Raw genomic sequence first — 112830 nt, 5'->3', positions numbered from 1 at the left:
CCTGGCCGACCCGGCGCTGACCACCTACCCGCGGATGGGCAGCCTGGTCGGCCTCGCGGTCGCCACGACGGGTGCGGCTTCCGCAGCCCCGGCCGCACCGGCGAGCACCGTGCGGGAGAGCCTCAAGGCGGCCAAGCTGACCAACGACGTCGGGAGCGCCGGTGTCGCCCCGCTGGTCCTCGTGGTGCTCGGCCACGACCTCGACGACGCGATCGTCAACGGTTTCGTGCAAGGCGTCGCGACCCAGGCGCACGGCGTCGTTGTCGTGGGCCGCACCCGGAGCGGCGACATCCGGTCGCTCCGGGACCGGAAGGCGCCCGTGGCGACGGTCGACGGGGTCGAGGCGGCCGCGGGCCGGGTGGCCGCCGTACTCGCTCTCGTGCGGCAGATCACCGGAGGCAACGGAAGCTTCGGCGCGTCCGGAATCGATGGACCGGTCCCGGTCGGATAGCATTGAGGTCCATGAAGTCGGGCGCCCAGACCAAGCATGTTTTCGTCACCGGAGGCGTCGCCTCCTCACTCGGGAAGGGTCTGACGGCTTCCAGCCTCGGCCGTCTGCTCCGGTCGCGCGGTCTCACCGTGACCATGCAGAAGCTCGACCCGTACCTCAACGTGGACCCCGGCACGATGAACCCGTTCCAGCACGGCGAGGTCTTCGTCACCAACGACGGCGCCGAGACCGACCTGGATGTCGGCCACTACGAGCGCTTCCTCGACACCGACCTCAGCGGCAGTGCGAACGTCACCACCGGTCAGGTCTACTCCAACGTCATCGCGAAGGAGCGCCGAGGCGACTACCTCGGCGAGACCGTCCAGGTCATCCCGCACATCACCAACGAGATCGTCGACCGGATCCTGGCGATGCACGGCGACGGGGTCGACGTGGTCATCACCGAGATCGGCGGCACGGTCGGCGACATCGAGTCGCTCCCGTTCCTCGAGGCCGCTCGGCAGGTGCGCCAGAAGATCGGGCGCGACAACGTCTTCTTCGTGCACGTCTCGCTCGTGCCCTACATCGGGCCGTCGAAGGAGCTCAAGACCAAGCCGACCCAGCACTCGGTCGCCGCGCTGCGCCAGATCGGCCTGCAGCCCGACGCGGTGGTGTGCCGGGCCGACCGTGAGCTGCCGCAGAGCATCAAGTCGAAGATCGCCCTGATGTGCGACGTCGACGAGGAGGCAGTGGTCACCGCCGCCGACGCGCCGAGCATCTACGACATCCCGAAGGTGCTGCACCGCGAGGGTCTCGACGCGTACGTCGTCCGCAAGCTCGGCCTTCCGTTCCGCGACGTCGACTGGACGATCTGGGACGACCTGCTCCGCCGGGTGCACCACCCGAAGGAGGAGGTCACCGTCGCGCTGGTCGGCAAGTACATCGACCTGCCCGACGCCTACCTCTCGGTCGCCGAGGCGCTGCGAGCGGGCGGCTTCGCCCACGAGGCCAAGGTCAACATCCGCTGGATCCGGTCCGACGACTGCGAGACGCCGGCGGGCGCGCAGAAGAACCTGCACGACGTGGACGCCGTCCTGGTGCCTGGCGGGTTCGGCATCCGGGGACTCGAGGGCAAGCTGGGCGCGCTGACCTACGCGCGGACCCACGGCATCCCGACCCTCGGCATCTGCCTGGGCCTGCAGTGCATGGTGATCGAGTACTCCCGACAGGTGCTCGGCCTGGAGAAGGCCGGCTCGACGGAGTTCGACGCCGACACCCCGGAGCCCGTGATCGCCACCATCGCCGAGCAGCTCGCCTTCGTCGAGGGCGCCGGAGACCTCGGCGGCACCATGCGGCTCGGCCTCTACCCGGCCGACCTCAAGCCGGGCTCGATCGCCCGCGAGGTCTACGACTCGGCCGAGATCCAGGAGCGTCACCGGCACCGCTACGAGGTCAACAACGCCTACCGCGACCAGCTCGAGGAGGCCGGCATGGTCTTCTCCGGCACGTCGCCGGACAACAACCTGGTGGAGTTCGTCGAGCTGCCGCGCGACGTGCACCCCTACTACATCGCGACCCAGGCCCACCCCGAGCTGCGGTCGCGGCCGACGAAGGCGCACCCGCTGTTCAGGGGGCTCGTCGGCGCCGCGATCATCCGGCAGAAGGAGCAGCGCTTCCCGATCGACGAGTCGAAGCTGCACCGGGAGCCCGAGCCGGAGGCCGTGGCGGAGCCCGAGACGAAGTGAGCCGCCTCGAGGACGTCGACGAGTCCTGGCCCGTCGTACGGTCGACGGACCTGCACCGCGACGACTGGATCGTGGCGCTGCGCTCCGACCTGGTCACCTCGCCGTCGCATCCCGGGGGCGAGCCGTTCCGGCGGCTCGTGCTGGAGCATCCGGGCGCGGCCGTCGTGCTGGCGGTGGACGACGACGAGCAGGTCGTCGTCGTCTCGCAGTACCGTCACGCGGCGCGTCGGCGCTTCGTGGAGCTGCCCGCCGGTCTGTGCGACTCCGATGGCGAGGACCCGCTCGAGGTGGCGAGGCGTGAGCTCCGCGAGGAGGCGCTGCTCGCCGCCACCGAGTGGACGCACCTGACGTCGGCGTACTCCTCGCCGGGCATCTCGGCCGAGCTCATCCACTACTACCTGGCGCGGGGGCTGAGCGAGGCCGACCGCGGCGACTTCGAGCTCCTGCACGAGGAGGCCGACATGGAGGTCTTCCGCGTGCCGTTCGACGACCTGCTCGCGGCGGTGCTCGACGGGCGTGTCACGGACGCGCCGGTCATCGTGGCCGTGCTGTGCGCGCACGCGCGCGGACTCGTCGGCGCCCGCCGATGACCGAGGCGGGTGCGGTCAGCCGCGCTGTGCGGGCCTACCTCGACCACCTCACCGTCGAGCGCGGCGTCGCGGCGAACACGCTCGCGTCTTACAGGCGCGACCTGCGGCGCTACCAGGAGTACCTGGGCGCGGTGGGCGTGACCGATCTCGGTCAGGTCGCGGAGGCGACGGTGACCGACTTCCTGGCGCGACTTCGCGAGGGCGACGGTGACTATCCGCCGCTCGGTGCGAGCTCGGCCGCCCGGACGGTGGTCGCCGTGCGCGGCTTCCACAAGTTCGCCGCGGCCGACGGGCTCGTGGCGACGGACCCGGCGGCCGGCGTACGGCCCCCGAGGCCCGCGAAACGGCTGCCCAAGGCCCTGCCGCTCGCCGACGTGGAGGCCATTCTCGACACGGCCGGAGCCCCTGGCACGACACTCGCGCTGCGCGACCGCGCCCTGCTCGAGGTGCTCTACGGCACCGGGGCCCGGATCTCGGAGGCGGTCGGCCTCGACGTCGACGACGTCGACCTCGTGGACGGCGCCGTGCTGCTCCGGGGCAAGGGCGGCAAGCAGCGGCTCGTCCCGATCGGCTCCTACGCCCGTACGGCGGTCGAGGCCTACCTCGTACGCGGCCGGCCGGAGCTGGCCAGCGTGGGCGGGGCCGGGGGAGCGCTCTTCCTCAACGCGCGCGGCGGCAGGCTCTCCCGGCAGTCCGCTTGGACGGTGCTGGTGCGAGCCGCGGACAGGGCCGGCGTCACCCACGACGTCTCGCCGCACACCCTGCGCCACTCCTTCGCGACGCACCTGCTCGACGGCGGGGCCGACGTCCGGGTCGTGCAGGAGCTGCTGGGGCACGCGTCGGTGACGACGACGCAGATCTACACGCTGGTCACCGTGGACAACCTGCGCGAGGTGTTCGCGGCCGCGCACCCGCGCGCTCGCTGACGCACTCCGAGTCGACGGCGCGGCTCAGGTCCAGCGCGTCGCCCGGGCGTGCTGGAAGATCAGGTTGGTCTCGGTCAGCGCCACGTCGGGGTTGCTCGAGAGATGCTCGATGACGAAGGCGTTGAGTCCGTCGGTGCCCGCCGCCGCGACGTGGACGAAGAAGTCGTGTCCGCCGCCGAGGAGGAACACGTTGAGCACGCCCGGGAGGCCGGCGAGGTGCCGCATGAAGGCCTCCAGCCGCCCGCGGGCGTGACCGTGCATGCGCACGGCGATCATCGCCTGGAGCGGCCGTCCCGCCAGGGCGGGGTCGATGTCGGCGTGGAAACCGCGTACGACGCCCGACTCGCGCAGTGCCCGGATCCGGCCCAGACAGGTCGACGGTGCGATGCCTGCCTTCGCTGCGAGTGCGTTGTTGGGCTGTCGTGCGTCGGCCGAGAGCTCGGCCAGCAGGATCCGGTCGATCTCGTCGAGGACCGGCGCGACGATCCCGGCGCGATCGAGCACCGCCCGACTCCGAAGATCGTTCGGACGACCTGCGGCGGTGGCGTCACGGGGCGAAGGTTCGGCGGCCATGTGAGTAATCTAACGAATCTTGTTCAGCGCTCTGGCGGCACGCCGAAGATCCGAACGAGAATCGCCTCATGACCAAGATCGGCGTGCCCAAGGAAGTCAAGAACCACGAGTACCGCGTGGCGATCACGCCTGTCGGCGTGCACGAGCTCACCTCGCGTGGCCACGAGGTGGTCGTCGAGCGCGGTGCCGGGCTCGGCTCGCAGATCCCCGACGCCGAGTTCGAGGCGGCCGGCGCCAAGATCCTCGACTCCGCCGACGAGGTCTGGGGCAGCGCTGACACGGTCCTCAAGGTCAAGGAGCCGGTCGCGGAGGAGTACCACCGTCTCCGCGACGGCCTGACCCTCTTCACCTACCTCCACCTCGCCGCTGACAAGCCGCTCACCGAGGAGCTGCTGGCCAAGAAGGTCACCGGCATCGCCTACGAGACCGTGCAGCTGCCCAGCGGCGGGCTCCCGCTGCTCTACCCGATGTCCGAGGTGGCCGGCTGCCTCGCGCCGCAGGTCGGTGCCTACTCCCTGCTCAAGGCGCAGGGTGGCCGTGGCGTGCTTCTCGGCGGCGTCGGCGGCGTGGCGAACGCCAAGGTCGTCATCATCGGCGCCGGTGTGTCCGGTCAGAACGCCGCCAACATCGCGCTCGGCATGGGTGCCGACGTCACCCTGCTCGACACCGACCTCGACAAGCTGCGGATGTCGTTCTGGCGCTACAACAACCGCGTCCACGGCCTCGCCTCGTCGAAGCTGGCGATCGAGGAGCAGGTCACCCAGGCCGACCTGGTCATCGGCGCCGTGCTGATCCCGGGTGCCGCCGCGCCGAAGCTGGTGACCAACGAGCTGGTGTCGCGCATGAAGCCCGGCTCGGTCCTCGTCGACATCGCGATCGACCAGGGCGGCTGCTTCGAGGACTCCCACGCGACCACGCACGACGACCCGACGTACCAGGTGCACAACTCGACGTTCTACTGTGTGGCCAACATGCCTGGCGCCGTCCCGAACACCTCGACCTACGCCCTGACCAACGCGACCCTGCCGTACGTCGTCGCGCTGGCCGACAAGGGTTGGGCGCAGGCGTGCCGCGACGACCACTCGCTCGCCCTGGGTCTCAACACCCACGCCGGCCAGCTCACCAACGCGCCGGTCGGCGCCGCGGTCGGCATCGCGGCGGCCACACTCGACGAGGTTCTCGCCTGACGTCGACCGTCCCCACCACCGGCATCACCGCGGGCGCCTGGGTGCCCGCACCCGGAGCGTCGCCCGACGAGGTGTACGACGCCGTGGCGTCGTACGCCTCGTCGCGCGGGCTGGCGCTCTACCCGCACCAGGACGAGGCGATCATCGAGCTCCTCGGCGGGAGCAACGTGGTGCTCGCGACCCCGACCGGATCGGGCAAGTCGCTGGTCGCCCTGGGCGCCCATGCCGCCGCCCTCGCGACGGACCGGGTGTCGTTCTACACCGCGCCGATCAAGGCGCTGGTCAGCGAGAAGTTCTTCGACCTGTGCGAGGTCCTCGGGGCTGACAACGTCGGGATGCTCACCGGCGACGCAGCGGTGAACGCCGACGCGCCGGTCATCTGCTGCACGTCCGAGGTGCTCGCCAACATCGCGCTGCGCGAGGGCGCGGCGGCCGACATCGGGCTCGTGGTGATGGACGAGTTCCACTACTACGGGGAGCCGGACCGCGGCTGGGCCTGGCAGGTGCCGCTCCTCGAGCTGCCCCAGGCTCAGTTCCTGCTGATGTCCGCGACGCTGGGCGACATGACGGAGATCGCCGGCGACCTGACCCGGCGCACCGGGCGCGAGACGGCCGTCGTCGACGAGGCCGAGCGGCCCGTGCCGCTGACGTTCACCTGGTCGCTCACGCCCCTCGACGAGACGCTGGAGGAGCTGGTCACGACCGGCCAGGGTCCGGTCTACGTCGTGCACTTCACGCAGGCCGCGGCCGTCGAGCATGCCACCTCGCTGGTGAAGGCCGGCTGGGTCGGCGGCGGAGCGTCGGCGGAGCTCAAGGAGCGCCTGGCCGGCGTACGGTTCGGGGCCGGGTTCGGCAAGACCCTCGGCGGCCTGCTGCGCAAGGGCATCGGCGTGCACCACGCGGGGATGCTGCCCCGCTATCGCCGGCTCGTGGAGCAGCTCGCCCAGGCCGGCCTCCTGCGCGTCATCTGCGGCACCGACACCCTCGGTGTCGGCATCAACGTCCCGATCCGCACGGTGCTGTTCACCGGTCTCGCCAAGTACGACGGCCAGCGCCAGCGCGTGCTCCGCACCCGCGAGTTCCTGCAGATCGCCGGTCGCGCAGGGCGTGCGGGCTACGACACCGCCGGCTACGTCGTGGTCCAGGCGCCGGAGCACGTCATCGAGAACGAGAAGGCCAAGGCGAAGGCCGTCGAGCGGCAGGCTGCCGGGAAGAAGAACTCGAAGGCGCAGCTGCGGAAGCCGCCCGAGGGCACGGTCGTGTGGACCGAGGCGACGTTCACGAAGCTGGTCGAGGGTCGGCCCGAGCCGCTGCAGTCGCGGATGAAGGTCGACAACGCGATGATCCTCAACGTCGTCGCCCGCGAGGAGGACGCCTTCGCGGTCCTGCGGCGGCTGCTGACCGACAACCACGAGGACCGCCGCACGCAGCTGCGGCTCGCACGCCGGGCGTTGCGGTTGGCCAGGTCGCTGCTCGCGTCGGGTGTGCTCACCCGGCTCGCGTCGCCGGACGCGCTCGGACGGCGCTACGCGCTGACCGAGGACCTTCCGGCGGACTTCGCCCTGAACCAGCCACTGGCGCACTTCGCGCTGGCCGCGCTCGACGTGCTCGACCACGAGAGCCCCGACCACACCGTCGAGGTGGTCTCGGTCGTCGAGTCCGTGCTGGAGGCGCCGCGGCAGATCCTGTTCGCCCAGCAGCACGCCGCTCGCGGTGAGGCGATCGCGGAGATGAAGGCCGACGGGCTGGAGTACGACGAGCGGATGGCCCTGCTCGAGGAGATCACGTGGCCGCAGCCGCTCTCCGAGCTCCTCGAGGGGCTCTACGAGACCTACCGGCAGTCGCACCCGTGGCTGCCGGAGGATGCGCTCGGCCCGAAGTCGATCGTGCGTAAGATGTACGAGCAGGGCATGACGTTCACCGACTTCGTCGGCCGCTACCAGCTGGCCCGGTCGGAGGGGCTGGTGCTCCGCTATCTCACCGACGCCTACAAGACCTTCCTGCACACCGTGCCGGAGGCACACCGCACGCCGTCGCTCGAGGACCTCATCGAGTGGCTGGGGGAGACCGTCCGGCAGACCGACTCGTCGCTGCTCGACGAGTGGGAGGCGCTGGCCGACCCGGCCCACGCCCGGCCCGACGTGGCGCACCACGAGCCGCCGCCCCCGCCGCGGCCGATCAGTCAGCAGACGCGGGCGTTCGCGGTCATGGTCCGCAACGCCCTGTGGCGCCGTGTCGAGCTGGTGGCGCGCGACGACGTCCGCGGCCTCGCGGCCCTCGACCGGACCGACGCCGGGCGGTTCGACCCTCCGCGCGAGCCGGCGATGGACGCAGCCGCCTGGGACGCGGCGCTGGAGGCCTACTTCACCGACCACGACGACGTGCTGCTCGCCGGGGACGCCCGCGGACCGGCGTACCTGGTGACGAGGGACGAGGTCGTCGACGGGCGCCGTGTCCGGCACGTCCGGCAGACCCTCGCCGACCCGGCCGGCGACCACGACTGGGTGATCGACGCCGAGGTCGACCTCGACGCGTCCGACGCCCTCGGGGAGCTCGCCCTGGTCATCGCGGCGATGCGCCGGCTCGACGGGGTCTGATCACGCCCCGCGCATCTTCGCGAGTCTCTCGCGAAGGGCCTGGTGGCGGTGGGCGTTGCCTCCGAGATCGACGTACGTGTCGCCGTAGGCCCACAGCAGGGCGTCGTCGAGCCGGCGTACCGCACCGGGCGGGTAGCGGTACTCCATCCGAGCGGCCAGGGTCTCCTCGTCCACCGAGCGCAGGCAGGTGGCGAGCTCGACCAGGGATGCGATGCCCAGCTCGAGGACCAGGGTGGAGATCCAGGCGTAGTGCTCGATACGCGACCAGCCGGCGTCGGCGTACTGCCCGGCGAGGAAGGCCGCCAGCTCCCGGGGGCTGATCCGCGGGTCGTCGTCCATCGGCTCGAGCTGGGTCCCGGTCATCCCCTCCCGGAGTCGGTCCCGGATCGCGGAGAACTCCCGGTCGGCGAGCTCGAGGAGACCGGCCGCCAGGGTGAACCGGCGGTCGAACTCGGGCACGTGCTCGGACGGGATGGTGCCCTTGTAGCGGATGTCGTGCTCGAACTCCGCCCAGGCGTGCTGGAGCACCGTGCGGATCTGGACCTGCGCCTGGCGGTCGGGCAGCAGGTCGTAGGCGTCCGGGGTCTCCCGGGCGGGGTCGAGGCTGACGAGCAGGTGTCGGCTGGCGTAGCCGAAGCGGCCCTCGTCCGCGGTCTCCCGACCCATGTCCCGGTCGTCGTGCACGATGACCTGGTCGCTGAGGAGGTCGACCACCGCCTGCACGTCGCTGTGCACGTAGGTGATGACGCGGATCCCGATCTGGTCGGTGATGTCCTGCAGCGGGTCGAGGAAGACGCGCCGACCGTCGACCGCGCGGGCCGCCTTGGTCGCGAACGACGAGACGGACTTCGCCCGCCCCGTCACGGTCAGGTAGTTGATGCCCGCGTCGTCGAGGATCGCCGTGACCAGCTGCACGAACTGATCGGTGGCGCGCGCCCGCTGCGGCTGCTTCCGGGCGTACTCCCGGACGGCGGCGTCGGGGTCGGTGATCGCGGTGGCGCGGCGCGGGCGGGGCGTCGGCGTCAGGTCCGCGGGCAGCGTCGGCGTCACGATGTAGCCGGTCTCGAAGTCGCCGTACGTCGTCGTCCGCTCAGGGCTGCGGGTCGCGAACAGCGCCACGTAGGCGCACACGACCGCATCGACCTGGTCCTCGACGACGCGCAGCTCGCTCTTGCGCTGCGCGCTCTCCACGGCACTGCGCAGCGCCTGCCAGGACCCGGGCCGCTCCTCGCCGGGGCTCTCGACCACGAGGGGCGGGTCGGCGGTGACGCGGGACTCCAGGAGGTCGAGCAGCACCATGAGCTCGGCGCGCAGCTGGGCGAGGTCGCGCCCGGGCTTGTTCTTGTACTTGAGAGTCCGGCCGAGCCGGAAGAGTGCGACCGTGGCCGGGTGCGGATAGACCTCGATCGCGCGGCGGGCGCGCCCCGACCGCGGGTTCATGTCCAGCCCGAGCCGCGCCGCGATCCGGGCGCCGCGCGGCTGCTCCCGGAACTCCGGCTTGCCGGTGTTGGACGGGTGCGCCCCGGCGTCGAACCGAGCGAAGTCAGCGTTGAGCTGGGCCTCGGCAGGACGGTTCCCGCTCGCGTTGTTGACGATCAGCGGCGCATCGATCGCGACGAGGCAGTCGTCGTCGACGTACGGCCCCAGCGCCGCGACGATGTCGTCGTCGCTCGTGGCCGCCGAGACGTGCACCAGCCGGCCGGCGTCGTCCAGCACGGCCAGACCGGTGGGCCTGCGCTCGCCCCAGGCGAGGTCGACCCCGACGAAGTACATGGAGGAAGCCTGCCCTACGCGTGGATGCGGGCGGGCAGCGGCGTCGTCGCGTCGCCCGCTGCTGCGTGCCGGCTCGGCCGTTAGCCTGCTCGGGTGAAGGTTCTGGTGACCGGCGCCGCGGGCAGCATCGGCCGGGTCGTCACGGCGGGTCTCGCCGCGCGCGGCCACCTGGTGACCGGCCTCGACCTCGTCCCGCGCCCCGACGACGCGGACCTGGCCGGGTCGACCGTCCACTGGCCCACCGTCCACTTGCCCACCGTCGACTGGCTGAGCGTCGACTGCACCGATGCCGACGCGGTCGCGGCGGCGTTCGACGGTCGGGCGTTCGACGGTCGGGCGTTCGACGCTGTCGTCCACCTCGCGGGCCATCCGGGCGAGGCCGGTCTCCCCGACTCGCTGTCGTCCCACCTGATCACCACGGCCGCGCTGCTCGACGCGATGGTCGAGCACCGGGTGTCCCGGTTCGTCTACGCCTCCTCCAACCACGCGGTCGGTCGTACGCCGCGCCGCGACCGCGTCGGCGTGGACGCCCGTCCGCGACCGGACACGTTCTACGGCGTCGCCAAGGTCGCGGCCGAGGCCGTGATGAGCCTGTACGCCGACCGGTACGGCATCGACGCCGTCGCCTGCCGGATCGGCTCGTTCCGGGAGCGCCCGGCCACGATGCGCCACCTGTCCACCTGGCTGTCGCACGGCGACTGCGTCCGGATGGTCGAGGCCGCCCTCACCGCGCCGGCGCCCGGTTTCGCGGTCCTGTACGGCATCTCGGCGAACACGCGCGCCTGGTGGGACCTCGAGCCCGGGCGGGCGCTCGGCTACGAGCCCCTCGACGACGCGGAGGAGTTCGCGGGGTCGATCAGGTCGGATCCGGACGACGACCTCGACGCCGCGCACGTCGGCGGCATGTTCGCGACCGCTGAGTTCGAGAGGCCGGCGCTCGACCGTGTCCGGGCCGTCGGCGACGGGCAATGACGCAGATCACCCGTTAGCCGGCATCGAATCGGCGGTCTTTTTCGTTTCAACCAGTGCAGGGAGTCGCGAGGCTCCGCTGCGCCCTGCATCGGTCTGCTCCCACGCGCTTGTCACCGGTGCGCCTGCAACTGACCCCGTGCCAGAGGAATCCTTCGCTTGTCTTTGCCGTTCAGCGCGCCTTTGCGCCGTGTCGCCAACGCTCCGAACCGGGTGCTCTACCCCCTGATGGCGATCGCGCTCGCTGCGACCGCGATCGTCGCCGGACTCCGGCACTCCGAGGCCGATGCCGTGACAGCCGACGCCGCCCCGGCGGCCCCGGCGGCCCCGGCCGCCCCGGCCGCCGTCGGCGCGACGGTCCCAGCGCAGCGCGAGGCCCCCGTCTCGCGGTCCGCCTCCCGTCGCGTCGTCCGCGCGCCGCTCGCGCGCACCGCCCGGGCCGGCGCGCACCGCCCGAAGCGCGTCCGGCGGTCACGGCCGCACGCACCGAAGCTGCCCCTGGCCCGCAGCGACGCCGCCGAGACGATCGCGTCGGCGAAGAGGTCGACCTTCAACGTGCCCGGTCACTGCCTGCAGTGGTCCCGCGAGCAGGCGGGCATCCCGTCGAAGTACGCGGACGCCGCGACCGCGTGGCAGCACGCCGTCGGACGGCGCCCGGCCGATCCGCGCCCGCCACGCGGCGCCGCGGTCTACTGGACCGGCGGCAGCAGCGGATACGGCCACATCGCGATCTCCGTCGGCGACGGCAAGGTCCGTTCCTCCGACGCGGGCGGGACAGGACAGGTGGCGACGGTGCCGATCCGCCGCCTGAGCGAGGAGTGGCACCTGCGGTACGCCGGCTGGGCGAACTCGATCAACGGCTACAAGATCGCCGGCGTGGCGCCGGCCTGAGCCGACCGCCTGTGAGCCCGTCGGTCGCCTCCGCGTGGGTGAGTCCCGCAGGGCGATGACGTCGGGCGCGTGTGGCATCGGGCCGCGACCTCACGAGGCCAACGCGGCCGCCGAACTATCACCGTGATAGTTGGCGGGATCGGTGATAGGTACGAACTATCACCGACCGCGCAAACCATCACGGTGATAGTTGCGAATCATCACGGTGATAGTTGCGAAGTGTCACGGTGACAGTTGCGGTCCGGGCGACGAGGCCGGCAGGTGGCCGCCGTCAGCCGCTCAGCGCGAAGTCGACGGCCGCCTTCGCGTGCAGCGCCGTCGAGGCGAAGACCCGCACGGGGGAGTCCTGTGGTGACACGAGCAGCTCGATCTCCGTGCAGCCCAGGATGACGCCGTCGGCGCCCGCCTCGGCGAGCCGCTCGATGATCGCCCGGAACCGGTCCCGGGAGTCCTGCCTGATGACACCGATGACCAGCTCGTCGTAGATCACGGCGTTCACGATCGCGCGTTCGGCGGCGTCGGGCACCAGCGTCTCGACGCCGTTCTGTGCCATGCGGTCGCGGTAGAACGGCTCCTCCATGGTGAAGCGGGTGCCGAGGAGAGCCACTCTCGACAGGCCCGCCTCGCGGACCGCTGCGGCCGTCACGTCCACCAGGTGGAGCAGGGGCACCTCGACCGCGCTCTCGATGTCCGCGGCCACCTTGTGCATGGTGTTGGTGCACAGGACGATGCACTCGGCGCCGGCCGCCACCAGACCCCGTGCCTCCGCCGCCAGCAGCTCGCCCGCCTGCGTCCACTCGCCGGACACCTGCAGCCGCTCGATGGCTGCGAAGTCGACCGACGCCATCACGCAGGCTGCGGAGTGCAGGCCGCCCAGCCGATCGCGCACACCCTCGTTGACGAGCTTGTAGTACAGCGCCGAGCTCTCCCAGCTCATCCCGCCGAGCAGTCCGACCTTCCTCACGTCACCGACGCTAGCGGACCCGGTCCCATCCTGGCCGGTGCTCGCGCAGCCATGCCTCAGACCGGCGTCGGGAGGCGCGCGACAACCAGGCGTCCTGGATAACCTCGGCGAGCTCGTCGACCGTGACCTCGCCGACCCTGCTCGCCCGCAGCAGCACGGAGAGGTGACCGTCGAAGTGGGGGGTGGTGAAGAAGGGCGAGGAGTCGTCCTGCACCATCGCGAGCTTGTCGCCCTCGTCTGGCACCCAGATGACGATCACGTCGTCGAAGCGCTGGCCGGTCTCGGGGTCGAACGCGTCCGGGCGCGGGTTGCGGAAGAAGACGAACGACCTGCCGCCCACCAGGTAGACCGGTCGGTTCTGGGTGCCCGGGGACACGGTCACGTGCGGCATGGCGAGGGCGAGCCGGTGCACGTCGTCGATGCGCGCCAGCCGCGGACTGCGTCTCACCACCACGTCAGGGTAGGTGCAGTCCGAGTCATTAGGGTGAGCGCATGAGCGATGTCGAGGTGCGTGACAACCCCGCCGAGAACCGTTACGAGGCATGGCTCGACGGTGAGCTGGCCGGGATCGCGGTCTACGGCCGGAGCGAGCACGCCATCGTCTTCCTGCACACCGAGGTCGACGACAAGTTCGAGGGCAAGGGTGTCGGCTCGGCGCTCGCCCGCGGCGCGCTGGACGACGTACGGGCCGAGGGGCAGCGCGACGTCGTGCCGCTGTGTCCCTTCATCAAGGCATGGATCGACAAGCACCCCGACTACCAGGACCTGCTGCACAAGCGCTGACCTCTCGCGCGCGGCGGCGTCGCCCGAATTGATCCACAGGTCTGTGCACAGGCGGCCGAAACCTGTTGGCGACAGGCGCGGGCCGTGCACAGGGCGACACCTTTTCCTGGGGGTTTCCGGCCCCGGGTTGTGGCGCGATCGGCGGGGGCCATAGCCTCGCCCGGAACCGGCCCACAAGTCGGTCTGTCGACAAAATGTCTGGAAGAGAGGACCGCGTGTCCGACACCCTGCCCTTCGAGGCCCCGGGCGGCGCTCTCGGCCCCACCGGACGACCGATGCCGGCCATCCCCGAGCCGGCCGCCCTCAGCTCCCACGGACCGGCCCGCGTGGTCGCGATGTGCAACCAGAAGGGTGGCGTCGGCAAGACGACCACGACCATCAACCTGGGTGCGGCGCTGGCCGAGTACGGCCGCCGGGTGCTGCTGGTCGACTTCGACCCGCAGGGGTCGCTCTCCGTCGGGCTGGGGCTCAACCCGCACGAGATGGAGCTGTCGGTCTACAACCTGCTGATGGAGAAGGACGTCAAGATCGGCGACGTCATCGTCCCGACCGGCGTCGAGGGCATGGACCTGCTGCCGTCCAACATCGAGCTGTCGGCCGCCGAGGTCCAGCTGGTCCACGAGGTCGGCCGCGAGCAGACCCTCTCCCGCGTGCTCGCACCCGCGCTGGGGGAGTACGACGTCGTCCTCATCGACTGCCAGCCCTCGCTCGGCCTGCTGACGGTCAACGCCCTCACCGCCTCCGACGGCGTGATCGTGCCGCTGGAGTGTGAGTACTTCGCCCTGCGCGGTGTCGCGCTGCTGAAGTCGACGATCGACAAGGTGCAGGATCGCCTCAACCCCAAGCTGCACATCGACGGCCTCCTCGGCACGATGTACGACGGCCGCACGCTGCACTCCCGCGAGGTGATGGAGCGGCTCGTCCAGGCATGGGGCAAGACCGTCTTCCACACCGTCATCCGGCGCACCGTGAAGTTCTCCGACTCGACCGTGGCCGGTGAGCCGATCACCACGTACGCCACCGCGTCGCCCGGCGCCGAGTCCTACCGCCAGCTCGCCAGGGAGGTGCTCGCCCGGTGGCGCGCCGAGTGAGCTTGCCCAAGGCCGACGATCTCTTCCGCCCCACCGTCGAGAGGCCCATCGTCGACAGGGCCAGCGTCGACGCGGCCCCGGCCGAGCCCGACGGCGAGAGCGTCGACGGCAAGCGTCGTTCGAGCGGACGCGTGCGTCACGACGAGAAGATGACGGTCTACATCACGTCCGAGGAGCTGCTCGACCTCGAGCATGCGCGGCTCTCGCTGCGTCGTACGCACGGTGTCGCGGTCGACCGCGGCCGGCTCGTGCGTGAGGCCGTGGCGCTCGTGCTGGCCGACCTGGAGACCAACGGCGACGACAGCGCCCTGGTCAAGCGTCTGCGCCACAGCTGATGCCCGTCGAGACCGAGGCGGCGGGCGAGCGCGGCTTCGAGGTCCGGCTCGACAACTTCGAGGGACCGTTCGACCTGCTGCTCAGCCTGATCTCGAAGCACAAGCTCGACATCACCGAGGTCGCGCTGGCGAAGGTCACCGACGAGTTCATCGCCCACGTCAAGGCCAGGGGCAAGGAGTGGGACCTCGAGCAGACGTCGTCGTTCCTGCTGGTCGCCGCGACGCTGCTCGACCTGAAGGCGGCGCGGCTGCTCCCGTCCGGCGACGTCGAGGACGAGGAGGACCTCGCCCTCCTCGAGGCGCGTGACCTGCTCTTCGCGCGGCTCCTGCAGTACAAGGCCTTCAAGCAGATCGCGGGGGTCCTCGAGCGGCGGCTCGCCGAGGAGTCGACCCGGCACCCGCGTGCGGTCGGGCTCGAGGAGCGGTTCGCCACGCTGCTGCCGGAGGTGCTGATCGGCATCGGCCTGCAGCAGTTCGCCCAGCTCGCCGCGCGGGCGATGGAGCCCAAGCCGGGCCCGCCCGAGCTGAGCCTGCAGCACATCCACGCTCCGAAGGTGAGTGTGCGCGAGCAAGCGGTGATCGTCGTCGACCGCCTGCGGCGCAGTGGGATGCTGACGTTCCGGGCGCTGTGCGGCGACTCGCCCGACACCATGACCACGGTCGCGCGCTTCCTGTCGCTGCTCGAGCTCTTCCGCGAGGGTGCGGTCGCGTTCGACCAGGTCACGGCGCTCGGCGAGCTGACCGTGCGCTGGACGGGCGACGACGACGCCGACGTCGACGAGCTCATCCGGGACGAGTTCGACGGGGCCCCACCACCCGAGCCCGACCAGAGCCCCGCGATCCAGGAGGAGAGCACCGATGACTGAGCCGGAGACCGAGGAGACGCTCGCCGTCCCCCTCGCCGACCTGCGGCCGAGCCTCGAGGCGGTGCTGATGGTCGCCGACCAGCCGCTCGACGTGGCGACGCTCGCGACGGCCGTCGGCTACCCGACCGACGAGGTCCAGGCGGCCCTCGAGGCGCTCGCCGCGGAGTACTCCGAGCAGGGCCGCGGCTTCGATCTGCGCAACGTCGCCGGCGGATGGCGCTTCTACACCCGCGAGGAGTACGCCGTCGTGGTCGAGGGCTTCGTCCTGGAGGGACAGCAGTCCCGGCTGACCCAGGCGGCGCTCGAGACGCTGGCCGTGGTGGCGTACAAGCAGCCGGTGTCGCGAGCCCGGGTCTCTGCCATCCGAGGGGTCAACGTCGACGGCGTCATGCGCACGCTGCTCAGCCGCGGTCTCGTCGAGGAGGCCGGCCAGGACCACGAGACGGGCGCGAACCTCTACCGCACGACCGGCTACTTCCTCGAGCGCATCGGCGTCACCAGCCTCGACGAGTTGCCCGAGCTGGCGCCCTACCTGCCCGGGATGGACGAGCTCGAGGACGAGCTGAGCGAGATGGCGGCCCCGGCCCCCGGGCCCGCCGCACCGGCCGAGGAGGAGACCCATGAGTGACCTGCCGCTCGACGACGAGGGCCTGATCCGGTTGCAGAAGCTGCTGGCGCTCGCCGGCGTCGCCTCCCGCCGCCGCAGCGAGGAACTCATGCTCGACGGACAGGTCGAGGTCAACGGCGAGGTGGTCACTCGCCTCGGCACCAAGGTCGATCCCGCGAGCGACGTCATCCGGGTCGCCGGGAAGCGCCTCCCGCCGATCTCGGAGAAGGTCTACCTCGCGCTCAACAAGCCCCGCGGTGTCGTCTCGACGATGTCCGACCCCGAGGGCCGCACGACGCTCCAGGACCTCGTCGAGGACCGGCCCGAGCGGCTGTTCCACGTCGGGCGCCTCGACACCGACACGTCGGGCCTGATCATCCTCACCAACGACGGCGACTTCGCGCACCGGCTCGCGCACCCGTCGTACGAGGTCGACAAGACGTACGTCGCCGAGGTGACCGGCCAGCTCTTCCCGCGCGTCGTCAAGCAGCTCCTCGCAGGTGTCACGCTCGAGGACGGCCCGGTGACCGTCTCGAAGGCGCGGATCGTCGAGGCGTCGCCGGCGAAGTCGATCGTCGAGCTCGTCATCCACGAGGGCCGCAACCGCATCGTCAGGCGCCTGCTCGACGAGGTCGATCACCCGGTGACGCGGCTCACCCGCACCCGGATCGGGCCTGTCACGCTCGGGCGGCTCAAGTCCGGCGAGATGCGCGATCTGACCGCGGACGAGCTCGGCGAGCTCCTGGACGCGACCCAGATGTGACCCGCGGGGGTCGGTAATCTTCTCGCCGCACCCACCCGACCAAGGAGAACACGTGGCAGTCAGGGCCGTCCGAGGCGCGACCCAGCTCGACGTCGACGACGAGCAGCACATGTATGACCGCGTGGCGGAGCTGGTGACCGACGTGCTCGAGGCCAACGGGCTCGGCGTCGACGACTTCATCTCGATCATCTTCACCGCGACCGGCGACCTGCACTCGGCGTTCCCGGCCTTCGCGGCTCGGCAGCTGGGCTTCACCGACGTCCCCCTGATGTGCGCCCGCGAACTGGAGATCGTGGGCGGGATGCCTCGCGTCGTACGCCTGATGGCGCACGTCGAGACCGACCTGTCCCGCGCGGAGATCACCCACGTCTACCTCCACGGCGCTGCCCACCTGCGCCGGGACCTGACGAAGGTGCGCACCGATGAGTGAGACCCCGCGCCTCACCGGCCCGGTCGAGATCGTCGGCACCGGGCTGCTCGGCACGTCGATCGCGCTGGCGCTGCGGCGGGCGGGCGTCGAGGTGCTGCTCTCGGACGTCTCGCGCGAGCACGTGCGCACCGCGTCGGGGCTCGGTGCCGGACGCGCGCGGACGGACGACGACCGGCCGCAGCTCGTGGTCGTCGCCGTGCCGCCCGACCTGCTCGGTCCGGTGATCGCCGATGCGCTGGAGCGGACGAAGGACATCGGCGGCGCCGCGGTGACCGACGTCGGCAGCGTGAAGACGGCGCCGCTCGGCGCTCTCGTCGGCAATCCCGAGGTCAGCAGGTACGTCGGCAGCCACCCGATGGCCGGCAGCGAGCGCTCCGGCCCGCTGGCCGCGTCGGCCGCCCTCTTCGACGGCCGCCCGTGGGCGGTCACGCCACACCCGGACTCCGACGCCACGGCCGTGCACCTGGTCGAGGAGCTCGCGCAGCTGTGCGGCGCCGTGGCGGTCCGGCTCAGCCCCGCGGAGCACGACCGCGCCGTCGCCCGCATCTCGCACATGCCACACCTCCTGGCAGCGCTCGTCGCGGCTCGGCTCGCCGACGCCCCGACCGACCACCTGGCGCTGTCCGGGCAGGGCGTGCGCGACGTCACGCGGGTCGCCGCGGGCAGCCCGACCCTCTACGGCCAGATCGTGTCGGGCAACGCGGCCGCGGTGGGGGAGCTGCTGGTCGAGGTGAAGGCCGACCTCGACAAGCTGATCGCAGCCATCACCCGCGGCGACCGGCAGGGTCTCGAGGGGCTGCTCGCCCAGGGCGTGGCCGGCACCCTCGCCATCCCGGGCAAGCACGGCGGCCCGGTCCGGCCGACGCGTTCGGTCTTCGTCTCAGTGCCCGACCACCCGGGGGAGCTCGCGCGTCTCTTCGCCGACGCGGGGGAGAGCGACGTCAACATCGAGGACGTCCACATCGACCACGACCCCGGACGTCCGGTCGGTCTGGTCGAGCTCGTCGTCGACGAGACCCGGGCCGAGCACCTGCTCAGCTCTCTGGAATCACGCGGGTGGGTGACCCACCGGTAGTGTGGGGGTCCGTGAGCAGCACCTTCTCCGGCCTCGTCATCGCCGTCGACGGCACCTCCGGCTCCGGCAAGTCGAGCACGTCGCGTGGCGTGGCCGACCGCCTCGGGCTGAGGTATCTCGACACCGGTGCGATGTATCGCGCCATGACGTGGTGGATGCTCGCCCACGCCGTGGACGTCCACGACGCGTCCGCTGTCGCGGCCCGCGTCGGTGAGCCCGTCATCGTCTCGGGCACGGACCCGCTCGCCCCGTCGATCATGCTCGACGGCGACGACGTCTCCGAGGAGATCCGCAGCGACGTCGTGAACGCCCACGTCTCGCCCGTCGCGACGGTCCCCGCGGTCCGCGCGCGCCTGATCGCCCTGCAGCGCGCGGTCATCGAGGACGCGCTCGACGGCGCCGGGATCGTGGTCGAGGGGCGCGACATCGGCACGGCCGTGTGGCCGGACGCCGACCTCAAGCTCTATGTCACCGCCGACCCCGCCGCACGCGCCGCCCGCCGGGCGCTGGAGGAGGGTGGGACCGACGCCGACGCCGTACGTGCCTCGCTGGAGACCCGCGACCACATCGACTCGACGCGGGGCGGCCTGGCCGTGCCCGACGGCGCCGTGCACGTCGACACCACGCCGTACAGCCTCGACGAGGTCATCGACCAGATCGTCGCGCTCGCCGAGCGCGTCTCGGAGCGGGCGCGAGCGTGACGCCGCCCAGGAGCAGCCCGTGAACGCCCGTCCCGACGGGCGCGACCTGCCGCGCACCGACGGCGTACGTCACCCGCCTCGCTACCTGTTGCACAACCCGCTGCTGCGCTCGCTCGCCCGCCGCCGTCTCTCCAGGCAGTACGACGTCCGCGTGACCGGCGCGGAGCACCTGCCGCGCCGCGGCCCGGTCGTCGTGGCCGCCAACCACATCGGCTGGCTCGACGGCCCGCTCCTCGGGATCGTCCTGCCGCGTCCCGTGCACGCGTGGACCAAGGACGACATGTTCACCGGCCGGACCGGCACTTTCCTGGCGCAGGCCGGCCAGATCCCGATCGACCGCTTCCATCCGGACCCCAGGGCCGTGAAGGCGGCGCTGCGGGTGCTTCGCGCAGGCAACGCGGTGGGCATCTTCCCGGAAGGCAATCGCGGCGACGGCGAGGTGCGGCGCTTCCATCGCGGTGCCGCCTACCTCGCGCTCGCGTCGGGCGCACCGGTGGTGCCCGTGGCCCTCTTCGGCACCCGCCTCCCGGGCGGCGCTCTCGACTCGCGCCCACCCGCCGGCAGCCGCATCGACGTCGTCGTGGGAGCCCCCGTCCCGGTCGAGTGCCAGCCCTGGCCCCGCACCCGGGAACAAGTGGAGGCCCTTTCGCGGTTGCTCCAAGGGCGACTGCGCGACCACGTCGATGCGGTGCGCGTCGCGACGGGGCTCGAGCTGCCCGGCCCGATGCCCGCCACCGAGCGGGAGCCAGACCCGGCGACCGCCATCAACGACGAGCACACCGCTCGGTCCCGCACAGAGGAGCACCATGACTGAGTACGACGCCGTCCCGCTGGGGACCGACGCCGATCCGGTCGACTGGATCGGCGACGAGGGCGACGACCGTCCGACAGGGCCCGTCCCCGTGCTCGCCGTCGTCGGCCGTCCCAACGTCGGGAAGTCGACCCTCGTCAACCGCATCATCGGCCGCCGCGAGGCCGTCGTCGAGGACCGTCCGGGGGTCACCCGCGACCGCGTGTCCTACGACGCCGACTGGAGCGGGCGCGCCTTCACGGTCGTCGACACCGGCGGCTGGGACCCCGACGCCCGTGGGCTCGCCGAGCGGATCGCCGCGCAGGCGGAGATGGCCGTCAGCCTCGCCGACGCCGTGCTGTTCGTCGTCGACGCGACCGTCGGCATCACCGATGCTGACGAGGCCGTCGTCAAGGTGCTGCGCCGCTCGGGCAAGCCCGTCGTCCTCGCCGCGAACAAGGTCGACGACCTCCGCACCGAGGGCGAGGCCGCAGCCCTCTGGAACCTGGGTCTGGGAGAGCCGTTCCCGGTCTCCGCGCTGCACGGTCGCGGCTCCGGCGACATGCTGGACGCCGTACTCGCCGCGCTGCCCGAGCCGCCGCCGCTCCCCGAGGGGGTCGAGGTCGGCGGTCCGCGTCGCATCGCGATCGTCGGGCGGCCGAACGTCGGCAAGTCCTCGCTGCTCAACAAGCTCGCCCGCGAGGAGCGGGTCGTGGTGGACAACGTCGCCGGCACGACCGTCGACCCCGTCGACGAGCTCATCGAGCTCGGCGGCCGCACCTGGCGCTTCATCGACACCGCAGGCATCCGCAAGCGGGTCAAGGAGGCGTCGGGCCACGAGTACTACGCCTCCCTGCGGACCTCGACCGCCATCGACCGCGCCGAGGTCGCCGTCCTCGTCCTCGACGCCGAGCAGAGCATCGCCGAGCAGGACGTGCGCATCCTGCAGACGGTCCGCGAGGCCGGCCGCGCGCTCGTCATCGCGTTCAACAAGTGGGACCTCGTCGACGAGGAGCGCCGCTACTACCTCGAGCGCGAGATCGAGCGCGAGCTGGTGCAGGTCCAGTGGGCGCCGCGGATCAACATCACGGCGCGGACCGGCTGGCACATCGACCGGCTCGTGCCGGCGCTGGACAAGGCCATCGAGGGCTGGGAGACCCGGATCGGGACCGGGGCGCTCAACACGTTCCTCGGCCGGCTCGTGTCGGAGCACCCGCACCCGGTGCGCAGCGGCAAGCAGCCCAAGATCCTGTTCGGGACGCAGCCCAGCACGTCGCCGCCGACCTTCATCCTCTTCACGTCGGGCAGGCTCGACGCGTCGTACGAGCGCTTCATCGAGCGGCGTCTGCGGGAGGAGTTCGGCTTCGTCGGCACGCCGATCGTCCTCCAACAGCGCGTGCGCGAGAAGCGCAAGAGGTAGCCTGGCGCGGTGCTGGACACCGTCACGCTGCGGATAGCGTTCAGTCTGATCGCCTTCTGCGTGCTGGTGCTGTTCTACGTCGGCACCTACCGCGGGACCCGCTCCGCCTTCAGTGGGTGGTGGGTCCTGTCGCTGTTGATGTACCTGCTCAGCGCGGTGTTGTTCCTGCTGAACGGCACTCCCGTCCAGGCGGTGGCGAACCCCCTGGGCAACATGTTCGGCGTGGCCGGGTCGGCGTGCATCTTCGCCGCGGCGAGCTCGCTGCGCCTGTGGCAGCCGCCGCGGCTCGCGCTGTTCGCTCCGGCGGTGGGCGTCCTCGTCGTCTCGCTGCTCGACGACCCCGCCCACAACGTGTGGGCGGGCGGCCCGGCGTTCCTCGGCGCCATGTGGTGCTACTACCTGCTCGGCACGCGTCAGCTGTGGCTGATCTGGCGGGCGCGCTCGGAGAGCGAGAGCGCGGGACACGCGTACGACGTCGCGGTCCTGTCGATGACGGTGTGCTCAGGCCTCGTGACCTTCTTCTACTTCCTCCGGTGGACGCTGTTCCTCGTGGTCGGGCCGGACTCCCGCCTCTTCACCGAGACCGTCGGCCCCCAGTCCACGACCTTGCTGCTGCTGCTGCTCCTCGTCGTCGTCACCTACAACATGTCGGCTCTCAGCCAGTCGCAGCTGACCCACGAGCTGCGCGTCGCCGCGACGCAGGACGCGCTGACCGGGCTGCTCAACCGAGGGGCGTTCGAGGCGCGCGCCGAGGAGTTCGTACGCCGGTCGCGGCACCAGCCCTCGCCCGGCTACGTCGTGATGGCCGACTTCGACGACTTCAAGCTGCTCAACGACCACTACGGCCACGCCAGTGGCGACGACGCGCTCGCCGCCTTCGGGACGGCCTGCCGGGCCGAGCTGCGCGACGGCGAGGTGGCGGCCCGTCTGGGCGGCGACGAGTTCGTGCTGCTGCTCCCGCACCGCGAGAGCCGTCAGCCCGAGCAGACCGTGTCGTCCATCGGTCGGCGCCTGGCGGCGGGCGCCCGACGCGGCGACCACCCGCTGCCCACGGTCAGCTTCGGCATCGCCGAGATCGACTGCGCGGCCGGGTTGGAGGTGTCGCTGGCGAGGGCCGACGCGGCGCTCTACAGGGCCAAGGGAAGCGGGTTCGGCAACGCCGTACGGGCCGAGTGATCCGTGGTCGTGCCGATGACATTCCAGAGGCTTTCGGGACCTACAATTCGCTCGTGCTGAAGCCCGACGTGATCGCCTACTTCGGAGACGACCCGACCCGTATCTACCAGCTGCTGCAGTGGCTGCCGGTGCTCGAGCGCCTCGATCAGGTCCATACCGTCGCCATCGTCCTCCGCGACCCCGAGACGGGTGTCGTCGCGGAGCAGCACACGAGTCTGCCGGTGCTCCTCGCACCGGACTTCGCCGAGCTCGTGGAGCTCTACGACCAGCTCGACCCGAAGGTCGCCGTCTACTGCAACAACGGGATGCGCAACTTCCAGTCGCTGCTCAACGGACGCCTGCTCCACGTGCACATCAACCACGGTGAGAGCGACAAGCAGAGCATGGTCAGCAACAACGCCAAGGCCTACGACCGGGTGTTCGTGGCCGGCGAGGCCGCGGTGCAGCGGCACCTCGCGGGGCTGATGGAGCTGGACGAGTCCAAGCTGATCCGCATCGGCCGGCCGCAGCTGGACCTGCGCCCCGAGCCGACCCTGCCGGAGAGCGAGCGCCGCACCGTCCTCTACGCGCCGACCTGGGAGGGCGACGCGGAGTACAACGACTACACGTCGGTCGACGTCTTCGGGCCGGCCATCGTGCACTCGATCCTGGGCGTCCCGAACGTGCGGCTGGTCTACAAGCCGCACCCGAAGGTCACGACCAGCGAGACGCCTGCCATCCGGGAGAACCACCACCTGGTGCTGGCCATGGTCGCCGACGCGGCCCGCCGCGACCCCGGCGCCGGCCATGTCGCCGTCACCGAGGGCGACATCCTCGCGGTCATGCCCGGCTGCGACGCGATGGTCACCGACGTGTCCTCGGTCGGGCTCGACTGGCTCTACCTGCGCACCGAGAAGCCGATCTTCATCACCGACCGCCACCACGACGGCGAGCGGCTGCGGCAGGAGGTGCCGGTGAGTCGCTGCGCGGACGTCATCGACGGGTCCAACCTCGCCGGGCTCACCGAGCTGCTCGCCGACCGGCTCGACCACGACGAGCACCGGATCTCGCGCGCGGCGATGCGTCACCACTACTTCGACGACGTACGCGTGGGGGAGAGCACGGACCGGTTCCTCACCGAGATCGTCGCGCTCGTCGACCTGCGCGACCGTCTGATCGGCGTCGACCCGAGCATGGACGGCGAAGTCGTCTCCGCCTGACCCCGATTCCGGGTGCCGCGGGCATCTGCGATAGTGTTCCAGCCGCCTCCTCAGGGAGGCTTCGGGCTGTGGCGCAGTTTGGTAGCGCACTTGACTGGGGGTCAAGGGGTCGCAGGTTCAAATCCTGTCAGCCCGACAGGTAAAACACCAGGTCAGAGGCCGTTTTCGGAGAGATCCGGGGCGGCCTCTGACCCATTTCACGGGGTGACCGAGTTTGTACCCCCCGCTTGTCGCAGCGAAGTCGCGCACCTCGCGGGGGGTGCGTCGGCGAGACCTGCAGAGGCGGCCGCTCGCCGATTCGATCGGCACCGTAGAAGCGATCCTTCCCGGTGCAGCGCAGTCGCCTCGGATCCGGAGCGCAGTACCGTGAAAAGGTGTTCCGCACGGCCCTTCTCGCGCTTGCTCTCCCGGCGCTGTTCGCCTGCAGCAGCCATAGCACCAAGGACTCCTCCGCCGCCTCGACCGGGCCGTCGACATCTCGTGATTCGGCTGGCTCCGAGGCTGTCGTGCGCCAGCCGCAGCAGCTGACCGGGACTCAGTTGGAGGACACGCTTCCGACGTCGGGTGACATGTCTGCGATCTTCTCCCGGACGCAGGAGAGCCAGTCCGGCAGGGACTACGCGAGCTTCCTGTGCGGCGCGGACGTCGACCATCCCGACCGCCGCAACGCGGAGGCGAAGGTGGGCTACGTCGCCCAGGTGGGATTCTCGGCGACCCGATACTCCTTCGGTATCAGCCAGTTCGATTCACCTGCGGTCGCAGTCGAGCAGATCCAGGCGTTGGGCGATGCCATCGACGCGTGCACCACCTTCACCGCCAACGGCGACACCTACACCGTCGCGCCGTTGTCCGCGCCCCGTAGCGACGAGGACACCATTGCGGTGCAGGCGACCACCAAGTCCGCAGGGTTCGCTGTGGACGTGAGCATGCTCATGGTGCGCACCGGCTCGAGCTTGGTGGCGTCCCTGTCGTCCACCGTCGGACTCGCCGAAGGCTCGACCGTCGACGACCTCGTCCGCCTTAGCAAGGCGACCGTGGGTCGGTACGAAGCGGCGGCTGGCATCGCGTGATCTCAGAGGCGCAGTGATTCTGCGGTGCAGAGGATCGCCGTCGCAGGAGGAACTGGATCGCCCGCGCCACACGGCCCAGCTCGGGGGCCTCGTGGACGGCGCCACCTTCGGGATGGTGACCGCAAGGAGCGCGCGGCCTTAGCGGAGGTCGGACGCACTCCGGCCCACGCCCCGCTCAGGCCCGGGTTGCGACCGTGAGGAACACAACCGAATCCGAAACGGCGGCGAGGTCGTGACGCTGCGGCGGAATCACCATGTGCTCTCCGGCCACGGCCTCCCACTCTTCGCCCTCGGCACGGAGTAGGACGTGCCCCATGAGGACCTGAAGCGTCGCCTCACCCGGCGACTCGTGCTCGCCGAGGACGGTTCCCGCCGTCAGCGCGATCAAGGTCTGCCGCAGGTCGTGCTCGTGGCCGCCGTAGACCGTGACCGCTGATCGCCCTGACCCCGCCGAGCGAGCAGCCTCGATCTGTTGATCTGCAAGTCGAGTCAAGGACGTGGTCTGCATGTGCCCACCGTAGGCCCTCGCGACATCGCGAGTCGGCTCGCAAGCGTGCACGCTCGTCGACCGTGAGAGTGCGTTTCGAGCCCGCGCCGACAGCCGGCGATATGACGCAGGTCTGACCCTGCCGTTTCCGGCAGTCAGGTTGGGCTACCCACACCGGCCCGGTAGAGCCAGCACCTGACTCCAGAGGGTACGGATTGCGGCTGCCCACGCCGACAACACCAAGCCGGAGCGACATCGTTGACGAACAAGGGACGAACCCATTCACAACTCAGCCAGGTGACTCAGATGAACAGCAACCACGACTCGGACGAGGGCACGATCAACATCCGGCTGCGCCAGATCCTGCTCGAACTGGCTCGGCGCGAGGACGAGATCGCACACATGGAAGCCGCGGCAGTTCCCTACTGGGATTCGCCGCCGCTCTCTGTCGTGGGCCATCGTGCGGCGGCTGACTCCCTCAGGTTCGAGGCGGACCGTTTCCTTCGGGCGTCGTGAGCCGCGTCGGAGTGACGGCGGCGCTTCATCCACTGACAGCACCGACCAGCCGGGTGAAGACCTCGTACTTGGTGGGTGAGCAGGCGGACATGGTGCATCGCGGGTCCAGCCCCGACTGGCTCGCTGACGCCGGCAGGGACTTCGACGGGTTCGTCGCGGACCGGGCGCGAAGGCACGCCACGAGCATGCTTCGGGAGGCGGTGGGGAAGCGCGCGGCGCTGGGCCTGGAACGAGTGCCGCTGACGGTTGCACGCGTCGGCTTGACGTGAGGAATCGGACCGACTGGCCGCTCCGCTTCCGTGCGGCGCTCATGCCGCTGCCCGGACGGTGTTGCGTGAACACGGCGACGTGACGCAACCTCGTGGAAGCTCGCTGAGGCTCGTGGAAGCTCGGGGGGACCCGAGGCCGAGGCTCCGGCCGCCGGCTCAGGCCCCGCCGATCGCCACCACGCCGGACAACGTGCCGACGTAGGCGCGGTCGTGAGCCAGGGTGGGCGATGCGAAGTGTGGTGCCGTGCCGATGTGTATCTGCTGTCGCACGTCGCCGCTGTCGGGGTCGAGGGTGTAGAGCGTGCCGCCGTCGTTGTCGATCACCCAGACCTGGCCACCGCCGAGGACGGGGGAGCCGGACGCGTGGACGGCGGCGTGCCAGCGTGAGTGGATCTGACCAGCGCCGTCGATCGTGATCGCACGGGGCCCGTCGGCGCACGAGACGAAGACGGTATCGCCGCTGACCGCGTCGCCGCCGAACGCCGGGCACACCCGCTCCTGCGACACCTCGCCACCGATCCCGCCGAGATGGTCAGCGCGCAGCACGTATCCGACACCGCGCTTACCCCCGGCGTAGACCCACGGACCGACGAGGGCCGGCGTCATCGAGCCGAGGTCGAGGTCTGCGGCGTTGTCGTCGGCCCATGTCGTGGGGGCGAACCGGTCGGCGAGTGTGAGGTCGGGCCGCAGCGCGATCACTGAGTCGCTCCCGTCGAAGTCCGTCATCGACTCGCCATTGCCCACCGCGTAGTACAGCCGGTCACCGGCGACTGCTCCGCCACCCGGCGCCCAGATCCCGCCCTCGCGAGCGGTCGGGATCACGTACTCGGCCAACGGTCCGTCGCCGATCGTGGGGGCGGAGACGACGGAGCCGACGTAGTCGCCGCAGTCGCCGAACAGGCCGCCGTAAGCGATGTAGACACGGCCGTCGAGCACCGTCAACGCCGAGCGCTGTTGCTGCGCGGCCCGCTCGCCCTTCGGCGGCTCGACCGGGCGCCGGAGTCTGATGGCTCCCGTGGATGCGTCGAGACCGAGCAGCACATGATTGGCCCCGCTCAGCTCGGCGAGAGCGAAGACCTGGTTGGTCTGGTCGTCGTACGCCATCGTGCTCGTGATGCCCAGCGGGTCGATGTTGCCGCACGGCAGTCCCGACCCCGGCATCGGCGTCCCGACGTGAACCGACCACACCACCTTGCCGGTGGATGCCTCCAGGGCATAGATCGTGTCACCCTCGGTCGCGGCGAAGACGACGTCACCGATGACCAGGGGTTGGCCGTACACGGCGCCGTCCAGCCGGGCCTCCCACGCCTTGACGAGAGTCCCCACCGGAGCCATGCCACTCGCGACTCCGGTCCGCGCGTTGTCGTGGTGGTACGTCGGCCAGTCCGACCCTGACACGGGCCTGCTGGTGCTGGGCGAGGCGCTGGACGCGATGACACTGGGCTCAGGGCTCCGCGGCGGACCCCCGCTGCCTTGGCCCCCGCTGCACCCGGCGAGGAGGACCGCTGCCACAGCGGTCGTGAGCATCGCCCGCATCTCCACCGCACGAGACTATTCGCTCGGGCGGCAGCACCGATTGACGACGGCGCCGGCGACCGGTGGTCATCACCGGTGAGGCCGCGACGTTCATCTCATGCGCGAGTGATCATCGGAGCCGGTTCGTGGGACGCATGGCGTGCGGAAGGACGTCGGCGTCTTCTTCCGGCATCACTCGTGATCCACGAGGGCAGCAATGCCTCGGGATGCGCCTGCGGGCGTGACCACATGGCCTGGCCCCGTTGGCGGAGGGCGCTCCTTGGGGGCGCCTGGTGTGCTGGTGAGATGAACACGCGACTGGCGCTGCTCGGGGACTCGATCGCGTGGGGGCAGGGAGCGGCCCACGTCGATGATCGATTGGCTCCTCGGCTGGCGGCCGGGCTGGAGGAGCAGGGCTTCAGAGTGGAGGCGCGCGTGTTCGCCGTACGGGGAGCGCGAAGCGCCGAGCTGGCCGAGCAGGTCGGCTCCGCGCTGGCGTGGCGCGCCACCCTCGCCGTGGTGGTGATCGGCGCCAACGACCTCGCGCATCGCGAGCCGGTGGAGTCGGCCGTCCGGGCGCTGGCGGACGCCGTACGCCGCCTCCGCGCCAGCGGCGCCGAGGTGGTCGTGGCGCCTGCCCCCGATCTCAGCGCGGTGCCGCACGTGCCGGTCCACCTGCGCGACGCGGTCCGGGCTGCGTCCCGCTCCTTCCGCGAGCAGCAGGTCGCGGCCGTCCGGGCCGAGGGCGCCCGGCTGGCGGACCCCGACCACCGCACCTCGAGTGCGTTCGCCCAGGACGGGTCGCTCTTCTCCGAGGACAGCTTCCATCCGTCCAGCGCCGGCTACGCCGTCATCGCGGACGCCCTCCTCCCGGCGGTCGCCGAGGCTGCCCGCGAGTCGAACTCCGGGTAGTCGTCCACTGGCTGTCGCCGGCGCCGACCACCGCCAGCCCATCGAGCCAGACCCGATCCGTATGGTTCCCCGAGGTCACGCGACCGTGCGACGACCGAATCTGGTGACCCACTACCGTCGCGTCGTGGACATCGCTGCTCGTCTCAGCTCCGGCGAAGGGGACTTCGTCCTCTTCGCGGTCACGCCGCCCAGGAAGTCGACGCCGGCGGACCGGTTGCCGGAGATTGCACGCGCAACCGTCGAACGACTCGAGCACCTCGATCTCGATGGCCTGGTCCTCTACGACATCGACGACGAGAGCTCCCGTAACCCGGCAGAACGTCCGTTCCCGTTCAGCCCCACGGTCGACCCCGCTGAGTACCGAACGGGCTATCTGCAGCAGTGGCGCACCCCAGTGATCGTCTACCGCGCCGTTGGCAAGTACCGCGGCGAGCACCTACGCTCCTGGATCGCCGAGCAGGATCCCCGGCGCACCTTGTCGGTGATGGTCGGCGCCGCATCGAGCGACGCATCTCCCGATGTCTCGCTCGCTGACGCGCAGGCGATGTGCGCCGAGCTCAACCCGGACCTGCTCCTCGGCGGAGTCGCGATCCCTGAACGCCACAGTCGCCGTGAGAATGAGCACCTGCGGCTCATCGCGAAGCAGGAAGCGGGCTGCCGATTCTTCGTGACCCAGGTCGTCTACGACCTCAACGCGGCGAAGAACCTCGTTTCGGACTATCGCTACGAATGCGAGTTGCGAGGTCTGGCTCCGGTGCCGCTCGTGTTCACGTTCTCCGTCTGTGGCTCCATGAAGACCCTGGAGTTCCTGCGCTGGCTCGGCGTCGACGTCCCGCGGTGGATCGAGAACGACCTCCGGCACGCGACCAACCCCCTTGCGGCCTCGTTGGAGCAGGCTGCTGCGACAGCAGTGGAACTCATCGACTTCTGCCGACGGCTCGAGGTGCCGTTCGGCCTCAACGTCGAGAGCGTCTCTATCCGGCGCGAAGAGATCGAAGCGTCGGTGGAGCTGGCAGCCCAACTGGCTGCGCACCTCCGGAGACAGCCAACCTGACCCAGGCAGGCCTCAGCGCGACTGTGCATCCGCCTCGCGGCGGTGTGGCGCAGGTCCGGCAACCGCGCGGCGGCGTGACGGATCAGGCGCGTCCGTCGGCGGTGAGCGCGTCGAACACTCGTGCGCGCAGCAGTTCGTATTGCTCGCGGTGCCGGCGCGGAGCGTCAGGCGGTCGAACGACCACGTCGCCACCCACGACTTCCTCCTCTGGCCGGAACTGGTTCCTGGTGAGATCCACCTCGGAACCGTCCGACAGCCGATTCCAGTAGTGATAGCCGACCTTGACGCCGTCGACGTGGACCTCGGCGAGGATGAGGTCACCGCCCAGGACGTCCTGCACGACCAGTGCCGTCATCCCGCACTGGTCGCGCGATGGGTTCTCCGGAGTCCACTCGTCGCGACTGTCGGGATAGCAGGTGTCCGCGCCCCAGGCCGAGAGGAAGTAGGGATGAAGCTCGTCAGCGGTGATGGACATGCCCGAACCGTGCCACCTACCGCCGACATTGCTCGCTGATCCCACGCCGCCCGCTGACGAGTGCGCCGACAGGCGGGGCGGTGACGCCGGTCGCGGGACGTTCGCATCAGCGGATGCGGCCGACCTCCTCGGGTGACAGGTGCGGACTGGCTCGACCGCGCTCAATCGACCTGGTCGGTTTCAGGAGAGGGAGTCGATTCGGCAGGAGCCCGCACGTCATCAGGGTGAGAGCCCGCCCGTCGGGCGGACGCGAGCTAGGAGGCTTCCCATGAGTCATCCCGTCGTCCATGCCGAGATCCGCTCCAGCGACCCGGACGCCACTCGGGCGTTCTTCGGCGAACTGTTCGGCTGGACCTACCCCAGTGAGGGCGCGTTTCCCGGCTACACGTTCGTCGACACGGGGGCGCCGGATGCGCTGTACACCGCGATCAGCCCCCTCCAGGGCGATACGGATCTGGTCACGTTCTTCATCGGCGTCGACGACATCGCCGACACCATCCAGAGCGCGACCCTGCTCGGCGGACACGTTGTGCAGGCTCCGGTCGAGGTCCCGGGGGTCTGGTTCGCGCTCATCGCAGACCCGCAAGGCCACGTCGTCGGCCTGGCACAACAACTCTGACCAGAAGCGTGTCGAGCTCGCGCCGACAGGCGGCGAAAGGACGCAGGCTGATGTGCTCCAGGCCGTGTTTCAACCCTCGTCAGTCCCGCGGATCCGCGGCAACCGCTGCGTGACGTCGTCCGGGCTGACGTCACGGTCGACCGGCGGCCGCGGTCGGGTCGACGGGCTCAGTGGTGGCCGCGTGCGGCGCCGGGGCCGTAGCTGGAGCTGACGCCGCACGCGCTGCTCCAGGTCCAGCTCGCGCTGCACGCGCAGGACGGTCGACAGGACCGCAGCATTCAGCTCGGTCAGCTGGGGATCGTCACCGAAGGTCGCAAAGTCCTCGAGCCGACCCCGGGCCTCGCGTAGCGACAGAATCGAGCGATGGAGCGCTCGGAAGTCGACGGCACCCACCTGTCGGGCGGGCGCGGCCTCCAGCCGGACCAGCTCGCCAAAGGTGTCGATCGCGGCGGCCAGCTCGCGAAACACCTGGACCAGCCCGCGTAGCACGTCCTCGGCGCCGTCCTGGTGGAGCCAATCGGCGTCGTACGTGGCGTCAGTGAGGGCCCGGAACATCGACCGCACCGCGAGCGCGGTGTGCTCAAGCGCCTCGAGCCCGTGCCGGAGCCCCGGACCCACGTCGGAGGTGGCCACCGCCCGGACGTTGAGGCGCCGCCCCTGCTCCGCCTGCTCCAGGCTCGCTCCGACCCGAGGGACGTCGTGGTGGGTGATGCTGCGCGCCTCCCCGAGCCACCCGGGCGCAGCCGCCGACACCGACGGCGGGTCGCGGGTGAGCTGCTCGAGCGCCTGCGCGGACCGGCCGAGCAGATCGCTCACGGCGTCCGCAAGCCCCTCGATCGCACGGCCCGCGTCCGCCGTCGGGATGCGGGGCGGGAAGACCAGGTTCACCACGATGCCGACCCCTGCCCCGACCAGGGTCTCCGCGATCCGCTGGCCGGCGGCCGCCGTCGCCCCCAGGGCTCCGACGCCGAGCACGAGCATGCCGCTGATCGCGACCTCCATGAGGTTGGCCCGCAGCCGGAGCACCTGACCGATGATCACCGACACGAAGATCAGCAGGCCCAGGCTCCACCACTCCAGCGGAACGACGGCTGCGAAGCCCACGGCCAGGGACACCCCGATGACCACCGACACGACCCGGTCGAGGCCGCTGGCCAGCAGCGACACCGGCGTCACCTGCACGACCAGCATCGCGGTGAGCGGTGCGAGCAGCGGGAGCGTGCCGGGGAAGATCAGCAGGCCGACGACGTAGCTGGCGGTCGCCGCGATCGTGATGCGCAACGCCCACAGCAGCGCTCCGCGCCACTCGCTCTGCAGCCGCCTCAACTCGCGGCCGAAGCGGACCCGCCAACGATCGGACACACGACCATCATCGCCCTCACAGCGCGGCGAGCGTGTCCTCGACCCAGTCCTGAACCCACCCCGGTCAGCCGCTCGTTGCGCGAGCGAACCAGCATGGCAAACCATCCGCGGTGCCGACCGCAACGCCGACGGCACACACGACTTCAGCGCCGGCACATCCGAGCTCGACGCCTACCCGCCACCCAAGGTCGTCGCCGAGTAGGTACGGGCACGTCCTGCATTGCTCTTGCACGTCGCTGACGGGGTTGGTTTCGCACCACGCGAACCAGCGCTGGAGTTGGTAGGCGTAGAGGGTGTGGGTGTGGCCGGAGTAGCGGGCCACGTAGGACACCGCGGCCAACTGTGCGGGCCACATGGCGTCGGGTTGGAACGGGAGAAGCGTCGTGTGGGTCATGGCAAGCACCTGGCGATGGAGACCGAGCCGCGCCGCAGCTCGCCACACCGGCGCCGAGGCACGCTCCACGCGAGGAGCCGCATCGACGCCTGAACCCACGCTGCGCCAGCACTTCGAGGAGTACCTTCAGCGGCAACGAGTCGAGAGGGTGGCCGATGGGGGGCGAGCGCGACGATGGGCCGCGGTCGCGTTCGTTCCTGGCCGGGATCAAGCCGTATCCAGCGCCCGGCCGACCCGAGCAACCGGATCCGTCCTACAAGGACGGAGGACCTACCGGAATGTGGGTCAGCATCGCCATTGCGGTCGTCGTCGGCATGATCCTCGCCGTGTTCATCCCGTTCATCATCTACTTCCCGGGCTAGGCGGAGTCGCGCAGTGCGGTGGCATTTCGCTGGCGCGGCGCCGCAGATGTCGTATTTCGTGCCCCCGGATCGACGAACTGGTGACAGATGAGCGATCTCCACGCGGAAGCGACGAACCAGCGATGACCACAACCTCCCTGCTATCCGGCACGGCCGCCCGCGCGTCGGGTTCCACCCCTCGCGGCGACCTCCTCGACCACCTCTCACCGCGGGAGCGGGAGGTACTCGCGCTGATGGCCGAGGGCCGGTCCAACCGCGCCATCGGCGAGGGGCTGTGGGTCGACCTGAAGACGGTCGAATCCCATGTCAGCCGCATCTTCACCAAGCTCGGACTCAACGAGGACCCGCACGAGAATCGTCGGGTCCTGGCGGTCCTGAGGTACGTCGGCGCTGCCGGCCGAGTTGCGGCCGACCGAGGCTGACAGCGTGCCCAAGGTGCAAGGCCGGGAGTACGACCGCACTGAGAGTCGCTCAGCTTCGGACGTCCGAGCATGGCACCCGCGACTCGGCTGATCCGGAGGCTCGTCGGGGATACGCGGCGGAGCGACGCGTGTCAGTCCGGCCCCGCGACAGCGGACGTCGGAAGGCGTACGCTGACGATGAGTGGGACGTGGTCGGAGACGCCGCCGGTTGACTTCAGGCCGGACCAGTCCGCGAATGTGCCGACCTCGACGCCGATGACCTCGAGGTCGGTGAAGCAGTGGTCGATGTGGAACGGCTTCGCCTCGCTGCGGTGCAGGTAGAACGTTGGTTGGGTCTCCGAGCCTTGGGGTTCCCCGGTCCAACGGTGATAGGCCGACGAGAGTCCGAGAGCGGCCAGGCGCTCGACGAGAAGTGAGTGGTGACGAACGCGCATGTGGTCCCAGATGGCATTCGAGTTGAAGTCGCCGATCATCACAGTCCCGAGGCGGATTCGTGCACCCAGGTCGTCGAGCGCGAGATGAGCTTGACCGACGTACGCCGCTTCCTTCGGTGATGCATCGAGGGTCCAGACTCCCCAGAGGTCAAAGCCGTCGCCGGTCGGTCCGGTGACCGCCGTCGGCACGACGTGGGCGTACTTGGGCTCGTCAGGCTCCGGCTGTGGGCTCAGCGTGAACCCCTCACGTGCCAGAACAAGCACACCTTTCGGGAAGTCATCGCGCGCGACGTAGTGGGTCTCCCAGCTGTCGGGAAGGAGCGCGTCGTACTTGGGTAGCGGTTCTGCTTCTTGGATGACGTAGATGTCGGCGTCCAGGGCCAGCGCGCGACCGACCTTCTCGCGAAATGCACCGGCACAGTTCCAGGACGCGATGCGAACCTGCTGCGCGGCGTTGCTGTCGGTCAACGGCGTGGTGGCCACCCGACGATTCTGATGCCTGCCGCCGCCAGTTGCGGCGGGAAGTCGTTGGCTCCGAAGCACTACCCCTCATTCGAGGGCCCGGAGTTCAGAACAGGCTCTCCCACCACGTTGCCGTGAGCTGGTCGTGTCGGGCTGCGAGCATCGTCTCGATGGTCCAGGTGCCCTCGTCGAACACCGGCCCCTGGCCAGTGTTGGCGGGCTGCGGGGGTGTGGGGCCGAACGGCTCTGACCCATGCGCGGTTCCCAGCGGGGAGAGCGCGAACGCAGTGAGGGCGGCGACCACGAGGCGGATGAGGGTGTTTTCGGGCATGACGGTTCCTTTGCTGGCGCGTCCGGGCTTGGGCGCGCGGGTGTGCGTCCCAGGACCTCGCAGGAACCACGGGTCCTTGGTGCCGCTGTGAGGCCTTCAGGCGGGTAGGGCCTGACGGATCATCAGGTGACGCAGCACGAGACGGCCCGAGCGGGTTCGTGCTGGTCCTTGGGGTGAGCCGTGCGGCAGCACGGCGCCGAGGCTGCTGTGTTGAACGGTTGGTTGCGTCGATGACGGCGGCCCGTACGGCGCACCGGCGATTGAGCCGGTCGTCAGCCGGCTGAATGCCGGCGAGCTGGGGTCAGCCGCGGTAGTAGTCGCCGCGTCCGACGTCGCGGCGCTTGGCCAGGCGAACGTCCGTGTCGACGACGCCGGCGTCGTGCGGCCAGAACGCGTACACAGCCGCAGCAACCACGATGATGCCGGCGATGACCAGGATGAAGACCATGTCGACCACCCTTCCTCGGTGACTTGGGGAGATCGTTGCTTCCCGGCGGGTGATGGCGGCCACAACGGCTGCATCGCTACCAAGACGCATCGGCGCGCGGAAACGGTTGCCCGTGCCTGTGCCGAAGTTCGGCAAAAGAGTCGACGATGAGATGAGGCAACCATTTCGCTGACTCGGCGCGTCTTGGTGACGATGCCGGCGGATGCTGGCGCCAATGCCCGAGGGTCGTGGTCCTATGGCGGACGAGGCGGAGTTCGACGACTTCGTCGTCGCACGCTCCCAAGCACTGACCCGCTCGGCCTACCTACTGGTGCAGGACGCCGGCCTGGCGGAGGACCTGGTGCAGACCGCCCTGACGAAAGCATGGTTCGCCTGGCGACGGATCGAGGACCCGGAGGCCTACGTCCGCCGGATCATGGTCACAACAGCGACGTCGTGGTGGCGCCGAAGGTGGGTGCGCGAGACTCCGACCGAGGACCCGTTGGCCCACACTCCGACCTCGCCGGACGCGTTGGTCGAGGGGGTCGCGGCGCAGCAGGACCTGTGGACCGCGCTGGGGCGCCTGCCGCGCCGGCAGCGGGCAGCCGTCGTGCTCCGCTACGTCGAGGACCGCACCGAGTCCGAGACCGCGACCCTGCTCGGCTGCTCGGTGGGCACGGTGAAGAGCCAGTGCTCCAAAGCGTTGACCAAGCTCAGGCTGGACTCCTCCCTGGCTGCCGTCTCGGATGAGGGGAACCTGTCATGAACGGGCCGGACCTGAGGTTCCTCGCCGAGCGTGCCTCGGACCTGGACGACCGAACCTTCGAGCGGCTCGGCGAGGTGCACCAGCGGATCGCCGTCACCCGACAGCGTCGCCGCATCGCAACCGCCGTGGGTGCGGCCGGACTCGTCGTCGCCCTCGTCGCCGGGCTCGCGGTTCTTGACCGCGGGGCGAACCGAAACTCACCGACTCCGGCGCCACATCCGACCGAGACCGCGAACGGTGACGCCGGCGCCGTGCCCGCACCTCCACGCGGCACCTGCTGGGCCGTGCCACCGCGGCTCGCGGTCGACCAACGCTTCTCGAGTGACGCATCCGAAGAGGTGCCCTGCAGTCAGCCGCACACCACCGAAACGGTGGCGACCTTCAACGTCGACAAGCCGACCCAGCAGGAGGCGGAGGGCCGAGCGGTCACCTGCGCCATCACGGTCGGCGAGTATCTGAACCGCGACCAGAGCCACTGGATTCCGAACGAATACGCCATCTACCTGCCGAGCGAGGCCCAGATCGCCGAGGGCGCCACCTGGATGCGTTGCGACGCCTACCTCCCTGCCCAGTGGCGACCGTCCAGCGACCCCGACAGCGCCCGGACCATCAAGACCTCCCTGCTCAACACCGGCGCCAACCCGGCGCCTGAGTTTTGGGCCTGCCTCGCCCAGCCACCGACGAAGGACCAGCCGTTCGTCCGCTGCGACCGCCCCCACGCCTATGAGCAGAGCGGGACGATCGCCTCACTGGCCAGCCTCGCGTCCTACCCGAGCGCGGCAGAGCTGCGAGCCGAGGCGAACGCGGAATGCGGACCTGCCGTTCCCGCATCACTGGCCGGTGCCGACGTGACCGCAGTCTGGCAGTCCAAGGAGGACTTCTATCAGGGCCGCGTAGACGGAGTCTGCTTCATGTACCACCGCAACGGCGATCCGCTCCCACCCCGATAGGACCACCGCCCCCGCCCGGAGAGGCTTCCCAGTGACGCTTCGACGTCATCGCGGCCGTCTCGGTCGGACATGCGGCGGAGTGACGCGCCTTCGCGACCGGGCGGACCGCGGCCGAGCCGGTCGTGGGACTGGCGGTCGACCGCATCGACCCGCTCTGAGACCCGCTCAGCTGCCGCCGGGGGAGCCGAGCCACGACGTCGCGAGCCACAGCGTCGCCCGGGTGTCCGGGTCGTCGAGGTCGACCTCCAGAGCGGCGGAGAGCTGCGCGAGCCGGTTCCTGACGGTGTTCCGGTGGATCTCGAGGGCGCGCGCCGTCCGGTCCGAGCTGCCGTGACTCCCGAGCCAGAGGTGGAGGGTGCTGATCAACGACCGCGCCGGTTCGACCTCGGGGTCACCGAGCGGCGCGAGCACGCTCCGCGCGAACGCCGGCCGCTCGGCGGCGTCGGCGAGGGCGTCGAGCGTCATCCGCGCCTCACGGTGCACGTGGGCCGGCTGGTCCCGGCTGATCGCCTTCGTCAGGGCCCGGTCTGCCTGTGCGCGCGCCCCGGAGAGGGCGTCGAACGACGTCGGCGCGCTGTAGCCCAGGATCCAGCCGAGCCGGTCGGCGTCGGCGGGCGGCGTCGGCGGAGTGTCGGCCCGGCAGGGGATCAGCGCCGTCAGCTGGTTGCCGCGCACGTCGAGGTAGGGCGTGCGGAGGAGCGTGCGGAGCGTGGCGACGTCCACGGAGGTGTCCCGGGCGCGTGGTGAATGGGCCAGCACCGCCGTCCGGCCGCGTACGACGACCCAGTGCTCGCCCGCGGCTCCGGCTCCCCGTCGGAGCATCGCGTCGAGGTCCGCGCCCGCGGTCCCGCTGAGCAGACGCACCAGGGCGCCGATGCCCTCGACCCGCGCGTCGAGGGTGTAGCGCGGGCTCACGAGCACGGCGAGCAGCCACAGGCAGCTCGCGATCGTACGTCGCTGGGAGAGTGTCGGCGCCTCGCCGCCGGCGACCCCGAGGATGAGCCGTGAGCCCGCTGCCGACCCTGTCGGGACGGCGTGCAGCCGCACGTGGAGCCGGGTGCCGAACGCTGCAGCGGCTGCGTGGTCGCTGTCGGCGTGCTGAAGCGTCGCCGCATGCTCACGCATGATCTGCAGGACGGGCGCGGGCTGTGCCCGCCCGCCGACGGCCAGCTGGTTGCCCTCGGGGTCCATCAGCACGACCGAGGAGTCGATCCAGCGCGCGAGCTGCCGCACGATGCCGCGGATCGGGTCGGCGCCGCCGGCGGCCCCCACCAGGGCGCCCTGGGCCTGGGCCTCGCGCTCGAACTCGCCCTGCGCGCGCCTGGCCATGGCGTGCGAGAACGACTGGCTGACGGCGGCGAACGGCGTCCGGGGTGGGAGCCGCAGCAGTCGCAGGCCGTGCTGCTCGCAGGCGTGCACGAGCTGTGGCGGCACCTCGTCGAGGACAGGCTGGATGCCGATGCCGATGGCGGCGATCCCGACCTCGGCGAGCCGGGCGACGTAGACGCCGAGCTGCGCTCGGCCGGCGGGCAGGCCCATGCCGGAGGTGAGCAGCAGCTCGCCGGGCATGACGTACGGCGCCGGGTCGCTCAGCTCGGTGGTGCCGACGGAGTGGACGAGCACGTCGTCGGTGGGGCCGCCGACCTGCTCGAGGCCGAGGTCGGCGTCGGCCATGACCTCGCTGAGCGGGACGGCGAGACCCAGGTCGTCGTACATCGGTCTCCCTCGAGTGTGAAGCAGATGCACAATCGGTGGTCCGCATTGTGCTCGTCAGACACTAACGCCCGAGTGTGACGCACACTACGTTCTCTGCTCATCGCCGTTCCCGAACACACTGGAGCAGGACCATGAGGATCAGCACCATCTCGCTGGCCGCCGTCTCGGCCGCCGTCGCACTCGCCGCGTCGGCGTGCGCCGCCCCCGACGCCGGCACCGCCGGTGCCGGTGACCCGAAGGCCACGACGGCCGCCCAGACCGTCGACCAGGCCGCGGCGAGCAAGCTGCCCGCCGACATCAAGCAGGCCGGCGTCGTCAAGGTCGCCTCCGGCGTCAGCTTCCCGCCGATGGAGTACTTCGCGTCCGACAACAAGACCGTGCTCGGCTTCGACGCCGACCTCGGCAAGGCACTGGGCGAGGTCCTCGGGGTGGAGTTCGAGTTCTCGAACACGAACTTCGACGGGATCATCGCCGGTCTCACCGCGCACCGGTTCGACCTCGGCCTCACCTCGATGATCGACAAGAAGGAGCGCCAGGCGAGCGTCGACTTCGTCGACTACCTCAGCTCGGGTGTCACCTTCCTCGTCCTCAAGGGCAACCCGAAGGGCCTGAAGACACAGGACGACCTCTGCGGGCGCTCCGTGGCCGTCGAGAAGGGCTCGACCGGCGACCTCGTCGCCGACGACCTGACGGCTGCGTGCCAGAAGGCGGGCAAGCCGGCGCTCAAGAAGGCGCCCTTCCCCGACCAGGCGAGTGCCATCCAGGCGCTGCAGTCCGACCGTGCCGACGCGGTCCTCGCGCTCGACCTCACGCTCGCCTACAACGTCAAGCAGGACCCGGAGAAGTTCGAGGTCCCCGCCAAGCCGTTCGGGACGCTGCCGGTCGGCATCCCGGTTCCGAAGGACGACCCGCAGCTGCGCGACGCCGTGCAGGCGGCGCTGAAGGTGCTCGAGGAGAACGGCACCTACCAGCAGCTCCTCTCCAAGTGGAACCTCGCGGACCAGTCGCTGACTGGCGCTCCGCTCAACACCGGGCAGTGACATGACCGTCGAACTCACGACCACCCCGGCCGACGAGCCGATCGTCCGGCTCCGTCACCCCTGGCGCTGGGTCGCCGTCGCCGTCATCGTGCTCTACGCCGCGGTGCTGGTGCGCTTCCTGGTCACCAACGACGCGCTGCGCTGGGACCTGGTCCGCGGCTACCTCTTCGAGACCTCGGTCCTGCGGGGCGTCGTCACGACGCTGAAGCTCACCGTCGTGGCGATGCTCGTCGGAGCGGGGCTCGGCACACTGCTCGCGATCATGCGGCTGTCGGAGAACCCGGTCCTGCGGTGGACGTCGGGCATCTACGTCTGGTTCTTCCGCGGCACACCGATCCTGGTGCAGCTGCTCGGCTGGTACTTCCTCGCCTCGGTGCTCCCGGAGATCAGCCTCGGCATCCCGTTCGGCCCGAGCTTCGCCAGCTGGTCCACCAACGACGTCGTCACGCCGTTCATGGCCGCCATCCTCGGCCTCGGTCTCAACGAGGCCGCCTACATGGCCGAGATCGTCCGTGCCGGCATCGGCGGTGTGGACCCCGGGCAGGCGGAGGCGGCCGAGGCGCTCGGCATGAGCCCGGCGCAGTCCTACCGGAGGATCATCCTGCCGCAGGCGTCGCGGCTGATCATCCCGCCGACGGCCAACGAGACCATCACGATGCTCAAGCAGTCCTCGCTGGTCGTCGTGCTGGGCATGCTCGACCTGACCGGCACGGCGCAGGCGATCTACAGCCGCAACTTCCAGCAGATCCCGCTGCTGCTGGTCGCCAGCATCTGGTACCTCGCGCTCACCACGATCCTGACCTATGTCCAGATGCGCCTCGAGCGGCGCATGAGCCGCGGCGCCGCCACCAGCCGCCGGCCCCGACGGACCCGGAAGGGAGCACAGCGATGAACACCCCCATGGTGGAGGCCATCGGCGTCCGCAAGGTCTACGGCCACAACGTCGTGCTGGAGTCGATCGACCTGACGGTCGAGGCCGGCGAGGTCGTCTCGCTCCTCGGTCCGTCCGGGTCGGGCAAGAGCACCTTCCTGCGGTGCATCAACCACCTCGAGCCGATCGACGGCGGCGAGATCAGCGTCAACGGGAGCCTCGTCGGCTACCGCCGGGCCCACGGCAAGAAGTACGAGCTGCACCGCAAGGACATCGCCAAGGCCAGGCGCGACGTCGGCATGGTGTTCCAGCGGTTCAACCTGTTCCCGCACAAGACCGCCCTCGAGAACGTGATGGAGGCGCCGGTCATCGTCCAGGGCCGCGCCAAGGGCGACGTCCGCGCCGAGGCGATGGAGCTGCTCGACCGGGTCGGGCTCACCGACCGCGCCGGGCACTACCCGAGCATGCTCTCGGGCGGCCAGCAGCAGCGTGTCGCGATCGCCCGCGCGCTCGCCATGCGCCCACGGCTGATGCTCTTCGACGAGCCGACGTCCGCGCTCGACCCCGAGCTGGTCGGCGAGGTCCTCGACGTCATGAGGGGCCTGGCGCAGGACGGCATGACGATGATCGTCGTCACCCATGAGATCGGCTTCGCCCGCGAGGTGTGCGACCGCGTCGTCTTCATGGACGGTGGCGTCATCGTCGAGCAGGGCGCGCCGGCCGACGTCTTCAACAACCCCGAGCACGCCCGCACGCAGGCGTTCCTCTCCAAGGTGCTGTGACGATGGCCCTCATCTGTGTCACCGACACCGGCGGCCTCGACTTCGCCGCCGGGCTCGAGCGGCTGGATGCCGCCGGGCACGAGACGATCGTGCTCGAGGCCACCGATCCCGGCGAGGTCGTCGAGCGGGCCGCCGAGGCCGACGCCCTGATCGTCAGCTTCGTCCCCGTCGACGCCGAGGTGCTCGCCGCGTTGCCGCACGTCCGGGCGATCGCGACCACCACGGTGGGGCTCGACCAGATCGACCTCGACGCGGCTCGGTCCGCCGGGGTCGACGTACGGCCGCTGCCGCCGCTGGCCAGCGAGGAGGTGGCCACCCACGCGCTCGCCGGCATGTTGGCGGTGCTCCGCGAGATCCCGGCCGGTCGCGACGCGGCCCGGGACTGGGACTTCCGGCAGATGCCGGCCCCGCGGCGGATCAGCGAGCTGACGTTGGCCCTGTACGGCATGGGCCGTATCGCCCAGGAGCTCGCGGTCATGGCCCGGCCGCTGTTCGCCCGGGTTGTCGCCTACGACCCATACGTCATCGAGGCGTCGTGGCCGACCGGCGTCGAGCGGGTCACCACGCCGGAGGCACTCTTCTCGGCCGCCGACGTGCTCGGCCTGCACGCGCCGGCCACGGCGCAGACCCGGCACGTGGTCAACGCCCGGGCGATCGGGCTCATGCCGTACGGCGCCGTCGTCGTCAACGTCGCCCGCGGCGAGCTCGTCGACCAGGACGCGCTCGTCGACGCCCTCGACATCGGCCGACTGCGCGGCGCCTTCCTCGACGTGCTCGACCCGGAGCCGCCGGCCCCGGACGACCCCGTGCTGCGGCACCCCCGCATCGTCGTGACCCCGCACGCGGGCTTCTACAGCGATGTCACGGCCCGCGACTACGTCATGACCGCGGTCGACAACGTGCTGGCGGCGCTCGCCCAGCCCGTGCACTCCTGACCCACTCCCGACCCCCTCAGATCTGGAGCACTCTTCCCATGTCACAGCACGTCCGCAACGGCGGCGACGTCGTCGTCGAGACCCTGACCTCGCTGGGTGTCACCCACGTCTTCGGGATCCCCGGGCAGCACGCCCTCGGCCTCTTCGACGCCATCCGCCGCAGCGACCTCGAGTTCATGAGCTCGCGGGTCGAGAACAACTCGGCCTTCGGTGCCGACGGCTACGCCCGGGTGACGGGCAAGGTCGCGGTCATGTTCGTCTCCACCGGCCCCGGTGCGCTCACGTCGCTCGGCGCGCTCCAGGAGCCCTTCATCACCGGCGTGCCCGTGCTGGTGATCAGCAGCCAGGTGCCGCGACGCGGCATCGGCGGCCGCAAGAACGGTCTGCTGCACCAGGTGGACGACCAGCAGAAGAGCGCGCAGAACGTGGTCAAGAGCACCGCGGTCGTGCTCGACGCCGCCCACATCCCGACCGCGATCGCGGACGCATGGGCCTTCGCCCAGACGGTCCCGGCCGGCCCGACGTGGGTCGAGATCCCGCAGGACGTCCTGCTGGAGCCAGCGCCTCTGCCGCCGGTCAGCTCCACCGTGGTGAGCATCCCGGCCCGTCCCGCACGTGCCGAGCTGGCCGAGGAGGCCGCCCGGCTGCTGAGCGGTGCCGAGCGACCGGTGATCCTCGCGGGCGGCGGCGTACGGCGTTCGGAGACCGGCTCGAAGCAGCTGCTGCGGGTCGCGGAGGCGATCGGTGCGCCGGTCGTCTCGACGGCGGGCGGCAAGGGCGCCATCTCCTTCGGGCACCCGCTGTCGGCGGGCAGCTGGATCGAGGACCGCTACACCACCGAGCTGCTCGAGGAGGCCGACGTGCTGCTCGCGGTCGGCACCACGATCGGGGAGGTCACCAGCAACTACTTCACGTTCGCGCCGAAGGGGCGGCTGATCCAGGTCGACGCGGAGCCGCGCGCACTCGGGTCCAACTACTCGGGCCTCGGCATCCACGGGGACGCCGGGCTGACGCTCGAGGCGATCGCGGACCGGCTCCCGATGGGATCCGAAGCCGCCCGCGAGCAGGGCGCGCAGGTCGCGGCAGACCTGCGGGCTCGGGTAGAGCAACGGCTGGCAGCGCAGGACCTGGAGACGGAGCTGGCGCTGATGCACGCGTTGCGCGATGCGGTCCCGGACGACGCCCACACCTTCTGGGACATGACGATCGCCGCGTACTGGGCGTGGTCGGCCTGGGACCCGCGGGACGGCGAGTTCCACTCGGCCCAGGGGGCCGGGGGACTGGGGTTCGCGTTCCCCGCCGCCCTGGCGGCTGCCGCCGGATCGGGCCGGCGGACGCTCGCGGTGTCGGGCGACGGCGGCGCCATGTACTCGATCGCCGAGCTCGCCACCGCGCGCCAGCACGGCGCCGACGTCACCTGGCTGATCATCGACGACGGTGGCTACGGGATCCTCCGCGAGTACATGGAGGGTGCCTTCGGCCAGGCGACAGCGACCGAGCTGGCGCGTCCCGACTTCGCGGCGCTCGCACGGGCGTTCGGCGTCCCGGCGCACGTGGCGACGGTCGACAACGTCGGCGAGGTCGTGGCGCGTACGTTCGCCGAGCCTGGTCCTGCGGTGGTGGTGCTTCCGGCGCTGCTCCGGATGTTCGCGCCCACCCACCTGGACGGCCACCTGGACTAGCGTCGGCTCCGTGCAGATCCGACAGGCGACGTACGCCGACCGCGCAGCCGTCGAAGCCGTGACCGCGGCCGCGTTCGGGGAGGAGCCAGAGGGGCGCGTCGTGACCATGATGCGCACGCTCGAGTCCACCGGCGCGGCGCGGGTCGGCCTGGTGGCGCTGCACGAGGACGAGCTCGTCGGCCACGTCGGGCTGTCCCGCGGCTGGGTCGACGCCCGCCAGGCGCTCGTCGAGGTGCTGGTGCTCTCGCCCCTCTCGGTGCACCCGGGCCACCAGCGCCGTGGTGTCGGCACGGCGCTGGTCGCGGCGGCGCTGGCGTTCGGTGACGACCAGGGATGGCCGGCGGTGTTCCTCGAGGGCGGTTGGGACTACTACGGCGCCCGTGGCTTCGTCTCCGGCGGGTCGCAGGGCTTCGATCCGCCCTCGGCCCGGATCCCCGAGCGCGCCTTCCAGGTGGCGGTCCTGACGTCGCACGAGCCGTGGATGGTGGGCCGACTCGTCTATCCCGAGGCGTTCTGGCTGACCGACACCGCGGGTGTTCGCGACCCGAGGCTCGCGCGGATCGAGGAGCTGTCGGCCCAGGCGAACGACGCGGGCGGCGGGACGTAGCCCAGGTCACATTTGGTTGATACTATCAACTAAATCCGGATATACTCGTCTCTCAGACGAGCAAACGGAGCGCCTCATGCGTACAGCGGCACTTGCCCACTCCGCCCGTCACGGAGCCCTCGGGGCCACCCCCGAGGTCACCGTTCAGCAGCTCCGCCAGGAGCTGCGAGCACTGGTCCGGAGCACCCTGGCCCTGCTACGGACCGCCGACCCGGCGGTCCACCTCGACCTCAGCCAGACCGCCCTCGAGGTCCTCGGGCTCGTGGTCACCGAGCGGCGCGCCTACCCGGCCGACGTCGCCCAGCGCTTGGAGCTGGAGCAGGACGCGGTCACGCGGGCCGTGCTGGATCTTCAGCAGCTCGGACTCGTCGTCCCGATCAACGACCTCTCCGACCCCGGCGCCCACGGACTGGTGCCGACCGCGGTCGTCCCGACGTCGATGGGACGACGGATCCACGACGCGGGCGCCGAGGCAGCTTCCGACGCGCTCGAGGCGGCCCTGGTCGGCTGGACCGCCGACGAGGCGGAGACGCTGGCGGGCCTGCTCGCGAGGCTCAACCAGCACGCCGCCTGAGCGCACGGGGCCCTCCTGCCTCGCGCGAGTCCTCCGGCTGTCGGCCCGAGTGGCCAGCAGCGGCGAGCGCGGGTGCGTGAGTGCGCGGGACGGAGCAGCGCGAGGCGGTTTCGCTCCTCCAGCAGACGTGTCTGCCTGGGCGTCAGGTCCCCCACGGCGAGGCCGCTCCGCATGAGTGATGAGGAACCCCCGTCGAACGCCGAGCCGTTCACGCGGCGAGGGGACGCACCCCCGGGAGGCAGAGGTTCAAGGCGAATCTTGCTGGGGCGGCCTCACTCGTAGGTGTCCTACTTGGCAGGTCGGCTCGACGTCGTCGCCTCTGAATGCGCCGGTCAGTCGCCGAAGTGGAGACCGGTGACCCAGGCGCGCCGAGCGGGGTCCGGCGCCGGGGCGTCGCTGTTCCATGACCATATGGCGGTCACGCCGGCACCCGGTACGTCGACGAAGGTCATGTCGCCGTGGGAACCGGGTCCGTACTGGGCGAAGCCGTTCGCGGTGCGAAGGACGCGCCCCATCGGGATGATGCGGGTGGTCGTGCTTCTGCCGTCCAGCTTGCCCACGACCCTGCTCTCGACGCGCCAGCCGGGCCGTCCACCGACCGTGACAGGGACGATGTGGGTGTCGACGAGGAACGGCCGGTTGGCCAACCATCGGGCCATCGACTGTGCGTCGGTGCCGGCGGTCGGGTCACGGTGTCCTGCCCTGTCCCGGACAGGGATCGCGTTCTCGAAGATCGTGATACCGCCATCATCCTCACGGACGAACCTGGCGACGTCGCCGGCGGTCGATGCCAGGCGGCTGAGGCAGGGGCAGGCGGTGTAGCCCACGGGCACGGTGAGGTTCGCCGACCCTGCGTGCAGGCTGCCGAGCGCCGTCCGGGGTGAGGGCACGGGATCGACCGGTTCGGCGCGCCGTGCGTCGGGCACCTGGACCGCCCAGAGGATCGCTCCGACCGCGAGAGCAGCCGCTGCCACGCTGGCGAGCACGCGGCCACGTCGGCGGCGTTCGACGGCACGCTGGAAGGTGGGGAAGCTCGCGTGGGCGTCCACTTGCGCGCTGCTGGCGTGGGCGTTCGATGCCGCAGCGGCCGCGATCTCGTCGAACCTGGTCATGACGCTCCCTTCAGACGTGGTGCCATTGCCGCGCGTCCCCGCGACAGGTGCGTCTTCACCGACCCGGCCGAGCATCCCATCGCTTCGGCGGTGTCCTCGATGGAGCACCCGTACAGGTAGAACAGGGCGATCGCCTGCGCCTGGCGACTGGGGAGACGGCGTACGGCGGCCCAGAACTCACCCGGGCCCGAGTCGAGCTCGGTCACAGCACGCTCGGCGTTCCGCACACGAAGGAGGACCCGGGCCTCGATGATCCTGCGACGTACCACAGACGTCGCCAGGTTCGCGCACACGCGTCGCACCCACGCAAGGGGGCTGGCCTTCGCACAGACGTCGTCCCAGCGGCGGTAGGTGACGATCATCGCCTCCTGGGCGATCTCCTCGGCAAGAGCATGTGAGCCGGTGAGGACGTGCGCGAGCGCGACAAGGCCGTTCAGCTCGCGCGCGTAGAAGGCCTCGAACGACTCAACGCCGGCCAGATCGAGCGGGACGACGTCCTCGTGCTGCTCCTTCGCGTCGCGTGCGACGGCGAACTCCGCATCGCTGGTCACGTTAAGCAGTCGATCAAGAACGACCACCGGTTGACAGAGCCGGAAGACAAATCTTGCCCCGGAAAAGAGTCCGGTGGCCTGTCATCCCAGGCGGCCGCTCGTGCGACAACTCTGCAAGGCCGGCCTCGAGATCTCGGGAATCCCAGGAATCGCACCCATCCGGGTGCTTGAGCAAAGGACCCATCATGATCACTCGTACGCTTCGCCGCGCCCTCACGACGCTCGCCGCCCTCACCGTTCTCGCGCTGCCCGCCCTGTGCGGTGCGGCCGGTGCCACGACGCCCGACCCGGACCGTCCGACACCGCCGCAGGTGAGCAGCACCGGCCAGGAACCGGTCTTCGACGACGGCACGTGGACGATCGAGACGATGCTCGCCGTACGCCACGCCCAACTGACGCCCACGTGGTGGGAGGCTCTCTTCTGACAACCCCTATCGGACGCGGCGGAAAGACGCACCTTCGGACCGAGCGGGTCCCGGCAGATTCCGGTATGTCGGTGAGGACGGTGCTGTCACCCTCCCGCAGGAGTTCTAGTGGAGAGTTCCGTACGCGGGCCGGAGCACGTTCGGGCATGATCCGCCTGTGCACGATGAGTCACTCCCCACCGCACGCACCGCGCCGCGAGTCGATCGTCTGATGCTGGTCAGCCTGGTCGTCGTCGGTGCGATGTGGCTTCTACTGCTCGCGGCACCGTGGGGCATCGATGACTTCGAGGGGCTGGCGTTCTTCGTCATCGTCGCCACGTACGTCGTCGCTGGCGGCCTGGCCATGGGCGCTCTCTACGCCCGCGACGAGGTCACCATGAGGCAAGAGATCCTGACCTTGTTGACGCTATGGCTCGTAGCAGTCGCCCTCTGGACAGGCATCTTCCTCAACCTAGGAGTCAAGGCCGAACACGACCCGGATACCGCGTATCTGGTCAACGGAGTGTCCTGGACCGACAGCATCTACTTTGCACTGTGGATCGCCACCCCGTGCTTCATCGTGTGGCAAGTTCCTGCGCTGGTGAGCAGGATCGTGTGGCGCCGTGTGCCATCACGACTGAAGCGCGTTGCTCGCAACGCCAGCCCTGGTGTTCGCGGGACCTGACGGGACAGCGTGCTGGAACCATCGCTCATCGGCAGATCCGCTCGGGTCGCGGCAGATGAGTGCGTTCTATGAGACCGTCGCCAGCTCGCAGAGGAGGCGTCCAACTCGCCGCGGGCAGGCGCGGGAAGTGGCCCGGACCCTGAGGTACTGAGCCTGGCTCGACCGCGACTCTCAGAAGGGCGCGCCGGCGCTCAGCGCCGTCCGGACTCGACGTACTGCTTGAGGCCCACCCAGTTGCGACGCTCCCACCGCGGACCGATGAGGGCGAGCACCGGCGACATCACCTTCATGGGTCCGACCAGACCCATGTCCCAGTCCCATCGCAGTCGTGTCCCGCCATCTGTTTCCTCGAAGGTCAGGGTGCCCTCGACCTCCATGTACGAGGAGCGAACGACGTTGTGAAGCCGATGCGGTCTTTCGTACTCGAGGACCTCGAGGGTCATCTCGCCCTTCGAGCCCATGCCCTTGGGCTTGGCTACGAAGCGTGAACCCCTGCCGACCGGTCCCTCGCCCAGCTTTTCGGCATGAACGATCCGGGGGTTGTACCTCGGCTCGTTCCGCTCGTCAGCGACCAGGTCGAACACCTCCTCGACCGGCGCATCGATCGTGACCTCCCCAGAAATGTGTGTCATCGCGATGCTCCGTCCCGTCGACTGGCCCGTTTGACACGACCATCCCACGCGGCACAGGTGCCGCCGAACAGTCCTTCTCGGGAACGACCTCAACTCGACAGATCCGCGCTCCGGTCGAGGCAGGTGCGGATGGCCGCTACGCGCCATTCGCTGCGATCAACTAGCGGCATGATCGGGCTTTCCTGTGACAGTGTTCGCCCTCGTGAGCACTGTTCTCGGGGCAGGTTCCAGGAGTTGACGGGGGTTCGATCTTGACCATCCCGCTGGGGTACGTGGCGTCGACGGCGTTGCTGGCCGGGGGCACCTTCTTCGCCGTTGTCGCGCCGCGCCGGCCCCGGCGGCTGGGGCGCATGAGCTTCTGGTTCGGCCTGACCCTCAACGAGGTGCCGTTCCTGGGCCTCTACATGTTGGTGGGCTCCACCGCGCTGGCTGCGGCCCAGGGCGATCTGGAGTCACCGGGCGCCAAGGCGACGGCCGCAGTGGGTGCCGTCACCGCCGCCGGGCTGGCCGTGTCCGCCTGGCGGGGCGTGCGGACAGACCAGGTGGTCGGGCAGGCGCTCGAGCAGGGGCTGGGGGCCGACTGGCGGGAGCATGTCCACGTGGCGCTGCGCCGCCGTCGACCGTGGGCACGCATCCTGCTGCTCCCCGGCCTCATGCGGCGCCGTGACGTGGAGCGGATCCCCAACCTCCGCTACGGCGATGCCGGGCGCCGCAACCTGCTCGACGTCTACCGCCGCCGCGACGCACCGCAGGGCGGGCCGGTCCTCATCTACTTCCACGGCGGCAGCTACACCAGCGGAGCGAAGAACCGCGAGGCACGGCCCCTGCTGTACCAGCTCGCCAGCCAGGGATGGGTGTGCATCAGCGCCAACTACCGGCTGCGGCCCCAGACCTCTTTCCCCGGCCACCAGATCGACGCCAAGAAGGTCATCGCCTGGGCCCGCGAGCACGCCCCCGGCTATGGCGCCGATGCGTCGAGGCTGTTCGTGGCAGGCAGTTCCGCCGGCTCCAACCTGGCCGCCCTGTGTGCGCTCACCCCGAACGACGCGGCGTTCCAGCCCGGATTCGAGTCCGCCGACACCTCGGTCACCGCCGCGATCTGCCTGTACGGCTACTACGGCCACTACTTCGGCGAGACGCCCGACCAGGCGCCGTCACCGAATCAACCATGGGCCTACCTCCACCCCGGTGCGCCGCCATTCCTGATCGCACACGGCACCAAGGACGCCCTGGCGACCGTCGAGGCCGCCCGCAGCTTCGCCGACCGGCTGCGCCACACGTCCGCCAACGCCGTGGTCTACGCCGAACTACCCGGCGGGCAGCACTCCTTCGACCTCTTCCACTCCCCGCGATTCGAGGCGGTGGTGGACGGTGTCGAAGCCTTTGCCGCCTGGGTGCAGGCTGTTCCACAGCGCACTCCCGACTCACCCGCCACAGGGGTCCATCGTCCACCGGGACCCGTGGGCGGTGCTCGGCCCGTCCCGGGGGGGGCGAGCACCACATGGGATGACGGCCCTCGCCGCTCGCGACGAACGCACATCGACTGCCATAACGGGTGCTCGATTCGCGACACGAGAGTGCGCGTCCGAGCGCGCAGTGAACTGACCGATCTCGGTTCGCCCGAATGAGGCCCGTCTTCGAGGCGTTCTGGAATGACGGCGGCAGCTTCGAGTTCATCGCGCACCACCCGGGAACGGTGCCGTTCGCCGTGGTCGAACGTCTCCTCGCCGAGGCCAGGCGGAACCTCCAACGCCCGCTGAAGAGTCCTGAAGGCGGCCTCACTGCGGTCCGCTCATCGCCAGATCCGGTCGCGCCGGATCGCGGCGAGTGACGCAGGTCGTAGGGATGCGGCGGTCTGCTTGCGTGTGGTCGCAGCGCTCTTATGAGGTGACTGACTTGGGCTGCCATGTGCTGGCCCATCCGTCGAGCCGTCCCAGGTGCTCGATCAAGGCGACGCCTTGCTCCGTGAGTCGGTAGCCGTCGCCGGCGTGTTCGACGAGGTCGGCCTCTCCGAGCTCGCGGAGCCGGGTGGCCAAGATGCTGGAGGACGCGCGGTCGCATCGTTGCTGGAGTTCGCGGAAGGTGGGCCTGGAGTCGTCGCGCAGCTCCCAGAGAACGCGCAACGTCCAGCGCCTGCCGAGGAGGTCGAGCAGCGCCATGATCGGATGGCCACTCTCCGAGCCACGCACTCCTCGGCCCGGCAGGGGCGTACTTCTCGTCATGATGCTTCCCTTTCCGAAGCACTGAGTCTAGCCTGTCTTCTATGCCTCTGAAATCGAAGCAGCCGCGCATGACGCCCCTCAGCCCGCCGTACGACGAGGACGCGACCGCGGCGCTCGCACGCCTCGGGCCCCCGATCCAGCTGTTCCGGGTGTGGGCACGACGGCCCGCGCTCGCCCACGGCATCGCCGACTGGGGCCGGTACTACTTCTCGTCGCGCGCGGCGCTCACGCTGCGCCAGCGTGAGTTGGTGATCGACAGGACGACCGTCCTCTGCGGGGCCGACTACGAGTGGGGCGTGCACGTCGCCGCCTTTGCCGAGAAGGCGGGGCTCGATGCCGAGCAGCTCGCCTCGCTCGCGACCGGCGGCCCCGCGGACGAGTGCTGGGCTCCAGAGGACCGTGCCGTGATCGCGGCCGTGGACGAGCTCCACGCCACTTCCGACCTCTCCGACGACACCTGGTCGAACCTGGTGGCTGTCTGCGACGAGGACGCTGCTCTGGAAGTGGTGCTGATCTGCGGGTGGTATCACGCCATCTCATTCGCGGTCAGGGCACTACGACTGCCGCTCGAGGCCGGCACCTCGACCATCGCAGCGCCCTGGTGACGGCCGACACCGCGACACACGGTCGAGCATGGTCAAACGGGGCGAGCCGTCGGTCGATCCTCGAGACGCCTGTTGCCAGCGCGCATCGACATCCCTAACCTGAACGTCGTTCACCTGAACGGCGTTCAGCTCTTCTGAGGAGACCGATGACCGCGCACTTCGACGACCTGGCCGACCGCATCCTGAGCGGTGGGGCCGCGACCGAGCAGGACGCGCTGGCCGTCCTCCGAGCCGACGACGCCGAGCTCATGCACGTTGTTGCGGCGGCCGGCCGACTGCGCCGGGAGCACTTCGGCAACACCGTGAAGGTCAACTACCTGGTCAATCTGAAGTCCGGGTTGTGCCCGGAGAACTGCAACTACTGCAGCCAGGCGCTCGGCTCCAAGGCGCCGATCCTGAAGTACTCCTGGCTCTCGACCGACGATGCGCTCAAGCAGGCGGGCGCCGGCCTGCGCGGTGGCGCGACCCGGGTCTGCATGGTCTCTTCGGGGCGTGGCCCGTCCGACCGCGACATCGACAAGGTCGCCGCGATGACCGAGGCCCTCAAGGGCGAGCACCCCGACGTCGAGGTCTGTGCCTGCCTCGGTCTGCTCAAGGACGGACAGGCCGAGCGGCTCAAGGCGGCCGGTGTCGACGCCTACAACCACAACATCAACACCGCCGAGTCCCACCACGACAACATCGTCCAGACCCACACCTACGACGACCGGGTCGAGACGATCGGCAAGGCCAAGTCCGCGGGGCTCTCTCCGTGCTCGGGCCTGATCGCCGGCCTGGGCGAGAGTGACGAGCAGCTGGTCGAGGCGCTCTTCGCCCTCAAGGCCCTGGACGCGGACTCGATCCCGGTGAACTTCCTGATGCCCTTCGACGGGACGCCGTACGAGAACACCTGGGAGCTGACCCCGATCCGGGCCGTCAAGATCCTGGCGATGGCGCGGTTCGTCTGCCCCGACGCCGAGATCAGGATCGCCGGCGGCCGCGAGATGCACCTGCGCACCCTGCAGGCGCTCGGCCTCCAGGTCGCGAACTCGATCTTCCTCGGCGACTACCTCACCTCCGAGGGGCAGGACGCCCAGGCCGACATCGAGATGCTCCGCGACAGCGGCTTCGTGATCCTCGGCGCCGAGGACGCGCTGGACCCGGCAGCCGAGCCCGCCGAGACCCACGAACACGGGCACGAGGCCCACCATGACCTGGCGATCCGGCACCGCGGGGCAGGCACCGAGGCACCGGCGAACGCATGAGCGCTGCGCCACCGGCGGGCACCGCCGACGAGCTGCTCGCCTTCGACCGCGAGCACCTCTGGCACCCCTACACCTCGATGACCGACCCGGCACCGGTCCGGTTGGTGACCGGCGCGGACGGCGTACGACTGACCCTCGGCGACGGGTCGCAGGTGGTCGACGGGATGTCGTCGTGGTGGTCGGCGATCCACGGCTACCGGGTGCCCGAGCTCGACGCGGCGCTGGTCGAGCAGTCGCAGCAGATGAGCCACGTCATGTTCGGGGGGCTGACCCACGAGCCGGCGATCCGGTTGGCCGAGCGACTGGTCGCGATCACGCCGGAGCCGCTGCAGCACGTCTTCCTGGCCGACTCGGGCTCGGTCAGCGTCGAGGTCGCGATCAAGATGGTGCTGCAGCACCAGCGCGGCGTCGGTCGCCCCGAGCGGACCCGCCTGCTGACCGTGCGCGGCGGCTACCACGGCGACACCTTCGGCTGCATGAGCGTGTGCGACCCCGTCGGCGGCATGCACGCGATGTTCACCGGCGTGCTGACCCAGCAGGTCTTCGTCGACCGGCCGCCGGCACCCGGTGGCGACGTGGACGGATGGGCCGAGGGCGTACGCCGGGCCGCGACCGATCCGAGCCTGGCCGGGATCATCGTCGAGCCGCTGCTGCAGGGCGCCGGCGGCATGCACGTCTACGACGAGCGGTGCCTGCGGGTGCTGCGTGAGGTCGCCGACGAGCACGGCCTGGTGCTGGTCTTCGACGAGATCGCCACCGGTTTCGGCCGCACCGGCGACCTGTTCGTCAGCGAGCGCGTGGTCCCCGACATCCTGTGCCTGGGCAAGGCTCTGACCGGCGGCTACCTGACGCTTGCGGCCGTCCTGACCACCGGCGCGGTCGCCCGCGGCATCTCGGCCAGCGAGTCCGGCGTCCTCATGCACGGGCCCACGTTCATGGGCAACCCCCTGGCCTGCGCGATCGCGCTCGCCAGCCTCGACCTGCTCGAGAAGCGCGACTGGCAGGGCGACGTACGCCGCCTCAACGCTGCGCTGACCAGCGGGCTCGAGCCGCTGCGCACCGCTGCAGGCATCGTCGACGTGCGCACCCTCGGCGCGGTCGGCGTCGTCCAGCTCGACCACCCGGTCGACGTCCCCAAGGCCACGGATGCCGCCCTCGAAGAGGGTGTCTGGCTGCGCCCGTTCCGCGACCTGATCTACACGATGCCGCCGTATGCGACCGGCGATGCGGACGCCGCTCGGATCTGCCGGGCGATCGCACGAGCGGTCGAGGTGGCGTGACCATGTGGCCTGACTGGCTGGCCGAGCAGGCCGCGACCCGTGCGGCCGCCGGCCTGACCCGCGCACTGCACCCGCGGGGTCCCGACGACGCGATCACCGACCTGGCCGGCAACGACTACCTCGGGCTGAGCCGGCACCCCGACGTCCGTCACGCCGCCGCGGAGGCCGCCTTGGTCTGGGGCGGTGGAGCCGGCGCGTCCCGCCTCGTCACCGGGACGCTGACCCTGCACACCGAGCTCGAGCGCGAGCTCGCCGACTGGCTCGGCCAGCCGGCCGCGCTGCTCTTCTCCACCGGCTACCACGCCAATGTCTCCCTGGTCAGTGCGCTCGCCGACCGCGACGCCCACGTCATCTCCGACGCCCACATCCACGCCTCCCTCGTCGATGCCGTCCGGCTCTCCCGAGCACAGCTGACGGTGGTGCCGCACAACGACGTGGCGGCGGTCCGCGCTGCCCTGGCTTCGAACCCCGGCCGCCGCACCCTCGTGCTCGCCGAGTCGATCTACTCCGTCCTCGGCGACGAGGCACCGCTCGTCCCGCTGGCGCGGGCCTGCGCGGAGCACGGTGCCTGGCTCGTCGTCGACGAGGCCCACGGCCTCGGGGTCCACGGCGCCGGACTCGTCCACGCCCGTGGCCTCGCCAGCCATCCGAACGTCGTCGTGACCGCGACGCTGTCCAAGAGCCTCGGCAGCCAGGGCGGCGCGGTGCTCGGCCCGCCCGACCTCGTCGACCACCTGGTCAACCGCGCCCGCCCCTTCATCTTCGACACCGGCCTGGCCCCGGCCGCGACCGCGGCCGCCCTCGCCGCGGCGCGGATCGCCCGGGCACGCCCCGAGTTGGCGGCGACGATCCACACCCGCATCGCGGCGCTGGCCGAGCGGCTCGAGGTGCCTCGCCCGGCAGGTGCCGTTCTGTCCGTGCCGATGCCGTCCCCAGCCGTCGCCGTCGCCACGCAGGCCGAGGTCCTGGCCGAGGGCGTCCGCGTCGGTTGCTTCCGACCGCCGTCGGTCCCGGACGGCATCTCCCGGCTGCGGATCACCGCCAGCGGGGGAGTCGCCGACGATGACTGGGAACGCGCCACCAAGGTCCTCGACGCCGCGGTCCGCCGCGCCCGCGAGGCGGGGCGCCGATGAACAGCGGGGCTGGCAGGGCCGGCCAGGTCCTGATCGTCACCGGGACGACCACGGGCATCGGCAAGACCGTCGTGACGGCCGCCCTGGTCGCGCAGGCGCTCGGCCGCGGCGAGCGGGTGACCATGGTGAAGCCGACCCAGACCGGGGTCGCGGACGGCGACTCCGACGCGGACGAGGTGCACCGGCTGACCGGCGTCGAGACCCACGAGCTCACCCGCCTCGACGAGCCGCTCGCACCCGACACAGCGGCCCGCCGCGCCGGCGTCACGATTCCTCCCGTGGCGACGTACGCCGACCCGATCCGTGTCCTCACTCAGACGCACGACCTCGTCGTCGTCGAGGGAGCCGGCGGTCTGCTGGTCCGCCTCGACACCGACGGCGGGACGCTGCTCGACCTCGCCGACGCCCTCTGCGGACACGAGATCGACGTCGCGTTCGTGGTCGTGACGGCCCCCGGCCTCGGCACCCTGAACCACACCGAGCTCACCGTCAACGCCTTACGAGCCCGCGGCTTCGAGCCCGCCGGGCTCGTCGTCGGTGCCTGGCCGACCGATCCTGGAGTGGCCGAACGCTGCAACCGCGACGACCTGCCCCGGGTGACCGGTGTGCCGCTCCTCGGCGTCGCTCCCGAAGGTGTGGGCACCCTCGACCGGGCCGAGTTCCTCGCCATGCTCTCGGCACACGACGACCGGGATTGGTTCGCACCGACCGGGTCTTGACGGCCAGCCCCCGGGGCGATGCAGCGGGTGGGCGAGCAGTCAACGGCAGTCACAGCAGTCGCCAGCGCATCACGCATGGGGCCGATCGGAGTCTCCTCGTGGGGAACGGTCTTGGGGGCGCGTCGCGACTGCCGTTGCCCAAGGTCCCGAGAAATGAGGACTGCGGACCATGATCCTGGCGGCGATGTGCCTCGAGGATGAGATCAGCAGACGCACGGTGAACCAGGAGGTGGTCGGGCATGCGCTGGCGCACCATCACGGTCGCCGGTCGCCGCGCGAGCTACGGAGAGGCGACACCCGCCGCCACGTCGACCGAGGCCACGGTGGTGTTCCTCCACGGCTGGGCACTGTCCGACCACACCTACCGACGTAGCGTCGAGATGCTGGCGCACCGCGGCTACGAGGTGTTGACGCCCGCGCTCCCGGGATTCGGGGGCACCGCCGACCTGCCTCCTGCAGAGTTGTCCCTCGAGGGCTACGCGGCCTGGGTGGTCGCATTCCTCGACGTCGTCGGCGTGCAGGGACCCGTGACGCTGGTCGGCCATTCCTTCGGCGGCGCGGTCGCGATCAAGACGACCCACGACTTCGCTGACCGGGTGGGTCGCCTCGTCCTGGTGAACTCCATCGGGGGAGCCGTCTGGTCCAGCGAAGCCCGGGGCAGGCGTATCTCGCAGCGTCCCGTCGTGGACTGGGGCGTGCATCTGGGCACGGACCTGTTGTCGGTGCGCGGAGTCACCCGCGTCCTTCCCGTGATCGCCGCTGACGCGCTCAGGCACGCGTTGATGCGGCCCCGGACTGCCCTGCGGATCGGCCGACTCGCGATGCGTGCGGACCTCGCGCGCGAGCTCGAGCAGATCAAGCGGCGTCGCACGCCGGTCGCCGTGCTGTGGGGACGCGAGGACAGGGTGGTTCCCCGGGCCTGCAACGAGTCCCTCATCGAGGCACTCGGCCGGCCGCACGCCGTCACGGTCGAGGGCGATCACGGGTGGTTGATCGCGGACCCGGACCGATTCGTCGAGGTCCTCACCAACGTCCTCGGGCTCTTGGACGGTGACGGCGGAGACGGCAGAGCGGCATGACGTGTCCGATCCCGCACCCGCCCCGTCTTGCTGTCGACGTCGCGGACGCGCTGCGGCAGGTCGAACCCCGGGCATGAGTCGTCGGCGGAGACAACGTGGTCTCGCGGGCGTCGGCCTCAGCGCCAGTCGAAGTACTCACGGTGGATGTTGCGCGCCTTGACCCCTCCGGCCCGCATACCCCGCTGGAGGTCGCGCAGCATCGCCTCGGGCCCGCAGAGGAAGGCGGAGAGTCGCTGGGGTTCGGTCACGGCGTCCAGGATTCGCTGGGCGGTCAGGCGTCCGTCCACCGCGGAGTCGACCAGGTGCAGTCGGACCTGCTCGAACTCGGCGACCCCCGCGGCCAGCTCGCCCGCGAAGGCGGCGGGACTGCCGGTGTAGGCGTAGTAGAGGTCGACCTCGCCGTGCGGCGGACCGTCGTCGAGTGCGCGCACCCAGCTGAGGAAGGGCGCGACGCCGACGCCGCCCGCGATCCACACCTGCCGGTCGGTGCCCTTCGAGTGGTGGAAGCGTCCGTGCGGCCCGCCGATGACGGCGGGCATGCCCGGTTCGAGGAGCTCGGAGATCGAGCGGGTGTAGTCGCCGAGACCCTTGACGGTGAATCGCACGTGCTGCTCGTCCGGCGCGCTGGCGAGGGTGAACGGGTGTCGATGCCACCCGTCCTTGGCCTCGAGGTAGACGAGCGCGAACTGTCCGGGGACGAAGTTCATCGGCTTCCCCAGTGGACGGAGGCGGATCTCGACGAGGTCGTCGGCGACGCGTGTCACGGACTCGACCTCGTAGTCGTGCAGTGAACGCACGAACGGCGCCAACAGCTCCCGATAGACGTAGAACGCGAGCCCGAGGCCTCCCGCCACGACGTAGGACCCGCGCAGCACGGCGGACTTGGGGAACGGGGATCCGTCGAGGAGTCCGTGGAGGAAGGCGGCGGCCACCAGTACGCCGGTGAGCCGGTGCACCTGCCGCCAACGGTCGTAGCCACCGAACAAGCGGCGGACCTGCGCGATGACCGGCGCGTCCTTCAAGCTCGTGATCGGGCCACGAAGCGGACGAGGAACGACCGACTGCCAGCGCGGCAGGATCGCCCACAACGCGAGTGCGACGAGACCCCAGGCCGCGACCGCACCGAGCGTGCCGCCCCACCGGGAGTGGATGGGGCTCGACGCGAGGGGGATGTGGAGGGCCAGCAGGACGAGGCCGGTGATCGCCATCCGACGGTGCCAGATGGCAGCCCTGTCGATCCCGTCGAACCAGGTCTCGACCCACGGCAAGGAGCTGATCAGCACGAGCGCGGCCGACAGCAGGACGACCGACAGTGCACCGACGTACTGACCGACGTATGGACCGAGCGGTTCGCCCGCGGGCCGGAAGATGAGCCACAGCAGCGAGTACGCGACCAGCAACCCCCCGATCGCCGACGGCCCCGTGTAGCGCTGCGGGATCACGCCGCGCCCCCGTGCGGGCGCCGTGGATGACGTTCGTGCGACACGTCACACGCCCCCGCGCGACGTGGGGGACGGCCCGGTGGCGTCCCGTCCCGTGGGCGCGCGGTGTGCACCGGCCGCAGCGACCGTGCCGGCCGAGGTCAACCACGTGGCTCGAGCCTGCATCGCTCTCCTCCTCACACCGGACCACGTCAACCTCCTGCGCCGATCGGACGTGCGGATAGAGGCGAAGGTCACGGAGTTCGGTCCGGGCGGTCGGCCGTACCCAACCTCCGTCAGGACCCTGGCGGGCGCGCAGGGGATACACCAAGATGCTGTGTCAGACCGCACGTCGGCGTGGGGAGGCTCTGATGGAGACCCGGCTGATCGACCTTGCTGGACTGCAGGCACTGATCGACGTGCTCGACCGGCGCGGTTTCACGGTGCTGGGCCCGACGGTGCGCGACGGTGCGATCGTCAACGCGACCATCCGTCGGGTCGCGGACCTGCCGGTGGGCTGGGGAGACGACCAGGACGCCGCCCACTACCGACTCCGGCGCCGTGACGACGACGCGGTCTTCGGGTTCGCCTCGGGTGCGCAGTCGGCCAAGCCGGTGTTCTTCCCCACCGAGGAGGTGCTCTGGCGTGGGCGCCGCACTCCGGAGGGCTTCGACCTCGAGCCGTCCGACGCGGGCGCCGACGGACCCTACGCGCTGCTGGGCGTGCGCTCGTGCGACCTGCACGCGGTCGGCATCCACGACACCGTGCTGGGCGGGCGCGGCCACCAGGACGGTGCGTACGTCGCCCGACGCGAGGGTGCGTTCGTCGTCGCGGTGTCGTGTGGAGATCCCGGCGGAACCTGCTTCTGTGTGTCCATGGGCACCGGGCCGCGGCCCCAGGAGGGGCACGGTGCACCTTTCGACCTCTCGCTCACCGAGCTGACGGACGGCGCGGCCCACCGCTTCCTGGTGGAGGTCGGCAGCGACCGCGGTGCGGACGTCGTCGACGAGATCGGCGCCGGGCCAGCCGAGCCTTCGGACGTGACCGCGGCCGACCAGGTGGCCGCGAACGCCGCGGCCCGGATGGGCCGGAAGCTCGACACCGTGGGCCTCAAGGAGCTGCTCTACGCCAGCGCCGAGAGCCCGCTCTGGGACGACGTCGCGCAGCGGTGCCTGGCCTGCGGCAACTGCACCGCGGTGTGTCCGACCTGCTTCTGCACGAACGTCGAGGACGTCACGGACCTGAGCGGGGGCGAGTCCGACCGGACCCGGGTGTGGGACTCCTGCTTCAGCGCCGACTTCTCCCACCTGCACGGGGGCAACGTGCGGGAGTCCACCCGATCGCGATATCGGCAGTGGATGACGCACAAGCTGGGGTCCTGGATCGATCAGTTCGGCATGTCGGGCTGCGTGGGCTGCGGTCGCTGCATCACGTGGTGCCCGGCGGCGATCGACATCACCGAGGAGGCGGCCGCCCACCAGCGTGCCGCCAGGGGAGAGGGCTGACGGTGCCGACCATCGCGCAGGATCTCCCCGAGCACCCGTTCTTCGCCGGGCTCGACCCGGCGGCGCTCGAGCTGGTCGCGGGCTGCGCGACCAACGTGCACTTCCGGCCGGGCGAGTTCCTCTTCCACGAGGGCGAGCCGGCGGACACGTTCTACGTGCTGCGCCACGGCCGCGTCTCGGTCGGGCTGCGGACCCCGACCGACGACGTCGTCCTCGACACCGCGCAGGAGGGGGACGTCGTGGGGTGGTCGTGGCTGATCGCGCCGTACCGCTGGACGTTCGATGCCCGGGCCACCGACGACACCAGCGCGATCGCGTTCGACGGCGTCTGCCTGCGCGGCAAGTGCGAGGACGACGCCACCCTCGGCTACGCCTTGCTCCAGCGGGTGGTCCAGGTGATGTCGGCACGGCTGCACTCGGCCCGCGTCCGGCTGCTCGACCTCTACGGGAGCCACCCATGAGTGCGACGGACATGCTCCCGCGCGGTTTCAGGGTGATCGCGACACGCCGCGACACCCACGACACGCACAGCCTGGAGCTGGCCCCGCTGGACGGGGAGCCGCTCGACTTCGAGCCCGGCCAGTTCACGATGCTGCTCGCCTTCGGAGCGGGGGAGGTCCCGATCTCGATCAGCGGCGACCCGGCGCGGCCGGAGGTCCTGCACCAGACCATCCGCGACGTCGGCTCGGTCTCGCACGCCCTGGCCACGGCAGCGCCGGGAGCGGTGCTGGGCGTCCGCGGCGCCTTCGGCACCGGCTGGGAGGTCGAGCGGGGTCGGGGTGCCGACGTGGTGGTCGTCGCCGGCGGGATCGGGCTCGCGCCGCTTAGGCCGGCGATCCTCCGGATCGTCGCAGCCCGCGCGGAGTACGGCCGGGTGGTGCTGCTGTACGGCGCCCGCAACCCCGAGGAGATCCTGTACGCCGAGGAGCAGCGCACCTGGGCCGCGCGGCACGACATCGACGTCGAGGTGACCGTCGACAGTGGCCCCTACGGCTGGCGAGGGCGGGTCGGACTGGTCACGCAGCTGATCGAGCGGGCGGCCTTCGACGCCCAGCGGGCGCTCGCTCTGGTCTGCGGGCCCGAGGTGATGATGCGGCACTCCGCCCGGGCGCTGGTGGACCGCGGCATGGCTCCCGACCGCGTGCGGCTGTCGATGGAGCGCAACATGAAGTGCGGGATCGGGCTGTGCGGGCACTGCCAGCTCCGCGAGTTCTTCTGCTGCGTCGACGGACCGGTGCTGAGCTATGACCGGCTGGTCCCGCTACTGGCCCTGGCGGAGGTGTGAGATGACCGCGACCCCCGTCACGGCCCCGACCAGCCGCACCGGGCGCCCCAAGCTGGCGGTCTGGAAGTTCGCCTCCTGCGACGGCTGCCAGCTGACCGTGCTCAACTGTGAGGACGAGCTGATCCCGCTCGCCGGTGAGGTGGAGATCGCCTACTTCCCGGAGGCCACCCGCGCCGTGGTGGAGGGTCCGTACGACGTCTCCCTCGTCGAGGGGTCGGTGACCACGCCCGACGACCTCGAGCGGATCGTGCAGGTGCGCCAGGCCTCCCGCCGCCTGATCACGATCGGGGCGTGCGCGACGAGCGGCGGCATCCAGGCCCTGCGCAACTTCGCCGACGTCGCAGAGTTCCGCTCGGTCGTCTACGCCCATCCGGAGTACGTCGCGACGCTGGACCGGTCCACGCCGATCGCCGCGCACGTCCGGGTCGACTTCGAGCTGCGCGGCTGCCCGATCGACAAGCGCCAGCTCCTCGAGGTGCTCGCCGCTGAGATCCAGGGGCGCGCGCCACGGGTCCCGACGCACAGCGTCTGCGTGGAGTGCAAGCGACGCGGCAACGTCTGCGTGATGGTCGCGCACGGGACCCCCTGCCTGGGTCCGGTCACCCAAGCCGGCTGCGGAGCGCTGTGCCCGACCTTCTCGCGCGGCTGCTACGGCTGCTTCGGCCCCCAGGACACACCCAACACAACGTCCATCGCCCACCGGCTCGGCGAGGTCGGCATGAGCGAGCCCGAGGTGCTGCGGGTCTTCCGCACGTTCAACGCCGCCTCCGAGGCCTTCCTGCGCGAGAGCGAGCGTCACGAGGGTCGTCCCGGGACGGGGGAGCGATGACGCACCGGCACAAGGACGGCGGGCACGTCCTGCACGTCGGCACCTTGGCGCGGGTCGAGGGCGAGGGCGCCATGCACATCTCCTACCGCGCCGGAGAGGTCGCAGACGTCCAGCTTCGGATCTACGAGCCGCCACGCTTCTACGAGGCGTTCCTCCGCGGCCGCGCCCACACGGAGCCGCCGGACATCACCGCGCGGATCTGCGGCATCTGCCCGGTCGCCTACCAGACCAGCGCCTGCTGGGCGATCGAGGACGCGTGCGGCGTCGCCGTCACCGGGGAGATCCGGGCACTGCGTCGGCTGCTCTACTGCGGCGAGTGGATCGAGAGCCACGCGCTCCACGTCTACCTGCTGCACGCGCCGGACTTCCTCGGTTACGACGGAGCGGTCGAGCTGGCGGCGGACCATCCCGCGGTCGTCGAGCGGGGACTGCGGCTGAAGAAGGCCGGCAACCGGCTGATGGAGGTCGTGGGCGGCCGTTCGGTGCATCCGATCAACGTGCGGGTGGGCGGCTTCTACCGTTTTCCGAGCGCCGAGGAGCTGCGCGCGATCCGCCCCGATCTGGAGCGGGCGCTCGAGGACGCCCTCGAGACCGTGCGTCTGGTCGCGGGCTTCGACTTCCCCGACTTCGAGCAGCCCTACGAGTACCTCGCGCTCCGCCCGGAGGCCGGCTACCCGATCGAGGCGGGACGCGTGGTCTCGACGGGCGGGGCCGACTTCGAGGTCCGGGACTTCGCCACCCGGATCGAGGAGATGCACCTGCCGCACTCGAACGCGCTGCACTCCCGGCTCGACGGAGGCATCCGCGGCCCGTACGCCGTCGGTCCGCTGGCCCGCTACACGCTGAACTCCGATCGGCTCTCCCCGCTCGCGCATCAGGCCGCCTCGGAGGCCGGACTGGGCGACGGCTGCCGCAACCCGTTCCGCTCGATCATCGTGCGGGCGGTCGAGCTCGTGGAGGCGTGCCACGAGGCCCTGCGCATCGTCGACGGATGGACCGGGTCCGGCCCGGCCAGCGTCCCCGTGCCGCCGAGGGCCGGTGCCGGCTTCGGCGCGAGCGAGGCGCCGCGCGGGGTGCTCTTCCACCGCTACGCGATCGACGACACCGGGATCATCCGGGACGCCCAGATCGTGCCACCCACGTCGCAGAACCAGACCAGCATCGAGGCCGACCTGCGCGCCATGGTGGGTGCCTGGATCGACCTCGACGAGCACGCCCTGCAGCATCGGTGCGAACACGCGATCCGCAACTACGACCCCTGCATCTCCTGTGCGACGCACTTCCTCGACCTGACGGTGGAGCGGTCGTGAACCCCGCGGTGCGCACGGACCGGGCGGCACGGGGCCCGCTGGTGATCGGATTGGGCAGCCGCGACCGAGGAGATGACGCCGTCGGCCCAGCGGTCGCTCGCACAGTTGCGGCCGAGCATCCATCGATCGCGGTGGTCGAGCACGAGGACCCGACCGCGCTGCTCGACCTCTGGGCCGGTCACACGCCCGTGGTCGTGGTCGACGCGGCCTGCTCGGGTGCGCTCGCGGGGACCGTGCACCGGCTCGAGACGGGACGCACGGCGTCGCAGGTCGGCCTCGGCGCGTGGGCGCGCAGCGGGCACGGAAGCACCCACGCGATCGGGCTGGCCGAGGTCGTCGAGCTCGGCCGTGTGCTGGGCCGGCTCCCGGAGCGCCTGGTGGTCGTCGGCGTCGAGGCGGAGCGGTTCGACCACGGTGCACCGCTCTCGCCCGCCGTGGCAGCCGCCATCCCGGCAGCGGCGCGCTGCATCTGCGAGGCGCTGGGCACCACCCGAGGTGAGGAGACGAGCCGTGTGCCTCGGTGACATCGCTCAGGTGGTCGAGTTGGTCGACCAGCACACGGTGCGGGCCCGCGTCGGCGACCGTCTCGTGACGGTCTCCCTGATGACCCTCGATGCCCCGGTCGCCCTGGGCGAGTGGCTCCAGGTCCACAGCGGATTCGCGCTGGCGCGCCTCACCGAGGACGAGCGACGCGAGGCGGCCCGGATCAGGAACGCACCCCAGGAGGAACGCTGATGTCCAGACCGACGACCCGCCGCACGCCGGGCGCGACGCTGACCGGGGCGCGGCGAACCGGCATCCAGCTCGCACTCGCGACCGCGGTGATCAGCGGGTTCTCCGTCTTCTTCAACGCAGACGGCGTCCGCGCTTTCGGCGACGCGACGGCGTACACGACGGCGAAGAACGCGGTGGCTGCCATCGTCCTGCTGGCCGTGGTCGCGATCGGGTCGCGGGCGGGTGCGCGCCTGACCCTGCCGCGTACCGGCCGGGAGTGGGCGGCCCTGGCCGCGATAGGGCTGGTGGGCGGCAGCGTCCCGTTCGTGCTGTTCTTCGAGGGACTGGCCCGGGCGAGCTCACCGCAGGCGGCCTTTCTGCACAAGACGCTCCTGGTGTGGGTCGCTCTGCTGGCCGTGGTGTTCCTCGGGGAGCGGTTGAGCCTGTTCCACCTGCTCGCGATCGCCCTGTTGGTCATCGGGCAGATCGGGCTGGTCGGCGGCATCAGCAGCTTCGGTGGGGCGGAGGCGATGATCCTGGGCGCCACGGTGATGTGGGCCGTCGAGGTGGTCGTGGCCAAGTGGTTGCTGGCGGGGGTGTCCTCGTGGACGGTGGGCGTCGCCCGGATGGTTCTGGGATCGGTGGTCCTCATCGTCTGGGTCGGGGTGCGCGGGGACCTCGGGCTGCTCACGTCGATGACGGCCGAGCAGGCCGGATGGGTGCTGCTGACCGGGGTCCTGCTCGCGGCGTACGTCGCCACCTGGTTCGCGGCCCTGCAGCGCGCGCAGGCCGTGGACGTCACTGCGGTGCTGGTGCTCGCCGCCCCCGTGACGGCGGTGCTGAGCAACGTCACGGATGGCGTGCCGTTGCGCCCGCAGCTGGACTGGCTCATGGTCGTGCTCGCCGGTGGGGCCCTGGCGGTGTGGGCCGCCTGGCGCGCCCGGTCAGCACCTGTGGCGGTGTCGTGAGATGGAGGGCTTGGCCGGCGGTGCGCTGAGGTTCGCCCGGTACGCCTACCCGCCGAACGAGCTCGGCTACTGCGGTCCCGATGCCTCGGCGGAGCTCCTCGAGCGCGTCGCGGCCGGTGCCGCCGACGGGGACCTGCGACGCCTGTTGCGCGGGTTCGGCGGCGCCTGGCCCTACCTGGAGCTCATCGCGGCGGCCAACGGGATCGGTGACCCGCTCGATGACCGGGTGGTCGAGGCGTACTGGTTGGGCAACGAGCTGCTGGACCGGGTGAGCCCGCGGCTGATGGGCGCCTCCCTGGAGCGCCGGTTCCGAGGGCGGGCCGGCCGCATGTGGTCTGAGCTCGCGGCGCCGGTGACTGAGGGAGCAGTCCCGCACCACTCCTTCCACGTGTTCGGCGTCTACCCCTGGCTGGGGTTGCTCCGGGAGGGGCGGCTCGACGAGCCGCTCCGGGTGCTCGATCGATGTCGGATCCGGTGGGGGCAGGTGTGCTCGATCGCCGGGGGAGAGGTCGTCGTCCGGTCACGGCCGCTGACCTGGGACGGGCGCAGGCTGATGCTCGGCGAGCCTGTCGAGGAGCGGGTGCTCGCCAGCGTCGACGGCCGAGGGCTGGCTCGCGGCCTGCGGTGCGGCGCTTGGTGCGCGCTTCATTGGGACTGGATCTGCGAGGAGCTGGATCGCCGGTCCTTGGTCCGGCTGCAGCGATACACCCTGCGTCAGCTCGGAGTGGTCAACGGGATGCGCACCCCGGCACCCGCGTCGGTGCTCTCCTGACAGTCTTGAGAAAGTTTCCAGGTCGATGTCGAAGAGCCCGTCGGCCGTTCGACGTACGTGCGAGAAGCAACCGCCAGCAACCTTCAGGAGTGAGAAGAAGATGCCCCGTTTCATGGGATTCGTGAGGATGGAAGAGGGCGTCGGCACGCCGCCGCAGGCGCTGTTCGACGCGATGGACGTCCACGTGGGCGAACGCGCCGCCAAGGGTGTGTTCCTCGACGGCGGAGGGCTCTACGGCACCGAGGACGCCGTGAACTTCGTGGTCCGCGACGGCGAGGTCACGCGAGTCGACGGGCCGTACGCCGAGGCGAAGGAGGTCGTCGGCGGCTGGGCCATCATGCAGTACGACAGCCTCGAGGAAGCCGTGGCCGACCAGCGGGAGTTCGCCGAGCTCCACGCGAAGTACTGGCCCGAGGTGACCGTCATCTCGACCCTGCGCCAGATCTCCACCGGCCCGGAGGAGCCCGGCGCCTGATCGGACCTCACTACGCTGGCACCGTGCCGGCGCAGACCAGTTCGGATGATCCGAGTGAGGCCATCATCGCGGCGTGGCGGGCCGAGTCGGCCCGCCTCGTCGGCGCCCTCACACGGATGACCCGTGACATCGAGCTTGCCGAGGATCTTGCGCAGGACGCCCTCGTCGCCGCGCTCGAGCAGTGGCCGTCAGCCGGCGTGCCGGCGAATCCCGCCGCCTGGCTGATGACCACCGCGAAGCGACGCGGCATCGACCACTTCCGGCGCGCCGACAACCTTCGCCGCAAGCTCGCCGAGCTCGAGCACGCCGATGCGGGGGAGGAGGCGACGATGCCCGATCTCGACGCCCAGGTCGACCACATCGAGGACGACGTGCTGCGGCTCATCTTCCTGAGCTGCCATCCGGCTCTGACCGCCGAGTCCCGGGCGGCGCTGACGCTGCGTCTGGTCGGTGGGCTGACCACTGCCGAGATCGCGCGCGGGTTCCTGACCAGCGAGCCCACGATGGGCCAGCGCATCTCGCGAGCCAAGAAGACGTTGGCGGAGGCTCACGCCGAGTTCGAGCTGCCCACCGGACGGGAGCGGTCGAGGCGTCTCGGCGACGTCATGGCGGTGATCTACCTGATCTTCAACGAGGGCTACACCGCCACCGTCGGTGAGGACTGGATGCGGCCCGACCTGGCGAACGAGGCGATCCGGCTCGCCGGCATGCTGAGCGCTCTCGCCCCCGACGAGCCCGAGGTGCTCGGACTGCAGGCGCTCCTGCAGCTCCAGGGCTCGCGCACGAACGCACGGCTCGACGAGAACGGCGAGCCGGTCCTGCTGGAGGAGCAGGACCGTCGCCGTTGGGACCGCCTGATGATCCGGCGCGGGCTGGCCGCCCTGCGCGAGGCCGAGCTGCTCGCGGCGCGTGGGGAGCCGGTCGGCAGGTACTTCCTGCAGGCCTCGATCGCGGCGCAGCACGCCCGCGCGGAGCGTGCCGAGGACACCGACTGGCGGCGGATCGCCGTCCTCTACGACGTACTGGCAGGTGCGGCGCCAGGGCCGATCGTCGAGGTCAACCGAGCCGTCGCGCACGGGCGGGCGTACGGCCCGGACGCCGGACTCGCGGTGCTGGACGACCTGGACGTGGGCGCGCTCGGCGACTCGCCGCTCGTCGCGAGCGTGCGCGGAGACCTGCTCGAGCGGGCCGGGCTGCACGCGCCGGCGGGGGAGGCGTTCATGGAGGCGTCCGGGCTCACCAGGAACGAGAGCGAGCGTGCGCTCCTGCGCCGTCGCGCCGAGAGGAACCTGACGCGATGACTGACCTGCTGGACCAGGGCCCGTTCTTCCACGGCACCAAGGCCGACCTCCGGGTGGGCGATCTCCTCACCGCGGGCAACCGGTCCAACTACCGGCCCGAGATCGTGATGAACCACATCTACTTCACCGCGCTGGTCGACGGCGCGGGGCTGGCCGCCGAGCTCGCGGCGGGGGACGGCGATCCGCGGGTGTACCTCGTCGAGCCGACCGGCGCGTTCGAGGACGACCCGAACGTGACCGACAAGAAGTTCCCCGGCAACCCCACCCGGTCCTACCGCAGCAGGGAGCCGCTCAGGGTCGTCGGCGAGGTCACCGACTGGACACGGCTCAGCCCCGAGGCGCTGCAAGGCTGGCGGGACCGACTCGCGGCGATCCTCGCGGACGAACGCGGCGAGATCATCAACTGACCCTCCGAGCCGGTCGCACCAGAAGTCGGGGCGCGCTGGCTCTTGACGCCCGGGCGCGGTTCCGGTTGCGTGTATCGGCAGATCCACGAGTTCCGTGGCGAACTGGAGGCGTGCGATGCGCAGGCAGACTCGGCTGGTCGGATTCACCGTTGCTGCGACACTCGCGGGCTCCCTGGCCGCGGTCGCGCCGCCCCCTGCTTCGGCGGCCCCCGCCAGCGGAGGACCCGGCACGCTGAGCCACTTCGACGTGGCCCGGAAGGACTGCCTGGGCACGGCCCGCAACACGTCCTCCAAGATCTGGTACACCGTCGCGGGCGGGGTCCTCTCCGACGTGTACGCCCCGACCATCGACACCACCAACGTCGAGACGATGCAGTACCTCGTCACGGACGGCTCGTCGTTCACGGACCTGCAGACCCGCGACATGACCTACACCGTCAGCGCCGACGACACCGGGATGGTCTGCACCGTCACGTCGACGGCGAAGTCGGGCGCCTACCGGCTGGCCACCACCTACCTGACCGACCCGGCCCGCTCGAGCGTCGTCGTCCACACCCACTACACGCCGCTGACGTCGGCGGCGGCGTCGTACCGGCTGTACGTGCGCCTGGACGCGACGGTCGCCGGCAACGGCGGCGGTGGCAGCGGTAACGGCGGCGCCGACAACGCGGTGACCGACACGACCACCGGGTCGCCCGTGCCCGTCTCGTACGACACGGTGACCACCACGAACGCCGCCAACCGCGACTACGCGGTGCCGAGTTTCCTGGCGCTGCGGGCCGACCGGCCGTTCACCTCGGTGAGCAGCGGCTTCGTCGGCACCCCCAGCGACGGTCTCACCCAGCTCGACTCCACCCATGCCCTCACGCCGACCGAGGCGGCCATGGCCGGCAACGTCGAGCAGACCGCCGCCGTCGAGCGCGGCAAGCACGACGAATTCACGCTCGCCCTCGGCTTCGGCACGACCCAGGCCTCGGCGGTCTCGACCGCCGGAGCGACGGTGCGCACGCCGGTGGGTGCTCTGATGGGCAAGTACGCCGCCGGCTGGCGCAAGTACGACGCCCGACTGCGCCGCCCGTCGTCGCACCTGCCCGGTCTGACCAAGGCGCAGCAGGCCGACGCGGTCCGCCAGTACTACGTGTCCGCGAACGCGGTGAAGGCCAGCGAGGACAAGACGTTCCCGGGCGCGATCGTCGCGTCCCTGGCTTCGCCGTGGGGGCAGGCCGTCTCGGCGGGCGACCCGGCGAACACGTACTTCGGCTCCTACCGGGAGGTGTTCTCCCGCGACCTGTACGAGGCGTGGACCGCACTGCTGACCGACGGCGACCTGAGCACGGCGCGCGCGGCGACGCGGTTCCTGCTCGAGCGCCAGCAGCTGGCCGACGGCTCGCTGCCGCGGAACTCGCTGGTCAACGGCAAGACCGCGCCTGACTCGTTCAACACCCAGCTCGACGAGGTGGCCTACCCGCTCCTGATGGTTCTCCAGTCGGGCCTCGCCCACGACGCGACGCTGTGGCCGCACGTCCAGGCCGCCGCGAACTACCTGATCGCGCACGGACCGTCCTTCGGTCCGGAGCGGTGGGAGGAGCAGAGCGGCTACTCGCCCTCCACGATCGCGGCCGAGATCGCCGGACTGGTCGCCGCGGCGAAGATCGCCAAGGAGCACCACTCCTCGGCCGACGCCCGGATCTGGCTCGCCACGGCCGACCTGTACCAGCGCTCGATCAAGGCCTGGACGGTCACGACGAACGGTCCGCTGTCCGCCAAGCCGTACTTCATCAGGCTCTCCAAGACCGGTGACCCCAACGCCGCGATCAGCTACAACGTCGGCAACGGCGGCCCCACGCTGGACCAGCGGTCCGTCATCGACGCCGGCTTCCTCGAGCTCGTCCGCCTCGGTGAGCTGTCGGCCACCGACCCGGACGTCGCGAACTCGCTGACCGTCGTCGACAAGACGATCCAGAAGCAGATGGACACCGGCGTGGGCTGGCTGCGCTACAACGGCGACGGATACGGCGACTGCCACATCGTGCCGGACCACACCTGCCCGCTCGAAGGCCGTCCGTGGGCGCCGTCCAACATGGGCACCGGGCACCCGTGGCCGGTGCTGTCCGCCGAGCGCGGCGAGCACGACCTGGCCATCGGCCAGACCGGCACGGCAGGTCAGCTCCTCGCCGCCATCGACGCTCAGTCGTCGGGCGTCGGTCTCGTGCCGGAGCAGGTCTGGGACGCCCCTGACGTCGCGGCCTCGCCCTTCGGCACCGACCCGACGCAGGCCTCGATCGGCTTCGTCAACGGCAAGCCGGACGGCTCCGCCGCCCCGCTCACGTGGGGTGCCGCCTCGCAGGTGCGGCTGACCGCCGACCTGACCGCGCGACGGGTGCTGGAGCAGCCGGCCGAGACGGTCGACCGCTATCTCGAGCACACGCAGACGGCGACCGCGCTGACAGTCACGTCGCCTCCCGACCAGACGGCGGCGACCGACCCGATCCACGTCGCCGGGACCGCGGTGCCCGGTGCTGTGGTCGATGTCGCCGACGTGGCCGGCACCACCACGCACGCCACCACGACGGTCGGCGCGAGCGGGAGCTTCAGCTTCGACATCCCCGCGCAGCCCGGCAACAACGTCCTCGTCATCACCAGCACAGCGCCGGGTGGCGGCACGGCACAGGCGGTGCGCACGGTCGTCAACGACATCGTCCAGGGCACGCTGCTCCTGGACACGAACGACCCGACGGGTGACGACAACGGACCCGGCAACTACGCCTACCCGACCGCGGGAGACTTCCACGCCGGCGCCTATGACCTCACCGACTTCCAGGTCTACGACACGGACCCGACCGTGACGTTCCGGGTGCAGACGCGCGATCTCTCGCCGACCTTCGGCAGCCCGCTAGGAGCGCAGCTCGTCGACGTCTACGTCCACCAGCCCGGGGCGTCCGCCACCTCGACCGCCGCGTCGTTCCCGCAGCGGAACTACTCCATCGCGTCCGCGGACGCGTGGAGCCGCCTGATCGAGGTGCAGGGCTTCGGGCAGCGGTTCGTCGACGCGACGAACACCAACACCGTCGGCACGGTGACGATCAGCGCGAACCAGATCTCGCGCTACATCACGTTCTCCGTGCCCAAGACGGCGCTGGGTGGCACGCCGGCGTCCGGCTGGGCGTTCACCGTCGTGCTCACGGGCCAGGACGGGTTCAGCTCGGACCAGGCGCGCGGGTTCCAGCCGACGCCGGAGGGCTACCAGTTCGGCGTCTGCGCCACCGCCAGCAGCGATCCGCACTGCACGTTCGATCCGAACGCCGTCCCCAAGGCGGTGGACGTCCTGACGCCGGCCGGGGTGACCCAGGCCGACGAGCTGGACTACACGCTGCACACCCCGGTCGTCCTCCAGGGCGTCCCGATTCCCTAGCCGCCGCGCATGACCGCCGAACTGCACGTCCTCTCCGCAGGCTATGCCGACGAGCGGGTCGCCAGCACCGTGGTGCTGATTCTCGACGTGGGCCGCGCCGTGATCGTCGATCCGGGGATGGTGGCCGACCGCCGCAGGATCCTCGACTCGCTGAGAGATCACCGAGTCGACGCGGGGGACGTGGGCGATGTGGTGTTCAGCCATCACCACCCGGACCACACGCTGAACGCAGCGCTCTTCGAGCACGCCCGGTTCCACGACTTCTGGGCGATGTACCAGGGCGACGTCTGGACCGACCGACCGGCTGACGGGTTCCAGGTCTCGCCGTCGATCCGGCTGATGGCCACCCCCGGACACACCGCCCAGGACATCACCACCCTCGTCGACACCGCCGAGGGGCTCGTCGCCTGCACACACCTGTGGTGGTCCGAGCAGGGACCGGCCATCGACCCGCGGGCCGAGGACCAGGAGGCACTCGAGCGGTCCCGGGCCGCGGTCCTCGAGCTCGGGCCCGTGCTGATCGTGCCCGGACACGGTGCGCCGTTCCGGCCGAGCTCGGGCTGAGGGCCGAGGCGTTCTGTGCCGTGAGCGCCGCGATTCCGGGTCATCACGTGACTCGAGATCGCGGCGCAGGGCCGGCGTCATGCCAACGTCGATGCGGGCGATGCGGGCGAGGTGGGCGATGCGGGCGAGGTGGGGGATCGGGCGGAGTCGGACTCGACCGGGGCCGTGCTCGAGTTCGTCGATCAGCACGGAGGCAGCGGGCCGAGACCCCGCCGCCGCCCGTGCCTCCGGGTCTGGCTGATTCACGCAGCGTCGGGCTCGCTCTCGAGCGAACCCCCGAGCGTCGCCGCCGTGGGCCGTGCCGCCTTGGACGGCCACCAGATGCGCTGTTCGAGGAGCGTCGCCAGCGCCGGGACGTAGAGCCAGCTCGACAGGAACGTCGAGATGAGCACGCCAGCCGCCACCGCGAAACCGATCTGCGACACGTACGACGACAACATCAGCACGGCGAAGCTGGCAGCCAGGATGACGCCGGCCGCGGCGACCGACGGGCCGGCGGTTTGCATCGCGACTCGGACCGCGCCGCGCATGGTGGAGCCGTCGCGGGCGGCCTCTTCCTTGACGCGCGCGACCATCAGGATGTTGTAGTCGGTGCCGATCGACGCGACGAACAGGTAGACGATCATCGGCAACGTCCCAGCCAGTCCTGGCGCTCCTCCGATCACCTGGAACGCGATGACGCTTGCGCCGAGAGTCGCGGCGAACCCGAGGGCGACGCTGACCATGAGGAGAGCCGGGGCGAGCAGGGCGCGCAACATCAGCACCAGGATGAGCCCGATCATCAGCGCAGCCACGGGGAAGATGATCCGCATGTCGCGCGCCAGGGCCTGTTCGAAGTCCGACTGAGCCTGGGTGATGCCGCCGACCTTGACGACCTGTGCGCCCCGGGACAGATCGGTCGCCAGAGGTTCGAGTCCGTCTCGGATCACGGCGACGGCGGCAGGCGAGGTCGGGTCCTCCGCAAGCTGAACGGTGTACATCGCGGTGTCTCCGGCCTTGTTCAACGTCGCCGGCGCCACTGAGGCGACCCCTGAGACGGCCCCCAGTCGATGCGCGGTGTCCGTGAGCTCCCCGGCAGTCAGGCCAGATGGGTCGGCGGTGTGGACGAAGACCCTCGTCGGATAGAGCACACCTTGTGGGAAGGCATGCCGGACGTCGGCCCAAGCCCGCCCTGACTCGGTGCCGGAGGGCGGATTCGGGGAGCGGTAGTCGGCGTGCATGCCGAAGGCCACCGCACCGAGCCCGACGAAGGCCGCGAGGGAGATGAGCAGCGCAGTGGTCGGTCGACCGGTGACGAATCCGCTGACGCCCGCGGCAACGCGGCCACGCGGCGGCCTGTGCCAGGACGCGCGGCGGCTGAGACGCTTGCCGGTGAGCGCCAGGACCGCGGGGATCAAGGTCAGCGAGCTGGCCAGCATGACGAGCACCGCGAGGCTGAGCGACGGGCCGAGCAGCCGGAGGGACTTCAGCTGCGACAGGATGAGTGCGGCGAAGGAGACCACGACGGCGAAGGCCGAGGAGCTGACCGCTTCACCGACCCGCCCGATCGCGGAGGCGATCGCCGTGCGGTGGTCCTCACCTCTTCGGAGCTGTTCGCGGTAGCGGAACATGAAGAAGACGACGTAGTCCGTGCCGACGCCGAACAGCACGATCGGCAGGATGCTCTCAGTCGTCTCATCGATCTTGAAGTGCCAGATGTGGGCAGCGATCGCGAGAAGCATGTTGACGACCTGGCCCACGATGAACATGAGCGCGACAGCACCGACCGCCACCACGATGCTCCGGAACAGGATCAGGAGCAGGATGAAGATCGCCAGAACGGTGCCGAACACGATGAGGGCCTGGGTCGCGCCGGCGTCGGCGACCTGGGCGACCTCCCCGGTGTACTCCGCTGTCAGACCAGAGTGCCCGAAGACGTCTTTGGTATCGGCGCGCAGAGACTTCATGGACTTCATGACGTCCGCCTGACCGCTGGTGTCGGTGAACTGGGCGGTCGCGATGGCGGCCGTGCGGTCGGGAGCACGGACCAGTGACGTCGGCTCGATCCCGTCGTACTTCGCGAGATGCGTCCTCTGGTTCAGCTGGTCGACGAGTGTCGCCGCTTGGCTCATGTCGCCGTCTGACAGCTTGCGGTGATCGCTGCGCACGAGGACGAGGGTGGCCTGGGCCCCGGAAGGCTGTGGGAAGTACTTGGCCGACAGCTTGGCCGCTTGCACGGACCCGTACTTCGCTGGAAGGAAGTCGGTCTGCTGCTGCGACGTCGAGGAGCCCTTGCCCGCGACGGCTCCTGCCACGACGGCGACTCCGATGACGATGCCTACCCAGGTCAGGATGACGAGGACCGGATGGCGGCCGACGATGCGGCCGATGCTTCTGAACACTTGCATTCTCCTTCGGGGATCGGACGCTGAGGAACGGGAGGTTCTGGTGGCGTCTCTAGGCGCCGGCCGTGTCCGCGGTCCCCGATCGGGCGACCAGTCGATGGACGGCGTCGACGACGTCGGGTGTGGCGAGGTGGGCCTCGGCGAGAAGCTCGGCGGGGAGCCCCGAGCTCGGCATGTTGCTGACCGCCAGGTGCTCGAGGTGCAGGGGCGTCGTCTGAGCCAGGGCCATGACGGCGGCCTCGCCGAGGCCACCTTCGGGGTGATGGTCCTCGACGACGACCAGGCGTCCACCGGTGGCGCGCACAGCGCGGATCAGGCTCTCGGAGTCGATCGGCTTGATCGAGTACAGGTCGAGGACCGTTGCCCGGATCCCCTCGAGCGCCAGCGACTCCGCCGCTTGGAGGCAGATGTGCACCGTGACGCCTGCGCCGGCCAGCACGACGTCGTCGTCGTCCGAGGACAGCAGTGTCTTCGAGCCGCCCACCGGGAAGGGCTCTCCGTTGTCGTAGAGGACCGGGTAGGCACCGCGGGTCGTTCGGAGGTATGCCACGCCGCGAAGTCCGTGCATCTGCCGGACGAGCTCGACCGTGCTGACGGCATCGCTGGGGTAGAGGACGGTGGAGCCGTGAACGGCTCGCATCATGGCCAGGTCCTCCAGCGCCATCTGCGAGGACCCGTCGGGTCCGATCTCCACGCCGGCATGGGATCCGGCCAAGCGGATGTCCGCCCGAGAGATAGCGGCCATGCGAATGAAGTCGTACGCGCGCGTGAGGAATGCTCCGAACGTCGCGGCGAAGGGCACGTAGCCCCGCACGCTCAGGCCGATCGCGGCCGCGACCATCTGCTGCTCGGCCGTGTAGAGATCGAAGTACCTGTCCGGGTGGGCCTCGGCGAAGACGTCGGCCTGCGTGGAGTTGCCCACCTCGGCGTCGACGACGACCACCCGTGGATCGGAGCCGAGGGCAACCAACGCCTGCCCGTACGCGGTGCGGGTGGCGACCTTGGAGCCCTTCTCGTACGACGGCATCACCGTGGCGGTGGCGGACATCTCCGGTCGGTCGGGGACGCCGCCGCGGGGTCGCGCCGTCTCCCGGCGAGGCACGGTCAGGTTGCTGATGCCGCCAAGGCCGCGGACAGCGATGTCCGCGGCGTCTGAGGGCAACGGCTTGCCGTGCCACCCGTTGGTGTCCTCGACGGCCGGGATGCCCTTGCCCTTCACGGTCCGCGCCAGGATGACGGTCGGCGCGTCCATCGACCCGACGCTCCCGAGCGCGGAGTCGACGGCGGCCAGGTCGTGCCCGTCGACGACGATCGGGATGCAACCGAAAGCACTGACCCTTGCCTCGTAGCGGTCCGTGTCCCAGCCCAGCTCGGTGGCTCCGCGCATGCCGAGCCGGTTGATGTCGACGATGGCGGTCAGGTTGCTGAGATTCCGGTCCGCCGCCCTGCCGAACGCCTCCCACATGGAGCCTTCGGCGAGCTCGCTGTCGCCGCACAGGACCCACACGCGGTAGTCGGCCCTGTCGAGGTAGCGCCCGGCCAGCGCAACCCCGACCGCGTCGGGAAGGCCTTGGCCCAGTGATCCGGTGGCGACGTCGACCCACGGGAGCACCGGCGTCGGATGGCCCTGCCAGGGCGAGCCGGGACGTCGGTACGAGGACATGAGCTCGTCGTCGCTCACGACGCCCGCCGCCTTGTACATCGCGTAGAGCAGGGGCGAGGCGTGGCCTTTGGAGAAGATGAGGTGGTCGTTGTCGGCCCGAGCGGGGGCCTGCCAGTCGTAGTCGAGGTGTCGGGCCAGCAGAACGGCCATGAGATCGGCGGCCGACATGCTCGATGTCGGGTGGCCGGATCCGGCTCGGGTGCTCATGCGAATGGCATCGACACGGAGCTGACCGGCCAGTCGGCCGACCATGTCGAGATCCCAGCGGGGGTCGGAGAGGGCGTCGTCACGTAGGTCGAACATGCCTGTGAGGATCCGGCGCCGGCTTGCACCGCGATTGCATCGGTGGTGGCCGTGGCTCTGCAACCCGGGTGCAAGCCGGACGAGGACTGTTGCGTTCCCAACGATCCGGCCTTCCACGAGGAGTCGAGATGGCGCTCGTCGAACACCCGCAGGCACTCGTCCGCACCGAGCAGGGGCCGGCACTGACGCCGGTGGCGCACGGGACGCCGCGGCGCGCGTGCTTCGCGACGTCCGAGCTCTCGGCCGGGGACCGCGATGCGGTTCTCGACCTGTTCTCGCGCAGCAGTCCGCAGACGCGACGCGACCGATTTCACCTGAACCTCTCGGTCATGCCGGGGCAGTACCTCGACGAGATCCTCGATCGGCGACAGCTCGCGCTCGTCGCGCGGGAGTGTGGCGCCCCGGAGGAAGGCCCGAGGATCATCGCGCTTGCGTCGGCAGCGAATCTCACGCCTGAGGTGGCTGAGGTGGCCATCTGGGTCGGTGACTCCTGGCAACGGCGCGGAGTCGGTGCTGCGCTGACCCGGATGCTCCTGCGGGAGCTCGCTCACCGGGGACTTCGCTCCGCGGTCGGATTCATCGAGCCTGGGAACTCCGTGGTTCTCAGGTTCCTCGACCGGGTGGCACCGTGCCACTCGCTGCGGGTCGCCGACGGCCTGCTGGCGGCCGAGATCCCGTTGGGCCCGTTCCTCGACGCCGCTGTCCCGGCCCGCTGCGCCTGAGCGCGCGGGGACGCGCGGACGTCGACCGGGAGCCCTCAGCTCTCCCCAGGCTCCGCGTCGGCGGCTGGCGCGGTCGCCCGGTCCCGGTTCGACGACGTGCCGCGGAAACGAGCCCGGTAGGTGCCAGGAGTGACTCCCAGCTGACGGGTGAACACTCGCCGGAGTGTCTCCGGGCTTCCGAAGCCGGTCGCTCTTGCCACCGATCCCAGAGCGTCGTCACCGCCTTCGAGCAGGGCCTTGGCCGCCTCCAGCCGGATATCGGCGACGACCGCGGCTGGCGAGCGCCCCAGCTCTGATGCGAACAAGCGCCTGAGGTGGCGGGGGCTGATCGAGGCGCGGGCCGCCAGGGCTCGCAGACTGTGGTCGGCCGCTGGTTCGACGACGATCGCATCGAGCAGGTTGCTCACCTCGCGCCTGCGCGGCGTCGCTTGGACCCGGGTCGAGAACTGCGACTGACCTCCGGGCCTCACCATGAAGACGACGAGGTGCTTCGCCACTCGGCGCGCCAGGTCGGCCCCGCAGTCCTCCTCGACCAGCGCGACGGCGAGGTCGATGCCGGCGGCCACACCTGCGGAGGTCAGTATCCGCCCGTCCCTGACGAAGATGGCGTCCTCGTCGACGGCGACCTGCGGATACAGCTCGCACAGCTCCGCGCTCAAGGACCAGTGGGTCGCCGCCCGCCGGCCGTCGAGAAGCCCGGCGGCCGCGAGCGGGAAGGCTCCCGCGCAGATCCCGGCGGTGCGTCTCGACGTGGCGGCGAGGCGTTTCACCTCGCTGACGAGGGCCACGTCGGCGGTCGCTTTCAGCCAGTCCGGACTGCCGGGCACGATGAGCGTGTCGATGCTGCCACCGACGTCGGGGAGCGCCAGGTCCGCGCCGATGCGCATCCCTCCGGCCGTCCTGACGTCGCGTCCGTCGACCGACGCGATCTCCACCCGATAGCTCGCGCCGTTCTCGTTCGCGACGGTGAGAACCTCGAACGGTCCTGTCACGTCGAGAAGACGTACGTCGTCGTAGACCGCGATGACGACGATCCGCTCGCGCACCCTCCCGGGCTCAGGCGACGAGCAGGACGGCACTGGCCGCGCGATGGATCACGGGATCGGTGATGCTGCTCTCGAACCACGAGCCGACGCCGCGGTGACGCTCCGACCCGAGGACGATCAGGTCCGACTCGTGCTTCGCTGCAGCGGACAGGATGGCATCGTCGATGTCGGCGTCGGCCAGGTGCGCGACGAGCCCGTCGGCGTTGACGCCCCGTGCGCGCAGCTCACCGACCGCGCGCTGGACGAGGTCCTCGGCCGCGGCTTCCGTCTCGGCGTCCGACGCCGTGTCATAGGCGGCGTACTCGGCATCGACATGCAGGACTCGGACGGCCGAGCCCGCAACGGCGGCGAGCTCTGCAGCGGCTGCCAGGACCCGCTCGCGCTGCGGCGAGCCGTCGATGGCGACCAGGATGCGACTGAACGGCGCGTTGCTCGCCGGCCGGTCGGCTTCGCTGACCTCGGCTGCTGCCAGGGCGCGGCGCTCCGACTCACCGATCAGGACGTCTTCCGGCTCCGGCAGAGTGTCTCGCTGACGAGCGGCCGCGAACGCGGCGAGACCGAGCAGGACGACGGAGAGCCAGAGGCCGAGGGCGATGCCACCGTTGGTGTCGGAAAGTGCGCCGGCGAGGAGGGGGCCGATCCCTTGGCCGACACTGAACGCGACCGTCAGCGCCGCGATGCCGGATGTCCAACCGTGCGGAGGAAGCATCCGCCTTGCGAGGACGGTTGCTGCCGTCGGACCTGCCATGAAGCTGGACCCGAAGACAACCGCCGAGAGCAGGGCCATGGTCGGCCCGTCGGCGAGTAGCACGGGGAGCACCCCGGCGAGCACGACGACGCTGATCAGGGTCGGTGCCTGGCCGCCACGCAGGTGGCCGATGACGCGCCCCCAGAACATCAGCGTCGCGATGACCGACGCCGTGCCGAGCACGATGAAGAACGTCGCGATCTGGCGCGTGTCGAAGCTCTCGTCGTGGAGCATGGCGACGACGAAGGTCATGTACGAGACGTAGCCGGCGCCGAACAGCACGTACCAGACGAACAACGCACGCAGTGGACGCAGCGGTGGGCGTGCGACGTCGGCTCGCGTGGCCGGGGCATCCGGAACCTGACGGACGGCCCACGTCGCAGGCGCGAGCAGCGCGACCGCGACCACGCCCATGACGATCCAGCCGGCGTCCCACGCGCTCGAGCCCGAGTGGGCGAGGATGGTCGGCACGATCACGCCGGACACGATGATGCCGAGACCGACGCCCGCCATGTACACGCTGACGAGCAGCGCGGACCTCCGGTGGTTCCCTCCGTTGTGAACACGTGCCGCCAGGGCCGACCCGAGGACGAAGGTCACGGCGGTCGCGACGCCACCGACGAGCCGGACCGCAGCGAGCGCGGTGTAGTCGGCCGTGGCCCCCGACAGCAGAAGCGCCACTGACGAGACGGCCATGCCGCCGACGAATGCGACGCGCTGGCCGAGGCGGCGGCCCCACCAGGCAGCGGAGGCGGCGCCGGCGATGTAGCCGATCGCGTTGGCGGTGTTCATCCCACCCGCTGCGGTGAAGGACCAGTCGAGCTCGCTGCGCATCGACGGCAGGAGCAGCGCGTAGGCGAACCGGGTGAATCCCAAGGCGACCATGGCGCCTGCGGCGAGGCCGAGGGCGATCCAGATCTCGCGTGTCGGATTCACCCTCGGTGAAGCAGCGCCCTCAGTGCGAGGCGCGATCTCGGTACGGCGTGTTGACGACGACATTTCTTCTTCCTATTTCCTTGGTGCACCCCGCTAGGGGTCGCTCAGAGTCCGTATGTCTCGAGAAGGCGCAGGCAGATCGCGCTCGACGTCGGGAACGGTGACGTCCCGTTCATCGGGGGACCGGCTCCCGGTTCTGCGGCTGGCGGAAGTGCCACCACGTGGCGGCGACGCCGAGGACCAACATCCCGCCGGTCGCGAGCCAACCGAACTCACCCAGCAGCATGCGGCTGCCCGAGAAGAGCCCGTCCTTGGTGTCGCCCGTCGTGCTGAAGTACGCGGCCACCAGCCCGTTCCACGAGCCGTGCGCGACCACGCTCGGCCAGACCGATCGGGATCTGTCGGTCACGACGCCGATGAAGAGGACGACCCCGGCCAGGCCGACCGTGAACGCCGGAAGACCCCAGTTGAAGCCGTACCAGCCGAGAAGGACGAGCGGGGCGTGGTAGATCCACCACACCACGAACATGATCGCGGCGCTCCGGAAGAACGTGTACCGATGGCGCAACAGCGGCCACAGGAAGCCACGCCATCCGATCTCTTCGCCGGTCGCCGCGACAGCGCCGTACAAGGTCAGCGGGAGGAAGAGGACGAGGACGGCAGGCAACCTGCCCGGGTGGATGTCGACGATGCCGATCGCCGCTGCGAGGAGGCTGGCCGCGAGAGCGACCAGGGTCGGGATGAATCCGGCCAGCACCCATCGCGAGGGCCGCCCGAACTGAAGCACCCCGGGCCCGGCGAAGCGCGCGAGCAGCGCTCCGGCCGTGGGGGCCAGCATCACACCCAGGAACAGACCGCTCGCCAGGGCGTCTTCGTCGCCCAGCGCGGGGTGGAACGCAAGCACGGCGCCGACGTAGAACGCGATGAGACCACCGAAGTAGAGGACCAGTCGTCGTCGGTCTCTGCCGGGGTCACGTCGAGGGTCGAGATCTGGCGCCTTCGTGGCGTAGATGTCCGACGCACTCATGGTGGGTTCCTTCCTCCTGCGTGGTTCGTGGGATGAGCCCCAGCCTCGTCGGCCTGATTGCACCGCTCTTGCACGGCGGCGACGAAGGTCGTGACTCGGGGATGGCTCCAGCTCGTGCGCCGCGCTCGTCGAATCGTCTGCTGAGCGCCCGAACCGGAGAGCCGTTCGGTGTAGCGACGCAAGACTTGGGCATCCGGCGGCGTCGCGGCATCGCCATGCTCTGTATGTTCGGAGAATGCCAACAATTCCGGACATTGATCGGATCGATGCTGCTATCTTGGCCGCCCTCCAACGAGATGCTCGGTTGGGCGTTCGGGACCTCGCCGCCGAAGTCGGTATCGCATCGTCCACCTGCTCCGAGCGAACACGGCGGCTGCAGCAACGTGGTGTGATCACCGGCTTCCACGCTCACGTCGACTGTGCGGTGCTCGGCCGGTCCGTCCAGGCGATGGTGGCGGCGCAGGTGCGCCCCCTCAGCCGCGGGCTCATCGACGAGTTCCACCGGGACGCGCTGCGGATGCCAGAGGTCATGGCCGTCTTCGTGTTGGCCGGGGGAGACGACTTCCTGCTTCACGTCGGCGTGCCGGACATCCAGCAGCTGCACTCGTTCCTCGTCGACAAGCTCAGCGTCCGCAAGGAGATCGTGCAGTTCCGCAGCTCGATCGTGTTCTCCCACAGCCGGAAGGACTCCCTCGAGGACCTCGTCGAGCGGCGCTGAGACCCGCCCGGGTCGTCGACCCGCGGGCAGTGGCACCAGCCGTCAGGACGCAGGATCGAGGTCGGCGAGATCGTCCGACGTGGTCGGCGGGCGCTGTTCCCGGGACGTGTGCAGCGCGCGTCGATCGTCGATCGAGGAGAGGCACCGTTCGACGTTGCCTCGGATCGGCTCCGGGATCGTCCTGAGCGCGGCGGCGTGGACGAGGTCGCTCGCGAATGCCAAGCCGTCGCCGTCGCCGACGAGCAGCCCCAGCCCCAGCGCACGCTGCGTCGCGTCGGCGGCCTCGGTGAGGGAGTAGCCCATGCCGAGCACGTCCTCCAGGCGGAACCGTCGTCCCGCCACCGCGACGAGCGCGAGGAGACGGATGACCGAGTCGCCGGCCGCGTGCAGGTGGCTCGCAGCAGCGTCGCTCAGCGCTGGAAGAGGACGGCCCCGGTGGACGAGCTCGGCGCCGTCGACGACGGCGCGGAGCGCTTCGCTCACGAGTCCCGGAACACCGCCGGTGAGGGCATGCACTTCTTCGGCGGCGTGCGGCACGCCCCACCAACGCGCCAGCTCCTCGACGTGCTCGGCCGTGAGGGGGCGGAGGCGAAGACGGCGCGACGCCGGTCCCATGGCGTCCGACACGGCTTCAGCGCGGGCGTCCTGCGAGGTCACCGCAACGAGCACCGGCCGCGTGTCGACGGCGGACAGCCGGTGGAGAGCGGCGATCGTCTCGTCATCAGCCAGGTGCGCATCGTCGATGGCGATCAACACGGGCCGGCGGCTCGACAGGTTCATCACGAACGAGTGGAACGCCTCCAGCTGGCGGCGGGGGTTGATGACGCTGAGCGTGGGAGGGCTGGGCGCGAGGATCTCGGCGAACGCCGGCACGAGCTCGATCAGCGCGGTCTCGGACCCTCGCGCCGCGTCCCGGATGACGTCGTGGTGCTCGGTTGCGCAGTAGCGTCGAAGCGCGTCGGCCAACGGTTGCAGCGGCATCCCTCGCTCGTAGGTGGTGCAGCGGGCCATGAGCACGGCGCCCCCTGAGCTGTCGACGTGCGCGGCGAGTGCGCGCAGCATCTCGCTCTTCCCGCTGTCCGGCCCGCCGATCACCGCCAGCGGACATGATGATCCTCGGGCGATGGCGTGCCAGGTGTCGAGCATCTGTTCCAGCACATCCCCACGACCGACGATGTGTGCCTCCACGGGCGACCTCGGGAGCCTCGGGCACGTGACGGAGCGAACCTGTTCCGACGACTTCTGCTGCGGCATGGCGCCCGCTGGGTCGTCGCGGCTCGCCCCATGGCTCAGATCACCCCGCAGGATGAGGACGTGAAGGCGCTGGGTCAGCGGATCGGGGTCCGCACCGAGCTCATCGCGCAGTCGCCGCTGCAGTGCCGAGTAGGTCCGGAGAGCCGCGTTGCGCTCACCGAGCTCGTACTGGGACTGCATGAGCGCCCGCACGGCGTCCTCGTCGAGCGGCCCCGCCGCGGCGGCAGCGGTGGACACCCGGCGAGCGGCCTCGGCATCGCCCAAGGCCATGGCGCTCGTCCAACCCGCACGTCGCGCCCGGCGGATCAGGACGTCGGTCGTCGTCGCCAGATCGTCGGCGGCCGTCAGCGACCGCTGATCCTCGAGCGGGCGGCCGGACTCGAGGATCTGCAGCGCACGACTCGCTGCGGCGTACCCGAATCCGGGTTCGGTCTCGGCAAGGTGGCGCTCAGCTGTGGCGACCAGCCGGGTGGCGTCGTCGAGGTCGACCTGCCATCCGCGGGTCGTCAGCCGGTATCCGTCGTCGAGACGTTCCAGGCTCCGTCCGAGGACTCGCCTGAGGCGGCTCACCAACGAAGCGACGATCTGCTGGCCGTTCGGCGTCCCTGAGGGCGGCCAGAGCGCGTACACGATCTCGTCGAGACCGACCAGCTGATCGTGGTTGGCCGCAAGAAGGGCGAGGAGCGTCGTCGCGCGCCCTTTGGGAATCGGGATCGGGTCTGCCACCCCCTCGCGGTAGAGCGTCAGCGGTCCGATGAGCTGCAGGCGAAGGGCTTGTCCCTGGTCGACCGCGGTCGGCATCACGCCGCTGCTCCTCTGACCCTCCTGCCGGCAGCGGCAGCGGCGGCAGCGGCGAACGGGTGGTAGAACGCGTGCAGCGCCTTGCTGCCGTCGACGACGACCTGAAAGGCCCCTCTGTCGCCTTGGGTCACGGTGACGGCTACGTCGGTGCTCTGTTCGTCCCACCACAACGTCACCACCAGGCCGCCGCTCATCCGACGGGCCAGCTCGCACCGTTCCTGATACGGCGCAGTCTCGCGCACCATGTTGATCACTTGCCTATCTGTGTTGCGTCGCGATCCGGCGTCACTCGTTGTTCGGGGACGCTCGATCAGCGCGTTGTTCGATGTCGTCGGACTGTGTCCAGTCATTCGTCGGCTTGGGGTGTGATTCCGTGCCGACCTCGGCTCGATATCCAGGCTGGACCCGCGGCTGCGTGTCCACAATGACGCGCATTCCACAGATCCGGTCGTCGCCCTGACCGGCGACCCACCAATCCGGACATCGCTCCCGTCGACCGCTACTCGACGGCCGTCGGACCGCTCACCGGGACCCGGAAGAACGGGATGTCGTCGCCATCCATCGTCAGGTCCGGCACGACCATGCCCATCACGCCCGTGGTCCGGAACCGGCTCCGGTATGCGCCCGGGCTCACCCCGAACCTCTTGACGAATGCGCGGCGCAACGTCTCCTCGGATCCGAGACCCGACATCTTCGCCACCGCGCTCAGGCTGTCGTCGCCGGTCTCGAGCATCGCCCGGGCGACCTCGAGCCGGACCTGCTCGACGTACTCGCCGGGACGACTTCCGAGGTGCTGCTCGAACAGCCGCGCCAGGTGCCGCTCGCTGAAGTTGGCGCGAGCAGCCATGGCCGGGATCGAGTGGTCCCCAGCAGGATCGAGCGCGACGGCATCGAGGACTCGTCGAAGCGGTTCGTTCCGGACGGCGGGCGTGCTCGTCCAGACGCTGAACTGGGACTGCCCTCCGGGCCTCTGCAGGAAGACCACCAACACCTTCGCGGTGGTGCGGGCGACCTCCGCACCGAGGTCGTCCTCGACGAGCGCGAGAGCGAGATCGATCCCAGCAGCGATACCGGCTGAGCTGAAGGTGTTGCCGTCCCTGACGAACAAGGCGCTCGAGTCGACCTCGACCTGAGGGAACATCTTCTGGAGGGCTCCGGCGTGGCGCCAGTGGGTTCCGGCACGCTTGCCATCCAGGAGCCCTGCCGCCGCCAAGGCGAAGGTGCCGGTGCAGACCGACACGATCCGCCGTGCCGAAGGCGCCAGTCGACCGACCTCTCGGACCAGGTTGTCATCGAGGAGGAGGTCCCAGTTCGGAGAGCCGGCGACGAGGAGGGTGTCGATACCCTCAGCCGCCAGGTCCTCGAGCGCGAGATCGGCACCCAGCCGACTGCCCGTCGTCGTGATGACGTCCGCGCCGCCTGCGGTGGCGATCCGAGCGGCGTAGAAGTCGCCTTGCTCGTTGGCGACCGCGAACACCTCCAAGGGGCCGACGACGTCCAGGTAACGGACCCCGTCGAAAGCGACCACGATCACCGTCCGAGGCTTGGGTTGCGCCTGCCGAGGCATCCGCCCATTTTCCTGCCGCCTCACCGTTCCGACAACCTCGTGACGCTCGGGTGCTGGTCGTCGTAGGAACGTTCGCCGCCGATCCGGGTCGGCGCATGTCCGGAAGTGAGCGACACATGTCCCACGGGGGCGTCGCCGTATCTGCAGAGGCCGGAGAGCATCGGCCCTTGATGCCGCCTTGGGCTGGCGCCTCGAAGTCGGGCCGCATCTTCGTCGGTCGACACAGAAGTGCGCGCCGAAGGACTCCCCGCGGCCCGAGAGGTTCCCCACCCGAATGTATGCAAAGCCCAAGATCCAGCTGTCGCGTGTGCTGGATGCGCTCGGCGACACGTTCCTGGAGGTGGTCGCCGGGGACGTGCGAACTGCCGGCCACGTAGCGGGTTTCGACATCTTCGACCCCGTCGAGGAGACACAGGTCTCGCCCCGCGCGGTCGTCTTCGCGGTCGGTGTTCGTCAGGCGAGCGAGGTCAACGAGCTTCTCTACAAGGTCGGTCGATGGGATGCGACGGCGTTGGTCGTCCGGGCGCCGGTGCCGGTCACGCCACAGACCGAACGTGCGGTGCGGAAGTCGGGAGTGGCTCTGCTCGGTCTCACACGCGGGGCCTCGTGGGCCCGACTCGCTGCCATGCTGCGGACCCTCCTCGCCGAGGTGGAGACCGGCAACGAGCCGAGCGGAACGACCGCCGGCCTCCCGAGCGGCGACCTGTTCGCACTCGCGAACGCTGTGGCTGCGCTGATCGACGCACCTGTGACCATCGAGGACAAGAACCTGAACGTCCTCGCCTTCTCGGGGCGCCAGGACGAGGCCGACTCCTCGCGCTTCGAGACGATCCTCGGACGCAAGGTCCCGGAACACCTGGCCGCGGGGCTGGAGCGGTCCGGCGTGCTCCACGAGCTCTACGCCAGCAAGGGCGTGGTGATGGTCGACGCGGACGCCGTCGGAGCCGATGTCATCTCCAAGCCGCGCGTCGCCGTCGCGGTTCGGGCGGGCGACGACGTCCTCGGCTCGATCTGGGGCGTCGTCGACGGGCCCTTGACCGACGACCGGGCGACCGCGCTGAGGGACGCGGCCAAGATCGTCTCCCTGCACATGCTGCGCCTGCGAGCGGCAGGGGACGTCGAGCGACGCCTGCGGCAGGATCTCGTCGCCCGAGCTCTCGAGGCCGGGCCGACCGGGCCGGAAGCACTCAGCAAGCTCGGTCTGCTCGGCCGTCAGATCGTCGTGGTCGCCCTGGGTGTGCTGGGGCACGACCCCGAGGCAGGGAGCCAGTCCAGCTCGATCGCTCTGCGTCAGAGGCTCTCCGACGCCTGCGAGCTCCATCTGGCCGCCGTCGCACCGGGAGCGGTCGTGGCACTGCTGGGAGACGTCACCTACTGCCTCCTCCCCGTGACGGGGGCACCCGACTTAGCGTCGCACCGAGTCGCTCGCTTGATGTCGACCTTCGTCTCTCGGACCGCCTCCCGGCTGCCGGCGGTGGCGGCAGTCGGACCGGTCGCAGCCGATCCCGGGCGCCTCACCCGCTCCAGGGCGGGTGCGGATCGGGCACTGCGGGTCCTCCTCCAGGGACGCGGGAGTCGGCGGGTCGCGACCACGTCGGACGTGATCGTGGACGCGCTCCTGCTCGACCTCGCTGACATGGTGGCCGCGCGCGGTGACCAGCTCGAAGGCGCCGTCTCACGGTTGAAGGAGCACGATGCGAAGCACAACAGCCAGCTGCTTCACTCGCTTCGGTGCTGGCTGCAGACCTTCGGCGACGTCACGAGCGCGGCGGACCGTGCGTTCGTGCACCCGAACACGTTCCGCTACCGGCTGAGGAAGCTGTCCGAGATCGGGCAGATCGACCTCACCAGCGACGATGACCGCTTCGCTGCGATGTTGCAGCTTCGGCTCATGGGGGAGTGAAGGCACGCCGTCGAGCCGCACAACAGGCGCCGCCCAACGTTGGCGGAAGCGCCAATGAAGCAGCCTCGACCCAGCGCCCAGAGTGGTCGAGCGCGGCGGCGATGCCGAGCACACCACCAGTGAAGGAGCTTTCGTGGGCACAACGGATTCGACCGTGTTGGACCAGTGGCTGCGTGAAGCCGGCGCGGAGGCCGGCGCAGAGATCTTCGCGCACGCTCGGGACCTTCGTGACGGCAAAGAGGTCGGATGGAGGAGCGATAACCCGGTCGTGACCGCGTCGGTCTTCAAGGTGTCCGTTCTTCTCGAGTACGTGCGCCAGGTGAGCAGCGGAGAGCTCGACCCTCGGGAGCAGCTCGAGATCACCGACGCCGACCGGGTGCTCGGCCCGAGCGGACTCTCGGTCTTCACTGACGACACGAGGTGGAGCCTCCGCGATCTCGCCACGTCGATGATGACGGTCAGCGACAACACCGCGACCGATGTGCTCGTCGACATCCTCGGGCTCGACCGCATCAACAAGACCCTCGCCGACCTGGGGCTGCCCGGAACGGTTCTCGTGGGCGCCTGCCAAGGCATCTTCGATGCTGCCCTGGTGGAGTTGGGCGTCAGCGACTTCGCCCAGCTCGACGCCGCCATGGAATCTCTCGGGAGCGACGTCGCCGGCATGGCGTTCTGCGACCCGGCCAGGACGAACAGGTCCACTCCGCGGGAGTCGACAGAGCTCCTCGCGCGGATCTGGAGCGACGAGGCGGCGACTCCCGAGGCGTGCGCCGAGGCGCGTCGGATCCTCGGGCTCCAGGTCTGGTCGCACAGGCTCGCGAGCGGCTTCCCCGACGACCGGATCCGCGTGAGCGGCAAGACCGGGACGATCGGCGTCGCACGCAACGAGATCGGTGTCGTGGAGTATCCCGACGGGTCGAGCTACGCCATCGCGGTCTTCCTGCGCACCTCGAGGTTCGCCTATCGCCAGCCCGCCGCCGATGCCCTCATCGGGCGGGTGGCGCGCGCTCTGGTGGATCACCTCCAGCACGCCTGACTGTCGGCTGTGACCTTCGGGATCCGCGCGGACCACTGACGCCGTGAGCCGGGGCGCGCGACGAACGCCCCGGCTCGCGGTCCTTCCGACTTCCGAGGCGAGCACGCGGCGTCAGGCGCTCGAACAGATGCGGATCGTCGATCGCGACAGAAATCGCCGTGATTGTTCGGCCTCGGAGACAACACCCCGCCCCACCCGCCATGAATGGGTAGTGCCGAACCTGCCTTTCCGAATGGAGTGCCTTATGTGGAGTCGTCGATATCGAGCTGTCGTCGCTGGCGCAGCGTTTCTCGCAATGATGGGACTGGCATCTGCGTGCACAGAATCCGCGGATTCACGGAAGCCTGATGCCGGCGTGGCCGGAACTCGCGACCTGAACATGGTCAACAGTGCGGCCGCCGTGAAGTCCGGCGGAACTGCGACGTACACCATCACGCTGCCGATCACGAACTGGAACGTCCTCAACGCCGGTGGCGCCACCTACTCGGTCATCGACATCTCGAATCTCCTCGAGCCGAGCGCCTACCTCGTGCAGCCGGACGGCTCGGTCGTGATGAACGACCAGCTTCTCAAGAGCGCGACGGAGGTCAAGTCCGACCCCCAGACCATCAAGTACGAGATCAATCCGAACGCGAAGTGGTCGGACGGGACGCCCATCGACGCGTCGGACTTCATCTACAACTGGCAGGTGCAGGACCCCCGGCAGTGCCCGGCCTGCGCCATGGCCCTGGCCGCGGGCTACGACCGGATCAAGACCGTCACGGGTAGCAACGGCGGAAAGACGGTGACCGTCGTCTTCGACACGCCGTTCTCGGAGTGGCAGTCGCTGTTCAGCACTCTCCTCCCTGCCCACGTCGCCGCCACCTACGGCCCTGTGGGTACGCCGGCAGGCCGGGCGAAGAGCTTCAACGAGGGATTCGTCAAGAACCCGCCGAAGTGGTCGGGTGGGCCGTTCCGGGTCGACCAGTTCACGTCCGACGGATCTGTCGTCACCGTGCGCAACGACAACTGGTACGGCCCCAGAAGCAACCTCGACTCGATCGTCTTCCGTCTGATCACAGACCCTGCCGAGCAGCCGACGGCGTTGCGCAACGGTGAGGTCGACGTCATCTTCCCGACGCCGGGCGTGGACCTCCTGAAGCAGGTTCAGGCGATCGACGGCGTCGCGTACCAGATGAGCCCGGCACCGCAGGTCCGCGACCTCTACCTCAACATGAACGCCGACGCGCTCAAGGACAAGGCGTTGCGCCAGGCGATCTTCACGGCCATAGACCTGCCGGGCCTGGTCAAGAAGACGATCGGGCAGTTCGACCCGACGGCCAAGCCCCTCAAGGACCACCTCTTCCTCCCCGGCACCCCGGGCTACGCCGACGACGTGACCGCGCTCGGCTACGGAGCAGGCGACGCTGCGGCGGCGAAGGACATCCTCAAGTCCGCCGGCTACAGCGGCATCGGGACCAAGCTGGTGGCTCCGGGCGGGAAGGCGGTTCCCGAGCTGCGGATGCCGGTCTCCAACGCGAACTCCCTCGCGAAGGACGAGGCGCAGCTGATCAAGGCGGCATTGGCGCCCCTGGGGATCACCGTCGCCGTGAAGCCCTCGCCGAACCCACTGGGCAACCTCCAGGACGGCACCTGGGAGATCCTCGACGGCACGCTCGGGGAGAGCCCGTTCGTGGCATCGATGAATCAGGCGTACTACAGCAGCTGTCCGACCGGGGTGAAGTTCTGCAACTTCAACGTCTCGAACTACGGAAACTCCGAGGTGGACAAGCGGCTTTCAGGTGCCCTCTCCACCCCTGACCCGGCAAAAGCGATGCAGCTGCTGAAAGAGGCGAACGGCTTGATCGCGGCCGACTATGTCGTGCTGCCCCTTTATCAGCAACGCTACTTCCTCGCCTACAAGACGAGCCTGGCGAACATTCGCAACGCGTATTCGTTCCCCACCTACAACTCCGAGCAGTGGGGTTTCCGCAAGGAATAGCTCGCCGGTCACATGCAGGGTTCTCGGGCCCTGCAGGCCTTCGTCCAGCCAAAGTGTGGAGAGGTAGCCTCACGTGCTCATCTATGGACTGCGACGACTGGTCGTCTCGGTGCCGATCGTCTTCATGTCGACGTTCCTCGTCTTCGTCATGGTCTCCCTGTCGGGGGATCCGCTGGCGAACCTCAAGAGTCGAACCCCTCCCGTGTCGCCGCAGGTCATCGCCGTCGAGGGTCGTCGGCTCCACCTCGACCACCCGCTGCTGGAGCGCTACGCCATGTGGCTCGGCGGCATCGTGCGGGGCGACTTCGGCCCGTCGGTCGCTGCCAACGAGAGGATCGGCCCCGAGATCGTGGCACGCCTCGGTGTCACACTCCGCCTCATCGCGGCGGCGTTCGTCCTGGCACTGCTGCTCGCCGTCGTCGCAGGCGTCATCAGCGCGCTCAAGCAGCACACGTGGTGGGACCACGGCCTCAGCTTCCTGGCCTTCGTCTCGCTCGCGATGCCGTCGTTCTGGTTCGCCGTCCTCCTGAAGGACGGTGGCGTCCAGCTGAATGCAGCGTTCGGCCGCCAGATCTTCTCGACTGTGGGGGAGAGGTCGGTGGTCGCTCCGGACGGTGTCGTTCCCCGGTCCTTGGACGTCCTGGGGCACTTGGTGCTGCCGACCCTCGCACTCGCCATCGTCTCGTTCGGTGCGTGGAGTCGCTACCAGCGCGCCTCCATGCTCGACGTGCTGACGAGCGACTACATCCGTCTCGCGAGGGCGAAGGGTCTCAGTCGCAGGCGGGTCATCGTGCGGCACGCCCTGCGCAACGCGCTGATCCCGCTCGTCACGGTGACCGCCCTCGATGCGGCTGCGCTCCTCTCCGGGGCGGTCCTGGTCGAGACCGTGTTCCAGTGGCGCGGGATGGGCGACTACCTCGTCGTCGCCATCAAGCGCACGGATGTGTATGCGGTGATGGCCTGGCTGGTCATCGCCGCGACAGCCGTTGTCGTCTTCAACCTCGTGGCTGACCTCCTCTACGGCATGCTCGACCCCCGGATCCGAGGCGAGCGGCGATGAGGGGCACACAGTTGCAGCGGCGTCGGCCGCCTCGCCGGCTCGTACGCCGCTTCCTGGCGCATCGGCCGGCGGTGGCGAGCCTGGTGGTTCTCACCATCGTCGTCGTCGCCGCCTTCGCCGTGCCGTTGGTGTGGCAGTACAGCTACGCGGACATCACGCCCGACAGCTCCGTCCCGCCGTCGCTGGATCACCCGTTCGGCACCGACAACCTGGGGCACGACGCCTTCGCCCAGGTGCTCCGCGGCATTCAGCGGTCGCTCGAGATCTCCGTGCTGGTCGCCCTCGTGTCCGGGTTGGTCGGCACCGTCTGGGGATCGCTCGCCGGCTACTACGGAGGCCGGGTGGACAGCCTCCTGATGCGGACGTGCGACCTCGTCCTCACCCTCCCTCTCCTCGCGGTCGCCGCCGTCCTCGCCAACGCGACCTCCGGCTCGTGGTGGCTGGTCGCTCTCGTGCTCAGTGCGCTGTCGTGGGCGCTGATCGCGCGCGTGGTGCGTGGGGTCGTCCTGAGCGTCCGGGAGAAGGAGTTCATCGAGGCAGCGCGTGCGCTGGGAAGCACGGACCTGAGGATCATCGCGACGCACGTCGTGCCGAACGTGGTCGGCCCGGTCACCGTCACGGTGACGATCCTGCTCTCGACGGCCATTCTGGCCGAGACCGCCCTGTCGTACCTCGGGTTCGGGGTGCAGGCGCCCGACGTGTCGCTCGGCCTCCTCGTGAGCGCCTCCAGCACCGCAGTGAGCACCAGACCGTGGCTGTTCTACTTCCCCGGCCTCTTCATCATCGTCATCGCACTGGCCGTCAACTTCATCGGTGACGGCCTCCGCGAGGCACTCGACCCGAAGCAGAATCGAGTTCGCAGGTGAAAGCTCCCGTCCGCATCACGCCACCGGTCGCGGAGTCGGCCGGCCCGCCTGGCGAGGACCACGTCCTGGTGGTCGAGGACCTCACGGTCCGTCTGCCGACGGAGACCGGTCTGGTCGATGTCGTCCGCGGCCTGAACCTGACCCTCCGGCGTGGTGAGACCCTGAGCGTGGTCGGTGAGTCGGGCTCCGGGAAGTCGGTGACGGCGTTGGCGATCATGGGCCTGCTTCCGAAGCACAGCGTCGTGACGGGGTCGATCAAGCTGGCGGGACGGGAGCTCGTCGGGGCGTCCGAGAACGCTCTCCGTGCTGTGCGGGGCAACAACCTCGCGATGATCTTCCAAGATCCGATGTCCTCGTTGAACCCCGTGATGCGCGTCGGGCCGCAGATCGCGGAGGCCGTGCGTGCCCACGGCTCCGTCACGCGCGCCGAGGCTGCGGACCGAGCGGTGGAGCTCCTGACGCTCGTCGGCGTGCCGAACGCCGAGGAGAGAGCACAGGACTACCCGCACCAGTACTCGGGCGGAATGCGCCAACGGGTCGTCATCGCCATCGCGATGGCCAACCGCCCCGACGTCATCATCGCCGACGAACCGACGACCGCGCTGGATGTCACCGTCCAGGCGCAGGTCTTGGAGTCGCTCGCCAAGGCGCAGTCCGAGTCGGGAGCGGCCATGCTGCTCATCACCCACGATCTCGGTGTGGTCGCGAGCCTCGCGGATCGAGTGCTCGTGATGTACGCCGGCCGTGCCGTGGAGCTGGGAACAGCCGACGAGGTCTTCTACGACACACGGATGCCCTACACCGTCGGGTTGCTGGGCAGCGTCCCACGACTGGATGCACGACGCGGTTCGACCCGCTTGACACCCATCCCCGGCGCACCGCCCACCGTCGACCGGGAGTCGTCCGGCTGCTCCTTCGCGCCGCGATGCCCCATGGCCTCGCCGCCGTGCGACACGAGGCCGAAGCTCCTGCCCGTCGGCGCGGCGGGCCACCTGGCGGCGTGCCACTTCACCGAGCGACTTGCCGGAGTGGCGCCGGCGGACCTCTTCGGTCGTGGCGCGCCTTCGCAGCGAAGTGCGCACCGCGAGGGGCCGGGCCTGATGCTCGATTCGATCCAGGAGGAGACCCGTGGCTAAGAAGTCGACGACCAGACACCTGCGGGACGCAGCGGAGCCCATCCTCTCGGTGCGTGACCTCGTCGTGCACTACCCCGCCAGGACAGGTCACGTGGGATCAGGCGCCGAGGTCGTCCACGCGGTGTGCGGGGTCACCTTCGAGCTCCACCAGCAGGAGACGCTTGCCATCGTGGGGGAGTCCGGCTGCGGCAAGACGACGACTGCCCGGGCTCTGCTGAACCTGCGACAGCCCACGAGCGGTCAGGTGCTGTACGACGGCGACGACCTGGCGACTCTCAGCCCGAAGGCCATGAGGCGCCACCGGCAACGCCTGCAGATCGTGTTCCAGGACCCGCTCGCCTCGCTCGATCCGCGGATGACCGTGCGCGAAGCGGTCGCTGAGCCCCTGCGGATCCATCGGATGACCGGCGCGGGCTACCGCGAGCGTGTCGACCGGCTCCTGTCGTCGGTGGGGATCGATCCGCGGGACGCGGACCGGCACCCGCATCAGTTCTCGGGGGGCCAGCGGCAACGCGTCGCGATCGCGCGGGCGCTGGCTCTGGAGCCTCAGGTCGTCGTTCTGGACGAGCCGGTGTCGGCCCTGGACGTGTCCGTGCAGGCCGGGGTCCTGAACCTGCTCGACGAGCTTCAGGCCGAGACGGGCGTGTCGTACATCTTCGTCTCGCACGACCTGTCGGTCGTGCGTCACATCGCGGACCGGGTCGCGGTCATGTACCTCGGCAAGATCGTCGAGATCGCGTCCTGTGACGAGCTCTTCGAGCACCCGTCGCACCCGTACACCGAGGCGCTGATCTCGGCCATCCCGATCCCGGACCCGCACCGTGAGAGGGCACGGGAGCGCATCCTGCTCGCCGGTGACGTCCCGAGTCCGATCGACCCGCCCGAGGGCTGCCGGTTCAGGACCCGCTGTCCCAGGTTCGCGAACCAGCTGACCGAGGCGGAGCAGGCGGTGTGCGCGACTCGTCCGCCGGAGCTCGTCGAGCTCGACGCGTCCCACGCGTCCGCCTGCCACTTCCCGAGCGCCGTACGGGCCGGCGCGTTGCTCTAGAAGAGAGGCGACGCGAGGTCCACCGGGCGGTAGTGCCGGTCGACGACCGGAATCTCCCGCCACCGGTCGAACGCCCCGCACGGATGACTGATGCCGAGTCCCACCCGGTCGCCCGGCGCCACGCGAGCGCCGACGGGCAGGACGACGTACGCGTGCTGGTCGTCGACGCGGCGCACGTACGCCTCCGGCAGCGGAGAGCGCGAGCCGTCCGGTTCGAAGACTCCGAGGACCAGCGGGAGCCTGTCGTCGGTGGGTGCGTGGCGCCTGCCGAAGTTCAGGATCGCCAGGTCCGGCTCGGGCCGCGAGACCACCGTCGCGATGAGCTCCAAGGCCGGGATCAGCCTGTCCTGCCCCGTTGCTCGTCCGTCGAGGGGTGAGGTCTCGTGGTAGATGCCGTGGTCGTGCGCGACGTAGCAGCCACTGCGAAGGATGGTGAGGACCTCGAAGTCGAAGCTTCGTGGGCCGACGTGGTCGACGACGAAGTCGAAGTACGAGCTGCCGCCCGCCGAGACGATCGGACGTTGTCTGAACAGGCCGTCACGCGTACACGCGAGCAGCAGGTCGCGGAGGCCCTGCAGGTAGGCGGGCAGACCCGGTGGCACGACCATGCCCTCGCGCGGCAACAGCCCCTCGTAGCCGGCCACCCCGCGAAGCTCGACCAGGGGCGACGTCGTCACACGACGCGCGAGCTGAGCGGCGGCTTCGACGGACCGTGCGCCCGTACGTCCTCCCGCATAGCCGAGCTCGACGAGGACGCCCACCTGACGGTGACGCCCACCCTCTCGGGCCAGCTGGCCCTCCAGCCGTTCGAGCCCGGCCACACTGTCGACATAGCACAGGAAGTCGTCGTCCGAGCGGCCTGCGGCGAGATGCCGGCTGAGCCAGGAGACGTCGCGGTCCTCGACGACCTGGTTCGCGAGGAGGATCCGACGGACACCGAGTCCGACGAGCTGCCGTGCCTGCGTCACCGATGCCGCCGTCATCCCCCAGACGCCGCTGCGGAGCTGCATGTCGATGACGTACGGCGCCATCGATGTCTTCGCGTGGGGCGCGAGGTCGACGCCACGCGAGCGACAGAAGTCCTGCATGCGGGCGACGTTGTTGCGGAGGGCGTCGACGTGGAGCACCAGCATCGGGGGCGTGCCCTCGACCAACACGCTCGTTCGGCGGTTGTCGTCCATCGCGTCCGTCGTCATGTTCTCCACTGTCCTCGGTCGGGACCGGATCTCGGAGCTATCGCCGCTCGAGGAGCCCGAGACGGGTGACGACGCCCAGGTGCGCCAGGCTGTAGGCGACGGTGACGAGCCCCAAGAGCTCGTCGGCGGAGTCGACCTCGCGGCCCACGGTCCGGTCACCCGAGCGCACCACGCCTGGAATGCCGCTCGCGAGCTCGGCCGCCGTGGCGTTCGGCATCTCGAACTCCACGTGCAGGCGACTCGGGATGCTGAGCAGCTTGCGCGGGTCCGACCTCTCGACGGCGGATCGAGCCCCGGCTCGGACCGCCTCGCATGCCAACGAGGGGGGCATGCTCTCGGCGGAGGAGAAGCCGATGGACCGCTTCACAGCGACGGTGCTCACGCCGGGGAGCGAGGCCTCGGCCAGTGCGCAGATGACGTCGTCACCGGTGACCAGGCCGACAGGGACGCCTCGGGTGGCGGCGAACAGAGCGTTCACGGACGCTTCCGAGGCATCGTGCCCGTTCACCCTGACTGCCGTGAAGTGGGACGAGAAGGTGTGTGCCAGGACCCCGACCGCACCGGCGGGCGCGTGGTAGCCGACGAACAGGGCGAGATCGAAGTCGTCCGTCAGACCCTCGGCCATGCAGAAGCCACGCGGCGTCCCGAAGATCAGTCGGGCGCGGGGGTCGAGCTGTTCGTGGATCAGGTTGTCCATCGTTCCGTGGCTGTCGCTGACGAGGACGTCGGTCGCCCCGCCGGCGAACGCCCCGTCGATGGCGGCGTTCGTCTCTTGTGTCATCAGCTGCTGGGCGCGCGGGTAGCCGTGGCCTCCGCGCACGGTCTGGTCGAGCGTCGCGACGCCGCCGATCCCCTCCATGTCCACCGAGATGTAGACCTTCACTTCGCCTCCTGGCGTCTCGTCGTGTCTCCTGCCGGCGGGGCCGGGCTGATCGATCCGTCGCGCTCACGCTCAGGGGCGGCCGCGTCGCCGAGTCCGATCTCGGCGAGGAGCTCGAGGCGGCGACGGTCGTAGGCATTCACCGACGCGAGTTTCACCGCTTCGTATCCGCGGACCACGTCGGGCAGCTCGGCGATCTGACGGACGGTCTCGTAGGTGTCGACGTCCAGGCGCTCGAGGCACCGCGCGAGCGTCTCCGCGTACTCCGAGACGAGGCGCCGCTCGACCTTGCGGACTCTCGCGTAACCGAACGGGTCGAGCGGTGTCCCACGCACACGCCGCATCGCCTGCAGTGCCGCGAAGGCAGGGACGAACCATCGGCCGACGCCGACCTTGCGCTTCACACCGAGTGCCCGGAGAGCAGGAGGATGCAGCTGCCATCTCACCTGGGCGCCGGCGCCGAACTGCCGCTCGACCTCGTCCCTGGAGTACGCGTCGCGAGCGAGGCGGGCCACCTCGTACTCGTCCTTGTAGGCCATGAGCTTGAAAGCGTTCCTGGCGACCGCCTCGGTCAGTCTGGTCGATCCGGCGTCGACGTCGTGCTCCGCCCGCCTGACGTCCTCGACGAGCAGCTCGTATCGGCGTGCGTAGCGTTGGTCCTGATACCTGACCAGCTCGTCGCGCCGGAGAGACACCACGCGTTCGAGCTCGGAGCCCGGGGCGGCTCGGACGACGCTCGAGGGCATGACGTCGCGGGTGGACGGTGCGGCCGTGAGCTCCTTCACCAGAGCTTCGAGCTCGTCGCGTGCGGAGACGTACTGGCGACCGCGGCGGAAGGCCTGGATGTTCTGGTCGACGGCCACGCCGTTGAGCCTGACCGCCTCTTCGATCACCTGTGCCGGCAGATCGAGGGCTCCCGATTGGTGGGCGACGCCGACGAGGAACATGTTGGCGAACTGCTCCGCGCCGAAGAGGGCCTCCGCGTAGCACCGGACGTCGATGGCGATGAGCCGACCCTCCGCCTCGACCTCGCTGCCGATCCGCCTCGCGGTCTCGGCGACGTCCGGAAACCGCACAGACGGATCGCTGACCATGCGGCCGGTCGGCACGATCGAGGTCGAGACGATCGCCGTCGCAGCAGGTGAGACGACCTGCAGGTTGCGGCTGTCCGCGGCCACCAGGAGGTCATACCCCACGTAGAGGTCGCACTCGGACTCCCCGATCTTGTTGCTCGCGGCGATGGGCCGAGTCGAGATCTTCACGTCCGAGACGACGGCACCGCCCTTCTGGGCGAGACCGGTCTGGTCGAGCGTGCGCACGTACCGACCTGTGAGCACGGCGGCGGTCGCGAGCACCTGAGACGTGGTGACGATCCCGGTGCCACCGATCCCCATGAGCCGGATGGCCTGGTCGCGGGCGGTGCCCGCGCGGGCGGGTTCGTCGAACGCGTCGGCGTCGAGGTCGCGGCTCACCGGGGGCCGCTGGGACCCTCGCCGGGGTCTCACCGTGACGAACGCGGGGCAGTCTCCGGTGAGGCAGGTGAAGTCGGTGTTGCAGGAGCTCTGGTGGATCTCGGTCTTGCGGCCGAACTCCGTCTCGACAGGGTGCACCGACAGGCAGTTGGACTTCGATCCGCAGTCTCCGCACCCCTCGCAGATCCGCTGGTTGATGGCGACGCGCTCGCGAGGCGCACGCGTGATCCCACGCTTGCGCTTGCGCCTCAGCTCCGTCGCGCACTCCTGCTCGTGGATCAGGACGGTGGTCCCGGGCGTCGACGACAGCAGCTGCTCCGCCTCGGCGAGGCGCGAGCGTGGCCACACCTTGACGTCCCGTGGCAGTCGCGTCCTTCGCAAGGCACCGACGTTGTCGGTGGTGACGATGATCCGGGAGACGCCTTCGGCCTTGAGGCTGTCCACCATCCTGGCCACGGTCATCTTGCCGACCGCCTCTTGTCCGCCCGTCATCGCCACTGCCGAGTTGTAGAGGACGCGGTAGGTCACGTTCCTGCCAGATGCGACCGCCGCCCTGATCGCGAGGCTCCCCGAGTGGTGGAACGTGCCATCGCCGAGGTTCTGCACCAGGTGGCCAGGTTCGACGAACGGGGCCATGCCGAGCCACTGAGTGCCTTCGCCACCCATCTGGGTCAGTCCGGTCACCTGCCCCACCCGGTCGCGGTCCATCATCAGCACCATCCCGTGACAGCCGATACCGGCCCCGACGATCGCGTCCGTGTGCGACCGGGTCGAGACGTTGTGCGGGCAGCCTGAGCAGAAATAGGGGGTTCTCTGAAGCAGCGGCAGCTGTCGCCTCTCGCGCGTCATCGCCTCGGCCCGTCGCTGCTGCCACTCGTGGACGGTCGGGAGGTCACGGTGGGCGAGGCGCTTCGCAAGAGCGACCGCGATCGAGTCGGCGTCCAGCTCTCCGTACGACGGCAGGAGGGCCGTCTCGTCGACATCGGTCTTCCCGGTGACGAGCGGCAGGGGAGTGGTGGCGTAGAGCGCCTCCCGGACGGCGCTCTCGACGAACGAGCGCTTCTCCTCGACGACGATCACCTCCTCGAGGCCGTCTGCGAAGGCGCGGATCTCCTCCGGATCGAGTGGCCAGATCAGTCCGAGCCTGAGGATCCGGATCCCTGCGTCCCGCTGGCCGTCTTCGTCGAGGCCGAGCTTCGCCAGCGCCTCTTGGACGTCGAGATACGTCTTGCCCGCGGCGACGATGCCGACGGTGTCGGCGTGCCCGCCGAGGACCTTGTTCACCGAGTTCAGTCGTGCGTACTCCCTCGCGAGTCGCAGACGGGTGGTCATCAAGTCACGCTCGAGGACGCCGAGGGTGGGTTGAAGGAGCTCTGCTGTGGGTCGGTGCTTGCCGGCACCAGCCGGCAGGACGGGGTCGAAGTCATCGGCGTCGAGGTCGACGGAGGCGGTGCCATCGGCGACCGATGTGACGATCTTCAGAGCCGTCCACAGGCCGCAGGCACGTGACATCGCAACAGCGTGGCGTCCGAGCGTCAGGATGTCGCCGGGGTCCGCAGGGTAGAACGTGGGCATCCCGAGATCGGCGAGACTGAGCTCGGAGGCGCAGGGAACGGTGGATGACTTCGCTGCCGGGTCGTCACCCACGAATGCGACGACACCGCCCTGCGGGTGGGTGCCCATGAGGTTGGCGTGCCTGAGAGCGTCGGAGGCGCGGTCCAGGCCGGGTGCCTTGCCGTACCAGAAGCCCGCCACTCCATCGACGCGCTTCGGCAGGGACTCGATCAGCTGGCTCCCCTGGACCGCCATCGCCGCGGCCTCCTCGTTGAGCCCGGGTTCGAAGATGATCTGGTGATCGTCCAGCAGGGAGCGCTGTCGCATGAGCTCCAGGTCGTAGCCGGCAAGCGGCGAGCCCTCGTATCCGCTGATGTAGGTGCCTGCTCTGCGGCCGGCCTGTCGATCACGGCGCGACTGGTCGATCGGTAGGCGGGCAAGTGCCTGGATGCCGCTGAGCCGCGCCCTCACGGGCGATCAGCCGAGGAGGTCGCAGCGGCGATGCGAGCACGGACGACCCGGTCGGCCGCCGATCCAGGTGTGATCGACTGATCGCTGGACACCCGCAGGATCTGGTCGACGGTGTCGAAGATCGCCTCCACGTCTCGCTGGACGTCGTCGGTCGGCCGTCCCTCGAGCTCACCCACACCCTGGACGAGGCCGCCGGCGTTGGCGACATAGTCAGGGACCCAGATGATCCCGCGGCTCTGGAGTACGTCGCCGGCGGGCGCGTCGAGCAGCTGGTTGTTGGCTGCGCCGCAGACGATCCGCGCTCGGATGACCTCGGCGGACGCCGAGGTCACGGTGCCGCCCATCGCGCACGGTCCGTAGATGTCGACCTCCTCGTCGATGACGCGCTCGGCCAGCGCCAGCTTCGGGTGCAGACCTCGGGCGAGGGCACGGGCCTCCGGGGACGGATCGCAACCGATGACGGTCGCCCCCTCGTCCAGGAGCAGTCCGACCAGACGACGGCCGACCTTCCCCAGGCCCTCGACACCCACCCGCCGTCCGCTCAAGGAGGGTTCCCCCCAGGCGTGCATCGCCGCGGCGCGCATCGAGTGCAACACACCGAGTGCCGTCAGCGGTGCGGTGTCGCCCGTGCCGCCGGCGGCCGCCGTCCGGGTGGCGACGTAGCTGGTCGTCGTACCGATGATGTCGAGGTCGTCCGCGGTCGTCCCGACGTCCCCGCCGGTGACGTAGTCGCCCCCGAGGCTCTCGACGAGGCTGCCGTACGCCTGGAGGAGCTCGGGTGTCTTCGTCGTCGCAGGATCCCCGATGATGACAGCCTTGCCGCCGCCGTACGGCAGCCCGGCGGCCGCTGCCTTGTAGGTCATGCCACGGGACAGGCGGAGGACGTCCGCGAGGGCTTCGTGCTCGTCTCCGTACGGGTAGAAGCGGGTGCCCCCGAGCGCGCGCCCCAGAACGGTGCTGTGGATCGCGACGATCGCCTTCAGCCCGGTCGCGTGGTCGTGACGGAAGACGACGCGCTCGTGGGCATCGCTCGGCTCACCCGACGAACCGAAGATGGAGGGGCCGTCGTGGACGGCGGCCTTGGCGAGGGAGAGTGAGGTCATCCGGCATTCCGCTTCCGCTGGGGGTCGTGGTGGTGCTCAGACCGTAGGTACTCGCACGGGCGTGCGCGTCGTGCGGAAGGACGAAGAGCGCGCCAGAACTTGTGGCCCGCACACAGGAATCCGAGGGGAGTCCAGGCCCGGGCCACAAGCTGATCGGAAGCGGGTGCCAGTCGGTGACCGCGTGTCAGGCGTGTTGCTGGCGCAGGGCGCGCCCGACGGTGTCCAGGGCGCTGGCGAAGGACGTCGCGAAGAGCGCGACGCCGCGTTCCTCGAGGACGCGAGCGACGTCCTCCATGTCGATGCCGAGAGCAGCAAGCCCGTCAACGACCGCGATCGCCTCGTCGGGTCCGTCCAGGAGGGTCCTCCCACGGACGTGACCATGGTCGGCGAAGGCTTCCAGGGTCGTCGACGGCATGGTGCTGATGACGCCCGGCGCGACGAGCTCCGTGACATACCTGGTGTCCGGCAACGTCGGGTCCTTGACCGATGTCGAGGCCCACAGCAGCCGCTGCTCGTTGGCCCCGGCGTCTGCCAGCCCCTGCCAGCGTTCGGTGTCGATCGTCGTGGTGAACCGGCGGTGGGCCAGGCGGGCGCTGGCGATCGCCGCCTGGCTCCGCAGGGCGGTTGCCGTGGTGGAGCCGAGCCGGTCGAGCCGGCGGTCGACCTCGGTGTCGATCCGGCTGACGAAGAACGACGCGACCGAGTGGATCCGGGAGAGGTCGTACCCGTCGCTTCGCGCTCGCTCGAGCCCGTCCGCGTAGGCGTCGAGCACCTCGCCGTACCGAGTCTCGCCGAAGATCAGGGTGACGTTGACGCTGATGCCCTCTGCGATCGTGGCGGCGATGGCAGGAAGGCTGGCCTTCGTCGCCGGGATCTTCACCATGAGGTTCGGCCGGTCGATCAGCCATGCCCAGGCCCTCGCCTCGGCCGCGGTCGCCCGGGGTTGCTGAGCAAGCCGCGGATCCACTTCCACCGACACCCAGCCATCTGCGCCTCGCGTCGCCTCGTGGACCGGCCGGAGCAGGTCGCACGCGGCACGCACGTCGTACGCCGTGAGCAGACGGAATGCCTCCTCGGCGGGCACTGCGCGCGAGCCGAGGTCAGCCAGCTGGTCGGCGTAGTCGCCGATCTCAGCCACGGCGGCGGCGAGGATCGTCGGGTTGGACGTCACCCCTGAGACGTGCATGTCGGTGATCCGCCCGGCGAGGTCCCCGCTGCGCAGGCGTCGCCGTGAGAGGTCGTCGAGCCAGACGGAGACTCCGCTTGCGGTGAGCGCGCCCAGGCCGATGTTCGATGAGTGATCCGTGCTGGCGGTCAGGTCGATGAGTGTCATAGCCGGAGAACCTGCCGCAGCCCGTTGCACGCGTGTTGCAGCGCGGGCAGCTTCGGGCTGCAGGCATCGACTATCGACGGGGGTGGGCGTTGACGAGGCCGTCTTCGTGCGGCGCGGAGCCGGGGGCGCCCGGGACACTCGGTCGGGCGGCGCCTGACGAATGTGGCGAGACGGGCTTGGGCGTCGGCTTGCTGGGGATACTCGCGTGGCTCATCGTGACTCCTGCCGGCTCCGCCGACTCTCTACGGTGCGCGCCTTCCCGCTGAAGGCGTCCGGTCACTGCGTGGGGCCGAGGGTTGCGCCTGCGATTGCAGAGCGCTTGCACGTCGCATCGAGGGGCCGTGAAGGCAGGGGAGCCGGAGCCCGACGCGGCCCAGCGCGCGCCCGCGGGCGACCCAGGGCGGTCACCCGCGGGCGCCCGCGGCCGACGGTGCGGCGGGGCCGCTGGTCAGCGGGTCGGCCGACGGTTCTCGGGCTGGCGGAAGTGCCACCAGGTGGCGACGATGCCCAGCAGGAACATGCTTCCGGTGGCCAGCCACCCGAACTCGCCGAGCAGCACTCGGCTGCCCGAGAAGAGACCGTCGTGGATCTCCCCGTTCGTGCTGAAGTAGCTGGCGACGAAGGCGTTCCACGATCCGTGCGCCACGGTGCTGGGCCATACGGAACGCGAGCGGTCGGTGACGACGCCGGCGAACAGGACGAGCCCCACGAGGCCCACCGTGAAAGCGGGGAGACCCCATCCGAATCCGTACCAGCCGAGCATGACCAGCGGCGCGTGGTAGGCCCACCAGACGACGAACGTGATCGCGGAGCTCTTGAGGAAGGTGTACCGACCGCGCAGCAGGGGCCACATGAAGCCACGCCAGCCGATCTCCTCCCCGAGGCCGAAGATCGAGCCGTAGAGCGACAGCGGCACGAGGGCCACGGCGACGGCGAGCAACTTGTCCGGATGCAGGTCGACCAGGCCCGTGGCCGAGGCCAGCACGGTCGCCAGGAACACCACGAGCGTGGGAGCGAAGCCGGCCAGGATCCATCGGGACGGCCTTCCCATCTGGATCACGCCCGGCCCGAAGAAGTAGGCGAGCAGCGCCCCGACGGTCGGGGCGAGCATGACGCCGAGGAACAGGCCGCTCGCGAGGGCGTCCTCGTCTCCGAGCGCCGGATGGAACGCCGCCACGGCGGCGACGTAGAACACGATCAGGCCGCCGGCGTACAACGCCAGTCGGCGCCTGTCCCTGCGTGGGTCACGTCGTGGATCGAGGTATCGGGCTGGCAGGCACATCTCCGATGTGCTCATCTTCGCGGTCCCTTCTGGAGGCGTTCGGTCAAACGGAACGTCGAGGATCGCCCGCCCGATTGCACGGAAGTTGCATACGGCGATCGGCCGAACGGCGTCTGGCGCCGCAGGCCTCAGATCGGCGTAGCGTGGCCGGCTATGAAGGTCTGTGTCGTCGGGGCCGGAGCGGTAGGGGGCTTCCTCGGGACGCGCCTCGCTCTCGCCGGCTGCACCACGACGGCGGTCGCGCGGGGAGCGACGCGCGAGGCGCTCGAGGAGCACGGATGGCGCCTTCGCACGGACGGAAGGCTGCACCAGGCGCCCGTGGGTGCCGTCGCCGCGCCTGGGCAGAGCGGCATCCTCGGTGAGCAGGATCTGGTCGTGCTCGCGGTCAAGGGGCCCTCCGTGCGGGAGGCGTCGGCGGCCGTCGCTCCGCTTCTCGGGCCTGACACGGTGGTCATGACTCCGATGAACGGCGTGCCGTGGTGGTTCCTCGACGACTTCGGGGGGCCCCTGGCCGGGACACGACTTGCCTCGGTCGACCCGGACGGTGTCATCGCGTCGGCAGTGCCCACGGAGCACGTGATCGGATGCGTCGTGCATGCGACCTGCAGCGTCAGCGAGCCAGGACTCGTCGAGCACGGCGTCGGCGACCGCCTGATCGTCGGGGAGCCGCGCGGGGCGACATCCGAGCGACTGCGCCTGTTGGCAGACGTGCTTGCCACGTCCGGGTTCGAGGTCGCGACGTCGACCTCGATCCACGCAGACATCTGGTACAAGCTCTGGGGCAACCTGACGATGAACCCGGTGTCGGTGCTCACGGGCGCGACCTGTGACCGGATCCTGGACGACCCTCTGGTCGAGGACTTCTGCCTGGCGGTGATGGGTGAGGCCGCGGAGATCGGCTCCCGCCTCGGGTGCCCGATCGAGCAGTCCGGGCGCGACCGGAACGACGTGACCCGCAAGCTCGGCGCGTTCAAGACGTCGATGCTTCGCGATGCCGAGGCGGGTCGACCACTGGAGCTGGACGTTCTCCTGGGTGCGGCGAAGGAGCTGGCAGTGCTCACGAGCACGGCCACACCGTTCCTCGACGCCCTTCTGGGGCTGACGCGGCTCAGCGCACAGGTACGAGGGGTCTACCGGTGAGGTGGGGTCGTCGATGGCCGCCTGCCCTTGCCCGCAGGCTCACGCAGCGAGACGATCGTGACGACTCGAATCCAGTCGGTGACGCGCCGGCGAGCAGCCACCCGGCCGGGCTGCAGTGCTCGATGTCGGGCGATGGAGAAGTGAGATCGTCGTGGATGTAGACGAGCAGCAGTTGGCGGTGGCGCTCCGCGACCGCGACTCCGCAGAAGCTCGCGCGGTCGAGATGGGACGCGCCGGCAGACAGTTCATCGCCAGCGCCGACGCGGCGACGCGGAAGATGACGCGCGACCTGCACGACGGTGCGCAGCAACGGTTCGTCAACTGCGTGATCAAGCTGCAGCTGGGGCTCTCCAGCATGGACGGTGACGACCCCGCCGCAGCGCGCGAACACATCGAGGGTGCTCTCTCCGAGGCGCGCGAAGGTCTTGCGGAGCTGCGAGAGCTGGCAGCGGGAATCCACCCGGCTCTCCTCGTCAACCGCGGCCTGACGAGCGCGCTCGAGGAGCTCGCCCGCCGCGTGACGATTCCCGTGCGGCTCGACTGCGACGTCGAGGGACGACTGGCGGGAATCGTCGAGTCGTCGGCCTACTTCTTCGTGTCGGAGGCGATCACGAACGCGGTCAAGCACGCTCGTGCGTCAGGGATCGGGGTGCATGTCGCTGCACGTGACTCGGTCCTCGTCATCGACATCGTCGACGACGGGATCGGAGGGGTGACGCTGAACGCGCCGAGCGGGTCCGGGTTGGGGGGTTTGGCGGCCCGCGTGACTGCCCTCGGTGGGCTGCTGGTCGTGACCAGTCCGCCCGGCGAGGGGACAGCGCTGCACGCCGAGCTGCCCCTCGTCGTCGACGAGGATCACCCCCGCGCCCGCCCCCACGTTCGTCCCCCTTCGACCAGCGCTCCGATGGACGCGACCGTTCCGAGTGCGGCAGTGCGGATCCAGCGGGCAGGCGAGGGACCGGTCATCGAGGGCGGCTCCATCTCGGGCACGATCCTGGCCCGGTTCGAGACGGCCAGCCTTGCCGGCGAGCTGCACTCGGTCCCGATGCCGTCTGGTCTGCACCAGGTCTCCGGGGCCCATCCCGTCGGCGTACGGGAGCTCGCTCACGTGCACCGCGGCGTCGTCCGTGTCGGCCCGGTGACAGCACCCGTCGAGCTCCACCCAGGCGACTTCGCCGAGTACGCCGCGGACGTCCCGCACGTCTACGAGGTCGTCGAGAACGACGCCCAGCTGACGATCCTCATGCTCAGGGTCGGGGGAGAGGGGCCTCTGCCCTGACCGGGCAGCCTCAGGACGCGGGGTCCAGACCGTCGATCGGCGACCTCCCGCGACCGCGACGCAGATCGACCACAGCAGAGGGCGCCGAACGATCGACCGCGACCGGGAGGCACCGTTCGACGTTCCGGCGGATCGGCTCGGGGACGCTCGCGAGCGCAGCGGCATGGACCAGGCCACTGGCGAACACCAACGCGTCGCCATCCACGAGGAGCAGTCCGAGCCGCAGGGCGCGCTGCGTCGCTGCCACGGCGTCGGGCAGCGGGAATCCCAGGCGAACCAGGTCCTCGAACCGGAACCTCCGGCCGAACACCGCGACGAGTGCCAGCAGGCGGACAGCGGCGTCACCCGCCGCGCGCAGGTGCTCCAGGGCGGCGTCCCTCAGGATCGGAAGAGGCGGGACGAGGTGATCGGGATCGGCGCCGCCCGCGACGGCTCGGAGTGTCTCGACGACGAGGCCAGGCACCCCGCCCGTCAGGGCGTAGACCTCACCCGCTGCCGCCGGGACACGCCACCGGCGGGCCAGCTCGGCCACGTCGTGGGCCGTGAGCGGCTTGAGGAACAGGCGACGTGAGGTCGCTCCGAGTGCTGCCGACAGCGCATCAGCGTCTCCGTCCTGGGCGGTCACGGCGAGCAGCATGCGGGGGGCGTTCGACGCACGCAGGCGGTGCAGAACGGTGATCGTGCCGTCGTCGGCGACGTGGGCGTCGTCGACCGCGATCATGAGCGGTTGGCGCCGCGCCACGTTCAGGAGGAACACCTGGACCGCTTCGACCGCGTGGCCGTAGCTCGGCGCAGGGTGTGGAGCGACGGCAGGCGACAGGACGTCGGCGAGGGCCGGAATCAGCTCGACCAGTGCCGGCTCCAGACCGCGGGCAAGGTCTCGGACGCGGTCCGGGTGCTCGCCGGCACAGAAGCGGCGGATCGCCGCGACGAGCGGCTGCATCATCGTGACGCGCTCATAGCGCGAGCAGTGCGCATCGAGGACGACGCCACCCGTCGCGGTGACGTGGTTCGCCCCCGCCCGGAGCGCCTCCGACTTTCCGCAACCGGCGCCACCGAGGAGCGTCAGCACCGCCGATTCCCCGCGAACCACGGAGCGCCACGCGTCCGCGAACTCCGCGAGGACGTCATCTCTCCCCACGACCTGGGTGCCGGCGGAGGACGCGACGGCCTCGAATCGTCGACCGCAGCGGTCCGGCCTGGTGCCGCGGTCGGAGGCCCGACCCCCCTCGCCCCTGAGGATTCGCAGGTGCAGGCTCTGGGTCTGCGGGTCGGGGTCGGCCCCCAGATCCTGGCGGAGGATGCGCTGCAGCCGCGAGTACGTGTGAAGGGCGGCGTTGCGCTCGCCGAGGTCGCAGAGCGCCTGCATCAGCGCCCGCTGCGCTTCCTCGTCGAGCGGGTCCGCTGCCGTCGCCTCGGCCGCCTCGCGGCGGGCGGACTCGGCATCTCCCAACGCCAGCGCGCTCGCCCATGCGACGCCCCGTGCCCGCCGGAGGAGGGCGTCGATGACCGGATCGAGGTCGTCGACGACCGTCAGCGATCGGTGGGCCTCGAGCGGCCGACCGACGCCGAGGAGCTCGATCGCGCGGCGCGCGGCGGCATGGGACAGTCCAGGCTCAGCTGCTGCGAGGTCACGCTCCGCCGACCTGACCAGACGCTCGGCGTCGTCCACGTCCACCTCCCATCCGCGGGTGTCGAGGCGATAGCCGCCGTCGAGGTGCTCCAGTGACGACCCGAGAGGACGTCGGAGACGGCTGACCAGTGAGGCGACGATCTGAGGGGCATTGGTCGTGCCGCCCGAGGGCCACAGGGCCGCGACGATGTCGTCGAGCCCCACCAGCTGGCCGCGGTGGACGGCAAGGACGACGAAGAGCGTGGTCGCGCGCCCCTTCGGGATCGGCACGGGCTCCGCCGTCTCCATGGACAGGAGCCGAAGCGGGCCGACGAGCTGGAGGCGCAGCGCCGGTCGCGTGGCGGAGACCATGGATGTCACCCCGCCACCTCCGTCACCTCGTGGCGACACACGGCAGCAACGGCGTACGGGTGGTAGAAGGCGTGGAGCGCATGCCTTCCGTCGACGATCAGCTGGAACGCGCCCCGTCCTCGATCGCTCACCGACACGGCCACCTCACTGCTCTGCTCGTCCCACCACAGGGTGACGACCAGGCCGCTGCTCACCCGTCGGGCGAGCTCCCGCCGCTGGGGGTAGTGCAGTCCTTCACGGGTCATCTCGGCCTCCTCGGTACTCGCGCGGCCCCCGTCGGTCGCGGATGTCTCGAGCGTCACGCCGACGTGTGGCGTTACCAAGGAGGGAGGCTGCAGTCCTGGGGTCGGGCTCACCCCGCCCGACGTGGGGCTACCCCGAACCCTCACTGCGGGGGCAGCCCGCCGTTCAGCCGGAGGTAGGTGAGGACAGCCAGCACGCGTCGGTGGCTCTCGGGCGTGTGCGGCAGGTCAAGCTTCTCGAAGATGCTGGTCACGTGGCGTTCGACGGCGCCCACGCTCACGACCAGCTCCTCGGCGACGCCGAGGTTGGAACGGCCCTCCGCGATCAGGCCGAGCACGTCGAGCTCGCGGGGTGTGAGCAGGTCGAGGGCGCTGTCGGCATGCGGCTGACCGATCAGCACGGCGACGACGTCCGGATCGAGCGCCGAGCCCCCGGTGGCGACGCGTCGGACTGCGTCGGTGAAGAGCCGGAGGTCGCCGACCTTCTCCTTGAGCAGGTATCCGATGCCCTGAGCGCCCTGGGCGACGAGTTCGAGCGCATATCGCGTCTCGAGGAACGCGGAGAGCACGAGAACGCCGACGTCCGGCTGCAAGCGACGGATGCGCAAAGCAGCCCGAAGCCCGTCGTCGGTGTTGTCCGGCGGCATCTGTATGTCGGTGACGACGACGTCGGGCCGATAGGCTCGGACCTTCTCGACGAGGCTGCGCGCGTCGCCCGAAGTCGCGACGACGTCGTACCCGCCGGACTCGAGCACCTGGGCGATGCCTTCGCGAACGATCGGCTGATCCTCGCCGATGACGACGCGAAGCGGCTCTTGCCCCTTCACGGACGACAGGCTATCCACATGAGCCGCTCGTGGCCACGACAGTCGGGGGTCCAAGACGATGAGTGTCCCCAGAGCTGAGCATGGTCGGCCTCGTCGGCCGGTGTCATGGAGCTGCGGTGTCGTTCAGCGGACGTCGAAGAGCCTCGTGAGGTCGCATGTCGCCAGCTCGGCCTTGGGGACGAACGCTGTCGCACCGGAGCCATCGAGGTCCTCCGCGAGGACACGCTCGGTGGCCGAGGAGGTGAGCACGATCCTGATGGTCGGATGCTCTCTGGTGAGCGATCTCGCGACGGCGAAGCCGTCCAGGTCCGGCATGTTGATGTCGAGGAGGACCGCGTCCGGCTGCGCGTGCCTCGCTGCAGCGAGAGCCTCCTGACCGCCGGACGCCTCACCGACGACCTCGAACCCTCGAAGCGTGAGCAGCTCGACGGCGGTGCGCCGGAAGTGAGGGTTGTCGTCGACGACCAGGATGCGGAGCGGCACGCCTCCAGCATCGACTCGACCCGCCGCGAGCGACCATGGAGTAATCCCCACAATCTCTCGAGTCGACGTCGCCGATGATCTCGACCGACCGGAGACGGCGCTACTGATCGCTCGCGTCGGGGATGGAGTCGACCTGGTCGAGCATCTCGGTGAGGTGGTGCCGCAGTCGCTCCCGCTGCTCGGTCGCGACCTGCTGGAGGCGAGCGACGTTCTCGTCGTGACGCTTGCGCACCGCTGTCGTCTCCTCCCGCACGCGATAGGCCTCCACGCGCGCCTCGTCCTTCATGTGCGCGCTCTCCTCCCGCGCGGAGCTCACCAGGCTCTCGGCCTCCGCGCGGGCGGCCCGCACGAGCTCGGCGGCCTCTTCGCGCGCGCCTGCCAGGATCGCGTCCGCGTCGCTCCTGGCCTCGGAGCGCCACTGCTCGGTCTCGCGTGCGGTCGCCTCCAGCAGGCGAGCCGCCGCCTGCGGGGCCTGCGAGCCGTCGACGGGCCCCGCACCGTGGCCGCGGGGCGGCGCAGCAGGAGGGACCGTTTCGCCGCCGGTCCCGGTCTGCGGATCTTCGTGTCCTGCGTTGATGGTCATGCCTACCCCCGACGTTCGCACGTACGCCACCCGTGTGCGGCGCTGTCCGGCCTGACCAAGAGTGCCAGACCTGGCGCCGACCCGTCCGGAGCAGCGTGACGACTCTCCGTTCTCGGGGCCGCCCTGAGCTCAGTGGAGGCGCAGGTCGCGGTGGTCGAAGGCCGGCACTGCGACGGCGACGACGGCGAGTGCGCCCAGCACCACCCACATCATGGACAGCGGCGCTCCACCGCCGAGAGGGCCGTTGTGCAGCGCCTGCTGGAACGGCGAGAGCGGTTGGTACGCCCCGACGGAGCCCACGATCTGGCCCAGGGCGTAGAGCACGTACGCCGCGACGGCGGCGGCGCCTCCGATGCCGAGGGCGACGGCACGCCGGCCGGTGGCGGCTCCGACGGCGAGGGTCAGCCAGCCGAACTCGAGCCCGAGCAGGATCATGGCCAAGCAACCCACCAGGGTCTCACCGAGCCCGATGCCCATGTCGAAGATCGCCGAGCACGACAACAGCACGAGGGCCAGCACCACCCCGAGAGCAAGGACGCCCGTGGCCAGCGCAGCGGCCTTCTGGAGCAGGACGGACCGGTTCGAGACGGGCGTGACCAGGACGGCCTCGAGGTAGCCGCTCTCCTCCTCGCCGGCGACCATCCGGGCGCCCCGGCTCACGCCGAAGAAGATGAAGACCATCGGCAGGATCAGCGTGAACAGCTCTGCGTTCATGAACCCCGTTCCCGTGGTCATCTCCTGCACGTTGAAGAGCTTGCGCATGGCTTCCGGGTAGTTCTTCATGAGCTCGTCGAAGTTGGGCATGTCGCGGATCGAGGGCCAGACGGCGGCCTCGATCAGGACGAGCAGGCCCACGCCGAGACCCCAGCCGAGCAGCGCCCAGCGCTGGTCGCGCACCCCTTTGCCGAACACACTCGCCAACAGCATCACGACTCGCCGCCTTCCCCGTACCAGCCGAGGAACAGGTCGCCGAGGTCCGCTTCGTGGGTGCGCACGTTCTCCACGCCGTACGGCGCGGCCGCGCGCAGCAGCTCGGCGGTGGACCCCTCGACGCGGACGTGAGCCGTCGACGCTGTCACGACCACCTCGTGGACGCCGCGCGCGCGGCGCAGCGCCTCGACCGGGGGAGCGTTGCCGAAGACCAGGTCGATGCGGCGCAACGCCTGCCGCTGCAGGTTGCTGAGGGAGTCGGTGAACATCAAGCGGCCGCCGCGCAGGACTCCGACGACGTCGGCGACGGCCTCGACCTCGCTCAGCACGTGGGACGACAGGAAGACCGTGCGACCTTGATCGCGCGCCTCGCGCACCATCGCCAGGAACTCCCGCTGCCCGAGCGGGTCGAGGCCTGTGCTCGGCTCGTCGAGGACCAGCAGCGGCGGCTCGTGCATGAACGCCTGCACGATCCCGACCTTCTGCCGATTGCCGTGGGAGAGCGACCCGAACCGGCGGTCGAGCGGCAGATCCAGACGCTCCGCCAGCACGGGGATCGCAGAGGCCCCGGCGCCACCTCGCAGACACGTCAGGTGGTGGAGGTACTCGGCGGCGGTCAGGTCCGGGTACGCGACGAAGTCTCCGGGCAGGTAGCCGATCAGCCGCTGCGCGGCGTCGCGATCTCGGGCGACGTCGTGCCCGAGGACCTCGACGAGCCCGGACGTCGCACGGATCAGCCCCACGACCGACCGGATCGTGGTGCTCTTCCCAGCCCCGTTCGGGCCGAGGTAGCCGAACACCACACCCTGCGGGACCCGCAGGTCGACGTGGTCCAGGGCAACCCGCTTGCCGAACTCCTTGGTCAGACCCTCGGTGCGGATCGCCGCCAGATCAGCAGCCGGGAGGATGCCGCGCGGATCCGCGACCGCAGGCTCTCGCTGCGCATCATGAAGGTGCTCGACGAGCTTCGTCTGCAGCCTCGACATCTCGACCTCCTCCTGGCTCGCACCTTCAAGGCTCCTCCGCGAGGCTCACCGGCGGGAGTGACCAACGTCCCGAGCGACGCCGACCGAGGACCCGGTCTCCAGGCGGATCGCCATCGGGCCGTAGTCCGACTCATGCCTCGGATCCGCGTAATGACGAGCCCGGCTGACGGGTCATCCCTCTGAACACCCGGACCGTGGCACCGTGCCAGGCCGTCGGGGGAGCGCTCGGGCCTCAGGTCGTCGCGCCTCCTGCGGCAGTGGGTGTAGGGGAGGCTCCGACATGAGGTCGTATCTCGATGCACCCGTTCCGATCGTGAGGACGCACTGACGTGGCGGGCGATGCTCCTGAGCTGAAGCGGGCGCTCAGCCAGCGTCAGTTGCAGATGATCGCGATGGGCGGCGTCATCGGTGCCGGCCTCTTCGTCGGGTCGGGCGCCGTCATCAAGGCGACCGGACCGGGCGCGTTCATCACGTACGCCGCCTGCGGGGTCCTCATCATCCTGGTGATGAGGATGCTTGCCGAGATGGCGGTCGCGAACCCGTCGACCGGGTCCTTCTCGGACTACGCACGCACGGCGCTCGGCGACTGGGCCGGCTTCTCGGTGGCGTGGCTCTACTGGTACTTCTGGGTCATCGTCGTCGGGTTCGAGGCGGTCGCGGGGGCCAAGGTCCTCAACTACTGGCTGCCCGATGCGCCGACCTGGCTGCTCAGTCTGATCCTGATGGTGCTGATGACAGCCACGAACCTCGTCTCGGTGTCCTCGTTCGGCGAGTTCGAGTTCTGGTTCGCCGGCATCAAGGTCGCAGCGATCGTCGTGTTCCTCGCAACAGGCACGCTGTTCGTGCTGGGGCTGTGGCCGGGCGCCGACCTCGACTTCAGCAACCTGACCGCGCACGGTGGGTTCCTGCCGCAGGGGAATGCCGCCATCACCGCAGGTGTCGTCACTGTCATCTTCTCGATGGTCGGTGCGGAGATCGCCACCATCGCCGCCGCCGAGTCCCACGACCCCGAACGCGCGGTCTCCCGGGCCGCGAACTCGGTGATCACCCGGATCGCGCTGTTCTTCGTGGGCTCGCTCTTCCTGCTGGCCGTGATCCTGCCGTGGAACTCCGATCAGCTGGCGGCGTCGCCGTACGTCTCCGCGTTCAAGGCGATGGGCATCCCGTACGCCGACGACATCATGAACGCCGTCGTCCTGACCGCGGTGCTCTCGTGCCTGAACTCCGGGATGTACACCGCCTCCCGCATGCTGTTCGTGCTCGCCGCCCGGCGAGAGGCCCCGGCCGCGATGACGTCGATCAACGCTCGCGGCGTGCCCGCGGTCGCGATCGTCACGTCCAG

The 112830-nt window shown here is 70.2% G+C and carries 112 protein-coding genes, 1 tRNA gene and 1 pseudogene (1 of these 114 cut by a window edge); 75 read left to right on the top strand and 39 right to left on the bottom strand.

The genetic code is table 11. From position 1 onward, the window contains the following. The 4 genes in view from ABD205_RS20750 to xerD are tightly spaced (at most 11 nt apart) and all read left to right on the top strand, a layout consistent with a single transcriptional unit that may run on beyond the window. Positions 1-451 carry the 3' portion of a copper transporter gene (locus ABD205_RS20750; protein WP_344048192.1) on the top strand. The gene continues 389 nt to the left of window position 1, outside the view, so only the last 451 of its 840 coding nucleotides appear in the window; the start codon falls outside the window, past its left edge; its stop codon occupies positions 449-451. Between the two features lie 11 nt (positions 452-462). After that, a complete protein-coding gene (gene pyrG / locus ABD205_RS20745) occupies positions 463-2175 on the top strand; it encodes a CTP synthase (RefSeq protein ID WP_344048190.1) in 1713 nt (570 codons plus the stop codon). Next, a complete protein-coding gene (locus ABD205_RS20740) occupies positions 2172-2765 on the top strand; it encodes an NUDIX domain-containing protein (protein WP_344048188.1) in 594 nt (197 codons plus the stop codon). The genes pyrG and ABD205_RS20740 overlap by 4 nt, the downstream gene beginning before the upstream one ends. Next, the gene (xerD, locus tag ABD205_RS20735; protein ID WP_344048186.1) at positions 2762-3691 is read left to right on the top strand and encodes a site-specific tyrosine recombinase XerD; all 930 of its coding nucleotides are present in this window, start codon (positions 2762-2764) and stop codon (positions 3689-3691) included. The genes ABD205_RS20740 and xerD overlap by 4 nt, the downstream gene beginning before the upstream one ends. Positions 3692-3715: 24 nt before the next feature. Here xerD and ABD205_RS20730 read toward each other — a convergent pair whose 3' ends face one another. Further along, positions 3716-4195 (bottom strand): Lrp/AsnC family transcriptional regulator, encoded by a 480-nt coding sequence (locus ABD205_RS20730; RefSeq protein ID WP_344048184.1) that lies wholly within the window; start codon positions 4193-4195, stop codon positions 3716-3718. 137 nt (positions 4196-4332) lie between these two features. Here ABD205_RS20730 and ald point away from each other — a divergent pair, with 137 nt between their 5' ends. Together ald and ABD205_RS20720 are read left to right on the top strand one after the other, a co-directional pair. Next, the gene (gene ald, locus ABD205_RS20725; protein ID WP_344048182.1) at positions 4333-5451 is read left to right on the top strand and encodes an alanine dehydrogenase; all 1119 of its coding nucleotides are present in this window, start codon (positions 4333-4335) and stop codon (positions 5449-5451) included. A 41-nt stretch (positions 5452-5492) separates the two neighbouring features. Next, positions 5493-8048, top strand: coding sequence for a DEAD/DEAH box helicase (locus tag ABD205_RS20720; RefSeq protein ID WP_344048180.1), 2556 nt, complete (start codon positions 5493-5495; stop codon positions 8046-8048). Here ABD205_RS20720 and ABD205_RS20715 read toward each other — a convergent pair whose 3' ends face one another. Beyond that, entirely contained in the window at positions 8049-9821 is a 1773-nt protein-coding gene (locus ABD205_RS20715) for a DUF429 domain-containing protein (protein WP_344048178.1), read from the bottom strand. A gap of 93 nt (positions 9822-9914) precedes the next feature. Between ABD205_RS20715 and ABD205_RS20710 the strand changes: the two genes are divergently transcribed. Further along, positions 9915-10793 carry an NAD-dependent epimerase/dehydratase family protein gene (locus ABD205_RS20710; protein ID WP_344048176.1) on the top strand — a complete coding sequence of 293 codons (879 nt, stop codon included), beginning with the start codon at positions 9915-9917 and terminating at the stop codon, positions 10791-10793. 156 nt (positions 10794-10949) lie between these two features. Next, positions 10950-11681 carry a hypothetical protein gene (locus tag ABD205_RS20705; RefSeq protein WP_344048174.1) on the top strand — a complete coding sequence of 244 codons (732 nt, stop codon included), beginning with the start codon at positions 10950-10952 and terminating at the stop codon, positions 11679-11681. 271 nt (positions 11682-11952) lie between these two features. Here the strand turns inward: ABD205_RS20705 and ABD205_RS20700 are convergent, their stop codons facing one another. After that, complete coding sequence (locus ABD205_RS20700; RefSeq protein WP_344048173.1) at positions 11953-12645, bottom strand: aspartate/glutamate racemase family protein; 693 nt, start codon at positions 12643-12645, stop codon at positions 11953-11955. A gap of 10 nt (positions 12646-12655) precedes the next feature. Continuing rightward, positions 12656-13096: an MmcQ/YjbR family DNA-binding protein gene (locus tag ABD205_RS20695; protein ID WP_344048172.1), complete on the bottom strand. Its 441-nt coding sequence runs from the start codon at positions 13094-13096 to the stop codon at positions 12656-12658. Positions 13097-13137: 41 nt separating this feature from the next. On the opposite strand from ABD205_RS20695, the gene ABD205_RS20690 reads away from it, so the two are divergent. The 15 genes from ABD205_RS20690 to ABD205_RS20620 all read left to right on the top strand — a co-directional run bounded on the left by ABD205_RS20690 (position 13138) and on the right by ABD205_RS20620 (position 24951). Beyond that, positions 13138-13428 carry a GNAT family N-acetyltransferase gene (locus ABD205_RS20690; RefSeq protein ID WP_344048170.1) on the top strand — a complete coding sequence of 97 codons (291 nt, stop codon included), beginning with the start codon at positions 13138-13140 and terminating at the stop codon, positions 13426-13428. 275 nt (positions 13429-13703) lie between these two features. Further along, positions 13704-14519 (top strand): ParA family protein, encoded by an 816-nt coding sequence (locus ABD205_RS20685; protein WP_344048226.1) that lies wholly within the window; start codon positions 13704-13706, stop codon positions 14517-14519. Between the two features lie 47 nt (positions 14520-14566). Next, entirely contained in the window at positions 14567-14854 is a 288-nt protein-coding gene (locus ABD205_RS20680; RefSeq protein ID WP_425573088.1) for a hypothetical protein, read from the top strand. Then, positions 14854-15720, top strand: coding sequence for a segregation and condensation protein A (locus ABD205_RS20675; protein WP_344048168.1), 867 nt, complete (start codon positions 14854-14856; stop codon positions 15718-15720). The genes ABD205_RS20680 and ABD205_RS20675 overlap by 1 nt, the downstream gene beginning before the upstream one ends. Then, positions 15713-16348, top strand: coding sequence for an SMC-Scp complex subunit ScpB (gene scpB / locus ABD205_RS20670; protein ID WP_344048167.1), 636 nt, complete (start codon positions 15713-15715; stop codon positions 16346-16348). Before ABD205_RS20675 ends, scpB begins: the two co-directional genes overlap by 8 nt. Continuing rightward, positions 16341-17090, top strand: a complete 750-nt coding sequence (locus ABD205_RS20665) for a pseudouridine synthase (RefSeq protein WP_344048166.1) — start codon at positions 16341-16343, stop codon at positions 17088-17090. The genes scpB and ABD205_RS20665 overlap by 8 nt, the downstream gene beginning before the upstream one ends. 52 nt (positions 17091-17142) lie before the next feature. Continuing rightward, a complete protein-coding gene (aroH, locus tag ABD205_RS20660; protein ID WP_344048164.1) occupies positions 17143-17520 on the top strand; it encodes a chorismate mutase in 378 nt (125 codons plus the stop codon). Continuing rightward, positions 17513-18595 carry a prephenate dehydrogenase gene (locus ABD205_RS20655; protein ID WP_344048162.1) on the top strand — a complete coding sequence of 361 codons (1083 nt, stop codon included), beginning with the start codon at positions 17513-17515 and terminating at the stop codon, positions 18593-18595. Before aroH ends, ABD205_RS20655 begins: the two co-directional genes overlap by 8 nt. Positions 18596-18606: 11 nt before the next feature. After that, a complete protein-coding gene (gene cmk / locus ABD205_RS20650; protein ID WP_344048160.1) occupies positions 18607-19296 on the top strand; it encodes a (d)CMP kinase in 690 nt (229 codons plus the stop codon). 19 nt (positions 19297-19315) lie between these two features. Continuing rightward, positions 19316-20110 carry a lysophospholipid acyltransferase family protein gene (locus tag ABD205_RS20645; protein WP_344048158.1) on the top strand — a complete coding sequence of 265 codons (795 nt, stop codon included), beginning with the start codon at positions 19316-19318 and terminating at the stop codon, positions 20108-20110. Further along, complete coding sequence (gene der, locus ABD205_RS20640; protein WP_344048156.1) at positions 20103-21506, top strand: ribosome biogenesis GTPase Der; 1404 nt, start codon at positions 20103-20105, stop codon at positions 21504-21506. Before ABD205_RS20645 ends, der begins: the two co-directional genes overlap by 8 nt. 9 nt (positions 21507-21515) lie before the next feature. Further along, the gene (locus ABD205_RS20635) at positions 21516-22682 is read left to right on the top strand and encodes a GGDEF domain-containing protein (RefSeq protein ID WP_344048154.1); all 1167 of its coding nucleotides are present in this window, start codon (positions 21516-21518) and stop codon (positions 22680-22682) included. A 53-nt stretch (positions 22683-22735) separates the two neighbouring features. Continuing rightward, positions 22736-23881, top strand: coding sequence for a CDP-glycerol glycerophosphotransferase family protein (locus ABD205_RS20630; protein ID WP_344048152.1), 1146 nt, complete (start codon positions 22736-22738; stop codon positions 23879-23881). Between the two features lie 62 nt (positions 23882-23943). After that, positions 23944-24017: transfer RNA gene (locus ABD205_RS20625), tRNA-Pro, on the top strand. A 238-nt stretch (positions 24018-24255) separates the two neighbouring features. Further along, the gene (locus ABD205_RS20620; protein WP_344048150.1) at positions 24256-24951 is read left to right on the top strand and encodes a hypothetical protein; all 696 of its coding nucleotides are present in this window, start codon (positions 24256-24258) and stop codon (positions 24949-24951) included. A gap of 175 nt (positions 24952-25126) precedes the next feature. On the opposite strand, the gene ABD205_RS20615 is transcribed toward ABD205_RS20620, so the two are convergent. Beyond that, positions 25127-25459, bottom strand: coding sequence for a cupin domain-containing protein (locus ABD205_RS20615; protein WP_344048149.1), 333 nt, complete (start codon positions 25457-25459; stop codon positions 25127-25129). A 285-nt stretch (positions 25460-25744) separates the two neighbouring features. On the opposite strand from ABD205_RS20615, the gene ABD205_RS20610 reads away from it, so the two are divergent. Next, positions 25745-25954 carry a hypothetical protein gene (locus tag ABD205_RS20610; RefSeq protein WP_344048147.1) on the top strand — a complete coding sequence of 70 codons (210 nt, stop codon included), beginning with the start codon at positions 25745-25747 and terminating at the stop codon, positions 25952-25954. A 425-nt stretch (positions 25955-26379) separates the two neighbouring features. Here ABD205_RS20610 and ABD205_RS20605 read toward each other — a convergent pair whose 3' ends face one another. Next, on the bottom strand, positions 26380-27549 hold the full coding sequence (locus tag ABD205_RS20605) for an outer membrane protein assembly factor BamB family protein (RefSeq protein WP_344048146.1): 1170 nt from the start codon (positions 27547-27549) through the stop codon (positions 26380-26382). Positions 27550-28044: 495 nt separating this feature from the next. Here ABD205_RS20605 and ABD205_RS20600 point away from each other — a divergent pair, with 495 nt between their 5' ends. After that, on the top strand, positions 28045-28650 hold the full coding sequence (locus tag ABD205_RS20600; protein ID WP_344048144.1) for an SGNH/GDSL hydrolase family protein: 606 nt from the start codon (positions 28045-28047) through the stop codon (positions 28648-28650). 124 nt (positions 28651-28774) lie between these two features. Next, a complete protein-coding gene (locus tag ABD205_RS20595; RefSeq protein ID WP_344048142.1) occupies positions 28775-29704 on the top strand; it encodes a methylenetetrahydrofolate reductase in 930 nt (309 codons plus the stop codon). 82 nt (positions 29705-29786) lie between these two features. On the opposite strand, the gene ABD205_RS20590 is transcribed toward ABD205_RS20595, so the two are convergent. Continuing rightward, on the bottom strand, positions 29787-30224 hold the full coding sequence (locus ABD205_RS20590) for a YunG family protein (protein WP_344048140.1): 438 nt from the start codon (positions 30222-30224) through the stop codon (positions 29787-29789). A gap of 223 nt (positions 30225-30447) precedes the next feature. Between ABD205_RS20590 and ABD205_RS20585 the strand changes: the two genes are divergently transcribed. Further along, the gene (locus ABD205_RS20585; protein WP_344048138.1) at positions 30448-30798 is read left to right on the top strand and encodes a VOC family protein; all 351 of its coding nucleotides are present in this window, start codon (positions 30448-30450) and stop codon (positions 30796-30798) included. A gap of 69 nt (positions 30799-30867) precedes the next feature. On the opposite strand, the gene ABD205_RS20580 is transcribed toward ABD205_RS20585, so the two are convergent. Together ABD205_RS20580 and ABD205_RS20575 are read right to left on the bottom strand one after the other, a co-directional pair. Next, a complete protein-coding gene (locus ABD205_RS20580) occupies positions 30868-32160 on the bottom strand; it encodes an FUSC family protein (RefSeq protein ID WP_344048136.1) in 1293 nt (430 codons plus the stop codon). 64 nt (positions 32161-32224) lie between these two features. Further along, positions 32225-32554 (bottom strand): hypothetical protein, encoded by a 330-nt coding sequence (locus tag ABD205_RS20575; protein ID WP_344048134.1) that lies wholly within the window; start codon positions 32552-32554, stop codon positions 32225-32227. A 155-nt stretch (positions 32555-32709) separates the two neighbouring features. On the opposite strand from ABD205_RS20575, the gene ABD205_RS20570 reads away from it, so the two are divergent. Both ABD205_RS20570 and ABD205_RS20565 read left to right on the top strand, forming a co-directional pair. Then, positions 32710-32916 (top strand): hypothetical protein, encoded by a 207-nt coding sequence (locus tag ABD205_RS20570; RefSeq protein WP_344048132.1) that lies wholly within the window; start codon positions 32710-32712, stop codon positions 32914-32916. A 122-nt stretch (positions 32917-33038) separates the two neighbouring features. Then, positions 33039-33338, top strand: coding sequence for a helix-turn-helix domain-containing protein (locus ABD205_RS20565; RefSeq protein WP_344048130.1), 300 nt, complete (start codon positions 33039-33041; stop codon positions 33336-33338). A 131-nt stretch (positions 33339-33469) separates the two neighbouring features. Here ABD205_RS20565 and ABD205_RS20560 read toward each other — a convergent pair whose 3' ends face one another. The 3 genes from ABD205_RS20560 to ABD205_RS20550 form a co-directional block, all read right to left on the bottom strand. Continuing rightward, a complete protein-coding gene (locus tag ABD205_RS20560) occupies positions 33470-34255 on the bottom strand; it encodes an endonuclease/exonuclease/phosphatase family protein (RefSeq protein ID WP_344048128.1) in 786 nt (261 codons plus the stop codon). A gap of 85 nt (positions 34256-34340) precedes the next feature. Beyond that, positions 34341-34565, bottom strand: coding sequence for a hypothetical protein (locus tag ABD205_RS20555; protein ID WP_344048126.1), 225 nt, complete (start codon positions 34563-34565; stop codon positions 34341-34343). A gap of 301 nt (positions 34566-34866) precedes the next feature. After that, the gene (locus tag ABD205_RS20550) at positions 34867-35013 is read right to left on the bottom strand and encodes a hypothetical protein (RefSeq protein ID WP_344048124.1); all 147 of its coding nucleotides are present in this window, start codon (positions 35011-35013) and stop codon (positions 34867-34869) included. A gap of 235 nt (positions 35014-35248) precedes the next feature. Between ABD205_RS20550 and ABD205_RS20545 the strand changes: the two genes are divergently transcribed. Both ABD205_RS20545 and ABD205_RS20540 read left to right on the top strand, forming a co-directional pair. Further along, entirely contained in the window at positions 35249-35758 is a 510-nt protein-coding gene (locus ABD205_RS20545; protein ID WP_344048122.1) for a SigE family RNA polymerase sigma factor, read from the top strand. Continuing rightward, the gene (locus ABD205_RS20540; RefSeq protein ID WP_344048120.1) at positions 35755-36708 is read left to right on the top strand and encodes a septum formation family protein; all 954 of its coding nucleotides are present in this window, start codon (positions 35755-35757) and stop codon (positions 36706-36708) included. The genes ABD205_RS20545 and ABD205_RS20540 overlap by 4 nt, the downstream gene beginning before the upstream one ends. Before the next feature lie 165 nt (positions 36709-36873). On the opposite strand, the gene ABD205_RS20535 is transcribed toward ABD205_RS20540, so the two are convergent. Continuing rightward, complete coding sequence (locus ABD205_RS20535; RefSeq protein WP_344048118.1) at positions 36874-38424, bottom strand: PucR family transcriptional regulator; 1551 nt, start codon at positions 38422-38424, stop codon at positions 36874-36876. 131 nt (positions 38425-38555) lie between these two features. Here ABD205_RS20535 and ABD205_RS20530 point away from each other — a divergent pair, with 131 nt between their 5' ends. The 7 genes from ABD205_RS20530 to ABD205_RS20500 all read left to right on the top strand — a co-directional run bounded on the left by ABD205_RS20530 (position 38556) and on the right by ABD205_RS20500 (position 44915). Next, positions 38556-39464 carry an ABC transporter substrate-binding protein gene (locus ABD205_RS20530; protein ID WP_344048116.1) on the top strand — a complete coding sequence of 303 codons (909 nt, stop codon included), beginning with the start codon at positions 38556-38558 and terminating at the stop codon, positions 39462-39464. Between the two features lies 1 nt (position 39465). Then, on the top strand, positions 39466-40356 hold the full coding sequence (locus ABD205_RS20525; RefSeq protein WP_344048114.1) for an amino acid ABC transporter permease: 891 nt from the start codon (positions 39466-39468) through the stop codon (positions 40354-40356). Next, the gene (locus ABD205_RS20520) at positions 40353-41117 is read left to right on the top strand and encodes an amino acid ABC transporter ATP-binding protein (RefSeq protein ID WP_344048113.1); all 765 of its coding nucleotides are present in this window, start codon (positions 40353-40355) and stop codon (positions 41115-41117) included. The genes ABD205_RS20525 and ABD205_RS20520 overlap by 4 nt, the downstream gene beginning before the upstream one ends. 2 nt (positions 41118-41119) lie before the next feature. Next, a complete protein-coding gene (locus tag ABD205_RS20515; RefSeq protein WP_344048111.1) occupies positions 41120-42052 on the top strand; it encodes an NAD(P)-dependent oxidoreductase in 933 nt (310 codons plus the stop codon). Between the two features lie 38 nt (positions 42053-42090). Further along, positions 42091-43734, top strand: coding sequence for a thiamine pyrophosphate-binding protein (locus ABD205_RS20510; RefSeq protein WP_344048109.1), 1644 nt, complete (start codon positions 42091-42093; stop codon positions 43732-43734). A 10-nt stretch (positions 43735-43744) separates the two neighbouring features. After that, the gene (locus tag ABD205_RS20505; protein ID WP_344048107.1) at positions 43745-44341 is read left to right on the top strand and encodes a GNAT family N-acetyltransferase; all 597 of its coding nucleotides are present in this window, start codon (positions 43745-43747) and stop codon (positions 44339-44341) included. A 76-nt stretch (positions 44342-44417) separates the two neighbouring features. Further along, entirely contained in the window at positions 44418-44915 is a 498-nt protein-coding gene (locus ABD205_RS20500; protein WP_344048106.1) for a MarR family winged helix-turn-helix transcriptional regulator, read from the top strand. Between the two features lie 332 nt (positions 44916-45247). Here ABD205_RS20500 and ABD205_RS20495 read toward each other — a convergent pair whose 3' ends face one another. Next, positions 45248-46027, bottom strand: a complete 780-nt coding sequence (locus ABD205_RS20495; RefSeq protein ID WP_344048104.1) for a hypothetical protein — start codon at positions 46025-46027, stop codon at positions 45248-45250. Continuing rightward, positions 46024-46578 (bottom strand): SigE family RNA polymerase sigma factor, encoded by a 555-nt coding sequence (locus ABD205_RS20490; RefSeq protein ID WP_344048102.1) that lies wholly within the window; start codon positions 46576-46578, stop codon positions 46024-46026. Before ABD205_RS20490 ends, ABD205_RS20495 begins: the two co-directional genes overlap by 4 nt. Positions 46579-46763: 185 nt before the next feature. Between ABD205_RS20490 and ABD205_RS20485 the strand changes: the two genes are divergently transcribed. Continuing rightward, positions 46764-47003, top strand: a complete 240-nt coding sequence (locus tag ABD205_RS20485; RefSeq protein WP_344048100.1) for a hypothetical protein — start codon at positions 46764-46766, stop codon at positions 47001-47003. Positions 47004-47214: 211 nt separating this feature from the next. Further along, positions 47215-47667 (top strand): hypothetical protein, encoded by a 453-nt coding sequence (locus ABD205_RS20480; RefSeq protein ID WP_344048098.1) that lies wholly within the window; start codon positions 47215-47217, stop codon positions 47665-47667. Positions 47668-47858: 191 nt separating this feature from the next. Here the strand turns inward: ABD205_RS20480 and ABD205_RS20475 are convergent, their stop codons facing one another. Then, a complete protein-coding gene (locus tag ABD205_RS20475) occupies positions 47859-48299 on the bottom strand; it encodes an SRPBCC family protein (RefSeq protein ID WP_344048096.1) in 441 nt (146 codons plus the stop codon). Positions 48300-48550: 251 nt separating this feature from the next. Between ABD205_RS20475 and ABD205_RS20470 the strand changes: the two genes are divergently transcribed. Both ABD205_RS20470 and ABD205_RS20465 read left to right on the top strand, forming a co-directional pair. Then, positions 48551-49927 carry an alpha/beta hydrolase gene (locus ABD205_RS20470; protein ID WP_344048094.1) on the top strand — a complete coding sequence of 459 codons (1377 nt, stop codon included), beginning with the start codon at positions 48551-48553 and terminating at the stop codon, positions 49925-49927. Continuing rightward, on the top strand, positions 49924-50130 hold the full coding sequence (locus ABD205_RS20465; protein WP_344048092.1) for a hypothetical protein: 207 nt from the start codon (positions 49924-49926) through the stop codon (positions 50128-50130). The genes ABD205_RS20470 and ABD205_RS20465 overlap by 4 nt, the downstream gene beginning before the upstream one ends. Positions 50131-50179: 49 nt before the next feature. On the opposite strand, the gene ABD205_RS20460 is transcribed toward ABD205_RS20465, so the two are convergent. Further along, a complete protein-coding gene (locus ABD205_RS20460; RefSeq protein WP_344048090.1) occupies positions 50180-50458 on the bottom strand; it encodes a winged helix-turn-helix transcriptional regulator in 279 nt (92 codons plus the stop codon). 131 nt (positions 50459-50589) lie between these two features. On the opposite strand from ABD205_RS20460, the gene ABD205_RS20455 reads away from it, so the two are divergent. The 6 genes from ABD205_RS20455 to ABD205_RS20430 all read left to right on the top strand — a co-directional run bounded on the left by ABD205_RS20455 (position 50590) and on the right by ABD205_RS20430 (position 56581). Continuing rightward, the gene (locus ABD205_RS20455; protein ID WP_344048088.1) at positions 50590-51126 is read left to right on the top strand and encodes a carboxymuconolactone decarboxylase family protein; all 537 of its coding nucleotides are present in this window, start codon (positions 50590-50592) and stop codon (positions 51124-51126) included. 146 nt (positions 51127-51272) lie between these two features. Further along, positions 51273-52370, top strand: coding sequence for a biotin synthase BioB (gene bioB, locus ABD205_RS20450; protein WP_344048086.1), 1098 nt, complete (start codon positions 51273-51275; stop codon positions 52368-52370). After that, entirely contained in the window at positions 52367-53650 is a 1284-nt protein-coding gene (locus ABD205_RS20445) for an adenosylmethionine--8-amino-7-oxononanoate transaminase (protein WP_344048085.1), read from the top strand. Before bioB ends, ABD205_RS20445 begins: the two co-directional genes overlap by 4 nt. A gap of 2 nt (positions 53651-53652) precedes the next feature. Then, positions 53653-54783 carry an 8-amino-7-oxononanoate synthase gene (locus ABD205_RS20440; RefSeq protein WP_344048083.1) on the top strand — a complete coding sequence of 377 codons (1131 nt, stop codon included), beginning with the start codon at positions 53653-53655 and terminating at the stop codon, positions 54781-54783. Beyond that, positions 54780-55502 carry a dethiobiotin synthase gene (gene bioD, locus ABD205_RS20435; RefSeq protein ID WP_344048081.1) on the top strand — a complete coding sequence of 241 codons (723 nt, stop codon included), beginning with the start codon at positions 54780-54782 and terminating at the stop codon, positions 55500-55502. Before ABD205_RS20440 ends, bioD begins: the two co-directional genes overlap by 4 nt. Positions 55503-55741: 239 nt before the next feature. After that, positions 55742-56581, top strand: coding sequence for an alpha/beta fold hydrolase (locus tag ABD205_RS20430; RefSeq protein WP_344048079.1), 840 nt, complete (start codon positions 55742-55744; stop codon positions 56579-56581). Between the two features lie 116 nt (positions 56582-56697). Here ABD205_RS20430 and ABD205_RS20425 read toward each other — a convergent pair whose 3' ends face one another. Next, positions 56698-58023 (bottom strand): ferredoxin reductase family protein, encoded by a 1326-nt coding sequence (locus tag ABD205_RS20425; protein WP_344048077.1) that lies wholly within the window; start codon positions 58021-58023, stop codon positions 56698-56700. 350 nt (positions 58024-58373) lie between these two features. On the opposite strand from ABD205_RS20425, the gene ABD205_RS20420 reads away from it, so the two are divergent. The 14 genes from ABD205_RS20420 to ABD205_RS20355 all read left to right on the top strand — a co-directional run bounded on the left by ABD205_RS20420 (position 58374) and on the right by ABD205_RS20355 (position 71544). Then, positions 58374-59507, top strand: coding sequence for a 4Fe-4S dicluster domain-containing protein (locus ABD205_RS20420; protein WP_344048075.1), 1134 nt, complete (start codon positions 58374-58376; stop codon positions 59505-59507). Between the two features lie 2 nt (positions 59508-59509). Continuing rightward, positions 59510-59968: a Crp/Fnr family transcriptional regulator gene (locus ABD205_RS20415; protein ID WP_344048073.1), complete on the top strand. Its 459-nt coding sequence runs from the start codon at positions 59510-59512 to the stop codon at positions 59966-59968. Next, positions 59965-60792, top strand: coding sequence for an FAD/NAD(P)-binding protein (locus ABD205_RS20410; RefSeq protein WP_344048071.1), 828 nt, complete (start codon positions 59965-59967; stop codon positions 60790-60792). Before ABD205_RS20415 ends, ABD205_RS20410 begins: the two co-directional genes overlap by 4 nt. Before the next feature lies 1 nt (position 60793). Further along, positions 60794-61621 (top strand): NADH-quinone oxidoreductase subunit B family protein, encoded by an 828-nt coding sequence (locus ABD205_RS20405; RefSeq protein WP_344048069.1) that lies wholly within the window; start codon positions 60794-60796, stop codon positions 61619-61621. Then, positions 61618-62931 carry a Ni/Fe hydrogenase subunit alpha gene (locus ABD205_RS20400; RefSeq protein ID WP_344048068.1) on the top strand — a complete coding sequence of 438 codons (1314 nt, stop codon included), beginning with the start codon at positions 61618-61620 and terminating at the stop codon, positions 62929-62931. Before ABD205_RS20405 ends, ABD205_RS20400 begins: the two co-directional genes overlap by 4 nt. Beyond that, positions 62850-63455 (top strand): hydrogenase maturation protease, encoded by a 606-nt coding sequence (locus tag ABD205_RS20395; RefSeq protein WP_344048067.1) that lies wholly within the window; start codon positions 62850-62852, stop codon positions 63453-63455. Before ABD205_RS20400 ends, ABD205_RS20395 begins: the two co-directional genes overlap by 82 nt. Further along, entirely contained in the window at positions 63442-63666 is a 225-nt protein-coding gene (locus ABD205_RS20390; RefSeq protein ID WP_344048065.1) for a HypC/HybG/HupF family hydrogenase formation chaperone, read from the top strand. The genes ABD205_RS20395 and ABD205_RS20390 overlap by 14 nt, the downstream gene beginning before the upstream one ends. After that, the gene (locus ABD205_RS20385) at positions 63666-64613 is read left to right on the top strand and encodes a DMT family transporter (RefSeq protein WP_344048063.1); all 948 of its coding nucleotides are present in this window, start codon (positions 63666-63668) and stop codon (positions 64611-64613) included. The genes ABD205_RS20390 and ABD205_RS20385 overlap by 1 nt, the downstream gene beginning before the upstream one ends. Before the next feature lies 1 nt (position 64614). Further along, the gene (locus tag ABD205_RS20380; protein WP_344048061.1) at positions 64615-65385 is read left to right on the top strand and encodes a DUF6390 family protein; all 771 of its coding nucleotides are present in this window, start codon (positions 64615-64617) and stop codon (positions 65383-65385) included. Positions 65386-65512: 127 nt separating this feature from the next. Beyond that, positions 65513-65860: a YciI family protein gene (locus ABD205_RS20375; RefSeq protein ID WP_344048224.1), complete on the top strand. Its 348-nt coding sequence runs from the start codon at positions 65513-65515 to the stop codon at positions 65858-65860. Positions 65861-65883: 23 nt separating this feature from the next. Next, entirely contained in the window at positions 65884-67161 is a 1278-nt protein-coding gene (locus ABD205_RS20370) for an RNA polymerase sigma factor (RefSeq protein WP_344048059.1), read from the top strand. After that, positions 67158-67568 (top strand): NAD(+)--rifampin ADP-ribosyltransferase, encoded by a 411-nt coding sequence (gene arr, locus ABD205_RS20365; protein ID WP_344048057.1) that lies wholly within the window; start codon positions 67158-67160, stop codon positions 67566-67568. The genes ABD205_RS20370 and arr overlap by 4 nt, the downstream gene beginning before the upstream one ends. Positions 67569-67683: 115 nt before the next feature. Beyond that, positions 67684-70980 (top strand): glucodextranase DOMON-like domain-containing protein, encoded by a 3297-nt coding sequence (locus ABD205_RS20360; RefSeq protein WP_344048055.1) that lies wholly within the window; start codon positions 67684-67686, stop codon positions 70978-70980. 9 nt (positions 70981-70989) lie between these two features. Then, entirely contained in the window at positions 70990-71544 is a 555-nt protein-coding gene (locus tag ABD205_RS20355; RefSeq protein ID WP_344048053.1) for an MBL fold metallo-hydrolase, read from the top strand. 242 nt (positions 71545-71786) lie between these two features. Here the strand turns inward: ABD205_RS20355 and ABD205_RS20350 are convergent, their stop codons facing one another. Further along, positions 71787-73925: an MMPL family transporter gene (locus ABD205_RS20350; protein ID WP_344048051.1), complete on the bottom strand. Its 2139-nt coding sequence runs from the start codon at positions 73923-73925 to the stop codon at positions 71787-71789. Positions 73926-73980: 55 nt separating this feature from the next. Further along, entirely contained in the window at positions 73981-75894 is a 1914-nt protein-coding gene (locus ABD205_RS20345) for a transketolase (protein WP_344048049.1), read from the bottom strand. A gap of 128 nt (positions 75895-76022) precedes the next feature. Here ABD205_RS20345 and ABD205_RS20340 point away from each other — a divergent pair, with 128 nt between their 5' ends. Beyond that, positions 76023-76616, top strand: coding sequence for a GNAT family N-acetyltransferase (locus tag ABD205_RS20340; RefSeq protein WP_344048047.1), 594 nt, complete (start codon positions 76023-76025; stop codon positions 76614-76616). A gap of 35 nt (positions 76617-76651) precedes the next feature. Here ABD205_RS20340 and ABD205_RS20335 read toward each other — a convergent pair whose 3' ends face one another. The 3 genes from ABD205_RS20335 to ABD205_RS20325 form a co-directional block, all read right to left on the bottom strand. Beyond that, positions 76652-77662, bottom strand: coding sequence for a GlxA family transcriptional regulator (locus ABD205_RS20335; RefSeq protein WP_344048045.1), 1011 nt, complete (start codon positions 77660-77662; stop codon positions 76652-76654). 10 nt (positions 77663-77672) lie between these two features. Then, positions 77673-79346, bottom strand: a complete 1674-nt coding sequence (locus tag ABD205_RS20330; RefSeq protein ID WP_344048044.1) for a YbfB/YjiJ family MFS transporter — start codon at positions 79344-79346, stop codon at positions 77673-77675. 172 nt (positions 79347-79518) lie between these two features. Further along, positions 79519-80373: a CPBP family intramembrane glutamic endopeptidase gene (locus ABD205_RS20325; RefSeq protein WP_344048042.1), complete on the bottom strand. Its 855-nt coding sequence runs from the start codon at positions 80371-80373 to the stop codon at positions 79519-79521. Positions 80374-80608: 235 nt separating this feature from the next. Between ABD205_RS20325 and ABD205_RS20320 the strand changes: the two are divergent. Then, positions 80609-80758 (top strand): annotated as a pseudogene (locus ABD205_RS20320) (Lrp/AsnC family transcriptional regulator); the annotation flags it as partial. A 3-nt stretch (positions 80759-80761) separates the two neighbouring features. Beyond that, positions 80762-81091 (top strand): Lrp/AsnC family transcriptional regulator, encoded by a 330-nt coding sequence (locus ABD205_RS20315; protein WP_344048222.1) that lies wholly within the window; start codon positions 80762-80764, stop codon positions 81089-81091. A 42-nt stretch (positions 81092-81133) separates the two neighbouring features. Here ABD205_RS20315 and ABD205_RS20310 read toward each other — a convergent pair whose 3' ends face one another. The 3 genes from ABD205_RS20310 to ABD205_RS20300 all read right to left on the bottom strand — a co-directional run bounded on the left by ABD205_RS20310 (position 81134) and on the right by ABD205_RS20300 (position 84680). After that, the gene (locus ABD205_RS20310; protein ID WP_344048221.1) at positions 81134-83146 is read right to left on the bottom strand and encodes an ATP-binding protein; all 2013 of its coding nucleotides are present in this window, start codon (positions 83144-83146) and stop codon (positions 81134-81136) included. Beyond that, positions 83146-83400 (bottom strand): hypothetical protein, encoded by a 255-nt coding sequence (locus ABD205_RS20305; protein ID WP_344048040.1) that lies wholly within the window; start codon positions 83398-83400, stop codon positions 83146-83148. Before ABD205_RS20305 ends, ABD205_RS20310 begins: the two co-directional genes overlap by 1 nt. A gap of 245 nt (positions 83401-83645) precedes the next feature. Continuing rightward, positions 83646-84680 (bottom strand): GlxA family transcriptional regulator, encoded by a 1035-nt coding sequence (locus ABD205_RS20300; RefSeq protein ID WP_344048038.1) that lies wholly within the window; start codon positions 84678-84680, stop codon positions 83646-83648. A gap of 307 nt (positions 84681-84987) precedes the next feature. Here ABD205_RS20300 and ABD205_RS20295 point away from each other — a divergent pair, with 307 nt between their 5' ends. The 7 genes from ABD205_RS20295 (at position 84988) to ABD205_RS20265 (ending at position 93743) form a co-directional block, all read left to right on the top strand. After that, entirely contained in the window at positions 84988-86616 is a 1629-nt protein-coding gene (locus ABD205_RS20295; RefSeq protein WP_344048036.1) for a PucR family transcriptional regulator, read from the top strand. 82 nt (positions 86617-86698) lie between these two features. Further along, positions 86699-87652, top strand: coding sequence for a serine hydrolase (locus ABD205_RS20290; RefSeq protein WP_344048034.1), 954 nt, complete (start codon positions 86699-86701; stop codon positions 87650-87652). 43 nt (positions 87653-87695) lie between these two features. Further along, positions 87696-89633: an ABC transporter family substrate-binding protein gene (locus tag ABD205_RS20285; protein ID WP_344048033.1), complete on the top strand. Its 1938-nt coding sequence runs from the start codon at positions 87696-87698 to the stop codon at positions 89631-89633. A gap of 73 nt (positions 89634-89706) precedes the next feature. Continuing rightward, the gene (locus tag ABD205_RS20280; protein ID WP_344048032.1) at positions 89707-90693 is read left to right on the top strand and encodes an ABC transporter permease; all 987 of its coding nucleotides are present in this window, start codon (positions 89707-89709) and stop codon (positions 90691-90693) included. Continuing rightward, positions 90690-91559: an ABC transporter permease gene (locus ABD205_RS20275; RefSeq protein ID WP_344048030.1), complete on the top strand. Its 870-nt coding sequence runs from the start codon at positions 90690-90692 to the stop codon at positions 91557-91559. The genes ABD205_RS20280 and ABD205_RS20275 overlap by 4 nt, the downstream gene beginning before the upstream one ends. Next, complete coding sequence (locus ABD205_RS20270; RefSeq protein ID WP_344048029.1) at positions 91556-92695, top strand: ABC transporter ATP-binding protein; 1140 nt, start codon at positions 91556-91558, stop codon at positions 92693-92695. Before ABD205_RS20275 ends, ABD205_RS20270 begins: the two co-directional genes overlap by 4 nt. Then, complete coding sequence (locus tag ABD205_RS20265) at positions 92688-93743, top strand: ABC transporter ATP-binding protein (protein WP_344048028.1); 1056 nt, start codon at positions 92688-92690, stop codon at positions 93741-93743. Before ABD205_RS20270 ends, ABD205_RS20265 begins: the two co-directional genes overlap by 8 nt. Here the strand turns inward: ABD205_RS20265 and ABD205_RS20260 are convergent. From ABD205_RS20260 to ABD205_RS20235, 6 genes are all read right to left on the bottom strand, one after another. Beyond that, the gene (locus ABD205_RS20260) at positions 93740-94939 is read right to left on the bottom strand and encodes an alanine racemase (RefSeq protein WP_344048027.1); all 1200 of its coding nucleotides are present in this window, start codon (positions 94937-94939) and stop codon (positions 93740-93742) included. The genes ABD205_RS20265 and ABD205_RS20260 overlap by 4 nt on opposite strands. A 37-nt stretch (positions 94940-94976) precedes the next feature. Then, positions 94977-95822: a M55 family metallopeptidase gene (locus tag ABD205_RS20255; protein WP_344048025.1), complete on the bottom strand. Its 846-nt coding sequence runs from the start codon at positions 95820-95822 to the stop codon at positions 94977-94979. Beyond that, positions 95819-99316 (bottom strand): indolepyruvate ferredoxin oxidoreductase family protein, encoded by a 3498-nt coding sequence (locus ABD205_RS20250; protein ID WP_344048024.1) that lies wholly within the window; start codon positions 99314-99316, stop codon positions 95819-95821. Before ABD205_RS20250 ends, ABD205_RS20255 begins: the two co-directional genes overlap by 4 nt. Then, complete coding sequence (locus tag ABD205_RS20245; protein WP_344048022.1) at positions 99313-100419, bottom strand: Glu/Leu/Phe/Val family dehydrogenase; 1107 nt, start codon at positions 100417-100419, stop codon at positions 99313-99315. Before ABD205_RS20245 ends, ABD205_RS20250 begins: the two co-directional genes overlap by 4 nt. Before the next feature lie 184 nt (positions 100420-100603). Next, a complete protein-coding gene (gene tal / locus ABD205_RS20240; protein WP_344048020.1) occupies positions 100604-101752 on the bottom strand; it encodes a transaldolase in 1149 nt (382 codons plus the stop codon). 448 nt (positions 101753-102200) lie between these two features. After that, positions 102201-103049 carry a CPBP family intramembrane glutamic endopeptidase gene (locus ABD205_RS20235; protein ID WP_344048018.1) on the bottom strand — a complete coding sequence of 283 codons (849 nt, stop codon included), beginning with the start codon at positions 103047-103049 and terminating at the stop codon, positions 102201-102203. 138 nt (positions 103050-103187) lie between these two features. Between ABD205_RS20235 and ABD205_RS20230 the strand changes: the two genes are divergently transcribed. Together ABD205_RS20230 and ABD205_RS20225 are read left to right on the top strand one after the other, a co-directional pair. Then, on the top strand, positions 103188-104174 hold the full coding sequence (locus ABD205_RS20230) for a 2-dehydropantoate 2-reductase (protein WP_344048016.1): 987 nt from the start codon (positions 103188-103190) through the stop codon (positions 104172-104174). A 151-nt stretch (positions 104175-104325) separates the two neighbouring features. After that, positions 104326-105453 carry a sensor histidine kinase gene (locus ABD205_RS20225; RefSeq protein ID WP_344048014.1) on the top strand — a complete coding sequence of 376 codons (1128 nt, stop codon included), beginning with the start codon at positions 104326-104328 and terminating at the stop codon, positions 105451-105453. Between the two features lie 10 nt (positions 105454-105463). Here ABD205_RS20225 and ABD205_RS20220 read toward each other — a convergent pair whose 3' ends face one another. The 7 genes from ABD205_RS20220 to ABD205_RS20190 form a co-directional block, all read right to left on the bottom strand. Further along, positions 105464-107437: an ATP-binding protein gene (locus ABD205_RS20220; RefSeq protein WP_344048219.1), complete on the bottom strand. Its 1974-nt coding sequence runs from the start codon at positions 107435-107437 to the stop codon at positions 105464-105466. Positions 107438-107442: 5 nt separating this feature from the next. After that, positions 107443-107682, bottom strand: coding sequence for a hypothetical protein (locus ABD205_RS20215; RefSeq protein ID WP_344048012.1), 240 nt, complete (start codon positions 107680-107682; stop codon positions 107443-107445). A 140-nt stretch (positions 107683-107822) separates the two neighbouring features. Continuing rightward, complete coding sequence (locus tag ABD205_RS20210) at positions 107823-108506, bottom strand: response regulator transcription factor (protein ID WP_344048010.1); 684 nt, start codon at positions 108504-108506, stop codon at positions 107823-107825. Positions 108507-108629: 123 nt separating this feature from the next. Further along, the gene (locus tag ABD205_RS20205; protein WP_344048009.1) at positions 108630-108989 is read right to left on the bottom strand and encodes a response regulator; all 360 of its coding nucleotides are present in this window, start codon (positions 108987-108989) and stop codon (positions 108630-108632) included. 100 nt (positions 108990-109089) lie between these two features. Next, complete coding sequence (locus ABD205_RS20200) at positions 109090-109572, bottom strand: hypothetical protein (protein WP_344048007.1); 483 nt, start codon at positions 109570-109572, stop codon at positions 109090-109092. A gap of 129 nt (positions 109573-109701) precedes the next feature. Next, positions 109702-110499, bottom strand: coding sequence for an ABC transporter permease subunit (locus ABD205_RS20195; RefSeq protein WP_344048217.1), 798 nt, complete (start codon positions 110497-110499; stop codon positions 109702-109704). Beyond that, complete coding sequence (locus tag ABD205_RS20190) at positions 110499-111488, bottom strand: ABC transporter ATP-binding protein (RefSeq protein WP_344048005.1); 990 nt, start codon at positions 111486-111488, stop codon at positions 110499-110501. The genes ABD205_RS20195 and ABD205_RS20190 overlap by 1 nt, the downstream gene beginning before the upstream one ends. Positions 111489-111817: 329 nt before the next feature. Between ABD205_RS20190 and ABD205_RS20185 the strand changes: the two genes are divergently transcribed. Then, on the top strand, positions 111818-112830 hold a 1013-nt coding region (locus tag ABD205_RS20185), incomplete at its 3' end, for an amino acid permease (protein WP_344048003.1).

This window comes from Nocardioides panacihumi (assembly GCF_039530925.1).
GTDB lineage: Bacteria > Actinomycetota > Actinomycetes > Propionibacteriales > Nocardioidaceae > Nocardioides > Nocardioides panacihumi.
Note: the sequence above shows the minus strand (reverse complement) of the source record. Positions and strands in the feature narration are given on the sequence as shown.

Excerpts from the sequence above, each read along its gene's own strand:
- pyrG (WP_344048190.1), top strand. The coding sequence starts at position 463 with ATGAAGTCGGGCGCCCAGACCAAGCATGTTTTCGTCACCGGAGGCGTC.
- xerD (WP_344048186.1), top strand. The coding sequence starts at position 2,762 with ATGACCGAGGCGGGTGCGGTCAGCCGCGCTGTGCGGGCCTACCTCGAC.
- ald (WP_344048182.1), top strand. The coding sequence starts at position 4,333 with ATGACCAAGATCGGCGTGCCCAAGGAAGTCAAGAACCACGAGTACCGC.
- ABD205_RS20715 (WP_344048178.1), bottom strand. The coding sequence starts at position 9,821 with ATGTACTTCGTCGGGGTCGACCTCGCCTGGGGCGAGCGCAGGCCCACC.
- ABD205_RS20690 (WP_344048170.1), top strand. The coding sequence starts at position 13,138 with ATGAGCGATGTCGAGGTGCGTGACAACCCCGCCGAGAACCGTTACGAG.
- ABD205_RS20685 (WP_344048226.1), top strand. The coding sequence starts at position 13,704 with ATGCCGGCCATCCCCGAGCCGGCCGCCCTCAGCTCCCACGGACCGGCC.
- ABD205_RS20675 (WP_344048168.1), top strand. The coding sequence starts at position 14,854 with ATGCCCGTCGAGACCGAGGCGGCGGGCGAGCGCGGCTTCGAGGTCCGG.
- scpB (WP_344048167.1), top strand. The coding sequence starts at position 15,713 with ATGACTGAGCCGGAGACCGAGGAGACGCTCGCCGTCCCCCTCGCCGAC.
- ABD205_RS20665 (WP_344048166.1), top strand. The coding sequence starts at position 16,341 with ATGAGTGACCTGCCGCTCGACGACGAGGGCCTGATCCGGTTGCAGAAG.
- ABD205_RS20655 (WP_344048162.1), top strand. The coding sequence starts at position 17,513 with ATGAGTGAGACCCCGCGCCTCACCGGCCCGGTCGAGATCGTCGGCACC.
- der (WP_344048156.1), top strand. The coding sequence starts at position 20,103 with ATGACTGAGTACGACGCCGTCCCGCTGGGGACCGACGCCGATCCGGTC.
- ABD205_RS20615 (WP_344048149.1), bottom strand. The coding sequence starts at position 25,459 with ATGCAGACCACGTCCTTGACTCGACTTGCAGATCAACAGATCGAGGCT.
- ABD205_RS20610 (WP_344048147.1), top strand. The coding sequence starts at position 25,745 with ATGAACAGCAACCACGACTCGGACGAGGGCACGATCAACATCCGGCTG.
- ABD205_RS20600 (WP_344048144.1), top strand. The coding sequence starts at position 28,045 with ATGAACACGCGACTGGCGCTGCTCGGGGACTCGATCGCGTGGGGGCAG.
- ABD205_RS20585 (WP_344048138.1), top strand. The coding sequence starts at position 30,448 with ATGAGTCATCCCGTCGTCCATGCCGAGATCCGCTCCAGCGACCCGGAC.
- ABD205_RS20575 (WP_344048134.1), bottom strand. The coding sequence starts at position 32,554 with ATGACCCACACGACGCTTCTCCCGTTCCAACCCGACGCCATGTGGCCC.
- ABD205_RS20570 (WP_344048132.1), top strand. The coding sequence starts at position 32,710 with ATGGGGGGCGAGCGCGACGATGGGCCGCGGTCGCGTTCGTTCCTGGCC.
- ABD205_RS20565 (WP_344048130.1), top strand. The coding sequence starts at position 33,039 with ATGACCACAACCTCCCTGCTATCCGGCACGGCCGCCCGCGCGTCGGGT.
- ABD205_RS20555 (WP_344048126.1), bottom strand. The coding sequence starts at position 34,565 with ATGCCCGAAAACACCCTCATCCGCCTCGTGGTCGCCGCCCTCACTGCG.
- ABD205_RS20550 (WP_344048124.1), bottom strand. The coding sequence starts at position 35,013 with ATGGTCTTCATCCTGGTCATCGCCGGCATCATCGTGGTTGCTGCGGCT.
- ABD205_RS20545 (WP_344048122.1), top strand. The coding sequence starts at position 35,249 with ATGGCGGACGAGGCGGAGTTCGACGACTTCGTCGTCGCACGCTCCCAA.
- ABD205_RS20540 (WP_344048120.1), top strand. The coding sequence starts at position 35,755 with ATGAACGGGCCGGACCTGAGGTTCCTCGCCGAGCGTGCCTCGGACCTG.
- ABD205_RS20535 (WP_344048118.1), bottom strand. The coding sequence starts at position 38,424 with ATGTACGACGACCTGGGTCTCGCCGTCCCGCTCAGCGAGGTCATGGCC.
- ABD205_RS20530 (WP_344048116.1), top strand. The coding sequence starts at position 38,556 with ATGAGGATCAGCACCATCTCGCTGGCCGCCGTCTCGGCCGCCGTCGCA.
- ABD205_RS20525 (WP_344048114.1), top strand. The coding sequence starts at position 39,466 with ATGACCGTCGAACTCACGACCACCCCGGCCGACGAGCCGATCGTCCGG.
- ABD205_RS20520 (WP_344048113.1), top strand. The coding sequence starts at position 40,353 with ATGAACACCCCCATGGTGGAGGCCATCGGCGTCCGCAAGGTCTACGGC.
- ABD205_RS20515 (WP_344048111.1), top strand. The coding sequence starts at position 41,120 with ATGGCCCTCATCTGTGTCACCGACACCGGCGGCCTCGACTTCGCCGCC.
- ABD205_RS20510 (WP_344048109.1), top strand. The coding sequence starts at position 42,091 with ATGTCACAGCACGTCCGCAACGGCGGCGACGTCGTCGTCGAGACCCTG.
- ABD205_RS20500 (WP_344048106.1), top strand. The coding sequence starts at position 44,418 with ATGCGTACAGCGGCACTTGCCCACTCCGCCCGTCACGGAGCCCTCGGG.
- ABD205_RS20495 (WP_344048104.1), bottom strand. The coding sequence starts at position 46,027 with ATGACCAGGTTCGACGAGATCGCGGCCGCTGCGGCATCGAACGCCCAC.
- ABD205_RS20485 (WP_344048100.1), top strand. The coding sequence starts at position 46,764 with ATGATCACTCGTACGCTTCGCCGCGCCCTCACGACGCTCGCCGCCCTC.
- ABD205_RS20480 (WP_344048098.1), top strand. The coding sequence starts at position 47,215 with ATGCTGGTCAGCCTGGTCGTCGTCGGTGCGATGTGGCTTCTACTGCTC.
- ABD205_RS20475 (WP_344048096.1), bottom strand. The coding sequence starts at position 48,299 with ATGACACACATTTCTGGGGAGGTCACGATCGATGCGCCGGTCGAGGAG.
- ABD205_RS20465 (WP_344048092.1), top strand. The coding sequence starts at position 49,924 with ATGAGGCCCGTCTTCGAGGCGTTCTGGAATGACGGCGGCAGCTTCGAG.
- ABD205_RS20460 (WP_344048090.1), bottom strand. The coding sequence starts at position 50,458 with ATGGCGCTGCTCGACCTCCTCGGCAGGCGCTGGACGTTGCGCGTTCTC.
- ABD205_RS20455 (WP_344048088.1), top strand. The coding sequence starts at position 50,590 with ATGACGCCCCTCAGCCCGCCGTACGACGAGGACGCGACCGCGGCGCTC.
- bioB (WP_344048086.1), top strand. The coding sequence starts at position 51,273 with ATGACCGCGCACTTCGACGACCTGGCCGACCGCATCCTGAGCGGTGGG.
- ABD205_RS20445 (WP_344048085.1), top strand. The coding sequence starts at position 52,367 with ATGAGCGCTGCGCCACCGGCGGGCACCGCCGACGAGCTGCTCGCCTTC.
- ABD205_RS20440 (WP_344048083.1), top strand. The coding sequence starts at position 53,653 with ATGTGGCCTGACTGGCTGGCCGAGCAGGCCGCGACCCGTGCGGCCGCC.
- bioD (WP_344048081.1), top strand. The coding sequence starts at position 54,780 with ATGAACAGCGGGGCTGGCAGGGCCGGCCAGGTCCTGATCGTCACCGGG.
- ABD205_RS20430 (WP_344048079.1), top strand. The coding sequence starts at position 55,742 with ATGCGCTGGCGCACCATCACGGTCGCCGGTCGCCGCGCGAGCTACGGA.
- ABD205_RS20420 (WP_344048075.1), top strand. The coding sequence starts at position 58,374 with ATGGAGACCCGGCTGATCGACCTTGCTGGACTGCAGGCACTGATCGAC.
- ABD205_RS20410 (WP_344048071.1), top strand. The coding sequence starts at position 59,965 with ATGAGTGCGACGGACATGCTCCCGCGCGGTTTCAGGGTGATCGCGACA.
- ABD205_RS20405 (WP_344048069.1), top strand. The coding sequence starts at position 60,794 with ATGACCGCGACCCCCGTCACGGCCCCGACCAGCCGCACCGGGCGCCCC.
- ABD205_RS20400 (WP_344048068.1), top strand. The coding sequence starts at position 61,618 with ATGACGCACCGGCACAAGGACGGCGGGCACGTCCTGCACGTCGGCACC.
- ABD205_RS20385 (WP_344048063.1), top strand. The coding sequence starts at position 63,666 with ATGTCCAGACCGACGACCCGCCGCACGCCGGGCGCGACGCTGACCGGG.
- ABD205_RS20380 (WP_344048061.1), top strand. The coding sequence starts at position 64,615 with ATGGAGGGCTTGGCCGGCGGTGCGCTGAGGTTCGCCCGGTACGCCTAC.
- ABD205_RS20375 (WP_344048224.1), top strand. The coding sequence starts at position 65,513 with ATGGAAGAGGGCGTCGGCACGCCGCCGCAGGCGCTGTTCGACGCGATG.
- arr (WP_344048057.1), top strand. The coding sequence starts at position 67,158 with ATGACTGACCTGCTGGACCAGGGCCCGTTCTTCCACGGCACCAAGGCC.
- ABD205_RS20360 (WP_344048055.1), top strand. The coding sequence starts at position 67,684 with ATGCGCAGGCAGACTCGGCTGGTCGGATTCACCGTTGCTGCGACACTC.
- ABD205_RS20355 (WP_344048053.1), top strand. The coding sequence starts at position 70,990 with ATGACCGCCGAACTGCACGTCCTCTCCGCAGGCTATGCCGACGAGCGG.
- ABD205_RS20345 (WP_344048049.1), bottom strand. The coding sequence starts at position 75,894 with ATGTTCGACCTACGTGACGACGCCCTCTCCGACCCCCGCTGGGATCTC.
- ABD205_RS20340 (WP_344048047.1), top strand. The coding sequence starts at position 76,023 with ATGGCGCTCGTCGAACACCCGCAGGCACTCGTCCGCACCGAGCAGGGG.
- ABD205_RS20325 (WP_344048042.1), bottom strand. The coding sequence starts at position 80,373 with ATGAGTGCGTCGGACATCTACGCCACGAAGGCGCCAGATCTCGACCCT.
- ABD205_RS20310 (WP_344048221.1), bottom strand. The coding sequence starts at position 83,146 with ATGCCGACCGCGGTCGACCAGGGACAAGCCCTTCGCCTGCAGCTCATC.
- ABD205_RS20295 (WP_344048036.1), top strand. The coding sequence starts at position 84,988 with ATGTATGCAAAGCCCAAGATCCAGCTGTCGCGTGTGCTGGATGCGCTC.
- ABD205_RS20275 (WP_344048030.1), top strand. The coding sequence starts at position 90,690 with ATGAGGGGCACACAGTTGCAGCGGCGTCGGCCGCCTCGCCGGCTCGTA.
- ABD205_RS20260 (WP_344048027.1), bottom strand. The coding sequence starts at position 94,939 with ATGACGACGGACGCGATGGACGACAACCGCCGAACGAGCGTGTTGGTC.
- ABD205_RS20245 (WP_344048022.1), bottom strand. The coding sequence starts at position 100,419 with ATGACCTCACTCTCCCTCGCCAAGGCCGCCGTCCACGACGGCCCCTCC.
- tal (WP_344048020.1), bottom strand. The coding sequence starts at position 101,752 with ATGACACTCATCGACCTGACCGCCAGCACGGATCACTCATCGAACATC.
- ABD205_RS20235 (WP_344048018.1), bottom strand. The coding sequence starts at position 103,049 with ATGAGCACATCGGAGATGTGCCTGCCAGCCCGATACCTCGATCCACGA.
- ABD205_RS20230 (WP_344048016.1), top strand. The coding sequence starts at position 103,188 with ATGAAGGTCTGTGTCGTCGGGGCCGGAGCGGTAGGGGGCTTCCTCGGG.
- ABD205_RS20220 (WP_344048219.1), bottom strand. The coding sequence starts at position 107,437 with ATGGTCTCCGCCACGCGACCGGCGCTGCGCCTCCAGCTCGTCGGCCCG.
- ABD205_RS20215 (WP_344048012.1), bottom strand. The coding sequence starts at position 107,682 with ATGACCCGTGAAGGACTGCACTACCCCCAGCGGCGGGAGCTCGCCCGA.
- ABD205_RS20200 (WP_344048007.1), bottom strand. The coding sequence starts at position 109,572 with ATGACCATCAACGCAGGACACGAAGATCCGCAGACCGGGACCGGCGGC.
- ABD205_RS20195 (WP_344048217.1), bottom strand. The coding sequence starts at position 110,499 with ATGCTGTTGGCGAGTGTGTTCGGCAAAGGGGTGCGCGACCAGCGCTGG.
- ABD205_RS20190 (WP_344048005.1), bottom strand. The coding sequence starts at position 111,488 with ATGTCGAGGCTGCAGACGAAGCTCGTCGAGCACCTTCATGATGCGCAG.